At 48.5% G+C, this 115,343-nt stretch carries 98 protein-coding genes, 1 other RNA gene and 7 pseudogenes (1 of these 106 running past the window's edge); 53 read left to right on the top strand and 53 right to left on the bottom strand.

What is annotated here, in order from left to right; genetic code table 11:
- Together H6F88_RS16460 and crtO are read left to right on the top strand one after the other, a co-directional pair.
- Positions 1-579 carry the 3' portion of a GUN4 domain-containing protein gene (locus H6F88_RS16460; RefSeq protein WP_190643834.1) on the top strand. The gene continues 150 nt to the left of window position 1, outside the view, so the window shows 579 of its 729 coding nt (coding positions 151-729); its start codon lies off the left edge, out of view; it ends in the stop codon at positions 577-579.
- Positions 580-825: 246 nt separating this feature from the next.
- Positions 826-2,520 carry a beta-carotene ketolase CrtO gene (crtO, locus tag H6F88_RS16455; protein WP_190643833.1) on the top strand — a complete coding sequence of 565 codons (1,695 nt, stop codon included), beginning with the start codon at positions 826-828 and terminating at the stop codon, positions 2,518-2,520.
- 584 nt (positions 2,521-3,104) lie between these two features.
- On the opposite strand, the gene H6F88_RS16450 is transcribed toward crtO, so the two are convergent.
- Both H6F88_RS16450 and H6F88_RS16445 read right to left on the bottom strand, forming a co-directional pair.
- Positions 3,105-5,456, bottom strand: coding sequence for a serine/threonine-protein kinase (locus tag H6F88_RS16450; protein ID WP_190643832.1), 2,352 nt, complete (start codon positions 5,454-5,456; stop codon positions 3,105-3,107).
- Positions 5,457-5,669: 213 nt separating this feature from the next.
- A complete protein-coding gene (locus H6F88_RS16445) occupies positions 5,670-5,918 on the bottom strand; it encodes a hypothetical protein (protein ID WP_190643831.1) in 249 nt (82 codons plus the stop codon).
- A 394-nt stretch (positions 5,919-6,312) separates the two neighbouring features.
- Here H6F88_RS16445 and H6F88_RS16440 point away from each other — a divergent pair, with 394 nt between their 5' ends.
- From H6F88_RS16440 to H6F88_RS34520, 4 genes and pseudogenes are all read left to right on the top strand, one after another.
- Positions 6,313-7,524 carry an FAD-dependent monooxygenase gene (locus H6F88_RS16440; protein ID WP_190643830.1) on the top strand — a complete coding sequence of 404 codons (1,212 nt, stop codon included), beginning with the start codon at positions 6,313-6,315 and terminating at the stop codon, positions 7,522-7,524.
- A 38-nt stretch (positions 7,525-7,562) separates the two neighbouring features.
- Positions 7,563-7,658: pseudogene (locus H6F88_RS34525) on the top strand (Uma2 family endonuclease); the annotation flags it as partial.
- Between the two features lie 114 nt (positions 7,659-7,772).
- On the top strand, positions 7,773-9,059 hold the full coding sequence (locus H6F88_RS16430; protein WP_190643829.1) for an IS5 family transposase: 1,287 nt from the start codon (positions 7,773-7,775) through the stop codon (positions 9,057-9,059).
- 7 nt (positions 9,060-9,066) lie between these two features.
- Positions 9,067-9,285: pseudogene (locus tag H6F88_RS34520) on the top strand (Uma2 family endonuclease); the annotation flags it as partial.
- Between the two features lie 11 nt (positions 9,286-9,296).
- Here the strand turns inward: H6F88_RS34520 and H6F88_RS16425 are convergent.
- On the bottom strand, positions 9,297-10,295 hold the full coding sequence (locus tag H6F88_RS16425) for a zinc-dependent alcohol dehydrogenase family protein (protein ID WP_190643828.1): 999 nt from the start codon (positions 10,293-10,295) through the stop codon (positions 9,297-9,299).
- Positions 10,296-10,308: 13 nt separating this feature from the next.
- Positions 10,309-11,325 carry an NAD(P)-dependent alcohol dehydrogenase gene (locus tag H6F88_RS16420; RefSeq protein ID WP_190643827.1) on the bottom strand — a complete coding sequence of 339 codons (1,017 nt, stop codon included), beginning with the start codon at positions 11,323-11,325 and terminating at the stop codon, positions 10,309-10,311.
- 100 nt (positions 11,326-11,425) lie between these two features.
- Here H6F88_RS16420 and H6F88_RS16415 point away from each other — a divergent pair, with 100 nt between their 5' ends.
- The 5 genes from H6F88_RS16415 to H6F88_RS16395 all read left to right on the top strand — a co-directional run bounded on the left by H6F88_RS16415 (position 11,426) and on the right by H6F88_RS16395 (position 17,282).
- The gene (locus H6F88_RS16415; protein ID WP_190643826.1) at positions 11,426-12,355 is read left to right on the top strand and encodes a LysR family transcriptional regulator; all 930 of its coding nucleotides are present in this window, start codon (positions 11,426-11,428) and stop codon (positions 12,353-12,355) included.
- A 259-nt stretch (positions 12,356-12,614) separates the two neighbouring features.
- Positions 12,615-12,884, top strand: coding sequence for a helix-turn-helix transcriptional regulator (locus tag H6F88_RS16410; protein ID WP_190643825.1), 270 nt, complete (start codon positions 12,615-12,617; stop codon positions 12,882-12,884).
- The gene (locus tag H6F88_RS16405; RefSeq protein WP_190643824.1) at positions 12,877-15,579 is read left to right on the top strand and encodes an ATP-binding protein; all 2,703 of its coding nucleotides are present in this window, start codon (positions 12,877-12,879) and stop codon (positions 15,577-15,579) included. Before H6F88_RS16410 ends, H6F88_RS16405 begins: the two co-directional genes overlap by 8 nt.
- Before the next feature lie 196 nt (positions 15,580-15,775).
- Positions 15,776-16,372 (top strand): DUF1517 domain-containing protein, encoded by a 597-nt coding sequence (locus H6F88_RS16400; protein WP_190643823.1) that lies wholly within the window; start codon positions 15,776-15,778, stop codon positions 16,370-16,372.
- Positions 16,373-16,397: 25 nt separating this feature from the next.
- Positions 16,398-17,282, top strand: coding sequence for a hypothetical protein (locus H6F88_RS16395; protein WP_190643822.1), 885 nt, complete (start codon positions 16,398-16,400; stop codon positions 17,280-17,282).
- 213 nt (positions 17,283-17,495) lie between these two features.
- Here the strand turns inward: H6F88_RS16395 and dinB are convergent, their stop codons facing one another.
- Both dinB and H6F88_RS16385 read right to left on the bottom strand, forming a co-directional pair.
- The gene (gene dinB, locus H6F88_RS16390; protein WP_190643821.1) at positions 17,496-18,593 is read right to left on the bottom strand and encodes a DNA polymerase IV; all 1,098 of its coding nucleotides are present in this window, start codon (positions 18,591-18,593) and stop codon (positions 17,496-17,498) included.
- A 47-nt stretch (positions 18,594-18,640) separates the two neighbouring features.
- A complete protein-coding gene (locus H6F88_RS16385) occupies positions 18,641-19,249 on the bottom strand; it encodes a DUF4126 domain-containing protein (protein WP_190643820.1) in 609 nt (202 codons plus the stop codon).
- 253 nt (positions 19,250-19,502) lie between these two features.
- Here H6F88_RS16385 and H6F88_RS32680 point away from each other — a divergent pair, with 253 nt between their 5' ends.
- Positions 19,503-20,138, top strand: a complete 636-nt coding sequence (locus H6F88_RS32680) for a DUF6335 family protein (protein ID WP_199313886.1) — start codon at positions 19,503-19,505, stop codon at positions 20,136-20,138.
- Positions 20,139-20,565: 427 nt separating this feature from the next.
- On the opposite strand, the gene H6F88_RS16375 is transcribed toward H6F88_RS32680, so the two are convergent.
- A complete protein-coding gene (locus H6F88_RS16375; protein ID WP_190643819.1) occupies positions 20,566-21,606 on the bottom strand; it encodes a hemerythrin domain-containing protein in 1,041 nt (346 codons plus the stop codon).
- 296 nt (positions 21,607-21,902) lie between these two features.
- Between H6F88_RS16375 and H6F88_RS16370 the strand changes: the two genes are divergently transcribed.
- From H6F88_RS16370 to H6F88_RS16360, 3 genes are all read left to right on the top strand, one after another.
- Positions 21,903-22,094 carry a hypothetical protein gene (locus H6F88_RS16370; protein WP_190643818.1) on the top strand — a complete coding sequence of 64 codons (192 nt, stop codon included), beginning with the start codon at positions 21,903-21,905 and terminating at the stop codon, positions 22,092-22,094.
- Between the two features lie 31 nt (positions 22,095-22,125).
- Positions 22,126-22,512 (top strand): DoxX family membrane protein, encoded by a 387-nt coding sequence (locus H6F88_RS16365; protein ID WP_190643817.1) that lies wholly within the window; start codon positions 22,126-22,128, stop codon positions 22,510-22,512.
- A 299-nt stretch (positions 22,513-22,811) separates the two neighbouring features.
- Positions 22,812-23,516 (top strand): alpha/beta hydrolase-fold protein, encoded by a 705-nt coding sequence (locus H6F88_RS16360; RefSeq protein WP_199333642.1) that lies wholly within the window; start codon positions 22,812-22,814, stop codon positions 23,514-23,516.
- A gap of 71 nt (positions 23,517-23,587) precedes the next feature.
- Here the strand turns inward: H6F88_RS16360 and H6F88_RS16355 are convergent, their stop codons facing one another.
- Complete coding sequence (locus H6F88_RS16355) at positions 23,588-24,079, bottom strand: hypothetical protein (protein WP_190643815.1); 492 nt, start codon at positions 24,077-24,079, stop codon at positions 23,588-23,590.
- Positions 24,080-24,316: 237 nt separating this feature from the next.
- Here H6F88_RS16355 and H6F88_RS16350 point away from each other — a divergent pair, with 237 nt between their 5' ends.
- From H6F88_RS16350 to H6F88_RS16270, 15 genes and pseudogenes are all read left to right on the top strand, one after another.
- Positions 24,317-24,961: a class I SAM-dependent methyltransferase gene (locus tag H6F88_RS16350; RefSeq protein ID WP_190643814.1), complete on the top strand. Its 645-nt coding sequence runs from the start codon at positions 24,317-24,319 to the stop codon at positions 24,959-24,961.
- A 236-nt stretch (positions 24,962-25,197) separates the two neighbouring features.
- Positions 25,198-26,556 carry an FAD-dependent oxidoreductase gene (locus H6F88_RS16345; protein ID WP_190643813.1) on the top strand — a complete coding sequence of 453 codons (1,359 nt, stop codon included), beginning with the start codon at positions 25,198-25,200 and terminating at the stop codon, positions 26,554-26,556.
- A 473-nt stretch (positions 26,557-27,029) separates the two neighbouring features.
- Positions 27,030-27,215 (top strand): hypothetical protein, encoded by a 186-nt coding sequence (locus H6F88_RS16340; RefSeq protein ID WP_190643812.1) that lies wholly within the window; start codon positions 27,030-27,032, stop codon positions 27,213-27,215.
- A 350-nt stretch (positions 27,216-27,565) separates the two neighbouring features.
- Positions 27,566-27,721, top strand: a complete 156-nt coding sequence (locus H6F88_RS16335) for a hypothetical protein (protein ID WP_190643811.1) — start codon at positions 27,566-27,568, stop codon at positions 27,719-27,721.
- A gap of 104 nt (positions 27,722-27,825) precedes the next feature.
- Entirely contained in the window at positions 27,826-30,897 is a 3,072-nt protein-coding gene (locus H6F88_RS16330; RefSeq protein ID WP_206756450.1) for a response regulator, read from the top strand.
- Positions 30,898-31,021: 124 nt separating this feature from the next.
- Complete coding sequence (locus H6F88_RS16325; protein ID WP_190643809.1) at positions 31,022-32,566, top strand: response regulator; 1,545 nt, start codon at positions 31,022-31,024, stop codon at positions 32,564-32,566.
- Between the two features lie 6 nt (positions 32,567-32,572).
- Positions 32,573-35,275 (top strand): PAS domain S-box protein, encoded by a 2,703-nt coding sequence (locus tag H6F88_RS16320; RefSeq protein ID WP_190643808.1) that lies wholly within the window; start codon positions 32,573-32,575, stop codon positions 35,273-35,275.
- 7 nt (positions 35,276-35,282) lie between these two features.
- Positions 35,283-35,660, top strand: a complete 378-nt coding sequence (locus H6F88_RS16315; RefSeq protein WP_190643807.1) for a response regulator — start codon at positions 35,283-35,285, stop codon at positions 35,658-35,660.
- Between the two features lie 348 nt (positions 35,661-36,008).
- A complete protein-coding gene (locus tag H6F88_RS16310) occupies positions 36,009-36,425 on the top strand; it encodes a hypothetical protein (protein ID WP_190643806.1) in 417 nt (138 codons plus the stop codon).
- A 147-nt stretch (positions 36,426-36,572) separates the two neighbouring features.
- On the top strand, positions 36,573-37,928 hold the full coding sequence (locus tag H6F88_RS16305) for a GAF domain-containing sensor histidine kinase (RefSeq protein ID WP_190643805.1): 1,356 nt from the start codon (positions 36,573-36,575) through the stop codon (positions 37,926-37,928).
- 73 nt (positions 37,929-38,001) lie between these two features.
- A pseudogene (locus tag H6F88_RS34515) lies at positions 38,002-39,972 on the top strand (GAF domain-containing protein); the annotation flags it as partial.
- A gap of 276 nt (positions 39,973-40,248) precedes the next feature.
- Positions 40,249-41,925, top strand: a pseudogene (locus H6F88_RS34510) (EAL domain-containing protein); the annotation flags it as partial.
- A gap of 147 nt (positions 41,926-42,072) precedes the next feature.
- Positions 42,073-42,169: signal recognition particle sRNA small type (gene ffs / locus H6F88_RS16280), an RNA gene on the top strand.
- A gap of 138 nt (positions 42,170-42,307) precedes the next feature.
- Positions 42,308-42,676, top strand: a complete 369-nt coding sequence (locus tag H6F88_RS16275; RefSeq protein ID WP_190643804.1) for a phasin family protein — start codon at positions 42,308-42,310, stop codon at positions 42,674-42,676.
- A gap of 284 nt (positions 42,677-42,960) precedes the next feature.
- Positions 42,961-43,386 (top strand): hypothetical protein, encoded by a 426-nt coding sequence (locus H6F88_RS16270; protein WP_190643803.1) that lies wholly within the window; start codon positions 42,961-42,963, stop codon positions 43,384-43,386.
- On the opposite strand, the gene thiD is transcribed toward H6F88_RS16270, so the two are convergent.
- Together thiD and H6F88_RS16260 are read right to left on the bottom strand one after the other, a co-directional pair.
- Complete coding sequence (thiD, locus tag H6F88_RS16265; RefSeq protein WP_190643802.1) at positions 43,383-44,198, bottom strand: bifunctional hydroxymethylpyrimidine kinase/phosphomethylpyrimidine kinase; 816 nt, start codon at positions 44,196-44,198, stop codon at positions 43,383-43,385. The two genes, H6F88_RS16270 and thiD, sit on opposite strands and share 4 nt — an antisense overlap.
- Before the next feature lie 82 nt (positions 44,199-44,280).
- Entirely contained in the window at positions 44,281-45,075 is a 795-nt protein-coding gene (locus tag H6F88_RS16260; RefSeq protein WP_190643801.1) for a Crp/Fnr family transcriptional regulator, read from the bottom strand.
- A gap of 182 nt (positions 45,076-45,257) precedes the next feature.
- On the opposite strand from H6F88_RS16260, the gene H6F88_RS16255 reads away from it, so the two are divergent.
- The 5 genes from H6F88_RS16255 (at position 45,258) to H6F88_RS16235 (ending at position 49,810) form a co-directional block, all read left to right on the top strand.
- Entirely contained in the window at positions 45,258-46,406 is a 1,149-nt protein-coding gene (locus H6F88_RS16255) for a sulfate ABC transporter substrate-binding protein (RefSeq protein ID WP_190643800.1), read from the top strand.
- Between the two features lie 96 nt (positions 46,407-46,502).
- Entirely contained in the window at positions 46,503-47,357 is an 855-nt protein-coding gene (cysT, locus tag H6F88_RS16250; RefSeq protein WP_190643799.1) for a sulfate ABC transporter permease subunit CysT, read from the top strand.
- A complete protein-coding gene (gene cysW / locus H6F88_RS16245) occupies positions 47,347-48,228 on the top strand; it encodes a sulfate ABC transporter permease subunit CysW (protein ID WP_190643798.1) in 882 nt (293 codons plus the stop codon). The genes cysT and cysW overlap by 11 nt, the downstream gene beginning before the upstream one ends.
- A 20-nt stretch (positions 48,229-48,248) precedes the next feature.
- On the top strand, positions 48,249-48,530 hold the full coding sequence (locus tag H6F88_RS16240; protein WP_190643797.1) for an NIL domain-containing protein: 282 nt from the start codon (positions 48,249-48,251) through the stop codon (positions 48,528-48,530).
- Between the two features lie 77 nt (positions 48,531-48,607).
- A complete protein-coding gene (locus H6F88_RS16235; RefSeq protein ID WP_190643796.1) occupies positions 48,608-49,810 on the top strand; it encodes a glutathione S-transferase family protein in 1,203 nt (400 codons plus the stop codon).
- On the opposite strand, the gene H6F88_RS16230 is transcribed toward H6F88_RS16235, so the two are convergent.
- The 6 genes from H6F88_RS16230 to H6F88_RS16205 all read right to left on the bottom strand — a co-directional run bounded on the left by H6F88_RS16230 (position 49,792) and on the right by H6F88_RS16205 (position 55,740).
- A complete protein-coding gene (locus tag H6F88_RS16230) occupies positions 49,792-50,505 on the bottom strand; it encodes a hypothetical protein (RefSeq protein ID WP_190643795.1) in 714 nt (237 codons plus the stop codon). The two genes, H6F88_RS16235 and H6F88_RS16230, sit on opposite strands and share 19 nt — an antisense overlap.
- Positions 50,506-50,545: 40 nt before the next feature.
- Entirely contained in the window at positions 50,546-50,914 is a 369-nt protein-coding gene (locus H6F88_RS16225) for a hypothetical protein (protein WP_190643794.1), read from the bottom strand.
- Positions 50,915-51,032: 118 nt separating this feature from the next.
- Positions 51,033-52,703: an alpha-amylase family glycosyl hydrolase gene (locus H6F88_RS16220; protein ID WP_190643793.1), complete on the bottom strand. Its 1,671-nt coding sequence runs from the start codon at positions 52,701-52,703 to the stop codon at positions 51,033-51,035.
- A 425-nt stretch (positions 52,704-53,128) separates the two neighbouring features.
- A complete protein-coding gene (locus H6F88_RS16215) occupies positions 53,129-53,548 on the bottom strand; it encodes a nuclear transport factor 2 family protein (protein ID WP_199333641.1) in 420 nt (139 codons plus the stop codon).
- 66 nt (positions 53,549-53,614) lie between these two features.
- Positions 53,615-54,583, bottom strand: coding sequence for an aldo/keto reductase (locus H6F88_RS16210; RefSeq protein WP_190643792.1), 969 nt, complete (start codon positions 54,581-54,583; stop codon positions 53,615-53,617).
- 362 nt (positions 54,584-54,945) lie between these two features.
- Positions 54,946-55,740 (bottom strand): SDR family NAD(P)-dependent oxidoreductase, encoded by a 795-nt coding sequence (locus tag H6F88_RS16205; protein ID WP_190643791.1) that lies wholly within the window; start codon positions 55,738-55,740, stop codon positions 54,946-54,948.
- Between the two features lie 599 nt (positions 55,741-56,339).
- Between H6F88_RS16205 and H6F88_RS16200 the strand changes: the two genes are divergently transcribed.
- Positions 56,340-59,699: a PAS domain-containing protein gene (locus tag H6F88_RS16200; protein ID WP_190643790.1), complete on the top strand. Its 3,360-nt coding sequence runs from the start codon at positions 56,340-56,342 to the stop codon at positions 59,697-59,699.
- On the opposite strand, the gene H6F88_RS16195 is transcribed toward H6F88_RS16200, so the two are convergent.
- From H6F88_RS16195 to H6F88_RS16185, 3 genes are all read right to left on the bottom strand, one after another.
- Entirely contained in the window at positions 59,696-60,154 is a 459-nt protein-coding gene (locus H6F88_RS16195; RefSeq protein ID WP_190643789.1) for a response regulator transcription factor, read from the bottom strand. The two genes, H6F88_RS16200 and H6F88_RS16195, sit on opposite strands and share 4 nt — an antisense overlap.
- A complete protein-coding gene (locus tag H6F88_RS16190) occupies positions 60,154-60,852 on the bottom strand; it encodes a Crp/Fnr family transcriptional regulator (protein ID WP_190643788.1) in 699 nt (232 codons plus the stop codon). Before H6F88_RS16190 ends, H6F88_RS16195 begins: the two co-directional genes overlap by 1 nt.
- Before the next feature lie 333 nt (positions 60,853-61,185).
- The gene (locus tag H6F88_RS16185) at positions 61,186-61,923 is read right to left on the bottom strand and encodes a Crp/Fnr family transcriptional regulator (protein WP_199333640.1); all 738 of its coding nucleotides are present in this window, start codon (positions 61,921-61,923) and stop codon (positions 61,186-61,188) included.
- Positions 61,924-62,125: 202 nt separating this feature from the next.
- On the opposite strand from H6F88_RS16185, the gene H6F88_RS16180 reads away from it, so the two are divergent.
- The gene (locus H6F88_RS16180) at positions 62,126-63,046 is read left to right on the top strand and encodes a protein-glutamate O-methyltransferase CheR (RefSeq protein ID WP_190643787.1); all 921 of its coding nucleotides are present in this window, start codon (positions 62,126-62,128) and stop codon (positions 63,044-63,046) included.
- 13 nt (positions 63,047-63,059) lie between these two features.
- On the opposite strand, the gene H6F88_RS16175 is transcribed toward H6F88_RS16180, so the two are convergent.
- The 3 genes from H6F88_RS16175 to H6F88_RS16165 all read right to left on the bottom strand — a co-directional run bounded on the left by H6F88_RS16175 (position 63,060) and on the right by H6F88_RS16165 (position 65,587).
- Positions 63,060-63,809 carry a beta-phosphoglucomutase family hydrolase gene (locus tag H6F88_RS16175; RefSeq protein ID WP_190643786.1) on the bottom strand — a complete coding sequence of 250 codons (750 nt, stop codon included), beginning with the start codon at positions 63,807-63,809 and terminating at the stop codon, positions 63,060-63,062.
- A gap of 12 nt (positions 63,810-63,821) precedes the next feature.
- Positions 63,822-64,754, bottom strand: coding sequence for an NmrA/HSCARG family protein (locus H6F88_RS16170; protein WP_190643785.1), 933 nt, complete (start codon positions 64,752-64,754; stop codon positions 63,822-63,824).
- A 143-nt stretch (positions 64,755-64,897) separates the two neighbouring features.
- On the bottom strand, positions 64,898-65,587 hold the full coding sequence (locus tag H6F88_RS16165) for a metalloregulator ArsR/SmtB family transcription factor (RefSeq protein ID WP_190643784.1): 690 nt from the start codon (positions 65,585-65,587) through the stop codon (positions 64,898-64,900).
- A 146-nt stretch (positions 65,588-65,733) separates the two neighbouring features.
- On the opposite strand from H6F88_RS16165, the gene H6F88_RS16160 reads away from it, so the two are divergent.
- The 3 genes from H6F88_RS16160 (at position 65,734) to H6F88_RS16150 (ending at position 67,986) form a co-directional block, all read left to right on the top strand.
- Entirely contained in the window at positions 65,734-66,885 is a 1,152-nt protein-coding gene (locus H6F88_RS16160; protein WP_190643783.1) for an MFS transporter, read from the top strand.
- Between the two features lie 268 nt (positions 66,886-67,153).
- Positions 67,154-67,321, top strand: a complete 168-nt coding sequence (locus tag H6F88_RS16155; protein WP_190643782.1) for a DUF1427 family protein — start codon at positions 67,154-67,156, stop codon at positions 67,319-67,321.
- A gap of 35 nt (positions 67,322-67,356) precedes the next feature.
- On the top strand, positions 67,357-67,986 hold the full coding sequence (locus H6F88_RS16150; RefSeq protein WP_190643781.1) for an FMN-dependent NADH-azoreductase: 630 nt from the start codon (positions 67,357-67,359) through the stop codon (positions 67,984-67,986).
- A gap of 155 nt (positions 67,987-68,141) precedes the next feature.
- Here H6F88_RS16150 and H6F88_RS16145 read toward each other — a convergent pair whose 3' ends face one another.
- The gene (locus H6F88_RS16145) at positions 68,142-68,699 is read right to left on the bottom strand and encodes a hypothetical protein (protein WP_190643780.1); all 558 of its coding nucleotides are present in this window, start codon (positions 68,697-68,699) and stop codon (positions 68,142-68,144) included.
- Positions 68,700-68,866: 167 nt separating this feature from the next.
- On the opposite strand from H6F88_RS16145, the gene H6F88_RS16140 reads away from it, so the two are divergent.
- Both H6F88_RS16140 and H6F88_RS34505 read left to right on the top strand, forming a co-directional pair.
- A complete protein-coding gene (locus H6F88_RS16140) occupies positions 68,867-69,757 on the top strand; it encodes a trypsin-like peptidase domain-containing protein (RefSeq protein WP_190643779.1) in 891 nt (296 codons plus the stop codon).
- 22 nt (positions 69,758-69,779) lie between these two features.
- The gene (locus H6F88_RS34505) at positions 69,780-70,415 is read left to right on the top strand and encodes a response regulator transcription factor (protein ID WP_190643778.1); all 636 of its coding nucleotides are present in this window, start codon (positions 69,780-69,782) and stop codon (positions 70,413-70,415) included.
- 36 nt (positions 70,416-70,451) lie between these two features.
- On the opposite strand, the gene H6F88_RS16130 is transcribed toward H6F88_RS34505, so the two are convergent.
- The 7 genes from H6F88_RS16130 to H6F88_RS16100 form a co-directional block, all read right to left on the bottom strand.
- Positions 70,452-71,228, bottom strand: a complete 777-nt coding sequence (locus H6F88_RS16130; RefSeq protein WP_190643777.1) for an amidohydrolase family protein — start codon at positions 71,226-71,228, stop codon at positions 70,452-70,454.
- A 183-nt stretch (positions 71,229-71,411) separates the two neighbouring features.
- Positions 71,412-72,116 carry a hypothetical protein gene (locus H6F88_RS16125; protein ID WP_190643776.1) on the bottom strand — a complete coding sequence of 235 codons (705 nt, stop codon included), beginning with the start codon at positions 72,114-72,116 and terminating at the stop codon, positions 71,412-71,414.
- Positions 72,117-72,318: 202 nt separating this feature from the next.
- Positions 72,319-73,476 carry a hypothetical protein gene (locus H6F88_RS16120; protein ID WP_190643775.1) on the bottom strand — a complete coding sequence of 386 codons (1,158 nt, stop codon included), beginning with the start codon at positions 73,474-73,476 and terminating at the stop codon, positions 72,319-72,321.
- A gap of 52 nt (positions 73,477-73,528) precedes the next feature.
- Positions 73,529-74,983, bottom strand: a complete 1,455-nt coding sequence (locus H6F88_RS16115) for a hypothetical protein (RefSeq protein WP_190643774.1) — start codon at positions 74,981-74,983, stop codon at positions 73,529-73,531.
- Between the two features lie 59 nt (positions 74,984-75,042).
- Positions 75,043-76,404 carry a hypothetical protein gene (locus H6F88_RS16110; RefSeq protein WP_190643773.1) on the bottom strand — a complete coding sequence of 454 codons (1,362 nt, stop codon included), beginning with the start codon at positions 76,402-76,404 and terminating at the stop codon, positions 75,043-75,045.
- A 109-nt stretch (positions 76,405-76,513) separates the two neighbouring features.
- Positions 76,514-77,581, bottom strand: a complete 1,068-nt coding sequence (locus H6F88_RS16105) for a hypothetical protein (protein ID WP_190643772.1) — start codon at positions 77,579-77,581, stop codon at positions 76,514-76,516.
- A 31-nt stretch (positions 77,582-77,612) separates the two neighbouring features.
- Positions 77,613-78,575 (bottom strand): hypothetical protein, encoded by a 963-nt coding sequence (locus tag H6F88_RS16100; RefSeq protein ID WP_190643771.1) that lies wholly within the window; start codon positions 78,573-78,575, stop codon positions 77,613-77,615.
- A 632-nt stretch (positions 78,576-79,207) separates the two neighbouring features.
- Here H6F88_RS16100 and H6F88_RS16095 point away from each other — a divergent pair.
- The 4 genes from H6F88_RS16095 to H6F88_RS16080 all read left to right on the top strand — a co-directional run bounded on the left by H6F88_RS16095 (position 79,208) and on the right by H6F88_RS16080 (position 83,216).
- Complete coding sequence (locus tag H6F88_RS16095; protein WP_190643770.1) at positions 79,208-80,482, top strand: amidohydrolase family protein; 1,275 nt, start codon at positions 79,208-79,210, stop codon at positions 80,480-80,482.
- 74 nt (positions 80,483-80,556) lie between these two features.
- On the top strand, positions 80,557-81,093 hold the full coding sequence (locus H6F88_RS16090; RefSeq protein ID WP_190643769.1) for a YkgJ family cysteine cluster protein: 537 nt from the start codon (positions 80,557-80,559) through the stop codon (positions 81,091-81,093).
- Positions 81,094-81,217: 124 nt separating this feature from the next.
- The gene (locus H6F88_RS16085; protein ID WP_190643768.1) at positions 81,218-81,802 is read left to right on the top strand and encodes a TRAP transporter small permease subunit; all 585 of its coding nucleotides are present in this window, start codon (positions 81,218-81,220) and stop codon (positions 81,800-81,802) included.
- Positions 81,803-81,881: 79 nt separating this feature from the next.
- A complete protein-coding gene (locus tag H6F88_RS16080; protein WP_190643767.1) occupies positions 81,882-83,216 on the top strand; it encodes a TRAP transporter large permease subunit in 1,335 nt (444 codons plus the stop codon).
- An 11-nt stretch (positions 83,217-83,227) separates the two neighbouring features.
- Here H6F88_RS16080 and H6F88_RS16075 read toward each other — a convergent pair.
- Positions 83,228-84,351 (bottom strand): annotated as a pseudogene (locus H6F88_RS16075) (TRAP transporter substrate-binding protein).
- Between the two features lie 535 nt (positions 84,352-84,886).
- Between H6F88_RS16075 and H6F88_RS16070 the strand changes: the two are divergent.
- Positions 84,887-86,482, top strand: coding sequence for a gamma-glutamyltransferase family protein (locus H6F88_RS16070; protein ID WP_347277706.1), 1,596 nt, complete (start codon positions 84,887-84,889; stop codon positions 86,480-86,482).
- An 86-nt stretch (positions 86,483-86,568) separates the two neighbouring features.
- Here the strand turns inward: H6F88_RS16070 and H6F88_RS16065 are convergent, their stop codons facing one another.
- The 7 genes from H6F88_RS16065 to H6F88_RS16035 form a co-directional block, all read right to left on the bottom strand.
- Positions 86,569-86,742 carry a hypothetical protein gene (locus tag H6F88_RS16065; RefSeq protein ID WP_190797202.1) on the bottom strand — a complete coding sequence of 58 codons (174 nt, stop codon included), beginning with the start codon at positions 86,740-86,742 and terminating at the stop codon, positions 86,569-86,571.
- 11 nt (positions 86,743-86,753) lie between these two features.
- Complete coding sequence (locus H6F88_RS16060; protein WP_190643765.1) at positions 86,754-87,119, bottom strand: DUF1257 domain-containing protein; 366 nt, start codon at positions 87,117-87,119, stop codon at positions 86,754-86,756.
- A gap of 287 nt (positions 87,120-87,406) precedes the next feature.
- Positions 87,407-88,657, bottom strand: a complete 1,251-nt coding sequence (locus H6F88_RS16055; RefSeq protein ID WP_190643764.1) for a DUF4336 domain-containing protein — start codon at positions 88,655-88,657, stop codon at positions 87,407-87,409.
- A 147-nt stretch (positions 88,658-88,804) separates the two neighbouring features.
- A complete protein-coding gene (locus H6F88_RS16050; RefSeq protein WP_190643763.1) occupies positions 88,805-89,218 on the bottom strand; it encodes an AraC family transcriptional regulator in 414 nt (137 codons plus the stop codon).
- 316 nt (positions 89,219-89,534) lie between these two features.
- Positions 89,535-90,167: a response regulator transcription factor gene (locus H6F88_RS16045; RefSeq protein ID WP_190643762.1), complete on the bottom strand. Its 633-nt coding sequence runs from the start codon at positions 90,165-90,167 to the stop codon at positions 89,535-89,537.
- The gene (locus H6F88_RS16040) at positions 90,164-92,671 is read right to left on the bottom strand and encodes a histidine kinase (RefSeq protein ID WP_190643761.1); all 2,508 of its coding nucleotides are present in this window, start codon (positions 92,669-92,671) and stop codon (positions 90,164-90,166) included. The genes H6F88_RS16045 and H6F88_RS16040 overlap by 4 nt, the downstream gene beginning before the upstream one ends.
- Before the next feature lie 199 nt (positions 92,672-92,870).
- Positions 92,871-93,608, bottom strand: a complete 738-nt coding sequence (locus H6F88_RS16035) for a metallophosphoesterase (protein WP_190643760.1) — start codon at positions 93,606-93,608, stop codon at positions 92,871-92,873.
- Between the two features lie 224 nt (positions 93,609-93,832).
- Here H6F88_RS16035 and H6F88_RS16030 point away from each other — a divergent pair, with 224 nt between their 5' ends.
- Positions 93,833-94,657, top strand: coding sequence for a nucleotidyltransferase (locus H6F88_RS16030; RefSeq protein ID WP_190643759.1), 825 nt, complete (start codon positions 93,833-93,835; stop codon positions 94,655-94,657).
- A 56-nt stretch (positions 94,658-94,713) separates the two neighbouring features.
- Here H6F88_RS16030 and H6F88_RS16025 read toward each other — a convergent pair whose 3' ends face one another.
- The gene (locus H6F88_RS16025) at positions 94,714-97,122 is read right to left on the bottom strand and encodes a glycoside hydrolase family 65 protein (RefSeq protein ID WP_190643758.1); all 2,409 of its coding nucleotides are present in this window, start codon (positions 97,120-97,122) and stop codon (positions 94,714-94,716) included.
- 70 nt (positions 97,123-97,192) lie between these two features.
- Here H6F88_RS16025 and H6F88_RS16020 point away from each other — a divergent pair, with 70 nt between their 5' ends.
- Together H6F88_RS16020 and H6F88_RS16015 are read left to right on the top strand one after the other, a co-directional pair.
- Complete coding sequence (locus tag H6F88_RS16020; protein ID WP_190643757.1) at positions 97,193-97,408, top strand: hypothetical protein; 216 nt, start codon at positions 97,193-97,195, stop codon at positions 97,406-97,408.
- Positions 97,409-97,663: 255 nt separating this feature from the next.
- On the top strand, positions 97,664-98,221 hold the full coding sequence (locus H6F88_RS16015; RefSeq protein WP_190643756.1) for a thioredoxin domain-containing protein: 558 nt from the start codon (positions 97,664-97,666) through the stop codon (positions 98,219-98,221).
- 187 nt (positions 98,222-98,408) lie between these two features.
- On the opposite strand, the gene H6F88_RS16010 is transcribed toward H6F88_RS16015, so the two are convergent.
- From H6F88_RS16010 to H6F88_RS15990, 5 genes are all read right to left on the bottom strand, one after another.
- Positions 98,409-98,765, bottom strand: a complete 357-nt coding sequence (locus H6F88_RS16010; RefSeq protein WP_242050577.1) for a hypothetical protein — start codon at positions 98,763-98,765, stop codon at positions 98,409-98,411.
- Between the two features lie 31 nt (positions 98,766-98,796).
- Positions 98,797-99,039: a DUF433 domain-containing protein gene (locus tag H6F88_RS16005; protein WP_190643755.1), complete on the bottom strand. Its 243-nt coding sequence runs from the start codon at positions 99,037-99,039 to the stop codon at positions 98,797-98,799.
- A 42-nt stretch (positions 99,040-99,081) separates the two neighbouring features.
- Positions 99,082-99,222 (bottom strand): hypothetical protein, encoded by a 141-nt coding sequence (locus H6F88_RS16000; RefSeq protein WP_190643754.1) that lies wholly within the window; start codon positions 99,220-99,222, stop codon positions 99,082-99,084.
- 79 nt (positions 99,223-99,301) lie between these two features.
- Positions 99,302-99,991, bottom strand: a complete 690-nt coding sequence (locus H6F88_RS15995) for an S-layer homology domain-containing protein (protein WP_190643753.1) — start codon at positions 99,989-99,991, stop codon at positions 99,302-99,304.
- Positions 99,992-100,277: 286 nt separating this feature from the next.
- Complete coding sequence (locus tag H6F88_RS15990) at positions 100,278-103,940, bottom strand: NB-ARC domain-containing protein (RefSeq protein ID WP_190643752.1); 3,663 nt, start codon at positions 103,938-103,940, stop codon at positions 100,278-100,280.
- Between the two features lie 413 nt (positions 103,941-104,353).
- Between H6F88_RS15990 and H6F88_RS15985 the strand changes: the two genes are divergently transcribed.
- A complete protein-coding gene (locus H6F88_RS15985) occupies positions 104,354-105,109 on the top strand; it encodes an SDR family oxidoreductase (protein WP_190643751.1) in 756 nt (251 codons plus the stop codon).
- 31 nt (positions 105,110-105,140) lie between these two features.
- Here the strand turns inward: H6F88_RS15985 and H6F88_RS15980 are convergent.
- The 4 genes and pseudogenes from H6F88_RS15980 to H6F88_RS15965 form a co-directional block, all read right to left on the bottom strand.
- A pseudogene (locus tag H6F88_RS15980) lies at positions 105,141-105,428 on the bottom strand (DDE-type integrase/transposase/recombinase); the annotation flags it as partial.
- 80 nt (positions 105,429-105,508) lie between these two features.
- The gene (locus H6F88_RS15975) at positions 105,509-107,173 is read right to left on the bottom strand and encodes a GH3 auxin-responsive promoter family protein (protein ID WP_190643749.1); all 1,665 of its coding nucleotides are present in this window, start codon (positions 107,171-107,173) and stop codon (positions 105,509-105,511) included.
- 75 nt (positions 107,174-107,248) lie between these two features.
- A complete protein-coding gene (locus tag H6F88_RS15970) occupies positions 107,249-108,430 on the bottom strand; it encodes an enolase C-terminal domain-like protein (RefSeq protein WP_190643748.1) in 1,182 nt (393 codons plus the stop codon).
- Positions 108,427-109,143 carry an iron-containing redox enzyme family protein gene (locus H6F88_RS15965; protein WP_190643747.1) on the bottom strand — a complete coding sequence of 239 codons (717 nt, stop codon included), beginning with the start codon at positions 109,141-109,143 and terminating at the stop codon, positions 108,427-108,429. The genes H6F88_RS15970 and H6F88_RS15965 overlap by 4 nt, the downstream gene beginning before the upstream one ends.
- 500 nt (positions 109,144-109,643) lie before the next feature.
- On the opposite strand from H6F88_RS15965, the gene H6F88_RS15960 reads away from it, so the two are divergent.
- On the top strand, positions 109,644-110,258 hold the full coding sequence (locus tag H6F88_RS15960) for a polysaccharide deacetylase family protein (protein ID WP_190643746.1): 615 nt from the start codon (positions 109,644-109,646) through the stop codon (positions 110,256-110,258).
- A gap of 739 nt (positions 110,259-110,997) precedes the next feature.
- Here H6F88_RS15960 and H6F88_RS15955 read toward each other — a convergent pair.
- Positions 110,998-111,507: an MAPEG family protein gene (locus H6F88_RS15955; RefSeq protein ID WP_190643745.1), complete on the bottom strand. Its 510-nt coding sequence runs from the start codon at positions 111,505-111,507 to the stop codon at positions 110,998-111,000.
- Between the two features lie 80 nt (positions 111,508-111,587).
- Between H6F88_RS15955 and H6F88_RS15950 the strand changes: the two genes are divergently transcribed.
- Entirely contained in the window at positions 111,588-112,277 is a 690-nt protein-coding gene (locus tag H6F88_RS15950) for a LuxR C-terminal-related transcriptional regulator (RefSeq protein WP_190643744.1), read from the top strand.
- Between the two features lie 66 nt (positions 112,278-112,343).
- Here H6F88_RS15950 and H6F88_RS15945 read toward each other — a convergent pair whose 3' ends face one another.
- The 4 genes and pseudogenes from H6F88_RS15945 to H6F88_RS15930 form a co-directional block, all read right to left on the bottom strand.
- Entirely contained in the window at positions 112,344-112,877 is a 534-nt protein-coding gene (locus H6F88_RS15945) for a type IV pilin-like G/H family protein (RefSeq protein WP_190643743.1), read from the bottom strand.
- A 72-nt stretch (positions 112,878-112,949) separates the two neighbouring features.
- A pseudogene (locus H6F88_RS34500) lies at positions 112,950-113,407 on the bottom strand (hypothetical protein).
- Between the two features lie 709 nt (positions 113,408-114,116).
- Positions 114,117-114,461, bottom strand: a complete 345-nt coding sequence (locus H6F88_RS15935; protein ID WP_190643742.1) for a gamma-glutamylcyclotransferase family protein — start codon at positions 114,459-114,461, stop codon at positions 114,117-114,119.
- 18 nt (positions 114,462-114,479) lie between these two features.
- Complete coding sequence (locus H6F88_RS15930) at positions 114,480-115,214, bottom strand: HAD-IA family hydrolase (RefSeq protein WP_242050576.1); 735 nt, start codon at positions 115,212-115,214, stop codon at positions 114,480-114,482.
- Positions 115,215-115,343: the final 129 nt, after the last annotated feature.

Below are 115,343 nucleotides of genomic sequence, written 5' to 3'. Positions count from 1 at the left end.
TTGATGGAATTTTTGCTAGAGCGATCTCAGCAGCCCTCTGCGACGGTAGGCAAGGCCTATCGGCTGTTGCGAACTGCCGACACAGCAAAAGCTAAGGAATTTTGTCAGACTCACTTTCCTCAAGGCGTTGTGCCTTTGCAGTCTGCCCAGGCGATCGACTATTCCCCCCTTCAGGATTTGCTCATTCAGCAAGACTTTCAGGCAGCCGATCGCCTCACGCTGGAGAAGCTTTGTGAATTGGCAGGCGAGACGGCAATTCAAAGGAAATGGATTTACTTTACCGAAGTCGACGGTTTTCCTACGGTTGACCTAAAAACGATCAACTTGCTCTGGCTAGTCTATTCAGAAGGCAAGTTTGGGTACTCGGTGCAGCGAGAGCTTTGGCTGGGCACGGGCAAAAATTGGGAGAAGCTATGGCCGATGATTGGCTGGAAGTCAGGAAACAACTGGACACGCTATCCACAGGAGTTTACCTGGGATTTGTCTGCTCCCAAAGGTCATCTACCACTGTCAAATCAATTGCGGGGAGTACGGGTGATTGCTGCAATGCTGATGCATCCAGCTTGGACGGAAAAGTAAGGGCGAATGGGCGTTTGCCTTTACTTGGGGGGTCTTTGAATTAAGCTGTTTGTGGCGATCGCTTTCTAACAGCAAGTGCTTTAATCCAAAGACTTCTTCTGATCGTTCAACACCTAAGTTCTGTAAATTTAACCTGCTTGAAAGTTTAATCTATTGAATTGATCTATCTAAGTAGACAGATTTTGCATCTTTTAATCGTGTCTAAGATGGGTTTACGTATCATTTAATCCCGACTGGAGTTCGTTAATGCAAGCGTATGATGTCGTGATCATCGGTGCCGGACACAATGGTTTGGTCTGCGCCTCATATTTGCTGAAGGCAGGATACAGCGTGTTGCTGTTAGAAAAGCGATCGGTGCCTGGTGGAGCGGCAACGACCGAGGAAATCATGCCTGAAGAAGCTCCTGGGTTTAAGTTCAATCTTTGTGCGATCGACCACGAGTTCATTCACTTGGGTCCAGTCATCGAGGAATTAGAGCTAGGCAAGTACGGACTGGAATACCTCTTTTGCGATCCAGTTGTGTTTTGCCCTCACCCAGACGGCAAATATTTTTTGGCGCACCGTTCGGTCGAGCAGACCTGCGCTGAAATCGCGCGATATAGCGATCGCGATGCCCAAAAATACGCTGAATTCACTGCATTCTGGCAGCAACTCACCAACGCGATCACCCCGATTTTTAACGCTCCTCCCAAATCCATTCCTGACATCGCAGGCAACTACAACATCAAAAGCTTGCAGGATCTCTTCTCAGTAGTGGGTGGAATCGACCAAAGCCTGGACATGCTGCACATGATGCTGACCAGTCCAGAAGACCACTTGAACGAGTGGTTCGACTCAGAATTTCTTAAAGCGCCGCTGGCAAGACTCGCTTCAGAACTGGGTGCGCCACCTTCACAAAAAACGATCGCCATCGGCGGCATGATGATGTCGATGCGCCACAACCCCGGTATGGCAAGACCCAAAGGCGGCACAGGCGCATTGACCCAAGCATTGCTCAACCTGGTCAAGCATGAAGGTGGAGAGGTGCTAACCGATCAGCACGTTAGCCAGGTTCTAATTGACGATGGACGAGCCGTCGGGGTGCGAGTAGCAAACGGTATGGAGTATCGCGCCAAGCATGCTGTAATTTCTAACATTGATGCAAAACGGCTATTTTTGCAGTGCATGGATTCAGCCGATGTGGATTCAGCCGATCCAAAATTGCGCGAGCGTTTGGAGCGCCGCATCGTCAACAACAACGAAACGATTCTCAAAATTGACTGCGCCCTCTCAGAAGCTCCTCGATTTGAGCATCACAACCACCAGGACAGTAACCTGATTGGCTCCGTACTGATTGCCGACTCTGTGCGTCATGTGGAACTCGCCCACAGCCAACCTACCGCTGGCGACATCCCTGACTCTGATCCATCCATGTATGCGGTCGTGCCCACGATGCTCGACCCCTCAATGGCACCTGATGGCAAACATACCTTGTGGATTGAGTTCTTTGCACCCTACCAAATTGCTGGAGCTGAAGGAACCGGGTTAAACGGTACTGGTTGGACGGATGACTTAAAAAACAAAGTCGCCGATCGCGTCATCGACAAACTAGCAGATTACGCTCCCAATCTAAAAAACTCCATTATCGCCCGTCGAGTTGAAAGCCCAGCCGAATTAGGTGAACGTCTGGGAGCCTACAAAGGCAACTATTATCACATCGACATGACGCTCGATCAAATGATCTTTTTGCGTCCGCTACCCGAACTGGCAAACTACAAAACACCCATTCAGGGACTCTATCTCACGGGTGCAGGGACTCACCCAGGTGGCTCGATTTCTGGAATGCCAGGACGCAACTGTGCTCGGGTTTTCCTTAGTTCACAGCGACCGATCGCCCAGGCAGTCAACAAGGTTAAAGACTCTTTTGCGGCTGTAACTCGATCTGTTCTGGGGACTACCTAACCTATCCCTTCACCAGTTTTCACAAGGTGTTTGAGAACTGGTGAGGGAGGGGCGATCGCCAGCTATCTAGAATACTGTAAGGACAAGAGTATTAGTCAACCCTCACCGGTTTTTGCTTAGGTTGCTTGATGAGGGGCGATCTTCCTATTTGTTTCATGTTACGAATGGCGATCGCGGCTTCTACTGTTGCAGGCCTTTCCTTCAATGAAGCTTGGTTGTCATATCTATTGTTCTTTTTGTTATGTCCACTGGCCTTGACGAGTACCAGTGGAGATTGAGTTCACAGCCCCATTGTTTCAATTTTACTCAACGTTCGACAGGCACAGAATGTCCCTAAATAGACTTTAGGCACTGTTCCAACCGGGACTGAGAGCCCCTTAAAATCAATCTCGTCATTATCTCCACGCCCCTCAAGGATCACTAAATCCTTCAATGTGGTGACCCATACCAAAATTACTCGCATCAATATTACCAATTAAGGTGCACTAGAGAGCAACAGAGGTTGCAGCACTAATATCTATAAGGTGTGAATGTTCTACGTTTAGCTGAAAATTAGTTAGAAAAGGACTTGCATCCCTAGTTAATCAACGTAATTCCTCGATATTCCAAACTCTAATTACTCCATCTATACTGCCGGTAATTAGCTTTTGACCATTAGGGGTGAAGACAACAGACCTTGCCAACTTGGAGGAGCCACTGAGGGAACGTATTAGTTCTCCAGTTTGAGTTTCATAAATATTCACCGTCTCAACTGAATCTTGAGTGCCAGCAGCGGCGACTAGGCTGCCATCTGGGCTAACGGCAACGGCTGCTAGGTCTAAGGGAATGTTTTGTGTGATAACTAACTCTGCAGGACTTGTTTGAAGATTCCAAATTTTAATAGCTGAGCCAGGCTGAGCCAGATCCCTACTTCTTGTTTTATAACCCAGGACCAGTAGACCGTTTTGACTAACAGCGAGAGTTGAAAATCCGTTGCGGTCTAAAGTATTATCCTGGTTCATCGAGCTTAGGAAGTTAATCTGCTCTCCAGTACGCCAGTCCCAAACTTGTACTTCGGGTGAAATAGTGCCACCCATTACAGGTGAAGTCGCAGTAAGAAGAGTATTATCACTTGGGTTAAAGCTGACCGAGTCAGATCTGGCTTGAAGGGTTTGAAGAGTTTCCCCAGTCGCAACATTCCAAATGTAAATTTGACCAAACGAACTTCCTGCGAGAAATTCTCCGTCTGGACTAAATTTGACCGATGCTCCAAATGTATTTTCAGCAAGTGTTCGCAGCAATTCTCCAGTTTGAAAATTCCACAACTGCAGCGTACCGCGAAATCGCTCCTGCTCGTCATCACTCAGCTCAATACCGTTCAGCGTTTCTGGATTTGTGGATATATTTATACTTTGACTGGCTAGGGTTTTACCATCCGGGCTAATGGCTACCGAAAATACTGGATGATGACTTGTCAGCGTGTGCAAATTTCTACCTGTCGTTAAATCCCATACTTGTAGGTTGCTGTCGTGAAACTCTTCGGCAACCCCAGAATCAGTGGATGCTCGACTGTCATCATTACCACTAACCAGCGTTCTGCTATCAGGACTGATCGTTAATGTGACGACCTGCCCACGGGCAGCAAGGACTTGTGTTGGTTGAACTGGGTTTATGAACTTTGGACCTGGCTCATCGTCGTTTGGAGGCAACCCTATAGACCATCGTGGATCGGAAATGTGAGAACGGTCATGTGGAAGAAAAAGCAGAAACGACCGCACCATAAAGAAACCAGATACGAACATAAGTGCTATCAAAAAGATCATCACTGCTATGTTGCTAGAAGTACGCAGATTTGTTGGTCTTGGTGAAGTCTCTATGAGTGATGGTTTCTGGGGTGCTCTGGTCTGTTCTATAGGGGCAAGCTTGCCTCTCGCCTCAAAATTCGCGTTTATAAGCGCTGATTGCTCTTCAAGTCTCGGCTTAAAATCTGCAGAATTAGAAGGCTTTGAAGCGTATTTAGAGGTTGCACTAGGTTGCCGGAAATTCTCATTGGTGGGAAAGCCGGAGTCTTGCCTCTGATCCAATTGCTCCAAATCCATGAGTATCTCATTTGCCGATTGATAGCGTCGATTGGTCGGAGCCTCCAACATTTTGTTTAAAGTTCGACTGAGCAATTCAGAGATCACACGAGGTGCATAATCTAGCCAGATCCATCGACCTTCACTGCTGTCATATAGATCAAAGGGAGATATGCCAGTCAGTAGGTGAACGCAGGTAGCTCCCAGACTATAAAGGTCGCTAGCAAATACAGCTTTCCCTCTCGATTGTTCGGGTGCAGTATACTCAGCACTTCCAATGACCGTCCCGGTCATTGCCAGAGCAGTTCCCGTTGCGTATTTGGCTGCGCCCAAGTCGACTAGAAAGAGTTTTTTGTCTGTGGCTCGACGGATGATGTTAGCAGGTTTGATGTCTCGATGGATAACCTGATGCTCATGGATATACTGCACCACCGGTAGCAGATCATTTAATAGCTGACGAATTTTAGCTTCGTTAAAAATGCCGTCTTCTTCCAGTTCTTGCGTTAGATTCTGCCCATCAATAAACTCCTGGATCAAATACTGACGGTCATGCTGCTCTAAATACGTTAATAGATTTGGAATTTGGGGATGCTCCCCTAACTCCTCCAAGCGCTGAGCTTCTTGCCGAAACAGTTCGGCTGCTTTTTCCAAGTTGTTCGTGCCTTGTTGCTGAGGAAGGAATTGCTTAATGACACAGCGAGGTTTTAATGGACGAGACTCATCGATCGCTAGAAACGTTCTACCAAACCCTCCTTGTCCAATAGGTTTGAGAGCTAAGTAGCGGCTGTGCAATCGCAGAACTTCATCACACTGCTGGCAGCGTTTTGCATCCCCTAAATTTTCTGGGTGGGAGCAAGCTGGATTAAGACAGTAACTCATAATAATCGGCACCTTGAAAGCTGAGATGCGTTATTGACCAACCAAGTCAGGAATAATCAAAAACTTGTAACGCTTTCTGATCCCAATCTTCACTTTCTCCACGCTAGGTTTCGGCTTTAGTGTGAAATCTTAATGTTCTAATGTGTAACACTCTGCATGTTCTAAGGAAGGAAGCGATTGCCCCCTTCCAAACGATCGCCCCTCCTGTTTCTCTTACCCTCCCACTCTCCGATCGCGTGTCAAAATACTCATCACCTCGCCAGAGCTCGGAGCAGATAACAAGGGACTCCACATTCCCACTTCAGCAAAGCCGCGCCGATGCAGGTCGTGGATGGTTTCGGTTACGCCATCACGAGAGCCGATGATGAGAACTCGCAGGCGATCGCGCTCACTATTCTGAAGTGCCAAAACTTCTCTCTCAACAGTGGATGCATTGAGAGATTCTAAGAAACATTGAGACATGAGTTGTAACTCCTTTATGGTTTTGAGGAAACCCCAAAAACCTAGCCACCCCGCTTTTTTTGACACGACAAGTCGGGGTGGCTAAGGGAGTGTTAAAATTCACCGTTAGCCGCCAGACTGCTAGTACCAGTTTGGGGGTTAGCTGCTCAGGGCTGGTGACAACAGCCTTGGGTAGCGCTAGATTTTTGGGTCTGGTCGGGTTATCTGTGCGAAAAAAGACAACCTTAGCGTGACAGCATATCTGAGTCAGCGGTATTTAGTCAAGGTAACAGCCTACGGATTTTTTTGGACAGAGAGAAGGGGCGATCGCTCTGACACGTACTAAACGACCCTTCAGCAGTTGAATCACCTTGTAATATGGTTAAGCTAAAGCATTTAAGCTGGTACACGAGTAGTGCAAAACCATACACAAGTCATCATTATTGGGGCTGGGCCAGCCGGTGCAACCCTGGCACTACTCCTCGCTCAACAGGGCATCACCGTCAAACTCATTGAGGCCTCACGTACCTTTCGCCGCACCTTTCGCGGTGAGGGACTGATGCCTAGCGGATTGGACGCACTGGTGCAAATGGGCTTTTCATCGATCCTCAACCGCATTCCTCATCGCCCTCTGGATGCCTGGAAGGTTCTGATTAATGGTCGATTACTATTTCAGGTGAAGGAGCCGATCGAACCAGGAGGGCAGCCCTGTACGCTGGTTTCACAATCCGCTCTATTGGAGGCATTGGTAGAAGAAGCGATCGCCCTTCCTAACTTTGAATTACTCCAAGGAACTGCGGTTCAAGAACTGGTGTGGGAAGGTGAGAGGGTAAGCGGTGTAAGAGTGGGGGGCGATCGCACTCTAACTGCCGATCTGGTGATTGGGACAGATGGGCGTAACTCACTTTTGCGTCAAAAAGCCAATTTATCACTAGAGCAGCAGAGCAAGAATTTTGATATTCTCTGGTTCAAACTGGCAGATAGCCCTCAGTTTGAATTAGAGAATGTTTTTTACTCCATCGTTCAAGGACCAGACACCTTTGGACTGTTTCGCGGTTCTGAAGGCAATCTTCAGGTAGGATGGGCACTACGAGATAACACGACTGATTGGAAACAGGTTGATTGGGCTGAGGAGTTAGCATCGGCTTCACCACCGTGGCTGGCAGACCATTTCCGCACTCATGCTGACACACTAGAGCATCCTGTGTTGCTGTCAGTTGTGGTAGGACATTGCCCTCGTTGGTCAATTCCAGGACTGTTGCTGCTGGGTGATGCAGCCCATCCAATGTCCCCCATTCGCGCTCAGGGAATTAACATGGCGTTGCGAGATGTTTTAGTTGCCGCAAACCACCTCATTCCCCTGTTGAAGCAAGGAGCAGGACAGGAAGCAATCGATCAGGCGATCGCCCAGGTACAGGAGGAGCGATCGCCCGAAATCCTTCGAGTTCAGCAGCTTCAGGCGGAAGAAGCGGCTCAGGCAGACAAATTAGGCAACAGTGCCTTATTGCGATGGGGAGTCAGCCAGTTCGCGCCGCTGCTGAGATATCCCGTGCGTTGGTCGTGGCTCAGACGACAGCGCCAGTTGCGGCAAGGAACCACACCCATTCGGTTACACAGCATAGAATGAAAGCAGCTTAAAGGTGTTGCCCACTCTCCCACAACATCATGACCTACGCAAAACCTCGATTTCTCAGTTTTGAAGAGTATCTGTCCTATGACGACGAGACAGAGAATCTGTATGAGTTGTTTAACGGGGAGCTAAATAGTCGTCCCTGAAAGATTATAAAACCTTTGCTAACAGGAGGTTATAGTCCAAAAGAGATGATGTAGAATCACCAGAAACCCGTCGAAAGGTGGCAAAACTTGGCAAAACACATGAGCCAATCCGTCCCTGAACCTGCTTCTGATGCTGCATTCCAATCACTGCTGCTCAAACCACAATTGAATCCGCAACATCCACTCGTGACATTGGCGCAAGCAATCGACTGGCACTACTTTGAGCAAGAATTCCAAAGCCAAATGGCCGGAGAGATGGGACGACCTCCATTGCCCGCTCGCTTACTGGTGGGATTGCATTATCTCAAAGCAATGTACAACGAGAGTGATGAATCTGTTGTGATGAAGTGGGTGGAAAATCCCTACTGGCAGTACTTCTGCGGGGAATTGTATTTTCAGCACCAGTTGCCTTGCCATCCCACCACCTTAGTCAAGTGGCGCAAGCGGGTTGGTGCAAGCGGAATGGAAAAGCTGCTCAACCAGGTTTTGCAAACCGCTAATGGACAACAAGCGTTTCAAAAGACGGACCTCAAGCAAGTCAATGTAGACACAACCGTGCAAGAGAAGGCGATTGCCTTTCCTACGGATGCCCGATTGTACGATAAAGCTAGACGCACTCTGGTGCGACAAGCGAAGCAACATCAGGTAAAACTGCGCCAGAGTTATGTGCGCTTGGGCAAGCAGGCATTGCTAAAACAGAGCCGATACGCAGCAGCAAGGCAAGGACGCAGAGCACAAAAGCAAACTCAAAAACTTCGCACCTATTTAGGACGAGTGATTCGAGATATTGAACGTAAACTTCCAGTACCATCCGCAACCCTGAGAGTGCTCCTAGAGAGTGCCAAGCAGATTTACAAGCAACAGAAACAAGATGCTCACAAATGCTACAGCGTTCATGCTCCTGAAGTGGAGTGTATTGCCAAGGGAAAAGCAAGCAAGAAGTATGAATTTGGTTGCAAAGTTGCAGTCGTCACGACCAGTATGAGCAATTGGATTGTGGGAATCGCTGCTCATCATGCCAATCCTTATGATGGCGCAACGCTTGCACCTGCCCTGAGGCAAGTGGAGCAATTAACAGGCATCAGACCCAAACAAGCGATTGTTGACCAAGGGTTTCGAGGCACTCAATATCATCCAGCAGATGTGGAAGTGTTAGTGTGCAAGCAAGGGAAACGGGCAGGTTCGCTCAAGCGGGTTTTGAAACATCGCAATGCGATTGAACCCATTATTGGACATAGTAAGACGGACCATGGCATGGGTCGCAATTACCTCAAGGGGCGATCAGGAGATCAGATCAATGCCTTGTTAGCAGGTTGTGGATTTAATTTGAGAAAGCTGTATCGTTTTCTGATCGAAAGGGGGCGAGAAGGTTTATCTCCTTGCTAGACCACGACTTTTTCAGGGACGACTAATTAAAGTGCCGCCGGAGCCAGGACTCAATGTAGAAATTGCCAACTTCCTACTTGTGTCCCTCTTATCAGTTGTTGAACATCATAGGCTGAGAGGACATGGTTGAGAAATTGAAGTGAGAGGAGAACCCAAGAATCGTTATCCTGACCTGACTGTCATTCAGCAGGAACATGTGCAACTACTCAAGTCACGGAATACAATAATGAAGTGAATTCAAGGTAGGACAACAATTTTTCCAAGTTGTTGACCAGATTCCATATATTGATGTGCTGCAACAATTTCATTCAGTCGAAATGTTTTATCAATCCGAGGCGTGACTGCTCCACGCTTGACAGCATCACGTAACCACGCTTCTGCTCGACTCATACGTGCAGGATTGAGCATGATCTCGAATACAGAATAGAAGCCAAGCATTTTGGAAAATAGCAGCATCAGCGGCAAATCGACTCTGCTGCCAGATACGCCCCCTGCATCTAGAAAGCCGTATTCGTAAATTCTTCCGCCTACCGCAGTTGCCTGAACAATCGCTGGCAAAAGCTTTCCTCCAATGGCATCGAAAGCAATATCAACGCCGTTTCCCTTTGTCATCTCCTGTACTCGCGCAAGCAAATCCTCTTCTTCAGTTGCAATGACCTGATCAGCACCCGCCTTGAGAAGCGCTTGACGTTTGGCTGAGGTGCGAGTGGTGGCGATCGCCACACCGCCTCGATCTTTCACCACTTGAATAGCAGCCAATCCAACAGAAGAACTAGCGGCAGTAATTAGAGCTGATTGACCTGGCTGGATATCACTATACTCAATGAATGGTCCGTAAACTGTGATGTAGGAAAGCCAGAGAGCCGCTTCATCAACATCAGTAGAGGAATCAACAGATCTCACAAGCGAGGTGACTGGCACATTTGTCCGCTCTGCATAAACACCACTTTTACTCATCGGCAACGTTGCAAGTAAAGTTACGCGATCGCCAACTTGAAACGTATTGGTATTGGGTCCAAGAGCTTCCACGATACCGACCGCTTCTCCACCCAAGCGAGAAGGAAACTCCGGTGAAATGGCATAGTTATCTTCGCGGAACATGATTTCGAAGCGATTCAAACCAATCGCACTGATGGCAATGCGGGCTTCCCCTTCTCTCGGCGGCAGAATGTCTTCAGACTCTATCTTTAAGACATCTGCTGAACCAGGATTATAGAACTTTACAACCTTATTCATCAGTAGTTTCCTTTCAAAGAGTAATCACGATTTTGCCGAAGTGTAATCCTTGCTCCAGATATTCAAAGGCTTGCTGCGTTTGCTCCGCCGTGAAGGTTTTATCAACCACAGGGTGAATGTGGTGAGTGGCGATCGCCCTATTCATTGCTTCAAAATCTGCTGTGCTGCCTACTTCCATTCCGCGAATCGTTGCCTGTTGATGTAGCAGCGTGAGTGTGTTGAGGGTTGCTTCAAAGCCGTTTAGCAAACCTACGATGGAGATGTGGCCGCCCATGCGAAGGGCATTGAGCGATCGCTGTAGATTCCGTCCTCCCACTGTTTCCACCACTACATCTGCCCCTTGACCCTCTGTAGCCTGGTGAACTACCGTTTCCCACACAGGTGTAGTTTTGTAGTTGATCAAAACATCAGCGCCTAACTGCTGTGCCCGTTTCAGCTTTTCATCGCTGCTAGAAGTGATGATCACAGTTGCGCTCAGAGTTTTAGCAAATTGCAAAGCAAAGATAGAGACTCCACCGGTGCCGTGTAGCAGAACCGTCGCTCCTGGTTGAAGCTTGCCATGCTGCAAGGCATTCCAGGCAGTCAAACCAGCAATTGGTAAGGTCGAAGCTTCAGCCGCAGAAAGGTGAGTCGGATAATGAGTGAGTTGATTTGCCTGAAACAGTTTGTATTCACTCAATTGTCCTGCAACAATCCCTAATCCTGGCCGAGTTTCATAGGAGGTTGCACTGGCAGTCGGTTTGCCGTTCAGCCAGTCAGGAATGAAAGTGGTGACAACGCGATCGCCAACCTTAAACGCGGTTATTTCATTTCCCACTTGCTCAACCACACCTGCGCCATCACAGACTGGAATATAAGGAAGCGGCAAGTTAGGATTTAATTGCCCTCTCACGACTAACAGATCCACGTAGTTGAGAGACACTGCTTCCAGCCTGACCAATACTTCTCTTGGTCCGGGAATTGGGATAGATTGTTCGATGAGTTGCAGGCGATCGATACCAAAACTGTCTCGAAGTTGAATTACTTTCATGACTGTTCTTCAACGCTGTTATCCCTATCATGGGAGGGTTTTCACAGCTTGTCCAAGACCTGTTTTGAGCTATACTGATACCCAAACAGTATCAGCAGTCATGGAACTCCGACATCTCAAATATTTTGTAGCGGTCGCAGAAGAGTTAAACTTTCGCCGTGCAGCCGAACGGTTGTTTATGGAACAACCGCCGTTGAGTCGTCAAATTCGCCAGCTTGAAGATGAGTTGGGTGTGGAGTTGTTTTATCGCAATCGACAGGGTGTATCGCTGACTGCGGCGGGACGAGCCTTTTTAGATGAAGCCCGATTAGCATTAGCACAGGCTGAACGTGCCGCTCAAGCCGCCAGACAAGCAGGCGAGGCACAGCAAACCAAACTGGTGATTGGCTTCTCCATTTGTGTGTTTAATCGCTTGCTCTCTAATGTGATTCAGACGTTTCGTGAGATTGCTCCAGCCGTATCAATTTCCCTAACCGAAGCGAGTACTGCAGCACAGGTGCAGGCGATCGCCACCAAAGATATTGATGTCGGCTTTGTGCATCTCCCGCTCGACCATCCCGATCTCTGTTTTGAAACCGTTTTAACCGAACAGTTAGTCGCGGTATTGCCACAGGGACATTCTCTCGCTGCATTACCCGCCATTCCGCTGCACCTGCTTGCAAATGAACCGTTTGTGCTGTGTCCAGAGCAGGTGAAACCCGATTTTTATTACCAGATCATGCGCCTATGTGAACAGGCAGGATTCCAGCCCAAGGTCGCGCAAGAAGCAACCCCACCGGAAGTAGTTGTGAGTTTTGTAGAAGCGGGTGCTGGCGTTTCCCTGGTCGCATCGGGTGCCCAAACGCGACACAGCGCTGGAGTAGTATATCGGGCGATCGCTGAATCAACTCCTCCAATTGAAGTTGCCGTAGCATGGCACAAACAAAACCAGTCACCCACTTTATCCCAGTTCTTAAGAGTTGTTCGTGACGCTCGATCCAAGCAAATTTCTCTACCAGGTCATGACGTTTTTGCTCAAATGCTTCTTTAAGTAGAGGCAGTGTACAAGTCCTGCGATCGCCTTCAGAATACTGGAGCTAAATTCAATCCTGGCGTGGTGCTTAGCCTTAGTAGATGGGTCAGTTGGATGGAGTGAACCAGGCTAATTTCATCCAGGTACTCACAAATGGAGCCATCTGACGGTTATGGTGTTGCTCCCTACTCTTGTGCGTAACAAAAGCTTGTGCCGTGCGATAGATATACAGAACCTGAGAAAGAGAGTTATATAGGACTTTATAGTTGCGGTTCATATGCCTCTCAGCGACAACCAGTTGACGGTAAAACAACCAACGATTGGTAAATTAATCCGTGCCCTACGGCAGGAGATGAAACTCTCTCAACAGAAGTTTGCTGCCGAATTTGGAGTCACGTTTCCAACCGTTAATTGGTGGGAGAATGGAAAAGCGATGCCTTCTCCACTGGCAAGGCAGCGAATTGATTCCCTGCTCGAACAGTTAGGAGCGCAGGGCGAAATCCTGCGGTCAGCGTACCTCTTAACTGAGGAGGAGAGGGATGACTAATGGCGTTTCTGAAGATGATATCCTGACCACTCATGAGTTATTTGAGCGATCGCCCAAGCAACCTGATCTAGCAGCTGAAAACCAGGTATTGCGAAGCCTGGGACAACAGCTGATTAAACCGCCTCACATCATCCTCAAGCATTTTGCGGAGATTGCCAGAGAGCTATGTCAGGCAGGTGCAGCGGGGGTCAGTCTCGTTGAAGTAACTCCAGACGGGGAGGAAGTTTTTCGCTGGGTTGCCTTGTCAGGAACCTATGAACCGTTTCAGGGAAATACGACACCTCGCAATTTCAGCCCTTGTGGGAGTTGCCTGGATCAAAAAAACGCCCAGCTTTATTCCCATCCTGAGCGCTACTTCACCTGTTTACAATCCTTGACTCCGCCACCTGTGGAAATGCTGATGGTGCCGCTGCTGTTGGCAGATCGGAATCTGGGCACCATCTGGGTTGTGACACACGAGCCGCAACGACAGTTTGATCGTGAGGATGCGCGGGTGCTAGCAAGCCTGACGGAATTTTTAGCCGTAGCTTTGTCTAGTGCCCAAGCCCGTCAGATTGCTGAAGAAAGGCAAGAAGCTTTGCGTGAAAGTGAAGCTAGGTTTCAAACGCTCGTCACTAATATGCCAGGGATGGTGTATCGATATAACGGAAATACAGAGTCCTTCACTTATGTCAGTTCTTGTTGCCGTAAACTCTTTGAATTAGAGCCAGAGGCAATCCTTGAGGATGCTAATGCACTGTGGACGTTAGTTCATCCTGATGATTCTCAATCTCTAAAAGATTCGATTGCTGCCGCCATTCGAGATTTCTTGCCCTGGCAGTGGGAGGGACGCATCATTACTCCGTCGGGTCAATTCAAATGGATTCAGGGCAGTTCCAGTTCTGAAGAAACAAGTGAAGGAGCCGTTTGGGATGGTTTGCTCTTTGACATTAGCGATCGCAAACAAACTGAAGAAGCACTTCGTGATCAAAAAGCTCGTCTACATTTAATCCTTGAGAGCGCTAAAGACTATGCCATCTTCACCCTGGATCTAAAAGGGCGAATTACTAGTTGGAACGCAGGAGCAAAACGACTGCTGGGATATGAAGAAGCTGAGATTGTCGGAGAAAGTGGAAGGATCATCTTTACACCTGAAGACAGTGCCCTAGGGGAACACGAAAGGGAACTGCAAATTGCCTTCACCCAAGGGCGAAAAGAAAACGAGCGTTGGCATGTGCGAAAGGATAGGAGCCGCTTTTGGGGCAGTGGTTTAGTCATGCCTCTACGCGATGAGGACAACTCGGTTCGAGGGTTTGTCAAAATTATGCAGGATAAGACGATTCAACGACAGTCAGAAGAAGCTTTACGCCAAAGTGAGTCCCGTCTCCAGCTTGCCCTACTGGAGCGAGAGCAGTTACTCGCCCATGAGCAGGCAGCACGGGAGGAAGCAGAAGCCGCTAACCGGATTAAAGATGAATTCTTGGCAGTGCTGTCCCATGAGTTGCGATCGCCTCTCAATCCCATCCTGGGCTGGATCGGGTTACTTCGCAACGGTAGGTTAAACGCAGCAAAGACGGCCTATGCCCTAGAAACAATTGAGCGCAATGCCAGACTACAAACACAGCTGATTGAAGATTTGCTAGACATTTCTCGAATTTTGCGCGGCAAACTCACCTTTAATCGGGTTCCTGTGAACTTAGCCGCAATCATTAGTGCTGCTCTGGAAACTGTGCGGCTTGCCGCAGAAGCGAAATCCATCGACTTGCAGTTCACAATTTTAGCTTTTGGCTCAGACAGCGGGCAGTTCTCAGCATCTATTAAGGCTGATCAGCCGCCCAATCAACCAAATCCTGGAACCCAAAATTCCATTTTTTTGGTTTTAGGTGACTCTGCTCGGCTGCAACAGGTCGTTTGGAATTTGCTCTCCAACGCCATCAAATTTACGCCCAACAGAGGTAAGGTTGAGGTACGTTTGACGCAGATTGAGTCGGACAGAAGTGAGTCGGAACGTAACATCAGCTCTCCCGCTGCTCCTACCTACGCTCAAATTCAGGTCAGCGATACAGGCAAAGGCATTCCTGCCGATTTTCTACCCCATGTATTTGAACATTTCCGTCAGGCAGACAGCACAACAACTCGGCAGTTTGGTGGGTTAGGGTTAGGCTTGGCGATCGCTCGTCAATTGGTCGAGCTACATGGCGGAACTATTCAAGTAGAAAGTCCTGGAGAAGACCAGGGGGCAACGTTTACGGTGAGGCTGCCACTGTTCAGAGATGAGCGAGAAGCAGCAAGCAATGAAATGACCAATCTTTTCCGCTCCCCTCTTCCTTCCCTGCTTTCAGGCGTTCGGATACTGTTAGTTGATGATGAAGCTGATGCGAGAGATTTAATTAGCTTCATATTAAAGGGAAGTGGCGCAGAGGTATCTACTGTGGGCTCTGCGTCTGAAGCATTAGAAGTTTTCAGACAAACCAAAGTGGATGTATTGGTGAGTGATATTGGAATGCCGGACATGGACGGTTATATGTTAATGCAGCAAATTCGAGCGATGCCAGAGGGAGAGCGAATTTCGGCGATCGCTGTGACAGCATACGCAGGCGAAGTAAATCAGCAACAAGTGCTTGCGGCTGGATTCCAGCAACATATTGCTAAACCGATAGAACCTGTCGAGCTAGTTCAGGCGATCGCCCGCTTAAAGAATGCTGTTGGTCGGTAATTACCCCTTTCACCAGACCTCCTGGTAAATCACTTTTTGACGCAAAATAGTAATGTAGTTCCGTCTCACTACATTTACACGAGAGGTCTACCTAAGGATGACTTGCAAATGGCTCAACTTCTCTCTTCCTACTGAGTATGAGAGAGAGGCAATTTTTATAGGCTGGGGTTGAGCTAAAATTAGAGGTGTGAAAGGAATGAGTTCTTGGCGCGATCGCCTCAACCGAGCCAGCGGCAAAACCCGTTTTGCAGTCTGTCGTATCCTGCTCCACTTGGCAGGCAAGGAAGTTGCACCCCTGCTAGGAGTGCTTAACCAGACAGGGCGGCAAGCCGTAGAGCATGAGGGAGATATGCATGTTTTAGGAGAAGGGTTGGCTGAAATTTGCCAAACGCTCCTACAGTACGACCTCTACTGGCAGTCAGCTACCAACGAGGGGGATGTCTTTTGGGATGAAGGGGAGGCTGGTGACTACGTCGATGAGTTGTTTACAGACTCTGCTGGGCGTTATCAGAGTGGTTTAGACCTGGATGCTTCTCCAGAAGACGCTTTATCCTTACCCATCACTCATAACTTAGTTGTCATGCTAACAGTAGCGTATGAGGGAGAATCACCTGATTTAGAAACTGACCTGGCTGATCTAGCCGCTCTTAAAGCAGGTCTGAAAGCAATGATCAATCTTCACTATCAGGGCAGATTACGAGCGGTTCAGGTTCACTTCTCTCCTGCACAGTTGGGAGATGAACTGACTTCAGAACAACTATTGCTCAACTTTCCAGAACTTCTGCCTCTCTAGCTTCAACAACTTTAAAAGAACAACTATGAATAGTATTCAAACTTTAACCACTAAAATTCGCCAATTCCTAATTTTTTCAATGGTTCTAGCATTAGGAGTGACGACTGTTTCTTGTGGTGTTCCTTATGCTGGAGATCCCTATTCCGGTACTTCACCCTCGCCTCAAAGTCAACCTGCTAGCTCGCCAACCCCTCAAAGTCAGTTGTCGGATGGACAATATCCTGTACAGCAGGTGACATATGACGATGCTTCAGGGGAATACAGTGCGATGCTTCTCAATACGGCTCCTGGTGAGTCTTCGGTTTTTCGGACGACCAACTTGGCGATGGCGCGGTTGACCGACGAGGAGATTAACAGTGGGAAACAAAGTTATTTGGCGGTTGAGCAAGGACAGCCAGCTCTGCATCTCACAGAAGACTTTAGAATTGAGTATGTTCACAATGTGGCTGAGACGGTCACCGATCCTCAAACGGGTCAGCAGGAGACGGTAATTGTTCAAAGGGACACAAGCTTCTGGACACCGTTTGCTGGAGCATTGGCAGGGCAAGCTTTGGGCAGTCTACTGTTTACGCCCCATTATTACGTGCCACCCGTTTATAGTCCTGGAGTAGCTCTGGTTGGCTATGGCGGATATGGCAGAACTTATAATCAGGCAGTGCAGCGCTATCAGACTCGCTATCAGGCTCCTCCGGCTGAAGTTCGCAACCGTCAAGTGTTGAGAACTAGTGGACGACTGAGATCGCCCACAGCCGGTCAAACCAGAACTCGCCGAACAACCAGTGGCGATCGCGGGACGGGTTCAGGTTATGGTTCCTCGACCTTGCGTCGCAACCGTTCTGCTCCGAGACCTACTTACCGTCAACCTAGCGGTTTTGGCGGCAGGTCAAGTAGACCTCGCAGACGACGTTAAAAACCTACGGTTCCAGAATCTCGACTAGAATTCGCAAAAGATCTTCTAAAACTCCCAGAATGGTTTGGGCGATTGCTGCCATTAGTGTAGTCGTTTCTTATACTCTTCTAAAAATTAGGGCTACAGATGGAAGGGCACCCCGCGACGCGGGGTGCCCTTCCATCTGTAGCTTGTTCTTGCGGGAACGGTATTACAGCAATTCTTTCTGGGGGATTACGAGTGAAAAAATGGAGGTAACTCTAGAAGAAGCTGGTCATAGCAAAGAGGCACAGACGGCTCGGTGAGGTTAGACACGGTTAAGCCCAACAATCTCACTTTTCGAGAGCGGTCAAGATGCTCTAGCAGCAAAGCAGTTGCCAGGTTGCAGACTACACTAACTTCTCGCAACAATACATTCACCGTTTGAGCACGAGTAACCTGCTGATAATCGGCGTATTTGATCTTCAGGGTTAGCGTATATCCATATCGCTGATGTTTGTTCATCCGTTCGACGACTTCCTCAGCCAATTTCTTCAACATTGCCGTCATTGTCTCAAGCTCTTCCAGATCTTCCGCAAAGGATTCCTCTGCCCCGATTGATTTACGAATTCGATTAGGGTTGACGGGTCGATCATCCTCAGCCCTAGCGACTCGGTAGTAATAGCGTCCTGCCTTACCAAACCGCTGCACCAAATCGGTTTCTGACCATTGCTTCAAATCCAGACCGGTGTGAATACCCAGGGATTGCATCTTTCGCGCAGTTGCAGTCCCCACTCCATAGAATTTTTCGATGGGCAAAGTCTCGACAAAAGAAGCAGCCTGTTCAGGTGAAATCAGATACAGTCCATCCGGTTTATCCAACCCTGAAGCAATCTTTGCAAGAAATTTGTTGATAGATACACCCGCTGAGGCGGTCAGGTGAGTCTCCTGCCAAATCGCTTGTTTAATCTCACGGGCGATTGCCATTGCAGAAGGAATATCCAACTTGTTTTGAGTCACATCCAGGTATGCCTCATCCAGTGATAATGGCTCCACCAGGTCAGTGTAACGATAAAAGATTTCTCGAATCTGCTGTGAGACAGCTCGATAAACCTCAAATCGAGGTGTGACAAACAGCAAATGAGGACACCGCTGTTTAGCAATGCGAGAAGGCAGTGCCGAGTGAACACCATACTTGCGGGCTTCATAGCTAGCCGCAGCCACTGCTCCCCGTTGCTCTGGCTTGCCACCTACTGCGATCGGTTTATTGCGATAAGGAGGATGGTCACGCTGCTCGACGGAAGCAAAGAAGGCATCCATATCAATGTGGATGATTTTGCGAGGAGCAGACATACTCAGAGATTGTTCAGCGGCTCCAATATTTTAGTACAATTGTCCTCTTAGCTCTCACTAGGGTCAGTGATTTGGGGCGATCGCAGCGCAGCAAGAAACACCCAAAGTCGCTGAGTTCCAACGATTAACAGGATAAGCAACAAAGCTCCTGCAACCAGGGGCACAGTGACAGCCAGGACTGAAAGCGTAACGGCTAACACTAACTCAATTGTCGCCAAAATCGGATTGGTTAACCCGCCTGATGCAGCAGTTGAGGTAAGCCGAAACAGGTTCATCACTCCTTTTGTCAATCCGGCGGCTCCACCCCCCGCTATCAAAGCAAGGGTCCACTGGGCGACCGGGTTAATATCTGGAGTTAGGGAAGCTGCAACCACGGTCCCAGTGACTACGGCTGCTGGGGTTGAGACAATATCAAGTAGATGATCAAGCCAGGGAACATAGTAACCCGTGATCTCTAGAACGCAGGCGATCGCAAACACAGCGAGTGCTTGGGGTGTTTCAAGCCAATCAAAGTCTGTTGGCAGATTTAGGTGAGCCACGACAGAAGCCCCACTCAGCACCAACAGCGGCACAAAGACTCGAAAGCCCGCAGCCACACTAAGACTAATCCCCAATAAAACTTCAATCAGCGTACCCAGGCTAAAGAAGTGACTCATGACTCTAACAGATATCTCTTCACCGACTTATTGTCCTAGTCTATCTAATGCCAATTCTTAGAATTAGGGCGATAGGTGGAAAGACCTTCCTCGACGGGGAAGATCTTTTCATCTGTTGTCCGTTTTTATTGAAAAGGTAGTGCAAACACAGGTATTTTTCAGCCTATTAGTCGACTTTTGTCTGTCCATATGAAGAGTTTGATTAAGACCCAGATTAGCTAATGTGCAGATATAGATACCGAGGCTTTGCAGGATGACCAGTATGGAAAATGCTAGAGAACCAGAACAAAATGCAGACTTCGAGGCAATTCGAGAAGAAGTTGAGCAAGAATTTGAAGCCGAGTTTCCTTTGAAGGATTCAATTAGCTCAGAGCCAGGAGCACTTCCCGATATTGAAAACGAAATTGGTTTAAAGCAGGTTGACCTTAATCAGGCTGTAATTGACACCGTTGCAACAGACGACACGGATGACAACCTGGATGCTGATGATGATGGCGTTATGGATGCTGATGACAACGAAGAAGCAATCAGCAACCTTCCACAAGAATCTACTGAATCCTACGGTACTGGGCTTCAAGGACAACCGAGCGATCGCGCCGGTCGCTACTCACGTCGTGGCAGCCACACATTAAACGAGCCCGACTACGTCCTAACTGGTGGAGATGTAGATGCCAACTATGAAGATGCAGAGGCAGTAGGTGAAGAGGGAGTCGGTGGAACTGTAGACACTCCTGATCAAGATGTGGTTGAAGAATTGGCCGCAGCGGTAGGGATTCAAACCGACGATCGCAGCTTTTTGAGAACAAATGACATGTTAGAAGAGCGCGACGATCGCCGCTGGGAGCTAGACCCAACATCCTCAGAAGACTATCAAGACCGTCGAGGTTAAGGATATAGCTGCGTCTGTTTCTTAAGACAGCACTTTAGTGTAAGAAAGCTCCCGTACGTGGGAGTTTTCTTACACTAAAGTGCTTTAACCAAGGCGCGTAGTACTATAACTCTCTTTTTATGATCGCCTCGTTTCCATACTTTGCTCTAGAAGTGAGCGATCGGAGGTAAAGCCTCAACATTGGCTTCCTGCTAGGAACTACAGCAATTTCCACTTGTATCCTACAAATTCCTGTAGGGGCGGTTCGCGAACCGCCCCTACGCTATGGTTTATCCACTTTAAAGTAGCTGTAGGAACCAGGGAACAAGCCAGGAACGAGAGAACAAAGGAAATTGAAGTCAGAATACAGATAGAAGGGCACCCTACTTAGCAGGGTGCCCTTCTATCTGTATCCCGTTTTATTGCAATGGCAAGACTACAACAAAAGCTACACCGTCATTTCCTGCTGAATCCTGCTTTTAGCAGCTTTGAACTCCGTCGCCATTTGTTCCTTTTGCTCAGTACTACAGTTCTTATCAATCGCTGCAAACAAAGTACTTTCTTCCTGACGAATGTGATCACCCACAACATCCATCAAGTCCTTAATCCGAGAGCGAAATTCATCCGCATTTGAGTTGGGATCAAGCGATCGGATCTGATCCAACATCCGCTTCATTTCAGCTTGCTCGTCATAAAGCTCTTGCGTATCACCATCCCCATAGAAGGGGCGTACTTTTGGATAAACCAACTCTTCCTCAGCTTGAGCATGGGTGAGCAAATCTTTGTAGAGCTGCCCAAAATACTCTTGCAGCTTTTGCGGATCTTTAGTCGCACCAATTTCGGTGAAAATTGTATTCACCTTATTGTGATCTAGCCGGATCAAGGTCTGGATGTTCATATCCTGCTTGTCCGAATTTTGGGTGACAACGCTGCCAGCTACACCAGAAAGGGCAGCGATCGCATCCTGTACCCGTGCCCATAGCCCCTGATCAGCATCCTGCCCAGTCATTTCCCGGACACCGACCTGCTCTAACATTCCTTTAAGCTGTTCCTGATGGGCACGTCCCTCAAAGTTGACGGTGTTCAGGGGAGCGATCGCCACTTCGATATCTGCCCCTACTTTTTGGGCTGCTTTGTGAATAGTTATCCCACTCATAGCTTGACCATGCTTCATCAACTCATGGTGTATGAGTTTTTGGTAGAACGTAAACTCATCACCCGACATCATCTGCTCAAACTGCTGAGTAAATGTCTTAGTTGCAGCACTGGGTTCAACTTGAATGCCGTATTGAACAATCACAGTTTCGATAATGCCCAGATTTTTCTGGTCATCCTGGAGCATATTTTGGAGACGCTCACGCACATCGTTATACGGGCAAGCCTTAATCAGTTTTTGATCGTTAGAGATAATTAAATTTTGGAAGGACTGCAAGTCTGCCAGCCTTTCACCAATCATACGTCGCTTTTCGTCGTTCAACGATACAGCCATGCTAAATAACTCCTGCAAAAATAACTTGAAATACCATTGCTGGAATACGGCATCAAGCTTTGAATTGCCTGATGCCGCAATACCCAGTACCTTAGATTCTGCAAATGCATAGATTTATATCCACCTAGCCAAAGTTAGATGTAAGTGTTCTAAACAGGTGACTTGTAGGTACAACATAACCCACCTGACTCTCCCGCTAAAGGGGGATAGCTCCGATCAACCGGTTTGCTAGCGTCTAGATAAGCCTGTACTCCACAGGATGAAGTAGTAAAGTCAACGAATTAGAGGTACGAGTCATGACTCAAGATAAGAATAGAGAAGGTATCGATCTTGGAGGTGCTCCCTCACCTCAAGAACAAGCCCCTGCGGCATATCAAGATGAGCAAGAAAGAGAGGAATACAGAAAAATAGGAGCTGAACAGGTGAAAGCTGAACAAAAGAAAAATGAGGTTGAAGGGTCTCCTAACCAGGGAACAGACTCTCGCTAGTTTTTGTGAAGTCGCTGACCTGATAAACGCAATGGCCCGATATAAGACTGTTTTTCGGATTTTTCTGGCGATCGCAATGGTTGTGATTGGCATAAAGCATTTCACTGACCCGGCTCCCTTCGTCAGCATTGTGCCATCCTCTCTTCCTCATCCGCTGGCACTGGTTTACGGCAGTGGCTTCTTTGAAATATTGGGCGGAGCTGGATTACTCATTCCTCAATTTAGTCGTGCAGCAGCCTGGATTCTCGTCATTTTATTTATTGCCGTTTTTCCAGCCAACCTGTATCAGGCCATCCATAACATTCCAGTACCCGCTCTACCCAATGATCCGCCCTTAATTTGGCTGCGACTTCCCTTCCAAATACTTTTAGTCGTTTGGGCAGGGTGGTTTACTCGTCAGGATAGTCCCGGGTTCTAGTATCACCGTAGCAATTTCACGTTCAAAAACATACGCCGTTGCTGAATGCGGGTATGACTCACGGATTTCAATCCCCTCTGTAGGGGCATGGCAATGCCATGCCCCTACGGAATTCATACTATGTGCTACTGAGGTGTCGAAGAGCGGCAAGCGATCGCAGTGAGCAACACTGAATGAAGCAATTTAACCACTCTCCCCATCATTGGACTCGACGACGGCTACTCCGGTTGGGAGTAACAGGTGCTATACCCATCGCTGTTGCTCAAATATCAAGTTGCACAACACACAACCTGCTAAGCATGGGATCTTCAAAGCAAACCAATTTAACCACAGGGCGATTGCGTGCCCGCCCTACACAACCTACAGAGACTGGTTCTGCGGGGCTTCATCCCCTAGGGCTAAGTGATAGCCGAGATGGTGTTATTTATGTACCTGCTGGTTATCGTGGCGAGCGCTCCGCTCCCCTAATCTTGATGCTACATGGGGCGGGAGGAGATGCCGAGGGAGCTATGAATATACTCCAAGACTTGGCGGATCCATTCGAGACAATCTTGCTGGCTGTAGACTCACGTCGCCAGACGTGGGACGTCATCATGAGCCAATATGGGCCTGATGTTGCCTTCATCGATCAAGCACTAACGCAAACGTTTACCCGGTATGCCATAGATCCTAACCGGATTGCGATCGCGGGTTTCTCTGATGGGGCTTCCTATGCCCTCTCTGTTGGACTCACCAATGGAGATTTGTTTAAGCACATCATTGCTTTTTCACCCGGATTCATGGCACCAGCAGATCAGGTTGGTTCACCCCGGCTGTTTGTTTCTCATGGTCAGCGGGATACGGTTTTGCCCATCGATCGATGTAGCCGTCGAATTGTACCTCGGTTGCAACAAGCAGGTTATGACGTGCTGTATCAGGAGTTTGACGGACCTCACACTGTTCCAGGGGAGATCAGACGTGCTGCTTTGGAATGGTTTATGAATGAGACTGCCGCTACTCCCTAAGCCACTACAGGCTACGCTCACTCAGGTAATGAGTTCTAGGTAATGAGCTGCATCATTCGCTTAACCTGTAGTCAACGCAGCTCTTGAACCAACAAAACAATCCAGGTGCAAATAAAAAGTAGTGGCACCACGACCGCAGGCATCTGAGCCAAACGGCGAGTGGTTGTCGTACCCTGAATTGGGGGAAAATGTTCTGTGGTGTTGTCTGAGGGATAAGTTTGAAATGACTTTCGCAAGCTAGCCATGTAAACCAGAGAAGTCAAGATACCCACATAAATGAGCAGGCTAGTAATCAAAGAAATGCCAGGAATAATCCAGAGTAGAAGATCATGCAGATCAGCATAGCCATCATTCTCTGGCTTTGGAGGCGAACTGAGTAACGTTGCGAACCCACTAAAGAAAAAGGATTGTGAAATAATGAGCCAGTTCACCCGTTGATTCATTGAGTCATCTTCATTGCTGATCTGCTCATGAATCAGCTGATAAAAATCAGCCGTAGGTAAAGATTTAGGCGGGTCAATAACTTCAGGCGGCTTTTCTACACTCTCACGGTCAATTACCATTTTTAGCAAACCAAGATTTTGTAGAATACAATCGTCCTCCTGTAGAGTAGCCAGCGATTCTCTATTGCGGCTCTACCCCAGGAATAATAACGTTTCTCTAAAAAGAAGCTACAGACGGAAGGGCACGCCGCTAAATAGAGTGTCCTTCCATCTGTAGCCCTAATTTTTGGACTTGGTATAACCTAAGATCGCTAGAGAAATGAACTTTAATTGAGCGACTTGTGAGAGGAGTATTGCATGATCCAGGTTTTACAGAGTTGGTTGGAGATTGGCAATGCAACACTGTCATTGCAACATCAAGAATTACCGACTCACATCACGGTTCAAAAAAATTGGGATCAGTTTTTGCTAGCTCAACAACTCCTGCACACGCCTAAACAGTCTGCAATTCTAGATCTTGGCTGTGGCGACTGCTGCACCTTGAAGTTTCTAGCCGCATTAGGTTTCACCAACTTATTTGGGATTGACCTTCATCTTCCCCCGTCCTCCACGCTGCCTTACAAGCTGCATCAGGGAGATCTAATGAATACATCTTTCCCCGATGAATCTTTTGATTGGGCAGTTAGTATCTCTGTGATTGAACATGGAGTCGATCTAAAAGCCTTTTTCCATGAAGCTTACCGAATTCTCAAGCCAAACGGGATGCTTTTTGTCACGACTGATTACTGGGAAGACAAAGTGGAAGTAGATTCCTCTATTCAACCGTTTGGGCTTTCCTGGCAGATTTTCTCCAAGCCTCAAGTTGAAGAAGCGATCGCCATCGCCCAGACTTGTGGTTTTGACCTCGAACAAGATAGCATCCCAGCTTGTACAGATAAAACTGTCACCTGGTACAAAAAAGACTACACCTTTCTTGCTTCGACCTTCAAAAAAACAACTTGAAGTTGCTCCAAATGTAATTTTCATTACTTTAGAGAGTTGCCTCTAATTCAGGCTGGTTACTCCTTTGGAGCTAGCCGAGTTCGGTACTTAGGATGAAGTAGTTCAATCGAAATCATTCTTGAATGAACTCTAGTCACGTTCTGATTTTTAGCCTCGTGAACTGAGAAACCGAAACTTGCCCTTGTTTGTAAAAATCCATCACACCTCAATTGCACCTGAAAGGAGCGCAACATAACTTGGCTTACGACTATGACCTTTTTGTAATTGGAGCGGGTTCCGGAGGGCTGGCAGCAGCGCAGCGGGCAGTAACCTATGGCGCGAGTGTTGCGATCGCAGAACAGTCCAAACCAGGGGGAGCCTGCGTTAACCACGGGTGCATTCCAGAAAAATTGCTGGACTATGCGGCTGGCTTTCGTAATTTGGAGCAAGTAGCGGTGAGCTATGGCTGGAAGGAGAGCAACCGTGAGTTTGACTGGTCACAGTTTGTCAGGGCAGAGGAACAGCATGTTGAGCACCTCAATGGGGTGCATCTTCGTCACCTGCAAGAGGGGAATATTCAAGTCATTCAAGGACAAGCTCACTTCCTTGATGCTCATACGGTAACTGTGGGCGATCGCTCCATCACAGCAGAAAAAATTCTCATTGCCGTTGGTGCAAAACCGAGCAAACCATCAATTCCAGGAATCGAACATACGATTACCTGGCACCAACTTTATCACTTACCCCAACAACCTAAATCGCTTGCTGTAGTGGGTGGTGATCCGATCGGGGTAAAGATTACCGGAAGCATAAACGCGCTAGGGTCAAACGTGACTCAGATCATCCCTGAAGACCACATTCTTGCTGCTTTTGATGCAGAATTAGCCCAGGAAATTCAGGAACAGTTGAGCAAACAAGGAGTGCAGATTCTACCCAAAACTAATGTTGCCAAAATTGAGAAAACAGAGAAAGGTTTGTGTCTCACTTTGTCCAATCAATCGAACTCCAAACAGCCAAGTTCCCTAACTGTTGATGCGGTCTTAATGGATGTACCTCGCAAGCCCAATTTAGCAGGACTGAATCTAGAAAAAGCGAATATCCAGTTGACGGAAGCAGGGGCAATCAGCATTGATGAATCGAGTCGTACCACTCAGAGCAACATTTTTGCGATTGGGGATTGTACAGGACGTATTCCCCTTACTCCCAGTGCGATCGCCCAGGGAAGAGCCTTTGCAGATGCCGAATTTGGTGGAAAATCTTCCAGCGTCAGGCTCGATTGGGTGCCCATTTCGCTCGCGTCACAGCCGGAAGCTGCGACAGTTGGCTTATCTGAGTCGCAGGCACGTCAAAAGTTTGGTGATGCTGTTTTCTGCTATCAGACGCGGTTTCGTCCCCTGCTCTATTGCTTGGCGGCAGGGAATGAGCAGATGTTTGTGAAAGCAGTAGTGAATCGGCAGGATTCAGAACGAGTCTTGGGAATTCACATTATGGGCGATCGAGCAGTAGATATTGTGCAAAGTCTAGCCGTTTCGCTCAGGCTGGGTGTAACAAAGCATGACCTGGATAGTGCGATCGGAATTCACCCGTCTAGTGCTGAGGAAATCTTTTCACTATAGAGCTGGCACAAGGGGCGATCGCAAGAACCCCTCTACACCCCTGTGTCGTTATACTAACTCCAAAACTTATCTAAAACTTAGGGCTACAGATGGAAGGGCACCCCGCTCGGCAGGGTGCCCTTCCATCTGTACCCTCTTTCTAGAGAAACGTTATTAATCTTATTAATCGCTGATAACAATCTGGGAATACTAGCACTGTCGTCCGGTCTGCTCGCCCCTTGAGGATTAGAAATTGCAGCGCTTAAAGGAAGATAGTAGTTATTGCGTTATCGATACATATCGTTACGGTTGTTTTTCCTTTGCAAAGTATTTCAATCTAAATCATTTCCTTAACATTCAGACCTTCCTCACCAGATCCCCATATTTCATTCCTAAGGTGAAAACATCAGGAATTTCCTCAACAGAGTCACGAGGAGCGACTCAACATCACCGGAAATCAATGAATTTTTTTAAAATAAAAAGGATGAGGTTTTATGGCAAGTTGTCCCTGCTGCTCTGATCAGATGCTGCGTCATATTCGTCATAACCAAACCTATTGGTTTTGTCGGAGCTGCTGGCAAGAAATGCCCTTGATGCAACCCAGCTTGAATTTAGTTTCAGCTTCATTGGAGCGACGTTTTGTGCTGGCAAAGGCAGAGCGATCGCTCGTTACCATTTGAGAAATTGCATTAAACTTGCGTTTTCTAGGTTTAGTGAATCAACGCATAGATATCAGAAGTGCCACTGGTTCAAAAGAGTTTACCTGCATCAGTGAATACCCCTGCAGTTAGGAATTGTTGCCACGATCGCAGCTTTAAGATTGTGGCAACAATTCCTAACTGCAGGATCAATTACACATTGCGATCGCACGATCGCCCTGACCGCAGGCTGTAACGATACATGAGTAGACCTTTGCAAGGCGAAACAATATTTCTTAAGATGCGGGAATATTTAGATTTAGAGTGTCTTGACGCTGAGCGACCCTCCAATCCCAACCCGTTGCCTGCTGATTCATATAGGACTAATGCAGATGTACCAGCTCTCTTTGACTCAACTTTACTTGCCTACTCGTCAAGAGATTAGCTGGCGGCCCTGGAAAATGCAGCAGTGCATGGGGATGATTGGGCGATCGCAGACCAGCTATCCCAAATCTCACCAGAATTTGCCTCATTGCACGTCCAGTTAATGCAACTTGCCAATAAGTTTTAGTTTGAGCAGATTGTTTCACCGATTCACAGCAATCCTTCCCCATAACTTTCATCTCTGCATTTATCCCCTTTGAATCCAGTCGTGCTTGTTGAAATGAACGCCTTAACTGCCTTTAAACAATCTGCATTTACGCCTGCATTACTAACTACATTAGAAAATTGCAGCGAAGAATCGGTATATGCTCCTGGCTATATTCAGCCGTATGGCATTTTGTTGGTGCTGCAACCCGACCTCAAAATTTTGCAGATCAGTGAAAATGTGGAGCAGTTTTGGGGCATTTCCGCCGCAGCCCTGGTTGGGCAATCCCTACAGCGGCTCTTTTCTCGCACTCAAGTCAAACGAATTGCCCAATTCCTGCAACAAGACAATTTGGAACTGTGCAATCCATTTGAGTTAAAAGCACGGATCAAAGACTTTTCCCCTGAGAGAGCAGAGCCGAAGGTGAAGACACAAACCTTCAGAAGCATTCTGCACCGAACTGAAAATTCTCTAATCCTAGAACTGGAGCCTCAGTTTCCTGCTGATAGCTCCGATTCCATTCAGTTTTATCATCGCCTTCAAGCTACAGTTTTGAGCCTCCGCAGTGCAGCGAGTCTCAGTAACTTAGCCCAAACCCTGGCTACACAAGTAAAAGAAATGACAGGGTTTGATCGTGTCATGATCTATCGATTTGAAGCAGATGATCATGGAGTTGTGATTGCAGAAGAAAAAGAGAATCACTTAGAGAGCTTTTTAGGATTACACTTTCCAGCGATTGATGTTCCTGCCCCTGCCCGCAGGCTGTTTCTTCGCAACTGGGTGCGGCAAATTCCCGACGTTCATTATAGCCCTGTCGCTCTCATTGCGGCTGACGGTTGCTCAGTTGAAACACCAACAGACCTGCGTGACTGTGTGTTACGAGGCGTTTCTCCCTATCACATTGAATATTTGCAGAACATGGGGGTTGCTGGGACGTTCACAATTTCGCTGATCAACGATCAACGCCTGTGGGGACTAATTGCCTGTCACCATTACAGCCCTAAACAGATCGATTATCAAACGCGCAAGACCTGTGAATTTATCGGGCAGTTTGCTTCAATTGAACTCGTTCACCAGCAAGAGCGAGAATTGGAGGGTTACCGTACTCAGGTCCAAACAATTCAAGACAAGCTTCAGCAGGCATTTTTGCGAGAGCCAAATTTCATTCAACAGGTACTCACTCGTAATGCTGCTGACTTGCTTAATCTGGTTCGCGCAGAAGGAGTGGCGATCGCCCTTGATCAAAAGATCTTACTGATCGGGCAAACTCCACCTTTGGAAGCAGTTCAAAATCTTCTCACTTGGCTGCCCCAACTCAACCAGCCTGAAATTTACCTAACCAACTGTCTGGTGCGACCCTACCCGCCCGCCAGAGCATTCACACAGACCGCAAGTGGCATTCTGGCGATCTCCATCGTGCTGCACCAAAAGTCTTACCACTTAGTCTGGTTCCGACCCGAGCAAATCCAAACGGTGAACTGGGCGGGCAACCCACAGGATGCAGTGAAGATTGATGAGTCAGGTGAACCGCAACTGTGTCCCCGCCAATCTTTTGATCTGTGGAAGGAAACGGTGCAAGAAACATCGCTGCCCTGGCAATCCGTCGAGATCGAAGCGGCAAGAATGATGCGGAGTACGCTGATGCTGGCTCTGTTGGAGTTCTCTCAGTCGGCATTAGAGCAAGCTGCTGAACGGGCAGCGATCGCCAACCGAGCCAAAAGCCACTTTCTTGCCAAAATGAGTCACGAACTGCGAACCCCCCTGAACGCGATTCTGGGGTTTGCCCAAATGATGAACCGTAGTACCAGTACGCCTCCAGAGTTCCAGGAGCATTTAGGTATCATTAACCGCAGTGGAGAACATCTGCTAACCCTGATTAATGACGTGCTAGAGATGTCTCGCATTGAGGCAGGGCAGCTGATTCTAACCGAAAAGATTTTTAATCTGCACCAGTTGCTGCGATCGCTCCACGAAATGTTTGCACTCAAAGCCAGTGAGAAAGGGCTAACTTTCTCACTAGAGAAAGATCAAAGTGTTCCTCACTATGTGTGCAGCGACGAAGCAAAAGTGCGGCAAATTTTGATTAATCTGATCAGCAATGCGATCAAATTTACAACGCAAGGCAGCGTTACTATTCAGGTGCGAACCAAGCCAGCAGAGACGAGTAAACCAAGCTGCACCTGTTACCCCAACACTTCATCACCTTGCCGTGCGCTGACTCTCGCCTTTGAAGTTGAAGACACGGGGTGCGGCATCCATAGCAGTGACTGGGAGTCGATTTTTGAAGCCTTTATGCAAACTGAGCAGGGGCGTTATGCTCAGGGAACCGGGCTGGGCTTGTCAATCAGCCGCCAGTTTGCTCGCTTGCTAGGAGGCGACATTACGGTTCAAAGTACAGTCAACCAGGGGTCAACCTTCACTTGTCACATTCTTTTACACTGTCCAGACATAGTCGATCTAGTTGAGTCAGAGACTGCCAATCTGGTGATAGGTCTGGAGCCAGGGCAGCCCACTTACCGGATTTTAGTTGCAGAGGATGTTCCTGAAAATTGGCAACTCTTAAAGGCTTTGCTAGAACCCGTTGGGTTTGAAGTCCGTACAGCTGAGAATGGCGAAGAGGCGATCGCCCAGTGGCAATCCTGGCACCCTCACCTAATTCTGATGGACATTCAAATGCCAGGAATGGATGGGCATGAGGCAACTCGGCAGATTCGCGCTCAGGAAACCTCTGAGCAGCGACAACCAATTCCCATCATTGCGCTTACGGCTTACGCTTTTGAAACCGATCGCACTGCCAGTCTCCAAGCAGGCTGCAATGAACATATTGCCAAACCATTCACAGAAAGCACTGTTTTTGAGGCGATCGCTCGTCATCTAGGAGTTCACTACCGCTACAAAGACGAACCGCAAACACCATCTCGTTCAATCCGAAAAACGCTTGCTCCACAAGACTTTGAGGCAATGCCAATCGAATGGATCAACCAGATTCATGAAGCTGCACTTGACTTAGACGATGAGAAATTACATCAGTTGATTGCCCAAATTCCAGATAACGAACTGCTGCTGGTTGAGAGCATGACATCCCTGGTCAATAACTTTCAGTTAGAAGCGATCGCGTCTCTAACTCAGGGTTAAAGGGGGAAACAGGACTGCTCTACTGGCATTGCACCGAGTAACAACCCGTCAAAAACCGGATATCCAAAGGTACGAAACTGCTTGACCCAAATCTCCCTATTCTGCCTAAGGATCAGACTTTCCCATGAGAGTGTTGCTGATTGAAGATGATCAAGCGATCGCTGAGTTACTCAGACAGTCCTTAACAGCCCAACACTACTTAGTTGAGGTCGCAGCAGATGGGCAGACAGGATGGGATTTAGCAGAAACTTTTGAGTATGATCTGATTCTGCTGGATCTGATGTTGCCAAAGCTAGATGGAATCAGCTTTTGCCAACGATTGCGGCATGAAAGACGTTCTTCGCTAAAACCGTTTAATCTTAATACTCCCATCCTTTTGATGACGGCTGAGGGTGCAAGCAGCAGTCGAGTCGCAGGGCTAGATGCAGGAGCCGACGACTATATTGTCAAACCCTTTAACCTGGATGAACTCTTGGCGCGAGTTCGAGCCTTATTGCGCCGAGGCAATGTGGGGCGATCGCCCTGCTTAGAATGGGGACAGTTGCAGCTAGACCCCAGTGCTTGTCAGGCTAGCTACCAAGGTCAACCCTTTCATCTCAGTTCCAAGGAATATAGCCTGTTAGAGCTTTTCCTGCGGCATCCTCAGCGCATTTTTAGTCATGGAACATTGATCGAGCATCTTTGGATGCTAGAGGATACGCCAACTGAAAATGCAGTTCGAGCGCAAATCAAAGGGTTACGCAAGCGGCTTAAGGAAATTGGCGTTGAAGATTGGCTGGAGACAGTTTATGGATTGGGTTATCGGTTAAAGGAAGCTCAGGTTGCAAACGCAGACGCAGCGGTAGGAGAGGCAGATATCCCCCAACAGCCTACTTCTCTATCCCCTTACTCTTCTATCCCGCTTAACCCCTTCTGGGAGCAGCATCGGGCACAGTACAGCGATCGCCTCTCAGTGATTGAACGGGCAGTTTCCGCCTTACAAACCAATTCGCTCAGCGAGGAACTCCGACAGCAGGCGCAGCGAGAAGCCCACACGCTTAAAGGTTCCTTAGGGTTGTTTGATCTGGACGATGCTTCTGAAATGTCAGGACAGATTGAGCAACTGCTTAAAACAGACTTATTGAATCAGCCAGAACAAGCGAATTTGCTTGAATTAACATCAAAGTTGCGCCAAGCAATACAACCATTTCCTCAAACGCAATCACCGTCAACGACTGAAAAAGGGTGTAATTCCAGTTCTTCACCGGAGAAGCTTGCATTACCCCAGCGATCGCAATTGCTGATTGTAGACGATGATACTCAGCTCTTAGCTTTCGTGCAGTCTATGTTGCAGCCTTGGGGCTTTCAGGTTGCATTACTCAGTGACCCGCAGCAAATTTGGAGCAGCTTAGAAGCAGTGAAACCCGACCTGCTCATGCTAGATATCGAAATGCCAGGGACAAATGGCATCGAGTTGTGTCAGAAGATTCGCAACAATTTACGGTTCGGAGATTTGCCTATTCTGATGATCTCTGCCAGTAATGATGACGAAACCATCCAACAAGTATTTATGGTAGGAGCAGACGATTATGTTAGCAAACCCATCCGAGCAGCAGAATTGGTAGCCCGAGTGATCCGACGATTAGAACATGCGATGGTGTTGAAAAAATTACGGGGATTGGAGAATTAAGCAGCCATGTTGAGCAAAATGCGTCACACTTCCCCCTATGCTGTTGCGGTGCTGTCAGTTGTTGTGGCGACTGTTCTAACCCAGCTACTCTACTCCCTGATTGCCCCGGTATCATTTAGCTTATTCTACGCAGCGATCGCCGTCAGCACCTGGATCGGTGGCACCAAACCGGGATTACTCGCAACATTGCTCTCCCTGCTCTCAAGCGACTACTTCTTTCTCCCTTCAGCCTCCTCCCTCCCAATCACTGATCCAGCTAGACTGCTGCGATTAAGTTTGATTGCCATTGTTTCATTTCTGATCAATTATCTAATTTCAGAATTGAGGAATGCTCGGCATCAGATTCAGCAGATCAGCGATCGCCGCCTGCAAGAAAGGAAAGAGCAACTGCGACTTGCGATGCACGCTGCCCGCATGGGGATGTGGAACTGGAATTTAATCACCGGAGAGATTACCTGGAGCCCAGAACATGAGCAACTGTTGAATTTTGCTCCCAATACATTTGATGGTCGGTTTGAAACATTTGAGTCTTGCGTACATCCAGACGATCGAGAAAAGCTAAATCAAGCCGTTCAAACTGCCATTCAAGAGCACAGTATCTATAAACATGAGTATCGTATCTTTTGGAGAGATGGCAGCGTTCATTGGGTTGAAGGCAGAGGGCAAGCCTTTTATGACAAAACGGATAAGCCAGTTCGCATGAGCGGAACGTTAATGGATGTTGACGATCGCAAACGGTTAGAGCTTGCATTAAAGCAAAGCGAACAACAATTTCGGGCGATTTTTGAAGCCGAGCCGGAATGCGTCAAGGTAATTACGGCTGACGGAATTTTGCAAAACATGAATCCCGCCGGACTTGCAATGATTGAGGCTGATAGCTTAGAACAAGTGTTGGGTCAGTGCATCTGCCCCCTAATTGAACTCGCTCAGCAGCAAGCGTTTCTAGAATTCACGCAACAAGTCGCCCGGGGAAAGACTACGACCCTTGAGTTTGAAATCACTGGATTAAAGGGAACTCGACGGTGGTTAGAGTCTCATGCAGTACCCCTACACACCTCTAATGAAACAAGCTCCCTGGTTTTAGCAGTGACCCGAGATGTGACTGAGCGCAAACAGGCAGAAGCAGCCGTGAAACAGCTAAATGCAGAATTAGAACGACGGGTAGCTGAGCGAACCGCTGAACTTCAAAGAACGAGCAACCTTTTGAATAACTTTTTTAATGCAGCATCTTCAGCAGCGATTGGGCTATGCATTCACGATCAAGGTCTGCGCTTTATCCAAATCAACGAAGCCCTTGCAGCAATTGATGGACACTCGGTAGAGGCTCACCTTGGTAAGACAGCCACAGAATTACTACCAGAACTGGCTCCTGTTGTAACCCCTCTGCACCAGCAGGTTCTCACGACAGGACAGCCAATTCTCGACATGGAGATTGCCACAGCCGTGCCAAGCCAGCCCGAAGTAATCCGGCACTGGTTGGCATCCTACTTTCCGATTTTGGATGACGACAGTCAGACTCAAACGGTCGGAGTAGGAGTAATTGTGACTGAAATTAGCGATCGCAAACGAGCCGAAGCCATTCTGGTAGAAGCCGATCGACGCTGGCACTTTCTTTTAGACAATGTGCAGCTAATAGTTGTTGGCTTAGATCAGGATGGCAACGTCGAGTACATCAATCCCTTCTTTCTAAAGCTAACCGGATATACAAAAGAGGAAGTGTTAGGGAAATACTGGTTTAACCACTTCCTTCCTTCGAGCCAAAAATCCACCGTCCAAATTTGTTTCCAGGAAGTGTTGGAACAAGGTTTTCATCCACACTACCAAAACTCAATCGTAACCAAGCTTGGAGAGGAACGCATGATTGCCTGGAACAATACACTACTGCAAAATGCAGAAGGGAAATCCATTGGCACGATTAGCATTGGTGAAGATATTACCGAACGCCACAACCTGGACCAGATGAAAGCTGAGTTTATCTCGATCGTCAGCCATGAGCTGCGAACTCCATTAACCTCGATCAGTGGCGCACTGGAATTACTATCCACAGGTTTAATTCAACCCGAATCAGAGCGAGGAAAGGAAACCCTTAGCATTGCCGCAGCCGAGACCGATCGCCTCACTCGCCTAGTGAACGATATTTTGGACTTGGAACGGTTAGAATCGGGCAAAATTCGCCTGGAGCAAAAATCGTGGAATCTAGCAGAACTGATGAACCGAGCAGCTGACTTTATGCAGCTTGCAGCCAGTCAAGCTGCAATTACCTTATCGGTTGAACCTCTATCGGTCGTTTTGCAGGTTGATGGCGATCGCATTCTCCAAGTCCTGACAAATCTATTGAGTAACGCGGTCAAGTTCTCGCCTGCCCACAGTACAATTTGGCTAACTGCCGAGATCTGCAAAGAGGCTCAAACCAGTCAGCAAGCAGAAACAAATCAGCAAGCAAAACAGCCACTACAAACTTTCCCACCCTATATCCTGATTACGGTTCGTGACCAGGGACGCGGCATTCCTACCAATAAACTAGAGAGCATCTTTGAGCGATTCCAGCAGGTCGATGCCTCAGACTCTCGCAAGAAAGGCGGAACCGGGTTAGGACTAGCCATCTGCCGAAGTATTGTGCAGCAGCATGGGGGAGACATTTGGGCCACGAGTAGCTTAGATCAAGGAAGCAGCCTTCACTTTACGTTACCTTCTTCAGCAGAAAACTAAAGAAGCCATGCCAAAACGGATTCTGCTCATTGACGACGAAGACGGAGCACGGCGAATTATCCAATTCAGCTTAGAAGCGGCGGCTGGGTGGGAGGTGTTAACCGCAGCTTCTGGAGCTGAGGGATTGAACCTAGCTGAGGCAGAACCATTCGACGCAATTCTACTGGATGTGATGATGCCCGATCTAGATGGAGCCGCCACCTTTCAAAGATTGCAGGAGAATCCAGAAACGCGATCAATTCCAGTTATTATGCTGACCGCCAAGGCAAATCCCGCAGAACATCAACCCCTGGTAGAACTGGGCATTGCAGGAATTATTACTAAACCATTCAAGATACCAGCCCTGATTGCCCAAATTCGAGCAATCCTGAATTGGCAAGAATAGATAAGGTTTGGGACACTGTCACAAAATTTTCACACTCTCGATTTAGCTTCAAATCATCGGCATTGCACATTTAACGAATGATGTCGTAGGGGCACGGCAATGCCGTGCCCCTACAGCGGGCAATTCGGATATTAGGAATTTCCGCATCATTCTCAATTTGTGCAATACCAAATTATCGATCTGATAATCCAATGTCATAGCAATCCTGTGCCTCAATTTCTTGCTTCAAAGGCAGTTCCCATAAGCCCTAACCAATCCCAACAGGTTGTATTACCTGCCTGTACAGATTGCATGAGAGCTGTCTGTTTAGTTCACTCACCTTCTCGTTCTAGTGAAGGAATTCCAAAAATGGCGAGACAGCCCCAAAACTACAGTGCGTTTCAAGGCGTTGCTGTTGAAGTATTCAAAACTCAAAACCTAGCGGCAATCCGATCGCTGAAGAAGTTTCTGACTGCTCTACCCAGTCCCAGCTACATCCGAGATGCCTTGCTACAAGCGATCTACGAATTAGCCGAACAAGATCCAGAAGCCTGTCGCTGGATCTTGCATCATCACCAACATCTAGAACCGGAACTCAATTTAATGGAAGTTGCGCGATTTATCGTAACGGAAAGATTACAAAGCCAAGGATTGATATTTACTCAAGATTTTAACTTTACAGTGAATGGAACACTGGAAGCAGGGGAACCCATCAAGGCTGCATTGCTAGAAGACGCTTCGATAGGCGATCGCCTGCTAATTGAGGAAGTTCTCTTTATTTGTTAAGTAGCTGTGTCTAGATGCTTTGAAGCATCAACACTATTTACTGACGCTTTACTGATGATTGCTTGTGTCCACACTTCTTTCAAACTTCCAATCCTTTCATTAGTTCCAATCTCCTTCACATCTCCTCACCTGTTAATGGATAGCAAGATGCTAACATCCCTGCCAGAATCACTTCCTGAAATTTGCTCACAGTTCTTGTCTAGTCTGAGCTCAACCGATGTTGATTTAAAGGCACAGATGCAGGGTTGTGTTGTACAGCTTCAACAAGCATTAGAGATCGAACAAACACTATCTCGCATCAGCGAGACAGTACGAGCTTCGCTGGATGAAACCTTCAGCTTAAACGCTGTCGTGCAAGAGCTAGCTCTAGAATTAGAGGCAGACTGCTACATTGTCTTACGAACAGATACTGATCAACAAAGATTGATCTCTAGTTCCTCGTCCCAAGCCCCTACTTCTAGCTTTCAAACTAAAGTTCTCTCGTTAGATCACGATCCGGAAATTAATCATTGTCTTCGAGCAACAGATTATCTTCAGTTCTGTTTCAACACAAATTTGCCTGAAGAAAAGTTCACACTGTTTGCCTGCTCAATTAACCATAATGATGAAAACCTGGGAAACCTATGGGTGATTCAAGCAACATCTAAAACATTGACAGAACTTGAAATCCATTTGCTGCAAAAAGTTGCGAAGCAATGTGCGATCGCCATCCAGCAATCACGCCTTTACCAGGCAGCCCAAAGCCAAGTGGAAGAGCTAAAGCAACTCAATGAGGTAAAAGACAACTTTTTGAACCAGGCGATTCATGACTTGCGATCGCCTCTTGCCAATATGCAATTAGCAATCCACATGTTGGAGCATCAACTAGCGGCAGGAAGATCTGATAGCGGTGATACTTCGCAACAAAATCCTGCTTACATCAAAACGCTGACTCATTTAAAGATTCTGCAAACCGAGTGCGAACGAGAACTTACCCTGGTCAACAACTTGCTAGAATTACAGCGATTAGAGTCTGGACTAGCGTCTGAAAAGCAATCCTTAGATCTGGTAGATGCAATTGATTTAAGGGATTGGCTGATAGATTTGATCCGCCCGTTTGAAGACCGCATTCAGCAACGGCAAATCACGCTAGAACTTCAAATCGCGCCTTGCCTTCCAACAATAGTATCTGACTCAGACACCCTGCACCGTGTGCTGTCCGAGCTTTTACACAACGCCTGCAAATACACACCACCTCATGAAACTATCTCAATCCATGCTCGATCGAGTTCAGAATGTGTGCAAATTGAAATTAGCAACTCCGGAGTTGAAATTCCGGTCGAAGAACAGCTTCGGATTTTTGATAAGTTTTATCGCATTCCCAATAGCGATCGCTGGAAACAAGGCGGTACAGGACTGGGGTTAACCTTAGTCAAAGAAATGCTTGTTCATCTACGCGGCTCTATTTATATCGAAAGTGGGAGTGGACAAACCTGCTTTACGATACAACTACCGCTGAGATGATTGCTTCCATACCTCATCAGCCGTACGTAACCTGTCCATAGCGCAACCCACAGAGTAATCAGGAATCAGAAAAATGTGTGTTCCAGTAGTTGAGCATGAGCCCGCAAGGCTCAACGCCCTTTATCAATACCAAGTTCTTGACACTGAGCCTGAACCTGAATTTGATAATTTGACTCAACTAGCGGCCGACATTTGTAGTACTCCAATTGCTCTAATCAGTCTAATTGATCAAAACCGTCAGTGGTTCAAGTCAAAAGTAGGGCTAGCCGTATCAGAAACCCATCGCGACATCGCTTTTTGTACCTACGCAATTCTGCAATCAGACCCATTCATTATCAAGAATGCTGCTTTAGACCCAAGATTTGCTACAAACTCGTTAGTCACGGGTGCGCCTCATATTCGATTTTATGCAGGCTTTCCTCTGGTGACGCCAGCAGGCTATCGAATTGGAACGCTGTGTGTGATTGACCGGGTGTCCCGTCAACTCTCAGCAGGGCAAATCAAAGCCGTGCAAGCCCTCAGCCGTCACGTTATGAGCCAACTAGAACTGCGGCGTAGTTATGCAGCAATCAAAGATGCAAGCGATCGGGATCTGAACAAGAGCAAAACATCTGAGAGGGCACTGCAAAGATCTCTGAAAGAGCTAGCAGACATTAAGTTTTCACTTGACCAATCTTCAATTGTTGCTATTACTGATGCTAAAGGAACGATTACCTACGTCAACGATAAGTTTTGTAAGATTTCTCAATATTCCAAAGCGGAACTGATCGGGCGAAATCACCGCGTTATCAACTCTAGCTACCATCCTAAAGCGTTCTTCCAGAAGATGTGGAGCACTATTGCTCAAGGACAAGTTTGGCGAGGTGAGATTAAAAATCGGGCGAAGGACGGTACATATTACTGGGTTGATACTACTATTGTTCCATTTCTGAACGGCGAGGGTAAACCTTACCAGTACGTTGCAATTCGCAACGATATCACCGAGCGAAAGCAGCTAGAAGAGATGTTAAGACAGCAATCAGAGCGAGAAAGCTTAGTTGCAGAAATGGCTCAGCGGATTCATCACTCACTTCAGTTTGAAGAAATTCTCAATACCACAGTATCCGAGGTTCGGCATTTTCTTCAGTGCGATCGCGTGCTGATTTACCAGCTAAAACCTGACGGTAGTGGCTATGTGGTAGTAGAGTCGGTCGGTTCGAAGTGGCACCCCATTACGGGTACGCTGGTTTACGATCGCCACTTTGCCGAAACATACATTCATCTTTATCAACAGGGACGAGTCCAGGCGGTTGCAGACATTCACACCGCAAACCTGACCCCCTGTCATCGGGAGTTGTTAGAAGGATTCCAGGTGCGGGCGAATCTGGCAGTACCGATTGTCAGTGAAGCAAGACTATGGGGATTGCTGGTGGCTCAGCAGTGCAGCGAATCTCGCCAGTGGCACCTGGATGAGATCGAGTTACTGAAACAATTGGCAACTCAGACGGCGATCGCCATTAACCAATCAGAACTTTACCAGCAAGCCCAGGATGAAATTTCTCACCGCCAGCAAACAGAAATAGCGCTGCGACAGCAGGTTGAACGAGAACATCTCATCAGTGAGATTGCTCAACGGATTCGCCAGTCTTTGGATCTCGATCAGATTCTCAATACGACTGTCTCAGAGATTCAGCAGTTTCTACAAGCTGATCGGGTTTTGACCTATCGAGTTCATCCAAATGGCACCGGATATGTAACCAACGAAGCAGTTGCTCCTGGATGCACATCGCTGCTCGATCACCCCTTGCCCGAAGAGATTTTTCCCTTAAGCTGTCACCAGATATATCAGCAGGGGCGGATTCGCGCCATCACTGACATCGAACAGAATGAAATATCCTCTTGCCTAGTCGAAACCCTGCGAGAGTTAGGCGTGAAATCAAAGCTGGTTGTCCCCATCCTACACAAAGAAGAACTGTGGGGGCTGATGATCGCTCACCAGTGCAAGCAGTCTCGTGAATGGCAACCCTGGGAAATTGAATTGCTCCAACAGCTCTCAACTCATGTGGCAATTGCCATTGCTCAGGCTAATCTACTGGGTCAAACTCGGCAACAAGTCGAATATGAAGCGACTCTTAACCGCATTAGTCGCCTGCTTCACTCCCCCTGTGAGATATCAGAAATTCGACAAACGGTGCTGGATGAAACCGTTCGCGCCTTTGGAGGAATTGGGGGTCGGCTTTACATTACCGCCGACTCAACGGGACAAGCGGCTCAACTTTACACTTCTGGAGATCAGCCCGCGCTAGTGCAGCTAGAAGAGAGCCATTTTTGGCAACAGGCAATGGGCATTGTCGCTGGCTCATTGACAGTATCCACAGACTGCTACGAAGCGATCGCCTACAAATTGTCACCTCAATCTCGCCTGGCGGTCACTGCACCTGTTCCTTGCCCGATTAGTCAGCACAGTCAGTACAACACAGTTTCCCCCAATCACTATCCTTGTAGCATTCACAGTCGTGACCACAATGCTCAATTTCAAGCTTTAGCCCCTGCATTTGAAGCCACTTCGATTCGCGCCATTCTAATCGTGCCGCTTCAATATCAACAGCAATATCTTGGGTGTTTAAGCATCTTTCGTCAGGAGATTGGTCCAGAAATCCTATGGAAGCATTGGTTGGAGCAGAATGAACACGGCAGTCACATACAGGATGCATCCGCGGCGTGGCAGCAAACAATCCCTCAAAGTTGGACTCCAGAGGAAATTAAGCTGGCTCAAGCTTTGGGAACTCATCTATATATGGCAGTGATGCAAAGGCGCGTAGAAGATACGATACGACATCAAGCCTCCCATGACCGATTGACTGAGTTGCCTAACCGATTACTGTTTGACGAGCGTCTCACCTTGGCGCTAGAGCATGTTCATCAGTATGAAGAGATGCTAGCGGTTATGTTTCTAGATCTAGATCGGTTTAAGTCGATTAACGATACATTGGGACACGCCATTGGAGATCAACTATTACAACAGGTGGCACAACGAATCGCCAGATGCCTAAAGCAAAGTGACACCATCTCTCGTTGGGGCGGCGATGAATTTACCCTGATCTTGCCCCACCTTTATTCCGCAGAAGATATTACTAAAATTGCTCAAAGAATTCTCACTGTGCTGGAAGCTCCGTTCCAGTTTGGTCAGCAGGAGTTACACATCACAGCGAGCATCGGGATTGCCCTTGCGCCTTATGACGGTGAAGATGCTGAGACATTGCTCAAGAACGCAGATACTGCGATGTATCGAGCCAAACAACGAGGCAGAAACAGTTTTGAGCTTTATGCTGCTGATATGAACCTGCGGGCATTAGATCAGTTGGTATTGGTCAACGACCTTTACAGAGCGTTGGAGCGAGGTGAGTTCCTGTTGCACTATCAGCCCCAAGTCAATTTACAAACCGGACAAATTGTGGCGCTAGAGGCACTGATTCGCTGGCAGCATCCGCAACGTGGACTCGTTCCTCCCGATCAGTTTATTGCGATCGCCGAAGAAACCGGACAAATCAACACCATTGGTGAGTGGGTGCTGCGAACTGCCTGTACCCAAAATCGAGCGTGGCAGCTAGCCGGATTTTCCCCCATTCGGATTGCCGTAAATCTCTCAGGTCGCCAGTTTCAACCCAATTTGGCTCGGCTAATCACTCAAGTTTTATCAGACACAGGACTCGATCCGCACTATTTAGAAGTAGAAATTACTGAAACAATCGCGATGCACGATTTGCCGTTGACTATCTCAGTCCTTAAAGAATTGCAAGAGATGGGCATCTATATTTCAATTGACGATTTTGGTACAGGCTATTCATCGCTCGCCACACTAAAGCAGTTTCCACTCCACACGCTTAAAATCGCACGCGAATTTATCCAAGATTTTGCCACCAGTCCTAAAGATGCAGCGATGATTCAAGCGATCGTCACCTTAGGACACGGTTTAAATTTGGGAGTGGTTGCTGAAGGGGTAGAAACATTGGAGCAGTGGAATTTCCTGCAATCGATCGATTGCGATGCCATGCAGGGCTACTTTTTTAGTCGTCCTTTAGCCCCTAGAGAAGTCACCCAGAAAATTATGCCATTAAACTCGGTTGACCTGTCTCACGCCTCCTGGACGTGTTATGCTAAAGCTGACCTGGACCCATGCGATCACAACGCCCAAACTTTGTCAGGACCGGAAGGTAGCAGCAATACGGGATGCTTGTGATAGGCGTGGTCTCCGGGTCACTTTTGTTGAGGGGTACTTGAAGAAGCCCTGGGTTTGAGAGACTTTTGTAAAGTCGGGTAGGCAGTTTGGCAGATTTACTCCTATTCTGGAAGCATCTCTCTTGATCATTTCCTGTGATATTTAAGGAGTCGCTGTAGCGATGGCTGGCTTTGGAGATTTAGTCCAAAAGGCATTTTACTTAGGGGTTGGGATCGCCTCCTATGCAGGCGAAAAGGCTGGCATGACGCTAACCGAGTTGCGATCGCAAGCCCAAAAAATTGCTGACGAAATGGTGGCACGCGGCGAAATGACCACCGAGGAAGCAAAGCGGCTGGTCGATGAAATGGTGAATCGGGCACAACAGGCTCCAGCAAATCCCCCAACTGATGCTAGACCTGGCGAACCCCGCCGAATCGAAATTCTCTCTGAAGACGAAGCTCCATCCGAAGCGCCCCCCGAACCAGTTGATGATTTGCGCGATCAGGTCACAAAACTACAGGAAGAACTGCGACGGCTGAAGCGAGACTAAGGGAAAAATAAAGGGCGAAGGATGAGCAGTGGTCGTAGTAGCGTGTCAAGCTTAGAATGTTGGGTTACACTGCGCGCTTCACCCAACCTACACAACCTGTAGATAGCAGAACTGTAGGTTGGGTAGAGCAGGGCGGAACCCAACAAATCCTCAGGGATAAAGCTTTTACAGGGTGGGCTACTAGCGTTTCAAGATCAAGAATTTGGCTTCTGTAGGGTGAGCAATGTCCACCTCATCTACACATCAGGGCTAGAAGTTCAGTTGCAGCTTAGGTTTGGGAAATTATGGAAGGTTGGTCGCACGATTGGGTGAAGATGTTTGAGACGGTCGCCGTCGGAGTAGAGCAGTTTTTCCTGGAAGCCACGAAAGAAATGACTGAAGCTCTAGATGCCTTCGCAGAATTTTCTGAAGATGTTGCGTCTGAACTCGAAAGTGCGATCGCCCCTGAACTTGCGAACCTCGATGCAGAGCTAGACCCGTGGATTGAGTCAATTTTGCAGGCTTTTACCGGGCTAGAGGCTACTTTGAGTGAAGCCGCAGAACCCGTCACTCACACGCTGGAGCCGATGCTGAATGAGCATCCTGCCTGTGTCGGTTGTCGCCACTATCACGGACAGATGTATGGCGGCAATGTCCTAGTTTGCGCGATGTACCCCTATGGCTCAGAGACGGAAACCTGCCCAGATTGGGAGTCAAGCTGGAAGGATTAACGAATGAGTGGGAAGAAATGCCCGACGGGTCCTTGTCCTTTGCCAATCCGCAAAGAATAATTCAGAGCAGTCGTGACGTAATCCTTTGCTAGCCGCACGGCTGAATGCAGGTCTTTACCAAGGGCAAGGTTAGCCGCGATCGCCGCTGACAAAGTACACCCCGTTCCGTGGGTATCAGTCGTGTTAACGGTTGAAGTTTGTAGAGTATCGAGGCGATCGCCATCAAATAGCACATCGACCCCGCGCAAATCGCCTTCCATACCGCCGCCTTTAACTAACACAGACTTTGCCCCAAGCTGAAAAATCTTTTGGGCAGCAGCCTGCATGTCTTCTAACGTTTTGATCTCTAAACCGCTGAGAATCTGTGCCTCGTAGCGATTGGGCGTGAGAATGGTCGCCAAAGGAAGCAGGTCGTTTTGGAGGGTGGCGATCGCCTCATCGTCAATCAGTTGCGCCCCCGTACGCGACACCATCACCGGATCGACAACTAGATTGGGCAGGTGAATTTCTGCTGCCTGCTTAGATACCGCTGCAATAATTTCCTGATTCAGCAGCATTCCGGTCTTAACTGCTTGAACACCAATGTCTTCCACGACTGCTGCGACTTGAGATACCACCGACTCCGCAGGCAGCGCATCTACCCGACTCACCCCTAACGTGTTTTGTGCGGTGATGCAGGTGAGCGCACTGGTGCCATGCACCCGATGAAAGGCAAAGGTGCGGAGATCGGCTTGAATGCCTGCACCACCACCGCTATCTGATCCGGCGATAGTTAGAGCTACAGGAATAGGTGAGGGTAAGGAAACAGTCATACAGGTTCAGGAAGAGAATATGCTGGTTATACTCGTTCCCAGGTAAAACCTGGGAACGAGAAGCTGACGAGAAGCCAAGTTTTCAACGCAGGGGCCACCAGGACACTTTATCGCGGGTTGCCCCATAGACTTCCTTTAGCCCTTCGGGATCAAGCACTCGTACTGTATCGCTGGAAGGATCGGTGGATTTTGCGGAATCTATCAGCTTCACCTGCCGCATTCCTTTTAGCACTTGCTCAACGGTGCGGTGATTGAGCTGGCTGGCGCGGGCAATGATGTCAATCGGCAAATCAAACATAAAGGTGCCGTCTGCCTGGGGCTGATTTCCCAGCGATCGCTCCTGATAGATCAGCGCCCGCAGCAAAGCCGCCACTGCTTGAGGTGGATGGGTGCTGCAATTGAGCAAATGATATTCAAACTTAGCCCGTAGCTCAAACAGCAGGTGATAGCGATCGCGAAACACTTCACTTTCCTCGTAAAGTGCTTGCACCGACGCAAGTGGAATTTTGAACACATCGGTCGTTTTATACGCCTCAACCAGACTGGGAAACGCCTGGGAGATTTTGCCATAGGCAAATGCAAGATTTCGCATTCCAAAGCAGCTTCCCGGATAGCTCAGCGCAATCACCCGATCCAGTGGCGTACTGCGAACGATAACCGGGCCGCCCGCCAAAATTGCATACAAAAACTCTAGTGATACCCCTGGTCGAAAAGCTGTGTATACCGGACGACTGGAGTATAACTTTTCTCGAATAATTTGCTCAGGCGACACATAGTTCGCCAGCCAGTCCATATCCATTCCCCGAAACAGGCAATTGCCCTGAATCAGCAGTTGCAAAGAATCGGGTTCTAAAGACTGCTTGGCTTTCACTGCCATGCCATTGCTGCTCGATTAGGGAATACCCCATTCTGGCAAATATTCTGACAAATTTAGTTTTATATCGAACCCGAAATTCAATTCGTTTATGATTCACTTGTATTTTATATATGGTACAGTCTTATTCAAACTAAATCCGGTATTCCGATCCGTTAACCGGTGTTTAATAGGAGTATTCTCTCATGTACCTGTGGCAGCGTTTCACTCGATTTTTTGGCTTACGAAGGTTGAAATCTCCAGTTGCGGGTGGGTTGTCCCCGCTAACGCTGGGGCGATCGCTGCGTCTGTTAAAGCGGCCAATCTCCCTGTTTTTAGTAGGAATAGGGCTGAGTTTGGCGATCGCCTCTTGCAGCCCCTCTGAAACAACCGGAGGTGAATCGACATCGGGTGAAGCAGCAAGCGGTCCCGTTGAGCTAACCCTGGTTTCCTACGCCGTCACTCAGGCTGCTTACGAGCAAATTATTCCTCTATTTAACGAGCAGTGGAAAGCCGAGCATGACGGACAGGAAGTTATCTTTGATCAGAGCTATGGCGGCTCCGGCTCTCAAACTCGCGCAGTCATCGATGGCTTAGAGGCAGATGTCGTAGCTCTTGCTCTCGCCCTTGATACCAAAAAAATCGAAGAAGCCGGACTGATTGAATCAGGCTGGGAAGAAGAAGCTCCTAACGGCTCAATCGTTCACTCCTCTGTCGCTGCACTGGTAACTCGTGAAGGCAACCCCAAAGCAGTTCAAGGTTGGCAGGACCTGACCAAAGAAGATGTAGCTGTCATTACCGCCAATCCTAAAACTTCAGGTGGCGCGCGGTGGAATTTCCTGGCGATGTGGGGCGCAATCAACCAGACGGGCGGAGATGACGCAGCCGCTTTAGATTACGTCACTCAAGTTTATGGAAACGCTCCTGTTTTGCCCAAAGATGCGCGTGAAGCGACTGACGTATTCTTTAAGCAAGGTCAGGGAGATGTGCTGATCAACTACGAAAACGAAGTGTTGCTGGCAAAATTGAATGGGGAAGAGTTGCCATACGTAATCCCTGATGTCAACATTTCCATCGACAATCCAATCACAGTAGTCGATGCCAACGTAGACAAGCACGGCACTCGTGAAGTCGCAGAAGCGTTTGTACAGTTCTTGTTTACCCCTGAAGCACAACGAGAATTTGCCAAGGTCGGCTTCCGTCCCGTTGAAGAAAGCGTCAAAGCGGAAGTTGCTAACGACTACCCCGAAATTAAAACCCTATTCACCGTTGATGACTTTGGCGGTTGGGACGAAATTCAGGCAAAATTCTTTGATGACGGTGCCGTGTTTGACCAGATTCAAGCTGGCGCTTAATTTGTTTTGTCTTTAATCATTGACGCGATGTACACATTGCAATCTGCACATCGCGTCAATAGCCCGTTGTGACCCGTGTTACTGGAGTCTTGACTGATGACCCCTTCCTCAAACTCTCAGTCTGCATCTTTTCTCAGCAGACTGCGTCAAGTTCCCCGCCTGCCGTTTATCTGGCAGTTTACTTGGGTGTATCTGACGATTATGCTGTTTGTGCCAGTGATCGCCCTTTTGCTGAAAGCCAGCACACTTAGTCCGGCTGAAATTTGGCGCATCGCCACTTCTCCGATCGCGCTTTCTGCTTATGATGTCACCTTTGTCACCGCATTGGTAACAGCCGCGATCAACGGTGTGATGGGCGTGATCATCGCCTGGGTCATGGTGCGCTATGAGTTTCCATTTAGACGCATTTTAGATGCCGCCATTGACCTCCCCTTTGCCCTGCCTACTGCGGTTGCAGGTTTAACGCTGGCAACAATCTATAGCGATAGTGGTTGGATTGGTTCTCTGCTAGCTCCCTTTGGTATTAAAGTATCCTTCACTCGCCTTGGCGTTGCGGTTGCAATGCTATTTATCTCACTGCCGTTTGTGGTTCGCACTGTGCAGCCCGTCTTGAGAGAACTGGAACCCGAACTGGAAGAAGCCGCCTGGAGTTTAGGCGCATCCCGGTTTCAGACATTTTGGCGAGTGCTATTACCGCCGCTGTTGCCCTCGATTCTGACAGGAGTAGCGCTGGGCTTTTCTCGTGCTGTAGGAGAATATGGCTCAGTTGTGATTGTGGCAGCAAACATTCCGTTTAACGATTTGATCGCTCCGGTGCTGATCTTTCAGCGATTGGAGCAGTATGACTATGCTGGCGCGACGGTAATTGGTTCCGTCATGCTAGGTGCTTCACTGGTGATTTTGCTGGCAATTAATCTATTACAGGCGTGGGGACGGCGTTATGACATCTGAAGTTTTTAATCCACTGTCGCGCAAGCCATCCCCTAAGACGGACAGCAAGGAATTAGCCAAAAAAGGGGAATGGACAAAGCTGGTTCTGATTGGAATTGTGGTCGTTTACCTGGCGCTGGTGTTGCTGGTTCCAGCGATCAATGTGTTTGTGCAGGCCTTTGATGGCGGCATTGAAGGGTTTCTTGAAACAATCAGACAACGAGAGTTTGTGAATGCGCTGAAGCTGACACTGCTGATGGCGGCGATCGCCGTTCCGCTCAACACCGTTTTTGGTATTTGTGCAGCCCTGGCGCTAGCCCGCAAACGCTTTCCTGGACGCACCCTGCTGATCAGTATTATTGACCTGCCCTTCTCCGTTTCCCCCATCGTCGCAGGTTTGATGATTGTGTTGCTGTACGGGCGAAATGGCTGGTTTGGGCCGTTGCTGGAATCTGCCGGAATCAAAATTATCTTCGCCATTCCAGGAATGCTGCTGGCGACGATTTTTGTCACGCTTCCCTTTGTCGCCCGTGAAGTCTTACCTGTTTTAGAAGAAATGGGGCCAGAACTAGAAGAAGCAGCTAAAACGCTGGGAGCAAGCAGTTGGCAGGTATTTTGGCGGGTGACGCTGCCCTCGATTCGGTGGGGCTTGCTTTATGGCTTAATCTTGACCAACGCCAGAGCAATGGGAGAATTTGGGGCGATCGTTGTCGTCTCAGGTAGCATTCGCGGCAAAACCCAAACCCTGCCACTGTTTGTTGAAGAAGCTTATAAGCAATATCAAACCCAGTCCGCCTATGCAGCGGCAGTGCTGCTGGCTTTGCTAGCCGTTGTAACGCTGGTACTCAAAGAAATTCTGGAACGGAAAACAGCGATTAAAGATGCAGAGTAAAGCTTGAGGCAGGAGGTTCTATGACAACCCTATCTGACGATCAAAGGCGGACGCAAACTCGCATCAGAGTGCGAATTCCTAAGCGCTACCAGCAGGAACCTGTCATTTCTAACCTGATTTCTGAGTATGGGCTGACTGTCAACATTTCGGCAGCTTTGCTAAGCGCAAATGCCCGAGAGGATGGTTGGTTTGACCTCCAGCTTCAGGGAACAGTGCCGCAAATTCGTAGCGCCTTGCTCTATCTCAATGACCTCGATCTGGAAGTTTGGAATGGCTCCGATGAGCAAGAGGATAGCTGGTAAAGTCCTGGAATAGTCCCACATGTGAAGCTGTTGTAAGCTAGCTTTGAGATGACTTACGACTTATAGAACGCGATCGCATGACCCTTGCTCCCCTCGGTTGGGCAGACCTCGAAGCCCTCACAGATTTTCAGATCGATACCGTTAATGGACCCACTAACGCTCAAGCGCGGTTGCGTCTGTTTGGCCAAAGCGAATCAGATGTGCGGGTGACTTTGTACCGTGATAATCATGCCTGGTGCCCTTACTGTCAAAAAGTTTGGCTATGGCTTGAGGAAAAGCAAATCCCGTATCGTATTGAGAAAGTAACAATGTTTTGTTACGGGGAAAAGGAAAGCTGGTACAAACGCAGGGTGCCCTCCGGGATGCTACCTGCACTAGAGTTAGACGGACGGCTGATCACCGAAAGTGATGACATTTTGCTGGCTCTGGAACGGGCTTTTGGTCCGTTGGGTCAGGGCATGGAAGACTCCAGGGTACTTCCCCTGCGGCAATTGGAACGATTGCTGTTTCGCGCCTGGTGTAGCTGGCTTTGCTATCCTTCGTCACCTCCACAAGAGCAGCGTAGCCGTCAGCAATTTGTCAACGTGGTGGAAAAAGTTGAGTATGCCCTCGGCAGCACTCCCGGACCCTATTTTCTTGAAGAATTTGGTACTGCCGATGTGATCTTCACACCGTATGTGGAGCGCATGAATGCCAGTCTGTACTATTACAAAGGCTACTCCATGCGGGAGGAAAATCCTCGCTTTGCAGACTGGTTTGCCGCAATGGAAAGCCGACCCACCTATCGCGGCACCCAAAGTGACTTTCACACTCACGTCCACGACTTGCCACCCCAGATGGGCGGCTGTTGGGAAAATCGTGAACCTCAAACACGCGCCAATCAGCACCGAGTGGATCATGGACCCTGGTTAGGCTTACCGGATGTGACTTATCCAGAACCTCCAAACTCTCGCCGAGAAGCCCTGTATTACGTAATCAAACATCGCACTAACATCGTTCGGGTAAACCCCGCCGATGATGAGTTGTTTGATCAGGCTCTCCGCTGTGCCTTGACTTCCATGATGACTGGCGAAGTGTGTATTCCACCCGATGGCTCAGATTTTGGACTGCGATATTTGCGCGATCGCATCAATGTCCCCCGCGATATGTCCATCTATGCTGCTAAGCGACTCAGGGAAGCGCTAGAGAAAACGGCAGCTTTAGCGGGCGACAGACAAGGACCGCCGATTCCCATGAAGCATCGACGTGACCAAGACCCCGTTTATTTCGGCGGAAAGTAAATCTCAATGTCTCCCTGAAACTGGGACTGGTCAGCAAGGGTGACCGTAAAGGTGCGATCGCCCGTCCAGGTGAAGCTGTCTAACTCGGGCTGTGCAGGTATTTCGTCGGAAATGCTCGATTCTCCTGACTGTAAGTCCATTATGATAAACCAGGCTGTTCCTTCCAGTTTTTCTACAAAAACAGCATAGCGATCGTCAGCAGACCACTGCACCCAGTCGAGCCCACCATATTTGCCAATACTCACAGTTTGAACGGTTTGCTGAGCGCGATCGACTTTATAAATCGCCCAACATAGCCCTTCATCTGTGACTTCTTCGCAGGCTTTGAGAATGGTGTAACGACCGGATGGAGAGGTCGGTGAGACAATTAACCGTTTTGCATAAGTTACGGCACCGTCGCTACTGGTGGATACCGGGATTTCAGACTGTAGGATTGTGTCTTGATAGGACAATGCTCCCGTTTGAGTAAAGGAAAGGTCACGAACAGTTTCTCCTAGGAGAAGGTCAAGCCAGTCTTCTTGATCCAGGGCATCTTCAGGCGTTGATGGCGTTGGAGAAACCGCTGTGGGTGTCATAACCGGGGGAGATGACTCACGCATTTGAGCTTGAGGTGGAGTGCATCCGGCGATCGCAATCACCATTCCAACCCATACAATTTGGATTGGTTTTAGCCGTAACGTGTTGAGTTGAAGCATGAGTCGTAAAAGTCCATTGTTCTCTTTTAGCTACAGCTAACTACAACAGATCAATGCGACTCTCGTGAATCCAGCAGTTTAAATTTGTGACTTGAAACCAGGATTCACCAGTGCGATCGACAGTACGGTTATCGATTTCTACAAACGCGTTACCTGGAATAGTGGTTATGATTGCTCCCCAAGCGCTGGCTCGACAGTTATTGTTTTCCTGTTCAGTTCCGGCAGTATGTCCCAGCCGAGGGAAAACATCGGCATCATCCGGTAAGTTTTCATCTTCGTGATAAATATTGTCCTGATCGGCTTCAGTCGGTTGGGTAGACTGCGCGACAGCCGGTAACGGTAAGAGGATAGAGAATGCAACGAGCAGAATTGGAGTGGCGATCGGCAGGGTTGTTTTTTGAGTGTTCATCGCAATCGTCCCTTTAGAGGCACGGCAATGCCGTGCCCCTACGAAAGTTGTTTGTCAAATGGGCAACGCAGCTATAGAACGCAGCCATAGTGGGATCATAAAGACATAACCCTTGGTGTTACTGCCAAACCAATACTTGGGCTTCGTATTCACCCAAGTTAATCGTTAGCTGGTTATTCTGCGACTCAACTTTGTAATTCTTTGTCCACTCATGCCAGGTTCCATTTTCAGGAAAGTGAGGAATTTGATAATCTGCTCGGAACTGATCAGAAAAACTGGCGACAACTACCACTCGTGCGCCTTGGTCATTCCAACGACCGTAGGCAAAGACTTTATCCTCTGGGTTCTCGTGAAAGAAGTCAATGTTAGCCGTTTGAAGTGCCAGGTTTTGTTTCCGTAGAGCGATTAATCCTTTGTAGTACTCAAACAAATCGCGATTGCGATCGCCCTGCAACAACAACCAGCCAAGCTGTTGATCTGGCTCATCTGCATTGATTGGCGTGCAGTCTCCAAACTCTTCGCCCATCCAAATTAAGGGCACGCCCACAGCGGTCATCAACAGTACTGCACCTAGTTTTGCTCGACTGAAGGCAGCATCGTCAAGAATATCGCGATCGCCCAATTCGAGTAACAGTCGCTTCTGATCGTGATTACACAGGTAACTAACCGCCTTTATCAATCCCTGCGGATAATCCTGTTGGGTAGGGTCGATCGCCTGCTTAATCTGGTCAAGATCAAAAGCCTCTTCACACAAGTGAGGCTTCAACGTCTGGTAAAGATTCTCGTGCCAACAGCCATCCATTGGACCGTTCGGACTGATTAACTCGGGTTTTTCTGGAATGTGTTCCCCAATGTTGTAAAAAGGCTTTTGTCCTGCGACTTGCTTCGCGCCTTCGGTCATCCAATGGAGAAAGTCAAAGTTATCCAATTCTTTTAGGGCATCGTAGCGAATTCCATCAATGTGATACTCCTGCACCCAAAACCGCATCACATCGCCCATGAATTCCCAGGCTGGGCGAATACCGAGTGTTTCATCTTTGTACTCGTAATTAAATTCTGGTCCCCAATAATCCTGAGGGTCAGCATCTGGATGGTGGCGATCGTGGTAATACCAGTAATCGCGATCGATGTGTAACAGTGGACTTTCTTCTGAAGAGTGATTGTAAAGCTGATCTAAAATGACGCGAATACCCCTGGCATGACACTCATCGATCAAGTGCTTCAATTCTTGGGTTGATCCGTACTCTGGTTTTGGTGCAAAGAAATAGCTGGGGATATAGCCCCAGTTATAGTCGCCAGGAGTTTCATTGACGGGCATAAGTTCGATCGCATTGATGCCCAACTCACACAAGTAGTCTAACTTCTCAATCACATTTGTATAGTGACCCTGGTGGTTATCCTGAGTGCCGTGAAAGAAGTCAGAAACTAATAACTCATAAATGACTAATTCGTGATTCTCAGGCAAGAGTTTGTCATCGTGGTGCCACACATAGTCATCAACGATGCGTTCTCCATCCTTAATTCGCACTACTCCATTGCTAGTGGATGCATCGATTTCTGTCACATAAGGGTCGTTGATCTCTACCCACTCGTCCGGCTCATGCGACCAGCTTTTAGACTGTATTCGAAATTTGTATTGATAAACGCCATCATCTAGCTCAACGGATGTACGGAAATAGCCTTTATCATCCTTTTGCAGCGGAATTTCATTCCAGTCGGAGAATGAACCTATGAGTACGGCAGCTTTGTTGTGAGGCGCTAATAGTTTGAACTCAACTGAGGTTGGCATATCCTATCTATTAACAATGGAAGCAAATATTTATTTTTGTAGCAACGCACTCAATACTATTAACTCTATATTCAGAACAGTTTCACGCCTGAACAACGTATATCTAAATGTAGTTTGTAGTTTGCAATACAAGCGTCTAGTCGTAATCTGTCCCCAATCTTGTCGAGTTGAACAGATTTCACGACGCAGCAATGTCTGTAAGGGCGCACCGCAGTGCGTCCCTATCTACTGCAACATCTTCAGATTAGAAATACTATAGTGACGAATACTATAGTGACGAATACTATAGTGACGAATGAAAGTCGATCGCAGGCTGAAGCAGTAGTGCGATCGCCCCTACCACCACAAACGACAAAGTGACCCACAACAAAGTCAGATTAAGTTGCATTATCATCTCCTATTAGGAAAAACTACTTTTATTGCTTCTATCCGTGCTTTGCGCCCTGTGGCAAAAAGGCGGCTGAATCGTAGTAGGTGCGAAAGTGCTGCACCTTTCCGTGATTGAATTCTAATATGCTGACACCCCGATAAGTAATCTCCTCAGAGGTTGATAGTGCTCCTTTTGAAACCCACTCCAAAACTGAAGAATCGTTGGCTTCAACAACATGAGTAAATTCAGAATGGATACGGTCAAATACTGAAAGGTACTTTTGCCAGAATTGGCGAGCGCCCTCTTTTCCTTCGAGGGGTTCTAGCATTGCAAGATTTGTTAGCTCTGCATCAGTTGAGAATAGTTCGACGAGTTGCTCAATCTCACCTGTTTTCTCGATTTGTTGGAGCGTCTGCATAAAATGTGAAGTTGCTTCGCCGACCGTTGTTGTGTCGACTGTTGTTGTATAGGTCATATCTAATTTCTAAGTTCTACAAAGTTCTAAAGGAAGTGGATTTGAGTAATGTTCATGCTGTTGACCCTATCCTGCTGCCGACATCAGTTGTTGAAGGCGTTGAGGTTCTTCTCCTAGCCAGGCTGGATGTTGGGCAGTGCCATCAAAAATAGAGGAGGTTTTGAATGGCTCAAACTCACCTCTTGCTCCGGCTTCGGCTGTTTTGGTGAGTAACGCTTGTACCTGAGCATCTGTCATAGGCTGAAAGGTTCGCACTGCTTCAAAGGCTTGCTCAAGATACTCCAGGCTGTCCATCCCCGTAATTACAACGGAGGTGGGTAGATTTAGCGCATAGTGAAGACATTCGATCGGCGTTACTGTATTCGACCGGAGCAAAATTCCATTTGCCATACTCTTCATGCCCAGGATGCCAATGTTTTGTTTAACCAGTTCTGGCACGACGAGCTTGGCGAAGCTACGGTAGTGGGCATCCATTACATTTAGCGGCATTTGAACCGTATCAAACTTAAAACCCTGCTGGTTCGCCACTTCTAACATGTGCAGATGAATGTAGGGATCTTTATGTCCGGTGAAACCGATATATCGGATTTTTCCTGCCTTCTGAGCTTCCAAGACAGCGGCATGAGCACCTTCCTCATCAAAAATGCGATGAGGGTCTTCAAATCGCAAAACTTCGTGATACTGCAATAGATCAACGTGCTCAACCTGTAATCGCTTGAGGGATTCATCAATCTGTTTGGCAGCTTCTGCTTTAGAGCGGCCGTCAATCTTTGTCATTAGGAATGCTTTGTCACGATAGCCGTCCCGAAGCGCTTTCCCCATGCGGACTTCACTGGCTCCGTCATTGTAATCCCAACAGTTATCCATAAAGGTGATACCGCGATCGATCGCCGTGCGAACAATTCGAGTTGCCAAGTCTTCATCTACATGCTTCAAGCTAAGATGCCATCCCCCCAGTCCGATCGCAGAAACCTGCTCTCCCGTACTGCCAAGCTCTCGATATAACATCTCTGAATTTAATCTATTTTCTATCATTTTCTTTACCAACAAGTTTGCTGATCGCTGCCAACAGTAAGTAATTGAAGCATTCAATTACTTAGGGCAAAGTGAGCGACACACTAGAGTTAATCGCTCACTTTACCGATCATGTACTTCCGCGATGGTCTAATTACCTGATTGACTGACAAATCTTCTGATGTAGGTTGGGTAGAGCAAAGCGTAACCCAACTCCTGCCTCGATTCTGTTGGGTTCCGCGATGTTTCACCCAACCTACGGTACATCAGTAGTTTTAGGAGTTTTGTCAATCAACCAGGGCTAACCACTATTCATGTTTCTCAGTTCATGGCTTTTGAGTTCATGCCCTTTGAAAGGTGAAGCAATACGGTTACTTGTTGGCTTAGCTGGGTTCCGTAAGCTGACGGTGTAGTTCAGCGTTGAGCGTATCTGGCAAAACCTTGCTCATGTTGCCCTGAAGCTTGGTCATAGGAGACCCTGCGACAATCGAATCTTTGCCGGTCATCAATGCTTCAAACCCTTGCTTGGCCACCTCAGCCGGATCGTCTTTTTTGTTGGCACCTACCCTGGTATCATCCATTCCAGCCCGGTGAAAGAAGTTGGTGTCTGTCGGACCTGGCATCAGCGAAGTAACCGTAACCCCGGTGTGCTTTAACTCGTTGCGAAGTCCTTCAGCAAAGGAGTGAATGAACGCTTTGGATGCAGCGTAGACTGCTTCAAAGGGGCCAGGCATGAGGGCAGCGATCGAGGAGGTAAACAAAACCCGCCCTTTGCCGCGATCGACCATATCTTTCACTACTCGCTTGGCCAGGTGAACTGACGACACGACGTTTAGGTTGATCAGGTTGAGTTCGTCATTCAACTCTGTTTCATGAGAAAACTCACCCCCGACCCCAACTCCTGCATTGATGGCGATCGCCTCTACAGGCCGCCCCATCGACCGGATTTTGCTGTAAAGCGTCTCAACCCCTTCATAGGTAGCCAGATCGGCCTGGACTGTTTCAACGTTTGCACCAAATTGCTTGAATGCTTGAGCCGCTTCATTGATACTGGCTCCAGTTGCGGTCACCAGCAAGTCAAAGCCTTTTTGAGCAAACTGCCTGGCGAGTTCATAACCGATGCCATTAGAGGCACCCGTCACAACGGCCAGGGGGCGAGTTAGTGAACTATTCGTCATGGTCTAAATCCTCGTCTAAATTCTCTGCGGGAATTCGATCTTTAAAGGGTTGCCAGTTGTGAGGGATAGTGAAACCTGCTCTACAACCGCAAGCCAATAGCCGTGTAATAAATAGCAGTGCAATAAATTGCTTAAAGCTGTTTTGCTCTGAGCAAGATTTGAGACAGAGATATAGGCAGCAGTATGTGCCTTTAGCCTTTTGTCGATCCTAAAGAGGCAGTTGGGTTGCTGCGTCTTTCCAACGACGTATCCGTATCAATTGTGTCTTTCTCGAAAGCTGCCCTTAGCTGTCGTGCAACCTCTGCCCTAGGAATGTAGGTAAAGTTACACCCTCTGCCCTATGATGCAAGCCAATGTCCCTCACAAAATTCCTGCCCATTCCAGACTTGGCTTGTCACCTCCAACAGTATCTCAACTCCCAGGAGAAATCTGCTGCAGAACTAGACATTTCCCCTAAGGCTGTGAATTGCTGGGAGCAAAGGCGCTGTATGTCTTTACCGATGGCACTAACGCTGGTCAGATTATGAAATCGAACTTGAAATCGATCGGCGAACCCAGGAAGAACCTGTTAAGGCAGTCTTCTTCAAAAGGAGAAAGGGATGTCTAAAACATCGTCCTCTGTGAGTTTAGAGGACATTCTAATTACGGAGGCGTTAGCTCAGAGATCGCTTCGAGCCGCAAACCTGGAGGCTGAGACTCAAGCCCTTCACACGCTGGCGCAGCAGCTAGCAGCACAGTCACAAACCATGCTAAGAACGCTGGTGACTGTGGCGAGAGATTTGTGCCAGGCAGGAACCGCCGGGGTGAGCTTACTAGAGGTCACTGCTGAGGGGGAGGAAGTCTTTCGTTGGATTGCGGTTACTGGAGCTTTAGCTGACCATGAGGGAGAAATACTGCCGAAAAGCCTTTGTCCTTGCGGTGTCTGTCTAGACCACAAAGCCCCTCAACTCTATACCTATCCTGAACGTTACTTCACCCACCTGCATTCTTTTCAACATCCTTTTGTTGAAGAACTCGTCTTGCCGCTCCGGGTAAACGATCAGCCGCTCGGTACTCTCTGGGTTTTGTCTCATACTGAGCAGCAACGGTTTGACTGGGGCGATCAGCGCTTAATGACCAGCCTTGCAGGCTTTGCGGCAGCAGCTTTGCAGAGTCTAAGCCTGTACCAGAAGGCTGAAGCAAGTTTGCTGCCAGGAACGGAACTGAGATCGATCACGAATGTCATCCCCGCTTCCATTGCCTTTGTCGATTCTGAGCAGAGATATCGCTTTACCACCCAAAAGTACGAAGAATGGTTTGGGGGTTTTGTAACCAACCTTTGTGGCAAGGCAATCCAGGAAGTGTTAGGGGAAACCGTGTATGCCACCCTTCGCCCTTATGTAGAGCAAGTCCTGACAGGAGAGCAAGTCACATTCGAGCGTGAGGTTTTGCTTCAAGATGGCAGAATCCGTCATGTAGAGGCAACCTACGTGCCTCAGTTTGCCGCGTCGGGCAGCGTTGAGGGTTTTGTGGCGTTGATCAGCGATATTAGCGAACAACAAAACGCCTTGCGGGGTCGCAGGCAAGCGGAAGAGGCATTGCGAGAGAGTGAAGAGTTAAAGCAAAGCATCTTGGAGAGCAGCAAAGACTGCATCAAGGTTTTAGCGTTGACTAGTGAAATTCTCTATATCAGTAAAGGTGGGCTATGCCTTTTAGAAATCGATGATCCGTCCTCTATCCTGAATACCATTTGGGTTGACCGTTGGCAGGGTGAAGACCATGAAAAAGCAAAAGCTGCGATCGCCGCTGCCAAAATGGGAAACACAGGTCAATTTCAAGGCTATCTCCCTACTGCTAAGGGCACACCCAAATGGTGGGATACCATTGTTACACCCGTGCGTGATGCCGCTGGACAGGTTGTGCAACTGGTAGCGATTTCACGAGATATTACCGAAGCAAAGCGGGCTGAAGCCGAACGTCAACGCGCAGAAACGGCGTTGCGAGAAGCGCATGTGCAGTTGGAGTCTGCTCTGGCCGCAGGAGCGATTTACATCTGGCGGTGGAATATTCCTGTCGATCGCGTTGTGGTAAACGGAGCGTTTGCTTATTTGTTTGGGGTTGACCCAGACGTTGCGACAACTGAGGGATTGCCGCTTGAGTTCTTTGTCCAGTCCATCCATGAAGAAGACCGCCCTCGCGTTTCTGCTGCGATTCAGCAGGCGATCGAAACAGGCAGGGAATATGCGGCTGAGTACCGCATTCAAACGACTTGTGGAGAAGAGCGTTGGCTCAGGGCACGGGGACGAGTTGAATATGATGCAACAGGCAAACCCATTTCCTTTCCGGGTGCCTTGATTGATATTACCGATCGCAAACAGGCAGAAGAATCCTTGAAGCAGCTTTCCACCGAGCTGGAGCAACAGCTCCAAAAGTTTGATGCCGTTGCGTCTTCCGTGCCAGATTTTATCTACACCTTTGATCTCTCAGGACGGTTCACCTACGCCAATCAACCCTTACTTGACCTTTGGCAAAAAACGCTGTACCAAGCGGTGGGCAAAAACTTCTTTGAACTCGATTATCCAACCGAGCTAGCCGCACGTCTGCAAAAGAAAATTCAGGACGTGATCGCCACGCGACAGCCGCTCAAAGACGAGTCATCTTACACAACCGCATTTGGCACCAGAGCTTACGAAGATATCTTTGTGCCGATCTTCAACCCAGATGGCACTGTGCAAGCGGTAGCGGGAACAACTCGTGACATTACCGATCGCAAGCAAATTGAGATTGAACGAGAGCAAATCTTACAGCGAGAACAAGCCGCACGAGAAGCGGCTGAACGGGTCAACCAGATTAAAGATGAGTTCTTAGCCGTTCTATCGCATGAGTTGCGATCGCCGCTTAACCCGATTCTGGGATGGGTTCAGATGATTCGGAGAGGCAATCTTGACGCAGCCAAAACTGAAAAAGCCTGGACGACCATCGAGCGTAACGCCAGACTACAAGCCCAGTTGGTTGATGATCTGCTGGATGTCTCTCGAATTTTGCAAGGCAAGCTCAGTTTGAATGTGGGCCAAGTCAGTTTAGCGGCGACTGTTCGAGCCGCCATTGAAACGGTGCAACTAGCAGCCCAGGCTAAGTCAATCGAGATAGAAGCAACGCTGGACACTAAGATTCCATCGGTTTTGGGAGACTCAACCCGTTTGCAACAGGTGATCTGGAATCTGCTCTCAAACGCAGTTAAATTTACACCGGAAGCGGGTCGGGTCACTGTGCGGTTAGAACAGTTGGATCACCATGCTCAGATCAAGGTGAGCGATACAGGCGTTGGCATTCACCCAAGCTTTTTGCCGTGCGTGTTTGACTGTTTCCAGCAGGCTGACAGCGCAACGACTCGCCGATTTGGGGGACTGGGATTAGGACTGGCGATCGTGCGTCAGATTGTCGAGGCACATGGGGGAACGGTATCGGCAGACAGCCCTGGAGAAGGACAGGGTGCAACCTTTACCGTGAGACTGCCGCTTACGTCTGCTCAGCCCACAGCGGAGCTAGACCGGCAGCCTTTAGAGGATTCTTTTGATTTGCAAGGCACCCAAATTTTAGTGGTTGATAATGAGCCAGATGCTTTGGAGTTTGCTGCTTTTGTGCTGGAGCAAGCGGGTGCTGAAGTCTTACCGGCGACCTCCGCAAACGAAGCGCTAGCTTTGTTATCTCAATCGACACCAGATGTGTTGCTCAGCGATATTGGAATGCCGGATACGGATGGCTATACCCTAATGCGGCTAGTCAGGTCGCTTCCGCCCGATCGAGGCGGTCAGGTTCCAGCGATCGCCCTAACCGCCTACGCTGCGGAGATTGACCATCAGCAAGCACTCAGAGCAGGCTTTCAGCGGCATGTTGCCAAGCCCGTTGAGCCGGAGGCATTAATTAGAACCGTTGCGACTTTGGTACAGCAACAGCAGCAACAGAATGGACAGCATTAATAGACCGGACATAGCTGCTGGAGGATGCGCTTTAACTGTTGCCCGTCTTCTAGATAGGTCACATACTCATTGTCGCCCATCTGAATGTTTTGCCCTTCGAGGTCTGCCCCGTACCGCTCTGCCATGACGATAATTGGCGTGCGACTGTCAAGGACTGTGTTTTGACGAATCTTTTGTCCGATCGCCATCCAGCGATCGATCGTTTCTCCGACCTGGCTAATTAAAATCAGGTCAAAGCGATCGCCTTTTCCCTGAGTTCGCTCAAGGGCATCCACTTCATCAAGCGCTAGCGTCACTGAATAGCCCCAGATTTGGAGGTTATGCTTTAAGAGCGGTCGGGCATCGTCGTCTGAGTCAAGGACAAAAATGCGAGGGGATGGTGTGAGTAGCTGGTTCATCTCTTTGGTTGCCAATGAAACAATATGACGCGAGAAAGACGGGATGAATCGCTTCATTATTGCTGTCCTAGCAAGCGATCGTATTCAGCCTTAACCAGTCTGAAACACTCGCAAGCAGAGGCTTCTAGCCCAGCCTGGTTGAGAATCTGGACATTTCCTCGACGATATTGAATCAGTTTCCGCTCCTGAAGCTTTTGCGCCACCTGCGTCACACCTGCCCGTCGCACACCCAGCATCGTAGCCATAAACTCCTGTGTTAGAGGTAGATGGTCGGAGTGAATTCGCTCCTGCGTTTCAAGCAGCCAGCGCGGCAGGCGTTGTTCTAGCGTGTGCAGAGAGTTGCAAGCCGCCGTTTGAGAAACCTGTGCCAGAAATGCTTGGGTATAGCGCAACAGTAAATCGTGTAGCTCATCGTTGCGGTCAAACTCCTGCCGCAGAGCTTGAGCACCAATTTTCATCGCATCACCTGAAAGTTGGACGGTATATTCTGTTTGGGTACTTTCCTCTTTACCCATAAAAGCGTTAACACCCAACACATCTCGACTACCAGCCATGCCCACTTCTGCTGTTGCACCATTTTGCATCGTGATTGTGATAGAGAAGAGGCAGTTGATCGGGAAATAAAGGGAGGATATTGGCTCACCAGAGGACTGGACGAGCGTACCCTGCTTTAAGCTGACACGATCGAGATGAGGCGCAAGGCGATCGCGCACATCCGCAGAGAGAGCAGCCAATATTTGATTTTTAGCGGTCATAATAACCTCAAAGGATTACGAAGAGGCTTTTCATAAAGCGCATCTTGGTGTGGGCAGGTCTAACAGCCCAGATTTTGAATAAGATCCAAGGCTCAACAGTAAAACCTGTCCTCTGATAATTTTGGTTGGTTAGAGAGACTCGATACAACAGGCAAGGGTTGTATTTAGGGGTGTGTTTAGTGATACAGGCTATTGTTGCAATCAACCTACCAACGTCTAGCAGTTTGGATAAGTGTTTGCAAAACCCAGCCTCAGGTGCATGAATGCGATCGCGCTTCTCAGCACATGGGTTTCCTAGCTCATTTCCTGCTTGCTTTGCCCAAAACTGTGGCGTTACGGTAGTACTTTGTGATGGTTACCCAGCAAGCGATCGTATTCCTCCTTAACGGTGTGGAAACACTCACACGCAGAGGCTTCTAATCCGGGTCGATCTAGGACATGAATGTGCCCACGCTGGTAGCGAATTAGACGACGATCCTGAAGCGCTTGGGCAGTTTGGGTGACTCCAGCACGACGCACCCCCAGCATATCGGCAATAAATTCCTGGGTTAAAGCTATCTCATCTGCCTCTACGCGGTCATGCACTTCTAGCAACCAGCGAGCCAATCGCTGGTCTAACTTGTGAAGACTGTTGCAGGCAGTAGTTTGTGAGATTTGGGCAATAAAGGCTTGGGTGTAGCGTAGCATCACATCGCGCAGGTCTTTATTACTATCAAACTCTTTGAGCAAGACCCGCGCATCAATTTTTAAGGCATCCCCTGCGTGTTGCACAATATAGGTGGTTTGCGTCGTTTCTCGACCTCCCATAAAGGCGTTGACCCCTAGCACCTCCCGATTTCCGACCAGTCCCGTTTCAGCCGTTGTGCCATTACTCATCATCAACGTGATCGACAGCACGCAATCTAGAGGGAAGTAGAGATCGTAGATGATCTCACCCGGATCATGCAGGCGATCGCCCAGTTGTAGCGAGACTTTTTTGAGAGCAGGAGTCAGTTTTTCAAATAAGGGTTGGGGTAGAGAATCAAGCAGACGATTTCTAGCAGCCATAGCAATCTCGTAGCTCGTAACCATAGCATAGCTCCACAGGAGGCGATCGCACTTCGTACATAGGTGAGAGATTCCCACCATCCAGTCGCCCAATTTAATCAACAGAAGAATATCAAGATTTTCTCCTGTACGAAACTGGACAGAGCCTCACATAGGAGAGCATCTAAGATTTAGACAGTCGTTAGCTTGTTCAGTTCAACCCACAGACTCAGGTTAACTCCTATCTATGTACCATTGTTTGCCTCCTAACATAACCGTTTCGCCAACAGAAGCAACTGATTTAACTGATTCGGCTGACCTAGAAGACTTACTGACGTATCTTAAGCAAGTTCAGCAGATTGATCTCACGGGTTACAAGCTCCCTAGCCTCTTGCGTCGAGTTCGGCTGCGGATGCGGGACGTGAGAGTTGAGCATCATCAGGACTATCTTGACTATTTAAAGCAGCAACCGGATGAAGTTACTCATCTCTTAAATACTGTTTATATTAACTTCACTTCCTTCTTTCGCGATCGCCCCGTCTGGGATCATCTAGAGAATGAAGTGATCCCCAAAATCATTGCAAGCAAAGCACCCGACGAACCGATTCGGATCTGGAGTGCGGGATGTGCTTCGGGAGAAGAAACCTACTCATTGGCAATCCTATTAGCAGAAGCCTTGGGAATAAATCAATTTCAGCAACGAGTACGAATCTACGGATCAGATGTGGATTCAGAGGCCATACTGCAAGCCCAAAAAGGTTGCTACCCCTCCTATGCCGTTGAGCCAGTTCCCCCTGACCTTTTGGAGAAATATTTTGAGCCTACAGCGGAAGGTTACCGTTGGCGGCGGCAGCTTTATCACTCCATTATCTTTCGGACTCGCAACCTGATTCAAGCCCCACCCCTGCCCCGCATCGATCTACTAGTTTGTCGAAATATGCTGATGTACCTCACGTCAGAAACTCAAATCCGAGCATTGGTTCGGTTCCATTTCAGTTTGCAGCCAACCGGTTATCTGCTAATAGGACAAGCAGAAAATTTGGTGTCCCACATTCAAACTTCACTTTTTCAATCTGTCCATCGGCAAGCCAGAATATTCACAAAAGTGCCAAATGCTCATCGGAATAGACGCTTGCTCCCGTTGGCTTTTGGCTCGATGACTAGCTAGAGACGGAATTGGCTCACAGCACCAACTCACTCAAATCTTGAACTACAATATCGGCTCCATGTTGCAGCAGGGCATCAGCCTGTTGAGCGCGATCGACCCCCACAACCAGACCAAACTGACCTGCCTGACCTGCCTGAACTCCTGAAAGCGCATCTTCAAACACCACCGTTCGGCTTGGCTCAACCTCAAGCTGTTTGGCTCCTAGCAAGAAAGCATCTGGAGCAGGCTTGCCAGCCAGGTGCAGTTCGTCAGCAAGATTGCCATCGACGATCGCACTAAAGCAGTCTTCAATATCAGCTACTTTAAGCACTTCCTTGCAGTGATGGCTAGAAGATACAACCGCTGTCTTCAATCCCTGCTGGCGCAAATGGCGAACCAGAGCAACTGAACCGTCGTACACCTCAATACCCTGGGAATGCAGCACCTCACCGAAATAATTGTCCTTAAAGTTGCCCAGCCCACACACGGTATCATAATTGGGTGACTCAGTCGGGTCGCCATGAGGTAGCTGGATGCCTCGCGATTGCAAGAAACTCTCCACCCCGACATACCGCATCTTGCCGTCAACATAAAGCTTGTAGTCATCTGCCAGATCAAATGGCGCAAAAGGCTGACCCGTTTTTTCGCTGTGCTGCTTGAGAAACTGATCAAATAAGCGCTTCCAGCAGTCCGCATGAATCTTAGCCGTTGCCGTCAACACCCCATCTAAATCAAATAGAGCCGCGTCAAAGCGATCGGCTGTAATGCGGTGGGTCTGGTTCATGACAGTTTGCTCTCAATTAGGTATCGTCAACGTTTCGTCTGCCCAATGGCTTTCTTCCAAAAACTCCTGGAAAGTTGTTAGTAAGCCGGGAAACTCCTGATCCCGCAGGTGGGGCACGTCTGCCTGATAGCCATGATTGCGATACCACTGGATCAGATCAAACAGTGACTTGCGAAACAGGAGTAAAAAGATCCACGGCGGCACTTCCTTATAGACGACTGGTTTTCCCTGAGCTTTGGCAAATGCGTCTGCCATTTGTCGGGGTGTCAACACATCTCCAGCTAGCTCGATCGCTTTGCCAATGTATTGTTCAGGATGTTTCATCACATAAGCAGCCACCCGTCCCATATCCTTAGTGGTGATCAGATGAAGGGGCTTAGTCGGTTGCACTGCGAAGGAGAATGAGCCTTTGAGCACAGATGGACGGGTATACCGCTTCCAAAATTCCTCCATAAACAGGCAGGCTCGCAGCATGGTAGTCGGGAGTCCAGCTTGTTGAAGGATTTGCTCCACCTGATACTTTTGCTCGATATGTCCAATTCCTGAATGGCGATCGGCTCCTCCAGCAGAGTTGTAGACGAAATGGCGAATCCCGCTTGCTTGAGCAACCTGGGCTAATACTCTGGCTCTAGAAACCTCACGAGGGTCAGGCTTAGCAGAATCTCCGGCTGTCGCATGGCAGTAAACTCGCTCAACTCCTGCAAAGGCTTTAGCTAGAGAAGTGGCGTCATCCAGATCGGCTTCCACTAGCTCTAATCCGGCTTGGCTGAGTTGAGCCAAAGAGGGTCGGCTTAAATCAATTTTGCGGGTAAGAATTCGCAGGTCTGTGATGCCTTGCTCCAGCAGCCCTTGAATCGCATGGTGCCCCGTGCCTCCAGTGACTCCAATCAGAAGAACCTTGCCAATCTGACCCTCTACACCGCTGGACGAATCAGAACTGTTCATTGCGATCGCTCCTACCCCACGATTACTTCAGTCTATCCAAGCAAAGAGATTTTACTCCTTGGACCAGGAATTGTTTAATACCGATTTCAATAGATTTCGCGACACACCAATTTCTGTAAGGGCGCACTGCGGTGCGTCCCTACCTATATCTGCAACATGCTTAAGCTGACTTGATAAGCGCAACGCCGTTCTCCGGCAATGATATGTTCTACACGCTCAATGTTAATTTCATTTCCCAAGATAGATTGAAAGATTTCTAACTCCTTGGCGCAGAGTCCAGTGCAGGCAGTAGCAGCAGCGCAAATCGGGCAGTGATTCTCCACAAACAAAAATGAGCCATCTGGTTGAGCCTGCACCTCTGCCATGTAGCCTTCATGAGTGCGAATTTCAGCTAATTTGTGTAGACGTTGCTTGAGCGTTTGCTCCGCAGTTGTGTCGGGTGCTAGCTTACCTTCCATTTGCTGGGTGTAAGTTTCAAGCTGTTGCCGAGTGCGAACTTCTAACAAGCGGTCTAGCCCTGCTTCACCAAACGCTTCTTTGACAGAATTCAGCAAACTTAAAGTGAGTTCTGCATAACCATCAGGAAATAGGCGATCGGCGGCCGGGGTCAACTGCCACAGTTTTGCAGGTCGCCCCATGCGTCGCGGTTGTTCCTGGTAGGTCACCAGTTGTTCATCCTGCAAGGCGTAAAGGTGCTGCCGCACTGCCATGGCAGTAATTCCCAGACGAGCAGCAAGGGTTTCTGCATCCAAGCTGCCCTCCTGCTTTAAGAGTTGAACGATCGCCCGCCGCGTCCGAACAGCCGTTTCTTGAGTTTGCGTTTTCTTTACCATAGCTAGCTCTCTACCACACCTACAAAGTAAAAAAATCTCTTTACAAAGTCAATGGCGATCGCCTACTCTCTTTATAAAGGTTTTTCTTTAGAAACCAAGGCTTCTAAAATTCAACGTAAAAAATTTCCTGTATGTAGGAACTAGCGATGAAACGACCTGCTTTAATTGTCGCGATCGCCATTTTTCTGATCACCCATGCCACCAATCTACAAATTCCTTTGTATGGTACTTATGCAAGACTAGCGGGATTTGGTAGTAGCATCTCGGCGATCGCCTTCTCGACCTATGTGGCGGGGCTGCTACCCACATTAATTTTGCTAGGTGGAGCGTCTGACCGAATTGGACGCAAAACGGTGATTCTCACCAGCTTGTTATTGGTCTGTGTTGCCACGTTTTTGATGATTGCCCAACCCACAATTTACACCCTGTTAATAACACGGGTGTTGCAAGGAATCGGGGTGGGGTTAATTACGGGAACCGGAACCGCTTATTTATCTACTCTGATGCCTCAGCACTCCGCTAAAGTTGCTGCTTACGTCAGCTTAACCACTGCTCTAGGATTTTCTAGCGGTGCCCTGTTTACCAATGCAGTTCTCTCCATTCAGGATTCATTGGTTCCATTTAGCTATTGGGTTGTCTTTGGTTTGATTCTCGGTTGCATCGGCTTAACTTTTGGCATTCCTGAACAGGCAACTACATCAACTCCCCTGATTCGACTGCCTGTATTTCCTTCAGCGGCAATCTGGGCAGGACTAGCAATCGCCCTTGCCTGGTCATTAGCAGGCATTGTAGGCATCATCTTACCCGCTCAACTCACGCATTATGGGCTACCCAACTGGTCGGGTCCAATGTTATTCATCATTGTGATTGCAGGAGTTTTTTTTCAACCTGCTGCCCGACACATGGAAGCACGGCGGTCGCTCCAGCTCGGTTCATTGCTACTGGTAATTGGATATGCCTTGTTTACGTTGGGTACAGCATTTGAAATTTTGAGTTTGGTGTTGATTGGGGTGGCGATCGCAGGTACAGCTTGTTACGGATTTACTTACCTGGGTGGATTGGCTGAAGTCGTGCGACTAGATAGCGCTCAACCAGCACGAGCCATTTCCGGCTATTTTGTCTGTGCCTATCTGGGATATGGCATTCCTGTGATTTTAATTGGCTTGTTCTCCGATCGCTTTGGTATTGTCAATACCCTTATCGGATTTGGAGCCCTTTTGTTGGTCAGCAATGTCTCACTCATTGCCATTTATCAAACCCTCAAGCAGAAGAAACGCCAACCTCATGAGCTTCTGTAGAAACATACGATTTGGAGTAATGGTTTCTCATGCCTTCTTACAGCGTATTGGGTAATTTCCTGTTTTTGCTTGGCTCACTTCTATTCACATGGGATGCGATTAACAACACTTGGATAAGTTTTTCGCCAAGATCATTTCTCATTTTAATGGCGTGTTGTCTTTTCACGACTGGCTGCGTTCTATTTCTGCTAGACGCTCTGATAAAAACGAATTCTTCAACTCGTTAAGATACATAGGTTTTTCATCTAATCAATCAAAGGTTCAAATCATGAAGGAATTTATTCTCTCGTTAGTTGCAGGTTGGATTGTGGGTGTTTTATTCGGCTGGTTAAAACTGCCGTTACCTGCACCTCCGCTGATGGGATTTGTCGGGGCACTCGGAATTTTATTAGGTGCCTGGTCGATTGATCAGGTCAAACACATCTTTCACTACTAATTCAAGTATCAAACTTACACAAAGGATGTCTAAACATGGCACATATTCTACAAGTAGATTCAAGTCCGAGAGGAGAACGCTCTATCTCTCGTGCATTAACCAAACAGTTTGTTCAGGCATGGCAACACACTTATCCAGAAGGACACATCACCTATCGGGATGTAGGAAGACACCCCGTTCCACCCATTGATGAAGCTTGGATTGCAGCAGCATTTACCCCTCCCGCTGGGATGACTCCAGCCTTAGAATCTGCTTTGGCGATCTCGAATGAGTTAATTGATGAAGTGTTGGCAGCAGACTTTCTGGTTTTTGGTGTTCCTATGTATAACTACAGCGTTCCTGCCAATTTCAAAGCCTATCTGGATCAAATTGTTCGGGTAAGGCGAACCTTTGTGGTTAGTTCTGATGGCTATGAGGGACTCGTGAAAGGCAAGAAAGTAGCAGTCATCACCACGCGAGGTGGCAGCTATGCAGGTGGGTCATTAGATTTTCAGGAGCCATACCTGCGGGCGGTGTTTGAATTGATTGGTATTACCGAAGTTGCCTTTATCCATGCAGAAAATTTGTCGATGGGAGCAGAAGAACGACAATTGGCGATCGCCACTGCCCAAAAATCTATTCATCAACTCATCACATCTTGGCAGCCGTCCATGCAGCACTCATGATTCAAACCGACTTGTTACCTGTGTTGCTGTAATAATTTGGAGGGTTTCTTACAGCCATTTTCGGATGGGTAAGCCATAGCGTAGGGGCAGTTCGCGAACTGCCCCTACAGAGATTTGTGGTTTATCCAACTGGAAATGGCTGTAAGGATAAATTTCTACCGTATCCCCCATACAGTTTCTACATGTTGCCGAAATGGAGTGGTAATTTCTCGTGGTGTGTTTTGAATGTATTCCACGACGCTATCCTGGTCAGATTTAGGAACTTGCTCAAGGTACTGCATTGCCGTCTCAACAGAAAATTCAACTCCTAATTCTTCGGTAAAGTTAGGAGGAATTGCTGTCCAAACTGCGGCGGGAATTTGCTGTTTGTGACACCATTGCCGCACAATGCGATCGACATTAACTTGTTCGGGATAGTCTTCGATAGAACTCAGATTTTGCTGTAGGTCGATGTAGCCAGTTTCTTCTGGACTTGCATTTTCTCGATCTTGGATGTCTTGAATCACATCAGCAAGATTTGTCCGCGAACTCCAAACAAACTGTGTAGGACAATCAGCGCCATTCACCGGATCAAGTACCAATGTGAGTGGACGGGCAGTTTTGACCCGTGTAAACTCTAGCGGAAGCACAGGGCCACCCTGCTGCCAAGTTCCTTCATAGGGGAGATCCTGAGGTTTCCAAATTAACGAACTCCAACCCAAAATTGCGATCATGCTTCTAACTAAACACGGAAATCGAACAGCTTCCCTATCCTAACGAATGCTCAAAGGTTGGACGGACTGGCTCCCTAGCCATTTTTCTAGGGGCATGGCTACCGATTTGCCTGATGCTGATAACCAGAACGATTTGGCATTCTAAGGAAAAGCATTGGAGAATTGCCATGACGACCCTATCAGACTTTTCAGATGAACTGGCAAATGCGATCACCCAAGCTGCTCCGATGATTGTCACCTTACCATCGGGACGCTTTGCCATTAGTGGAGTTCATTGGCGATCGGGACTTGTTGTCACCACTGTTGATGCGGTGCGCTGCAAAAGAGATATGACGCTGATGACTCCAGAGGGTGCGTTGTCTGCAACTGTTGTGGGCACAGATCCGGGAACAGATCTTGCAGTGCTGCGCGTTGATGCGCCTGATCTACCGACTGCTGAGTTGGGCGACCTGGATACACTGCGAGTTGGGCATTTAGTGTTAGCGCTTGGACGTTCGGATGATGGTAATATTCGCGCTAGCTGCGGCATTCTGGCATCACTGGGAGGAGAGTGGCAAAGCTGGACAGGCGGTCGAATTGATCGCCTGATTCGTCCTGATATTCGACCGTTTCCGGGATTCTCTGGAAGTCCACTGCTCGACACTCGGGGTCGCGTTTTGGGAATTAATACGACGCATTCACGCGGTCGCTTTGCCATTACCATTCCGATCACAACAGTGAATCGCGTCGTGGATCAGTTGGTGCAACACGGACGGATTACACAGGGCTATTTGGGCGTAGGGCTGCAGCCTGTGGAGTTAACGACACAGTTGAAACAGTCACTCAACCTCACTCAGGAAGTGGGTGTGTTAATTGTGAGTGTGGAAGCAGATAGCCCCGCCGATCGCGCCGGAGTACTCATCGGAGATATTTTATTAACGTTGGGGGGTGAGGCGATCGCCAATGTGCAAGCGTTGCGATCGCAGCTCCGGTCAGAGCAGGTCGGTCAGCCCATTACCGCACAAATGATTCGGGGCGGACAGCTAGTTGAGTTGACTCTAACCATCGGTGAACGTTAACCCTGCCTGTGAGGAGGCTCCGGTGATTCGTGTTTTGATCGTGGCTCGCTCATTAATCATGCAAGCAGGGCTGGAGGCAATGCTGATCCACGAGCCAACGATTCAAGTCGTCGGACGCACGGCTGATTTAACGACGCTGGAGCAATTCTTCCGCTCTCAACAGATCGATGTGGTGGTACTGGAGTTTGCCCTGCTGACAGATACCAACCTGGAGATGTTGACCAGTCAAGAGGAGGTAGCGATCGCTCTCCTGGTGAGTCCAACTGAAGCTTACTCCGCCATAGCACTGCTGAGATCAGGTGTTCGCGCAATTTTACCCCTGGATATCACAACGGATGAAATGATTCTCACGGTTGAGGCGATCGCAGCGGGTTTGGTGGTCTTGCATCCTGATGTATCTGACATTCTGCTTCAGGAATTGCCTGAATCGAATGAGCCCGTACAGTCTGAGGCTCTGGATGCCCCTCTCACTCCCCGCGAAGTGGAAGTGCTGCAACTGTTGGCAACGGGACTGGGGAATAAGGCGATCGCCCGTCAGCTCAACATCTCTGAACACACCGTCAAGTTTCACATTAGCTCGATCTTCTCTAAGCTCAACGCTTCTAGTCGCACCGAAGCAGTTACGATGGGAATGCGGCAGGGACTTATTTTTATTTAATTCAGCTTCAATTCAGAGCTAATTCAAGTAGTGGTATTACGACACCAGTGTATTCTCTGCCCCTATTCTCGGTCTTGACGGTGTTTGCACTTTTTGAAGCAGTCGTAATAGATTTCTACCCAGAATCAATGCTTCCTGTTTAGGAGGTAAACCGAGCAAACGAATTTTGTGTAACTCTAGACCGGGATGTAACCAGGGACCATCCGAACCAAAGAGAACTTTGTGGGCACCGCCGCGCTTCACTGCTTGTACCACGTAATCGAAGCGTCGAACGCCTGATGTATCAGCGTAAACATTGGGAAATCGAGCAATTTGATCAATGACTCTCAGATGAGCACGCCAGTCATCAGCAAAACTGCCAAGATGGGGCAAGATGAAATTCACGTCTGGGTATTGTGGAGCCAACAGTTCAATGACATCTGTTTTGCCAGCAACATCGTAGAGGAGGGGAAGCCGAAAGCGATGGGCAACCTCACACACTTCGCGAGTAGCAGGGGCTTCATGTCCGTGAACTTTGATGCCGCAAAATCCCCACTGGTTAACTGCTTGCTGAATAATTTGATAGACACGACCGCGATCGCGCTGAGCATGAATAAAAGCAAAACCAATGAAGCGATCGGGATACCTGGCGACGATTCGAGCCGTATGGGCGTTCGCCTGTCCATAGTTACTGTGAAAGGGCGAAAAGATAACTGTTTTGTTAATTCCCGCAATATGTGCTCGCTTCAAGTAAAGTTCAACAGGTGCATCTGTATCCCAAGGTCCTGTGAGTAAATCACCTTTTCCAGCATGACAGTGACAATCAATGATCATGGTATGTGTGAGTGCTGAGTTATGAGATATCGTAGTCAGTAAGGATGAAGAAGGGAGGATGAAGAATAAAGCTGAACTGTACTCCAGCGTGGGTTGGGTGAAGCATCGCGTAACCCAACAGAATTGAGACTTTAGCTTTTAGCCCAAACTTTAGTTCAAGGCACAGGAGGATCTACTTGATCGTCAGGTTAGGACTAACGTTATCGTAAGATTGCTGGTCTTGTTGTGCCTCCTCCTAAGCGAGGCTTTGACCTGACCTCCAATAGACTTAAGGGCTACCATCGCACTGTCCCTGTTTCTGCTAGGCGTAATCACTGTAACTCGATGCTTTGTAAGTAGAGCTTCTGTAATTTGTAGCCTTTTCCTACTGTTCCATTTCCTGTGAATGGTGATTTCGACAGGAGTTTTAACCAAACTTCCACCCTCTTGCTCATTGCGCCAAGCATCTGACTCTGTTGTTTTTAACTTCAACTTACCTCCGAGGTTACCAAATCTTCTCCTGACAAGAGCTTCATACCTGGTACCTGGTGTTGGTTGGTCTGCTAACTTGAGTATTTCTTTCTGGTCATGAGATTCTCTCCCCGTGAAAAGGTTCTGTCTCAATCTAATTTCAACTCCCTCTGTCGCAGCCATGTAATCTACGTCTGAGCGAAGAGGTGCTTCAAACAAATCACGGGTGCTTGAGTAATGGCTAACAAGATTACGTACCTCCGGAGCTAGAGGTGTTTCAAATAAAGTACTTTTATTTTGCTTGCCGTCACTAGGTGAAATTTCAGCAAAATCTTGCTCCCAAGACCAATTCTGGTCATTGTCCTCTGGAGTGCTGAGTGACTCAAACAGCCATTGATTTTGCAGAGCCTTTTTTACTGTAACGGGATTCTCTGTCATGATTTTCTCCACTGCATATCGTGTGGGTTAAGCCATTGAGGCTCATGAATGAGGCTCGAAGATTCATTAATAAGTGTCTGAATCTCGCTGACGAATATCTGAGACTCGTCAGCGATCGCCAAGCTATTACGCATGGGACTTAAAGATTCAAACTGGACACTCAGAGCTTGGTGTTTCGGACCCGCATATTGAACACGCTGCCCTAGCCCATCATTTTTGGGCCAGGCATCATTCCCCTGGGTCTGCCAATTATCGGTTCGCGACGCATTCCAGAGGGCGGCGCACCGGGCATGTAAACCTGGCGCGGTGGCGGAGTTGGGCGGCTAACGCGCATTCCCTCTTCGCTCGAAATCCACTCTTCGGCGTATTCGGCGATCCGCAGCAGCAGAGCTTCAAACTCGCTGCGGTTTTTCTGAAGCACAAACGGTTCTGCTAACCAGCGAATAATCTCACGTCCGGCAACCGCCATCCGGTTCATCGTACTAGCATGAACTGATTCGTGGAAGTACTGCCACAAAACGAGTTCAATCAGTTCCCAGGCGTTGTCGGCTCCAAATTGAGCGCGAACATCAGACGATTCCAGGATCTTAAAGCATTCAGCTAGTGCTTGACTGGTTTCAACGCGCAAGACGTTGATGTAGCCGTAGGATGAATTCTTCAGGTTGTTGCGGAGGTCTAGTCCAGAGCGGCGAACGATCGCAATTGAGCCAAATGTTGGATCGGTAGCGCGTTCGCGAATTACCTCACTGATGCGCTTATCACGCCAATATTTTGCCGCTTCGCCAATGAAGTGTGAAAATAATCCGTGAAACTGGGGATTGGGACGCGCACCGGGGCCAGGATCAACCGTGGTGTAGCCAAATACGCGCCGATAGGCTCGCATCCGTTCGCGTTTGTGATAGCGCAAGATGTTGTGCTTGTCGAAGCGGTAGAGCCCATAAGCTCCCTCGCCGCTAGAAATCCGCAGTGTACCGGCTTGAAAGAGTTCTTGCAGTTTGTCGATCACGCGGAACACGCCGAGCCGTTCGTGCATGTAGAGATAATAGAGGTCGGCACTTGCCAGGATACGCTCACTCCTGACCGTATCATCATAATCCACTACCCCACTTGATACTCGTGCATCACCGAGATCGGTAGTGGCATCTTTACCGAATCCAATTAAATCAGCCAGTCCCCCATCTGCTGGAGCACCTTTCCCATTTTGAGAAGCGTCGTATTTTTGCAGTTGGTCATCGACCATGCGGTTGAGGACTTCTGCCAACTGCGGGTTAGCAACCAGTTCTGGTCCGAGTTGTTCGATTGTGTTTTGCAACAGTGCCGCGATCTGGTCATTGCGGCGATCGTAGTCGCGTGCTTTCATAATCAGATTCCTTATCAATAGTGCAAACGAAATTCACGAGTGCAAACAAAACTCACGTCAAGCTGCCTTCAAAGGGCCGCTCTGATGAAATACTGCCTACGCCCAGGCTGGCTAGCGTGTCGAGCTGATAGATTAGTTCGCTCAAGCTTTGCTGTACGCGCTCAAATGCCAGTACTTTGCCGAGCAGCTTGCCTTGGTTTCTATTGCTGAGCAGTCTGCCAGCCTGATCCTTCTGTGGCAGAACTGCATACAGAACTACACCGATCGTCCAAAACAGCGTATCAGCCTGGTCGGTGACGAAATCTAAGCCAAACTGACCAGAGGTTGAGAGCACCGAAGGAGCCTCTAGACTAGTGAAGCGATCGACCCACTCATCAAAATCATTCACAGTAATGTCGGGTAAGATGATCGCGGCTTGGGTATTTCCCAGGGTAATCTTGCCTGGAATTTCTGGATCTTCAGTTGGAGCTTGCAGATTGCTAAATAGGGCCGAGTCTGAGCGGCGTTCACTTTGGGTAAAGCCGATGGAATCCATTGCTGACATTAAGCTGGCGTTGCTGTCGGCAATTACAGGCAACATAATGCTGGTACGCGATAAACGATCGCTGTAGCGTCCGGCGATTGGGCTGGTGCTTGTCTTGGCAGCTTCGTAATTTCTCCAACTCTGAAGCAGCGTTGTAACATATCCGATCAACAGTTCAAAGCCTGCAACCTGTGTTTCATCCTCAAGCGTAACCGGGACAACTTTGAGTTCCAGACCAAACGCCTCACCTCGCCCCAAGTGAGCTTCTTCGCCTAAGCGGTATAAGTAACCATCTTCCCGTCCAGTTTCATCTCTGCCAAGCAGCGTTTTGAAATAAGTATCAACTCGCTGTTTGCGGGGTTCATCAAGCCGTCCAAATTCGTCGATTAAGCTGCGAATTTGCGATCGCACCAAAGCACGTAAGGCTTCCACAGCATCAATGTCTGCCTTGGGGTCAAACGGAGTCAGTCCGTCTAACACTTTCAGGGTATCGCTACCAATAATTGAAGCTTGACGATACAGATTTGCCTGCTCAACCGAAAGCTGTCCGGTTGATCCCTCAGTAATGGGTGAGTGCAGAGATACTAAGCTGCGGGCAGGCTGCATCATCACTTGCCCATCTTTTGCCGTGGGAAAGGCACTGTTCAGCGCACTGATAAACCCATCGGGACCACGACCGGGCGATCGCCCCAGCACTTGCGTTAGTGCTCGTTCCACTTGCAAAGTGAGTGAACTTGCAGCGCTGGATGCCCCTGATCGAACTGAGCCATTGTCATAAACAGTAGTTTCATTGGTGGCAGAACGCCCCAGAACGCGCGTGATTTGCGCGAGTTGGTCGGCAATCAAAGCTTCCCTGGGAAGCGTACCTGCAATAGTGGCAGACGGTCCAAATAACTTATCGATGAAGCTCTGACGCAGTTCTTGTAAATTCTCAGGAGTGAGGCTTATTTCGGAACCTGCTGTGTCCTTGAAAGGAAATGCCATCTTTGCAACCTCATTAATATTGAAAGGAATGTTTTGAGAAACCGCTTGAAAGTTAACGCTTAACGTCGTCCCAAGATGCGGTAGAAATTGTCAGTAATCGTTTGGGGTGGGGCGAGACGCTGATCGAGCGCAAACCGAGCAGCGCTAATCATTAATCGAATCGGAACGGTTCCCGGATCTTCACCCTTTGCCAGTCGCCGACCTGCCAGCTCAATTAGCCCCATTTGTGCCGGGTCAAAGTTCACCACCTGCACCATTGACTTGTTGCCAAACTGTTTGTAAGGCTGAAACACCAGTGTATCCACCACCATTTCAGCCGCCGGATAAAAGGTCTTCATGAAACTGGGGGGAATGTCATTTGGCGTAATCCGAGGATAAAGTCGCTGCCACACTCGCTCTAACTCGGTTGCCATCTTGGTGAACCCCAGCCGCTTTAGCAAAATCAAATTGATCAGCACTCGCAGATAAGGCGTTGGATGCACCGACAGCGGGTTGAATTGGACTGTGTCAGCAGGCGATCGCCCCACCACATCCATCAATGACTCCACCGCAGCAGGACCACCTAGCACCAGCGCAAACATATCTGCCATGGTTTCTTTGTGCCATCGCGCCCACACCTGAGCAATCTGAGAGGGAAAACGTCCCTCTGTTGTCAAGCGGTGATAGAGACGGGCAGGAACGACCTCCCACAAACCCAAATCTGCCTGGAGGTTGTGAGACACTTCATGCAACACGCTAGAGAGTGCCCACACATTATCCAAACGATGCTGGGGCAGCATAATCAGCGGAAACAGATTTGAGTTGCGACGTAGTTTTGACAGCGGCACTCCCCGGCGGAAGGTGGCTGGACTGAAACCGCTGTCAGCATAGCTAAATGGCAACAAGCTAGGGGTGGGCTGAGCCGTACCGAGACCACTGTAAACTCTTTCGTAGCAACCGATCGCAATGCGATCGATCGTTCGCAACCGTTCCCCAAATGACGAAAGCCGCTGCACAAATAAATCAAAGTAAAAATCCCAAATTCCTTCCAAATAAAGGACTTGGTTACTCACTGTTTGTTTACGCTCCAGCAGCACTCGTAACTGCTGGCTTGCAGGTTCACGGCGTGCTGCATTAGCAGCAGCTTCCACCCAACGCGCATTTTCGGTCAGTCGGCTGCGAAACTTTTCAATGAACCGATTTACGGCTTCAATGTGAGCCTCGCTAGGGGCTGCTGGTCCAGTCCCAAACTCATCTTTAGCAAACGGACGCAGCGATTTGGAATGCCGCATCAGGTTAATGGCTTGGACGTTCAGCCAATTATCCATCAGGCGCTGCTCGCTGGAAGTGGCAGCTCCTTGGAGGTTATTACCAGAAACAACCTTCAGGGGTGGGATAGGCTTTGCTGAAGTGGTTTTTAGAGTGGCGGGTGCAGATGCCACCTTAGATGAAGCAGGTGAGGATACCATATTCGATTAGTGGCTGGAAGTGGGGACGGTTTGATGCATTCTGTTACGAGCTACATTTCAAAACTTAGAACTCGTAACCTTGTTAGCGAACAGCCCTTTTGCTGGCGCAACTAGGACAGCGGGCAGCCTGAGCAGCAGCGCGGCGGGGATTTGACGGAGCAACACGCTGACGCAAGACTGCATTCCGGGTGATAGAGCGCTGTACAGTCCGAGGATTGTTTAATACCTGTTGTGCTGAGGCTGCCATTGCTTTGACTGCCATTGCTCCAGTAATGGGCTTACCGGCACGGGAGGCCGCCTTCAGAGTGGCAACTGTTCGCCGTTGAATGGCAGGAACCGTCCGCAAGAGCTGTTTGCCGACCTTACCCTGCTGGCGCAATGTCTTCACTAATCGACCATTGGCTTGAGCCAGAATAGGGGTTACGGGTCTGAGTGCCCGCTGTCCACCCATAATCGTAATTGTGATCGGCAACGCCGCAGCCGCAGCCGCTTCTGCCTCTGCCTCTGTTGCGGCTTCTGCCGCTTGTGCTGCTAAAACCTCAGTTAGAGCGGCTTCATGAGCAATTTCAGTGTTAGCAACTTCTGCTTCAAACTCATTTGTGCCAAATAGTTGAGCTTCTAGTTGAGCCGCCTCCATTTCACCCTCTTTTAATAAGGCGCTGGTGAGTTTTCCGGCTAGTGGTCCTGCAACCGCTCCTACACCCGGTATCATTCCCACTAATGTTCTTGCTGCAATGGGGGCAAGCCTTTTGGCGATCGGGGCTGCCACTTTGGCTAGTGATTTCAGCCCTCTGCCCAACTTCTTGAAGAAATACTCACCCTCATCCTCAAATTCAGGATTGTATAAGGAAGCTTCTTGCATTTCCCACTCATTCTCGTATTCGGGGTTGTACTGGGAGGCTTCCTGCATTTCCCACTCACTTTCGTATTCGGGGTTGTACTGGGAAGCTTCCTGCTCCCACTCACTTTCGTACTCGGGATTGTACTGGGAAGCTTCCTGCTCCCACTCACTTTCGTATTCGAGATTGTACTGAGAGGCTTCTTGCATTTCCCACTCATTCTCGTATTCAGCAGTAGAGAAGGGATTGCTGTACTGAGAAACTTCATGGGAAGCAGGTATTTCAAATACGGCCTCGTTTTGCATCACCATAATTCAACAGTCTCCTTATTGTTTGAATGAACTATGCGGAACGGGAAATCGATCGACCCGGAGCAACAGTACGCTGACGAATAATGGCATTGCGAATCATTGCCTTAGTCAAAGTTTTGGAGTTACCAAATACTCGTGCAGCTTGAGCCGCCATTAATCGTTGAGCTAACGCCGCATTGATTGGCTGACCTGCACGTCGAGCCGCCCGTAGACTGGCGATCGTGCGACGCATGATGGTTGGCATCAGCCGCAAAAGCTGACGACCCGCCGGACCTTGACGATGTAAGAGCCGAACAAGTCGAGCGTTCGCTTGCACTAGAACTGGGATGATGTAACGTAAGGGTCGCTGTCCGTTCATACTCTTAACCGTGCTACTGACGGCAGCTCCCAGTAATGCCTCAGCTTCACTTTCACTTTGGCTGTGGCTTGCTTCGGCAGCTAGCACTTCGGTCAAAGCAGCTTCATAGGCAGCTTCTGTATTGCTAACTTCTGCTTCTGCCTCGTTTGTCCCAAAGAATTCTGCTTCCATCTGGACTGCCTCCATTTCGCCTTCTCGCAGCAAGGCACTCACCAGTTTCCCAGCTAAGGGTCCGGCTGCTGCTCCAACGCCGGGTATGGCTCCGATGAGGGTTTTGGCAGCAATGGGGGCCAGACGCTTTGCCAGGGGAGCGGCTACTTTGGCAATTTTTCCAATTCCTCGCAAAGCTTTTTTGAAGAAATACTCACCTTCTGTTTCCCACTCACTCTCCATTTCAGGATTAGACGAATGCAGAGCTTCCTGGACTTCCCACTCATCCTCAAACTCCGGATTGGAGTAAGGATTGGCGTAGGGAGTTGATTCTTGCACTTCCCATTCATTAGCAAACTCCGGGTTGGAGTAATTGGTGGATTCTTGCATCTCCCACTCATCTTCTAGGTCTAGGTTTGAGTAGGGTGGTGACTCAAATTCCATTTCGGCAGTACTTGCTCTGCCGTTGGCATACCCGTTTGTCATGTTTGATCTCCCAGTTTGATTAGGGGTGTAATTTCTTAAGTTTTTTCAGTACTAGGTACTGAAAATATCCCAAACTACGGATTTGATTAATGCAAGAAGGTACATCAATCAAACCAAAACGCCATATCAATTAGTTTCTGGAGCGCTGCGAGTTGAGCCAGAGCAGACGTTGTGGGACTTGCTCTGGATATGGCTGAATGCCATAAACACCAAGTTAGAGGATGTTTTTAGAGGTGTCAGTACCCTCGTGGGGTACTTGTCTCTTACAAAATGAGTAGCATCAACAAAAGCTAAACAGGGTTTAGCAACGTTTCTCTAAAAATAGGCTACAGAGGGAAGGGCACTCCGCGACGCGGAGTGCCCTTCCAGTGTTGCTGATTTGATGTATGAATTTCGTTGGGTAACACATTGCCATCCCCCTACAAAGAGGATTGAGAGCCGTGAATCACACCCGTATATTCAGCAACGCCCAAAGTTTTCCCTAAAGCAAACTAAAGGCTATGGTTTTATTAACCCGGCAATGTAAGTTCCAAAAGGGAATCTAGCGTTTTCGACGGTTACAGCCTAGAAAATGCAAGATCAATGATTGCCGGTTTAATAAGAGCGTATTGTCACGATTTAACAGTTTTTCAATGGATCTAAAAATTACCAATGCAATTCTGCCCGGACGGCAAGGACAGTGGGATGTGGGAATTGCGGGCGATCGCATCACCCACATTGCCCCAACTCTAGCCGCATCCGCAACTCAAACTCTAGATGCTCAAGGAAACCTGCTGATTCCAGGACTGGTGGATGGGCACATTCACCTCGACAAAGCCTTGATTCTCGATCGCTATCCAGCTTTAGATGGCACATTTGATGAAGCCCTACGCGAAACTTTGAAACTGAAGCAATCATTTACGATTGAGGATATCCAAAATCGGGCAAGACGGGTAATCGAGCAGGCGATCGCCTTTGGCACAACTGCCATGCGAACTCATGTCGAAGTCGATCCAACGATGGGGCTTGATGCGATGGAGGCATTGTTGCCCTTGCGGAAAGCTTACTCCTGGGGCATTACCCTACAGCTTGCCGTTTTTGCCCAAGAGGGAATTACAAACCACGATGGATTAAGGGATCAACTCCGTCAGGCGCTAGCAATGGGAGGAGATGCGATCGGTTCTGCCCCTTACGTCGATCCAGATCCAAAGCGAAATATTGAAACTGTATTTGATCTGGCGCAGGAATTTGACTGTGATGTTGACTTTCATCTTGACTTTTTAGATAACGATGAGCCGTTACTCTTGCCGTTCGTGATAGAAGAAACGGTCAGGCGAGGCTGGCAGGGACGGGTTTACCTGGGACACATGACCAAGCTAGCAGCCTTAACACCTTCAGAACTAGAGACGTTAGCTGCTGCAATGCGAGAGGCAGGAGTGTCTGTTTTGGCGTTACCTGCAACTGACTTATACATGATGGCTCGCAAAGATACTCACAATGTTCGTCGTGGCATTGCGCCCGTGCATCGTTTAGCAGAATTAGGAGTCACGGTTGGGCTAGCAACCAACAATGTATTCAATCTGTTTACTCCATTTGGAGATGGCGATGTGCTGAAGCTATGTACCTTACTAGCGCAAGTGCTGCACCTGGGAACCGTATCGAGCCACCAGCTTTGTCTGGAAATGGCAACCAGTCAGGCAGCAGCGGCGATCGGCATCCAGCATCACGAAATTGAAGTCGGCAATGTAGCTGATCTGGTATTGCTGAATGTGCGTTCAGTCAGTGAGGCGATCGGTGCTGCCCCCATGGGACGCACTGTCATTAAAAATGGAGTTGTTGTGGCACAAAGCAAAGTAGAACAACAGTGGTTTGTTCCCAAGCTAGTTTCTCTGCGATCGTGCTGTCCTAAACAGGAGCATGAATTCTAATACAAACAATGGCAGCAGCCCTAAAATGCTGACAGGGTTGGGGAGAATAGTAGGGGAAAACAATCAACTTTGAGATGGACGAATTACAACAGTTACTACAGGACTTAGATGAACGCATTGAATCAAGGGTTCAGGCTATCCGATCTGAGCGAGACTGGTGGCCCTGCCGACGGGGATGCGACCATTGTTGCCGTCACCTTGCCCATCCTCCTGAACTCAGCGCTGCGGAATGGAAACGGGTAGATGAAGCCGTCGCGCAACTCCCAAATTTAGAACAGGCTGTCGTCGAACAGAAAATCAATGCCCTTCTGCAACAGATTGCTCAGGATACTCTCGGCTCATCCGTTGTGTGTCCCTATCTGAATGAGCAGGAGGGAGCTTGCCGAATTTATCATGCTCGCCCGATCGCCTGTCGAACCTATGGTTTCTTTGTTGCCCGTGACCACGACCAATACTGTCAGCAGATTGAGACTGAGATTACTCAGCGTGAGGAGAATGCAATTGTGTGGGGCAACGCGGAGGCAGTTCGTCATGACCTTGAGCGGATGAGTGGTGCCCCTATTGCTTTTGAGAAACACTATGGCAATCGCCTTATCAATCAGTCGAAATGAGTCCGATGCCCATTCCAAGAATTAGGGCTACAGTAGGTTGCCTCTCCCGCTGTAGCCCTTTTCTGTTGCAACATTAGACTCATAAAGATGTAGGATTTGTGAAACTCTAGACGAACAAATTTAAATGCGAATTTTACTTAAGTTTGCACGGGCGATCGATCGCCTGATCGAGGTCTTGGGGCAAGGGACGGATTGGCTCGTAATCCTAACTGTTGCCGTTGGTTTTTATAACGTGGCTGTCCGCTATATTGGACGATTTATTGGATTGCAGCTTTCCTCCAATATTCTCATTGAGCTGCAATGGTATTTATTCTCAATTATCTTTTTGCTGGGCTTTGCTTACATTTTGAAGCACGACCAGAATGTACGGGTCGATTTTTGGTATGCCCACTGGAGCGAACGACGAAAAACCTGGATTAATTTGATTGGAACGCTGTTCTTTCTAATTCCGTTTTGCAGTCTGGGTCTTTATGTTGCCCTCAATCCCGTGTTGGCATCTTGGGGGCAACTTCCAGATGGAACGTGGGGAAGCTGGGAGGTTTCTTCTGATGCCAATGGGTTGCCCCGTGCCCCAATCAAAACCATGCTACTGGTAGGATTAGCCCTGCTGTTGTTACAGGCGATCGCCCAAGCCATTAAGTATGCTGCCCTTCTATTAGGACGGCCAGTCAATGTGCAGCAAGATGCAGAACAACTTCCCTACGAATAAAGTTGGCTAAAACTGACCTTAAAATGCACACTTTTACAGCTTAAAAGATAACTAATTAATCATCGGGAGCAAGACCAGTATGGGGTTTGAGTGGCTGGCGATCGCCATGTTTGTCGTCTTTTTTATCATTCTAATCAGCGGGTATCCCGTAGCGTTTTCTTTTGCGGGAACGTCTTTAATTTTTGGGGCGATCGGTTTGGCAGTGGGTGCTTTTAACCTCAACCGCTTGCTGCTGCTGCCGAATATCTGGTTTGGCACGATGTCAAACTTCACCCTGCTTGCTATTCCCTTCTTTGTATTTTTAGGAGCCATTTTAGAGAAATCTGGCATTGCTGAGGAATTGCTAGAAACAATCGGCATTTTGATGGGGCGATTGCGTGGCGGATTAGCCCTAGCAGTTGTAATTGTAGGAACCATGCTCGCCGCGACAACAGGTGTAGTTGCTGCAACCGTGATTGTGATGGGAATGATTTCACTGCCGATCATGCTGCGTTATGGCTATGACAAGCAGCTTGCCTCTGGTGTGATTGTCGCATCTGGAACTCTTGCTCAGTTGATTCCTCCCAGCCTGGTATTGGTCGTTCTGAGTGATCAGATTGGCGTGTCAGTAGGAGATTTGTTTTTAGGCGCATTAATTCCTGGACTCATGCTAGCGGGGTCTTATGCTCTATATGTTTTGGTAGTGGCGCTAATGCGACCTCAGACGGCTCCGGCACTCCCTCCAGAAGTGCGAATGATTGGCGGTATGGCTTTATTTCAAAAACTTTTAAAGGCGGTTCTACCACCCATCTTGTTAATTTTTGCAGTGCTGGGCAGCATCTTTTTTGGCATTGCAACTCCGACTGAGGCAGGAGCCGTTGGAGCCGTTGGAGCCTGCGTGTTAGCAGCCCTCAACCGACGCTGGAATCAAAAACTTATCCGTGATGCAGCCCATTCCACGGCATCGATTACGGCTCTCGTGTTGATTATTCTTTTTTGTTCTTCCTTGTTTAGCCTTGTCTTTGATGACTTGGGTGGCAAGCGACTGATTACCGAATTGCTGGTCAGCTTACCGGGTGGTTATCTTAGCTTTTTGATTGTCAGTAATATTGTGATTTTTTTGCTGGGTGTTTTTCTAGAGTTTATCGAGATTTGCTTTATCGCGATGCCGCTACTAGTGCCCGCAGCACAAGCTTTGGGAATCGATATGGTTTGGTTTGGGGTGATTATGGCAATTAATCTGCAAACCGCCTTTATCTCACCCCCAGTTGGGTTTTCCCTGTTCTACCTGCAAACGGTTGCGCCCAAGGAAGTTAGCACGATCGACATTCACCGAAGTGCCCTTCCTTTTATGGCATTACAAGTTGTGGTGTTGTTGATCGTGATTGTCTTTCCCCAAACGGTGAGTTGGCTTGTGAATGCGTCGTTTCAGTAAAGCTGGTGATGCTATCCGTTTAACTTGCTGTAGGTGAAACGGGTAAAGCTGGATTCATTCAGATTGTCCCAGGCATAAACGCGATCGCGAAATTCTCTCCATTCCGAGTACACGGACTGAAAATCAGCATCTTGGGCAGCAAATTCGTCATAGAGTTCCAGGGCAGCTTGTTGTGCAGCCTCCATAATTTCATCACTGTAGGACCGTAACTGAACGCCCTTATCCACTAGCCGCTGCAACGCTTCATTGTTACGGGTTTCATAGCGTGAGAGCATGGTCACATTCGCTTCATAAGCGGCTGTTTGCACGGCGGACTGATATTGGGGGGGAAGGTTGTTCCATTCGTTGAGGTTGATTTGTACCTCTAAAGTTGCGCTCGGTTCCCACCAGCCGGGATGATAGTAGTATTGAGCAACTTCATTCAATCCAAGTTTTTCATCATCATAAGGGCCCACCCATTCTGCGGCATCGATCGCCCCCGTTTGAAGTGCCTGGAAGATTTCCCCACCGGGTAAATTCTGCACGGTCACGCCTAGTTTTGCCATTACCTGCCCACCCAGTCCAGGAATACGCATTTTCAAGCCTCTCAGGTCATTCACGGACTTAATCTCTTGCGAAACCATCCGCCCATTTGGGTGCCCGTATTACCAGCGGGAAATTGAATCACATTAAACTTGCTGGCATAGAGTTCTTGCAGTTTTTGCAGCCCTCCGCCTTCATAGAGCCACGCGTTTTGCTGTTGCGCCGTCAGCCCAAAGGGAACTGTTGTGCCAAAGGCGAGAGCCGGACTTTTGCCAAGGTAATAGTATGAAGCCGAGTGCCCACAGGGAACCGCACCTTGAGACACAACATTCAGCACTTCAAGTGGAGGAGCCAGTTCACCCGCAGCTCGGGGAGTGATCTTGAACCGATCGCCAGTCAGGCTAGCGAGGCGATCGCTAAACACCTGAGCGCCCCCAAAAATTGTATCCAGAGCAACGGGCCAACTCGTCGCCATTTCCCACTCGATCGTCGGTAAATCGGTGCTGGTGGCATTGGATGTTCCAGTAGCAGAATTAGACTGCTGACAGGCGGCAAGTCCTGCTGCGCTAGCGGTTCCAAGGGCAACCTGGTTCAAGAGTGTACGGCGTTTCATGGCGGGTTTCTCCAACGTGACGGGATTGATTTTGATCGGCTGAATCGACTGGTTAACCGAGTTGGATGGCTCAACTATGACGAGAACCATTTCCTCGTCAATGAGGGCTGCCCGACTCCAGAAGTCTGAAGGGATGACTTCAAGCAGCATGGGTGCAAGCAGTGAAGCGATCGCGGGAATGGTGTATTCCCTTCATCAACCTTTGTAAACGGCGATCGCCCAACTCCATTAGAGGCGGGGTCTAAATATTTTCTCAGATTATGTGCTTGTCCCCATACCAGAAAGAGTTTCGATTTTCCAGGTACAGATTATCGGGGTACAGGGTAGTACACAGGACTTTCTGTGAGAGTGGTAGCGCGGCCCCGCCGCGCTACCACTCTCACAATTCCAAAAATTAGGGTTACAGATAGAAGGGCACCCCGCTCAGCGGGGTGCCCTTCTATCTGTAACCTCTTTTTAGAGAGACGGTATTACACCTCAAAAAGTGATTGATGTAGGAGGTTTACAGTATGAATGTTGCTTTAATGGACAGCCTGTGAATCCTGTAGACCTGACTCAGTACCCTTATCCCTCAACCCGTCGAGTTGTTTTATCTCAACACGGTGCGGTGGCGACTTCTCAACCGCTGGCAGCAATGGCTGGAATGGAGATGCTGGTTGCTGGGGGAAATGCCGTCGATGCTGCGATCGCCACCGCGATCGCCCTCACCGTTGTTGAACCAACCTCCAACGGCATTGGCTCTGATGCGTTTGCTTTAGTTTGGGACGGTAAGCTGCAAGGGTTGAATGCTTCTGGATACAGCCCCGCCGCCCTCAGCCTTAAAGAATTTGATGGGATGAGAAGTGTACCTGAGCTAGGTTGGCTACCCGTCACCGTGCCAGGGGCAGTCTCAGCCTGGAGAACCCTCTGGGAAAGATATGGCAAACTTCCCTTTGAACGTTTGTTTGAGCCTGCTATTCGATGTGCAGAAGGGTTTCCGGTTTCACCTGTGACCGCCCAAGCCTGGAAGCAAGCTGAGCAGGTTTATTTGCCTCAAACCGCTGCTGAATTTGAACCTTTTAAGGCTGTTTTTTTCCCGGAGGGGAGAGCACCTCGACCGGGTGAAATATGGCGCAGTCCCTTACATCGCAAAACTTTGGAGGCGATCGCCAACAGCGGGGGGGAGAGCTTTTATCGAGGAGAACTAGCAGAAAAAATGGCGGCTTTTGCAGCAGCGACCGGAGGGTTTCTAACACAAGCTGATTTGGCTGCTCATCAAGCAGATTGGGTAGACCCGATTTCTACAACCTATCGTGACTTAACCGTGTGGGAAATTCCGCCAAATGGTCAAGGGTTAACCACACTTTTAGCACTCAACATTCTAGAGAATTTTGACCTTGCTAATCATCCACGTGACTCGGTTGAGAGCTATCATTTGGCGATCGAATCGATGAAACTGGCGGTTGCAGATGCCTATCGCTATATTGCTGACCCGCGACACATGGAGTTTCCCTACGAGTGGCTTTTGGATAAGTCCTATGCTCAAGAGCGCAGCAAGCTGATTGGAACGAATGCTTTGCCGCTTGCTCAGCCAGGTTTACCCAAAGGAGGAACCGTTTATCTGGCTGCGGCAGATGGGGAACTGATGGTGTCTTTCATTCAATCAAACTACGCAGGTTTTGGCAGCGGTATCTTAGTGCCCGATACGGGTATCGCACTGCAAAATCGGGGAACTGGATTTGTTTTGCAGCCTGATCATCCCAACTGCTTCCAACCTGGGAAACGCCCCTTTCACACTATCATTCCGGGTTTTCTCACAAGAGATGGAAAGCCTTTAGGCCCGTTTGGAGTGATGGGTGGGGCAATGCAGCCACAGGGACATCTTCAAGTGGTGGTCAACCTAGCTGATTATGTAATGAATCCGCAGACTGCTCTGGATGCTCCTCGCTGGCGATTTATGGAAGACAACAAGGTGTTGTTAGAGCCACAAACGCTTGAAGATGTGGTGGCAGGACTGCAAAACAAGGGACACCAAATCGGTATCACTACAGAAGCCTCATACTTCGGCAGAGGACAAATGATCTTGCGTCATGATGATGTGTTGATGTCTGCCTCAGAACCTCGTGCAGATGGTCTTGCAATCGGTTGGTAATACCTTATCTCACGGAGGGAGTGCTCTGGGCGATCGCCCAGAGCACTCCCTCCGTGAGATACAAAGAAGTAACCAAATCAAGCAGGTTAACTGATGCTGCTATAGTAAATGACAGCAATAAATAAGATGGGAAGCAGAACCGCTAGCGTTACAGCAAAACGAAAGATTGGATTCGGCAATTTTTCAGGAGTAATCACATCACGCTTGGTTGGATCAGCGGATTCCTGCTTTTGTGACTTTGTAGCATTCATATCATTCATATCTGTAGGACTTATGCAGTTAGATGATTTTGCAGTGAGAGTTTGACATTTGCATGTTGTAAGCCAGGACGTTTCACTTCTGCCAACGTCTTATTGATTGCGTATTTTTGATTCACCACATCCATCAGTTTTGTCAGATCGTGCTTCTTCGCGACACCCCAAAGGTCAGCGATTATAGCAAGTGAACCATCTGAGTGACGCAACCAGCCTAGATCACAGTCCCCATCCAGCACGGCAACAATGTCAGCTTGAACGGTTTGATTGCATAGTCCTCGTACCTCAGTATTTGTTTTCACCTCCATCCCTAAATCCTGTAATGATGCTTTTAGGATTTCAGCATCCGTTAGTTTGCTCCGTAATGTACTAAAGTGAGACATATCAGATTTCCTTGATGATTAATCCAATTCTTTAAAGTGAGTGACACTACCTACAGGCGTGGGATAATTCCCAAACCTGGAAGGTACGTCTATCACCAAGATAAATAAGACATTGTTAAGTTTTATTGCTCTAAAGAGAGACATTGCTGGTAATCACAACCCTCCAAAGTACGGAGCAGTGTGCTCTGTTCAAGGTGTTTCTCGTACATCGCAATACTTGACTGCTTAATAAATACATCCCAGGCTGCTCAATCAGAATCAGGCTGCCTGCGTAGATAACACTCCTATTACACCTTCTCCTTAGGTGGGGTAGCAATACCACGCCTGACTAGATTGGCTTCCAGATTCCTGATGAATTCAAAATCTGTTTCGGGTAAGTGCTGATTTCTACTAATCAACAAATCTGCATTCGTAGAAGCCTCTTTCTCCAAGAAGCTAAAAGCCTGTCGAAACTGTTGTGGGCTGGCTTTAAAGGGTGCGTCAAAGTGACAGGAGATAATTTGGCGAAAATCCCATGCTGCAACCTGATCTGCCCACTCAAGAACTTGTTTGGGTGCCTGAATCAGAATGAGTGTTTGCAAAATAGGGGCAACAAAGGGTCTTCCATCACTCCGTAAAGCCTGAAATGACTGCTTCCAGGTATCTTTCCAGCGAAATGGGAATAGCCCAAAGTATGATTTTTTGGAGCGCTCAGGTGCTTTAAATGCATCGCTTAGTGTCTGCCCCAATCCAACGGTCTCTAGTGCACCTGGACGAAAGTAAAGAGCAAATAGTGCAATCCGTTGCCACCCTTTACGGCGGTTGGCTTCGGTGTTTTCTGGTTGTTCAAGGGCACTCTCTCTGGCGTGAAACAGCAAGGGGTATGGGTCGAGTTGGGCGATCGCAGGTGGTTCCTCTGGCACAGAAAGCACGGAATCCGTCACGAGCAGCGTGTGCGATCGCCGATGCAAGACTGCCACCTCTGCAAAGGAGCCTCGCCCCAAGTTAAAATCCAGCACTGCGTAGTCAAACTCATCGGCAAAAGGCGCTTTGCTGCTATCCTCTGGCAGCACATGAGTTCGACTTTTGGGAAAGCCAAGCCAACTGAGCGGCAGGTTCAACGGAAAACTCCATTGATTCGGTGCAACAAACACCTGCGCTTGCGGAAAGCGTCTGGCAAACGGACCTACAAAAACCTTGTGCTCCAACCCTGAAGAAGTCGGCAGAATGATGTACTGAACCTCTCCATGAACTGCCACTAGCTCTTTAACTAACTCAATACACTCATTGGTTGGTGCAACCGGGGCGTAGACGAGCAGTCCACCTGCTTCCAGCTTTACGACGGTCATCCGGATTGGCACAATCGTGTAAAGGATGCCCTGAAGCTGATCAAACGTCCAAATGGTGTCTGCTAACACTTCCCGTCGAAGGGTGCGTCGCTTGCTGTAGGGGTACAGGGGTACAGCGGGCCAAAAGTTCCATGACCAGTCTTTGGGATTAAGACTCAGATCAGGCGATCGCTCCTGCGATTGTCTTTTTGACCCATGCTCTGCGCTCATAACTCTTGACTACATTCACGTCCTTCTCCAAGTTTGTAACACTATGAGCAGAATGTGTGCCTTCGGGGGTTACTTGTTACTTGTTTCAACAAAATTCACGACCCTCGGCGGAGTGTCCAATGTGTATTGTGAGGAATCGATGCTTGGCTACGATCGTTGAGCAAATTGTTTAGGACTAGTGCCCTCTGAGCGTTTGAAATGAAAACACAAGTGACTTTGATTAGAAAAGCCAACTTCCAGCGCAATGTCAGCAATGCTGAGTTGGTTTTGCAACAATAGCTGTTTGGCGCGTTCTATCCGCTGTTGCAGCAAATAGTGATAGGGCGATACCCCGGTTGATTGCTTAAATAGACGACAAAAATGAAATTGGCTGATGTTGACATGAGCAGCGATCGCCTCCAAAGAGAGCCCTTCATTCATATGGAGATGGATATACTCAAGGACTGCTCTCAACTTGCGAGGTGATAGTCCTTTGGCTGAAAGGGGATTGATCGGTAGATCACCAGTAGTGGGGAGGGGGCGATCGATCAAGATAGGGGGCTGCTGTAAGTTATTATTCATCGTCTTTTTACTGATGATTTGCACTATGAAGCTTCTCTATCGTTCTGGATGCCAATTTGATTTAAATAGGTTGCAGATGTAGGTAGGGGCGCACCGCAGTGCGCCCCTACAGAAATTGGTGTGTCGCGAAATCTGTTGAAATTGGTATTACTAGTAAACAGCTTCAGCCTAAAGGTAATAACTGTTGCTGTCACCTAGAGTCAAGTCAGCCCATTTCCTCTCCAAAGGAACATCAAAATTACTGGGCTAGAGGAGAGCTTTATACCTGATCAAAAAGACAGGATGTTGCCCAAATGCTCTCAGGACCCAAACGCCATTAAGGATTGAGACGAGCCAGTCCACGCTTGAGGGCAACGATGACGGCCTGAGTGCGATCGCTCACATTCAACTTGTTCAAAATATTATTGATGTGAAACTTGACAGTGCCTTCAGAAATGTTTAGGGCAGACATAATATCGGCATTCCCTTTGCCATTGACCAATAGCTGAATCACCTGCTGTTCTCGCTGGGTGAGGGCGGTCGCGCCGAGGCGATCGCTCAATTTCAAGGCAATGTTAGACGGCACATATCGCTGTCCTTGATGCACCGTATGAATGGACTGCAACAGTTCCTCAGAAGTGGTGTCTTTGAGCAAATAGCCCCGCGCTCCAGCTTGCAGTCCCCGATAGATATCCTCATCGGTGTCGTAGGTTGTCAGCACAATAATTTTTGCCTGGGGAGCAGTTGCTCGAATCTGGGCGATCGCCTCCACACCATCTAGATTGGGCATTCGCAAATCCATTAGCGTTAGGTCAGGCTGATGCAGATTGTAGAGCTCTACCGCTTGCTGACCGTCTTCTGCCTCGGCAACAACCGTCATATCTGCTTCTCGATTGAGAATCGCTACTAAACCATCCCGAACTACAGCATGGTCTTCTGCCACGAGAATACGAATAGGTGAAGAGGTCATGTCGCTTGCCCTCCCGACGTGGGTACGGTTACTGAAATTGTAGTGCCCGATTCAGGCTGGCTAATCAGGCTGAAACGACCGCCCAGCCGTTGCGATCGCTCTTGCATTCCGATCAGCCCAAACCCCTGATCTACTGTGATCTGCTCTGGGTCAAAGCCTTGTCCATTATCCACCACGTCTAACTGCACCACTTCAGATCCGAAATGTAGCGTCAGGTAAACCGCTGTTGCCTGAGCGTGCCTTAAAACGTTGGTCAGAGCTTCTTGCCCGATGCGTAACAGGTTCATCTCGATCATGGGAGAAAGCGGGAAGGGAGTACCCCTCACCTCAACGGTTGCTTTCAACCGAGTGCCTGTGGTCATGCGCTGTGCAAAATAATGGAGGACGGTTGGCAAATCCTGTGACTCTAACGCTTCTGGACGCAGTGCCCAAACCGAACGACGGGCTTCTGCCAAGCCGTCACGGGCGAGGGCACGGGCTCGTGACAGGTGTTCATGGGCGACTTCGGGTTGAGTGGCCACAATACCTTTAGTCGCTTCCAGTTGCAGGATGATTCCTGTTAAAGCCTGAGCAATTGTGTCATGAATGTCGCGGGCAAAACGGTTGCGTTCTTCTAACAAGGCTGTTTCTTTTGCGGCTTCTGCAAGAGTAGTGAGCTGCATCACCAGAGCGATTTGCTGCGCCAGTGCCAAAATCAGTTCTTCATCCACCAAGCGCAGGGCAACGGGATGGGAGAACGCCATTGCTAGGAAACCAAAGGGGCGATCGCCCACCAGCAATACGCAACTACTCGTTCCTCGAAGTCCTTTGGCTTGAAACCATTCTGAAACACCAGTCCACAGTCGACCTGAAAACTCACTGATGTTAAGAGTTGCGAGTTGAGGATGTTGACAAAGGTGAGTAAAGACGGGTGTGGTGGTGACAGGAATGGGCGATCGAAAAATGGCAGGTTCATCGTCAGCAGGTGTCCAAAACACCTGTTCATCCCGCACCCGCAGTTTCAGAGTGAGTGCATCTTGAGCAGCATCATAGCTAAACACATGTGCTACCGATGCACCTGCATAGCGAGTGACTTCGAGCAACAACTGCCCCAGCACGTCATTTAAGTTAGGCTCGGTAGACAAACGACTCAAACTGTTTCGTAGCAAGGTATTCGCTCGACTTAACTCGGCTGCTTGCTGCTGAGCAGCTTTCTCCCGTTCACGGGCGATCGCCGTTTCCACAGCGCGATCGCGAGCCTGGGCAGAAAGTCGGCTGGCTTGCATCGCGAGTGCAAGCTGTTTCGCAAGTCCCTCAGCCAGCATGATTTCTACATCTGAAAAGGGCTGATTTATCCCTCGGTAGATTACCAGTGCCCCATCTGCTTTGCCGTCAACCAGGAGAGGTTGGTTGAGTTCCAGTCCCCAGCCCTGGGAAATCGCGAAGGCATGAAAATCTGGCACGCTTTTAGCACAAGTGTGGTCGATAATAACGGCGTGTGTGCGGTCTCGAACGGTTGTGCCATGCAGATGCTCCAGCGGCACGGTGAATCCAGTGGCAAGTTGATGGAGTACCTGATGATGCTCTGGGTCAAGCAGTTGCAGTTCCATAGGATTGAGGATTTTGCCACTGCTATACCAGTAGCGCAAATACACAGTTTGATCCCATTTGTGTTCGTAGTAAGCGCAATCAGCAGCATTAAATGTCCGCGCTACAATCGCCAGCACTGCGGGGATAAAGTCATCAAAGTTATCTAAAGCACCGAGGGTATCGATGGTCTGCTGCAAGGCTTCATTCGATCGAGCTAGTTCTGTGACTCGCACCAGTTCTGCTTGTAGCAGAGCTTGCTGGGTTCGCTGCCGCTGAATAGCACTCCCTACACAGTTTGCCAAAACTCCCAATACGCTCAGTTCTGCTGGGTTGCGGTGTCTCACCTTCTGGCAGTCATCTAATCCAATGGCTCCCCACCACTGTCCTTCAACTTGAATGGGTACAAGGTAAGTTGCTTTTACACCAACGGCAAGCTGACTGCTGCGGAAAGGTTCAGGGGAATCTTCGATCAGATAAGCAACGGTTTGCCCCTGTTGCAATCGCTCAAATATCTCTGGAATCTCTTCATAGCTACCCTGAGCCGCAGTCGAATCAGAAAATTGGCAAGGAGTGCCGGGTGAATCCCACTCGTACAACACCCGCCAATGGGGAAATAGAGTGTTTGAATCCGGGGCAAAGTTTTCAATCACGTTAACGCGATCGCTTTCCAGAGTCTCACCGAGCAACTGTAAGGACTGTTGGATGGAGCTATCCAGGTTTGCTGCGGTCAGCAATATGTGAGCTACGGTTGCGGTGGTTTCCAGGAGGCGATCGTGCCGTATTTCCGTTTGAGAATTGTGGCTAAGCAAATTAGTCTTATCCAGCCCTGGTTGGGCAAAACCAAATTGAAGCTCATTGAATCTGTCATTTTCTGGAGTCAGGGGACTATGCGGCAATTGGGCAATTGAATCATCCTGAAGGAATGGTTCCTGCATCGGTGCTGACTCCAGCTTGATCAACTTTTCAGAAGAAATGACTTGCCTTCAGATTCAATATAAAGCGCCTGAGAGCAGACTTCCAATCATGAATAGGGATTTACAGCAATTTCCACTTGGATAAACCACAAATCTCTGTAGGGGCACGGCAATGCCATGCCCCTGCGAAAATCGTTCGTCAAAAGTGCAATAACCCAGGTTATACAGGAACTTCCAGCAAACGAAACGGGGGCTGGTCAGGAAAATGCTTCTTCAGCAGCGGCATAGAAACGTTGTAAACCGGAATGTTGCTACTGGTTCGCCCCTCGACCTGTCCGTGGTGAGCATGACCGTGTAGGGCAAACGCCACCGAAAAGCGATTTAAAGGTTCCTCCAGGCGGCTAGAGCCCAGAAACGGCAAAATATCACAAGGTTCTCCCTCCACCGTTTCCTGAATGGGGGAATAGTGCAGTACAGCGACCCGCTGCGAGGTGTCTAGCTTTGCCAGGGCTGATTCTAGCTTGAGGGCTTCTTCTACGGCTTCATGCACAAACTGTTTGATCGGAGCTTCTCCCCAGGCTTGCAGCATTCGAGAGCCAAATCCTCCGCCAAAGCCTTTTGCCCCAGCAAAGCCGATCCCGGCAACCTCATACGACTCCCCATCTAGCAGTTTGACTCCCGCATCGATCAAAATCTGCCGTACCTCGTCTGGCTTACCCGCTTCATAAGCATGATTGCCAAAAACTGCCAGAGTGGGAATTTGTGTAGTTGCTAATTCTTTGACCAGAACGTGCGCCTCTTCGACCAGCCCATAATCCGTCAAGTCACCGCAGAGCAACAATACATCTGCCTGCTCGTTGGACTGTTCAAATAGGGACTGCAATTCGCCTTGTGAGGTTGTAGTACAGTGAATATCACCAATGGCCGCAATGCGAACAACTTCTGTGGCAGTTGGCATGTTGCCTCCCCCTCAATCCTTCTGCCCAGACCATGAACAATGAACGAGTGGTTTCCCTGCCTCATTAGGTGCATTTTTACGATTCAGTAAAGATGGCTGAAGTTCGGTCTTTAGGTTGAGGAATCGTGTCGGGCGATCGCTCACCATAGATAGTTCCCAAGATAATTCCTAGATGATTCAAGAAGTCATTACGGAAGCAGTTCTTCTAACTGATAAAAGAACTTATGCCATTTTCTCAAGCACAACTTGATCCTCAAACTCGCGAATTTTACTGCGAAGCATTGGGCATTTTGAATCGAGCACAATTGCCGTTTTTAGTGGGTGGTGCTTACGCCTTTGAGCGTTACACAGGAATTGCCCGCCACACTAAGGACTTGGACATTTTCGCCCGTTCTACCGATGTTCAACCGATTCTAGATGTCTTTGCTCAGGCAGGATATCAGACAGAAATTGCGGTGCCACACTGGTTAGCCAAGGCATACCACGGTGAAAATTATGTGGATATCATTTCTAACTCTGCTCACGGTTGCTTGCCCGTGACCGATGCCTGGTTTGAACACGCGATTTCAGATGAGGTGTTAGGGATGCCAGTGCAGGTGTGTGCGCCAGAGGAAATGATCTGGTCAAAGGCATATATCATGGCGCGCGATCGCTTTGATGGCGCGGATGTTGCTCACCTGATTTTGGCGTATAGCGATCGCATGGATTGGTCACGGCTCGTAGCTCAGTTTGGGGAGCACTGGCGGGTACTGTTCAGTCATCTTGTGTTGTTTGGTTTTATTTATCCAGGAGAGCGATCGCGCATTCCTGGCTGGGTAATGCAGCAATTGGGTCAGAAACTTGGACAGGAAGGCAGCCAACCTGACCTTACTGAAAAGCTGTGCCAGGGAACATTGCTAGCCCCCTTGCAATACAGACCCGACGTGGAGCAATGGCAGTATAAAGATGCAAGATTAAAGCCTAGAGGAAATTTGACCCAAGCAGATATCAATGAGTGGATCGATCACTTGCATCAGGAAACCGATACAAATGAACCTTGTGAAGTGTAAGAAGTGTAATCTGATGTAATATCGAATATGATATCAAATTCTGTAACCAGGTAGACTCAAATCTCCTCTAAGGCAAAAGATCTTGAAACTCCTGGTTCTAAGTTCATTGCTTCTCCTTGGTAGACAATGGTGACTGAGGATGGATTAGAGTCTGCGGCTGTGAGATGCAGATGATGATCCGTTTTCTCAATTTCCAGATCGTTGTAGTGGTGTTGTAAGCTTAATCGCAGATGGGTGAGTTGCTCTGGAAATGACGGGTTTAGGTAAATGCTGCCTTTATGGATCTCCAAACCGAGATAATGGTGCTGAAGAATGTACAGCGTTCCTGCCATTGCTCCTAAATGAATACCATTCTTGACTTCACCACTGCTATCGCCTGCGAGATCGGTATGGATGACTTTAGTGAAGAGATGCCAGGATTTTTTGCAGTCTAGTTTGGCGAATGCACCTGCATAAATCAAATGCGACAGGCTAGATTCATGAACTGTGTGCTCAAAGTAATACTCGATTGTGCGCTGCATTTGAGTGCGATCGCAGGCATATCCCAATTGTTCTAATAATGCCTGAATTTCCGGCACGGATAGCAAAAAGAACAGCATCGCCACATCTGCCTGTTTCGCGACATGGTAACGGTTAATGTCGTCGCCTTTTTCCTCTAATACCCAGTTAACTCGCTCCTCGTCAAACTGCTGCCAATCTAATGGCTGTAGGCGATCGAACCCTTCATACTGGCTCAACCTGTCATCTTCAGCGACTACGTACATCTTCTGGCTAATTGTATGCCACTGATCGATCTCATCCTGGTTTAGAGATAGAGCGTGAAAGAGTTCTACGCGACGAGAGTTTGGCAACAGGTCCAAAACTTCTTGAGTTCGACATAGCGTCCAGACCACCATCACATTTGTATAAGTGTTGTTGTCAATGCCAGGTGTGTTTGCGTCAGGGTAAGCCGTGTGATATTCATCTGGACCCATCACTCCCCGGATTTCATAGCGATCGCACTCCTCATTATAAGTTGCGAGACTTGCCCAAAATCGAGCAATCTCAATCAACAACTCAGCACCCTGATCGCATAGGAAAATAATATCATCGGTAATGGTGTAATACTTCCAGACAGTATGGGCAATGATCACACTAATGTGATGCTGCAACCAGGTATGGTCCGGCATCCAGTTCTCAGAAAACAAACTGAACTGGTAGCGGGGCGTTTCCTCGCCACCAGAACTGGCACTGCGCCAGGGAAACATTGCGCCCCGGTAGCCATGTTGACGAGCTAAATCTCGTGCTGCATTGAGACGACGATGGCGATAGAGCAACATCGAGCGGGCAATGCTAGGAAAACGATAGATCAGGAAGGGCAGTACAAAGGCTTCATCCCAAAAGATGTGTCCGCGATAATCTTCTCCATGCCAACCCCGTGATGGCACTCCAACATCCAGGTCTGCGGTGTGCGGTGAAATGGTTTGAAGAATGTGAAACAGATGCAGCCGTGTTACGCGCAGGTAGTCTACTGGCTCAAATTCAATATCACAGCGCATCCAGAGCCGTTCCCAGGCGTGTTGGTGATCCCCTAATAGATCAGTAAAACCAGGTGCATCCTGAACGGCTTTGTGCGACGCCTCTATGCAACTGGCGATCGCCGGATCACGTGATGTATACAATGCAGCAACTTTCTCGATCGCCACTACATCACCCTGAGCCACTGAAATCTGCGTCTGTTCTTGAATATAAGTATTTTCTTGATCAGGTATCCATTCTGACTCAACCCGGTTCTCATTCACAAAGACCTGAGTTCGTGCGGCTAACGAAACCTCAATTCTAGATTGGTTGGTTTGCATCACCAGCCGGAGGACTTCCGGTTTTAGAACATTTACCTCTAATAGCTCTAGATGCTGCTTGTTGTAGTGTTTGTAGCGTTCGATGTTGTTATTATTCACCCGTCCGTCGAGCGCCGAACGAATTGCCAAAGCACCCGACCAGTTTTCAGCCGTTAGCTCCAGGCGCAGTCCAGCCAGATGGGGCTGTGCCATACTGGCAAACCGCTGCTCACGTAGGGTTGTTTGTCGTCCTTGGCGATCGCGAAACTGGATATCACGCTGCAAAATTCCCGATCGCAAATACAGAATTTGACGATAGGCAAGAATTTCAACCTGATCGATAGAAAACCAATCGCCATCATCAATCCGAAACGTGAGCGGCAACCAGTTTGGTAGGTTAACAATAGATTCGTCCTCTACGTCCTCTCCATTGACGTGACTCACCAGACGATTGTAAAGACCTGCCCGGTAGCAGCCCGGATAGTGAATATCATCTGCTGTTGCATCGGGTGCAGCAGCACGAGTCACAAAATAGCCGTTTCCCAATGCACAAAGAGCTTCTCGATAGCCTTCTGCTTCAGGGTCATACCCTTCAAACAGAATGCACCAGGGATCTTCCAGAATGGTTGCGTTATCAGGAAAGGACATAGGCATAATGAGATAATTTTTCAAACAGAGAATTTATACAGAATCTATTTCGTAAAGAAGCACTATTCTGGTGTACAGGCGAAGCATTCGGCAAAACAATTATGCTTCAGGGGCAGGGATTGGGACCGAATGCTTCGCCCCTACCGATACCGCTATACAAACGGATTTGGTATTAGTTGCGATCGCATTGGACCAGCAGTCTGGGAGCCTTTTACAGCAACATAAGCAGTACTCCTGCTCTAATGAACACTGGGCAAAGCTGGCAATTGCCTGTCAGGACAATTAACCTAATCTATCTGTTGGATTAAACACCCTTTTGCAGGTGTTTGGCATCTAACCAGAGTTAACTTTTAGAGCAGTGCTAATCAACGCAGCTACTCCTTTCCCACTAGCTGCCTGACCAAATGGTCAGGCATAAAACTATCTCTAAGAATGGCAATTAGGATGATCCTTTTTAGAGGAAGCGGGCTGACTCGACTCTAGGTGACAGCGGTAAGCATTGCCTTTAGGCTAAAGCTATCCACCCAAAGCAATATGTTTAATGTCTACCCATCCTTATGGTGAAACAAGTCAGGTGATTCCGCCCCTGAGCGATCGCGATCACATGCGAGGGTTGCCTAACGCTAAGTTTGTTTTGATGAAATATGGCGACTATCAGTGTCCGCAGTCGGGGCGATCTCATCAACTGATCAAAACCATACAACAACAATTGGGAGAGCAGTTTTGCTTTGTCTTTCGCCATTTTCCACAACCTCACCGTCATCCACAATCCTATAGAGCCGCCGAGAGCGCAGAAGCATCAGCTAATCAGGGCAAGTTTTGGGAAATGCACGACCTGCTGTTTGAAAATCAGCAAGCACTTGATGACAGCGACATTGTCACCTATGCCGCTCAACTGCACCTTGATATTCCCCAATTTTTGAGGGAGTTATCAGAACATGTTCATGCCGAGCGGGTGGAAGCAGATATCGAAAGTGGGCAGCAAAATGGGGTTGCCGAAACTCCCACCTTTTTTGTTGGCATTCGGTGTGGTGACGTTGAGCGTCTGGAACAGGTGCTTTTGAAGGTCATCGCACTATCTCATGAGTCTGATGCCTAAAATTCCTGCTTACATCTTGAGGAAATCTACATGACCTATATAGAAGTTGAGTCAAACGTTTGACTTCTTATACGTGGCTGGGACACAGGTAAGCCAATTATTTTTATTCTTAGTCGAAGATAAACTTGAATTTGGCAGCAACCCATTTAGAATTGCTATACATCAGCTTTCAATCCTGTAACCTGCTCTACCTGCTCTTTTGCCGCCAATTCAAACTATTCTGATTTAGGGATCGCAAGTACGAATCAGGTTGAGAAATGATGCAATTAGCCAAGGCGATCGCCTCCTCTAGCTGCGCTTCAGACAATTGCTTATAAGCCGGTTCTCGCTTGCGTTCCAACACTTCATACCAGCAGCGACCAAATAAGTTATCTAGAATAATGCGCTGAAAACAATGATTTTCACGTACCGGAAAATGGCGAGAAGTTGCCAAGTTTGGCAAAACATGATTGGCTAATTCAAGATACTGACTGCGAAGTTGGATCAAGCGATCTGTATTTTGCATGTTTAAAACTCCGATCGCCTGATCATTCTGCACAATCATGAGTGAGAGAAAGTGCTGTCAGCACTGTTGATTAGCTCTCTAAATCCTCAGCTTCTGCGATCGCCGCATCAATTTCTTCTGGATTTTGAGCGTAGTAGGCAAAAGCAGCTTTCAAGTCATCGCGGGTTAGCTGGGGGTAGTCGCTGAGTAAGTTAGCGTCTGAACATCCCTGCGATCGCAAAGCAACCAACTCCCATACGGGAATTTGCGTTCGACCAATGCAAGCAGCTCCATTGCAGATTCCAGCAGTCTTTCTAATCTTTGTCGTTGCCATATCTCATTCTCAGGTTTTGTTATTCTCACCAGTGGCAAGAAGCTACTTCTCAACGGTAACATTAACCCCGCAACCGTTGCCTAGCACAGCTTCAACGCCAGCTAATGAGTAGGTTCTGTTTAGCAAGATGCTAGTGAGCCAGTGGTGACGGGTAATTGCCTGTTCGTCTGCTAGCACAACCATCGATCCTGCCGATCTAACCGTCGATGCGGGGTACGGCTCGATCAAACTCGCTCTGCGATGGGAAGCTTCTAGCTCTAGATCAGTAGATATAGGGAGAGGCGATCGGGGGAGCGTTGCCCGTCGCCACCAGAGCTTGATAAATTGAGACCGCAACTTCAGCGCGGGTCGAAGCGCGATTGGGACTGAGGAAATCAAGATCGGGATAGTTCACGGTCATGTCGCGGAAGGTCGCCGCCGCTACGCCATCTTTGGCATATTCCGGGATGGCGCTATAGTCACGGAATCCACCAATGACACTCTCATTGGTTCCACTGGGTTCAAGTTGCAGACCGCTCGTCAGCGCCACTAAGACTTGAGCGCGGGGCATTGGCTGATTGGGCAGAAAGACATTGCCCGGATAGCCGCTGAGAAAGCTCTCAGTGTAAGCGCTTTGGATTGCGCCTGCTGCCCAGTAACGATCGCTCACATCGCGAAAGCGAATCGCGCTACGGACAGTCGGGCGATCGAATGCTTGCTCGACCAGCACAGCAAATTGAGCGCGAGTGATCGGCTCATCAGGGCGAAAGCGACCATCTGTAAAGCCGCGAATCACCTGTCGATCGACGAGCGCTTGAATGAACGGTGCTGCCCAATAGTCCGAGGGCACATCTGAAAAAGCAGGTTGGGCTTGAGTTGGAATGTGCCATGCCAACGCGGCAAGTGTGGCAGTGGCGAAGCTCAGCGCCATCAAGCGGATAGAGCGAGTCAAAAATTGAGTGTGAATAGACACGAGCGATCAATAGTCAATGCTGGGGTGGAAATGAATTGATATAAAACTTCCCTCATTATCGCTGGTTGCCGCATAAAATCTTCTATACAGTGCCAAATTAAATGACATTGAGACAAATTCGTGTCGTCGAGCAACATTTCCTCTGTTGCAGGGTTACAGGGAGATGTTGCTCAGTGGATTAGCATCTATCCATCAGCATTGCCAATCTGACTTGAGGCAAAAAAGCAGACTAACTTTAACTTTGCTTCTTCAACGACACTGATGTGTCTCTATGTCAAATAAAAAGTCACTGTACATCAATTGCCCCTAACGTTTTAAGGGTAGCTTTTTGAGCGACCGTTAACCCGGTTACGCCTTGAATATTCATGCCTTCATAAAGGCGATCAGCTCTTAGCGTTTTGAGACACTCACCTGTTGTCGGATTCCACAGCTTAATGGTTTCATCCTGACTACCACTGACTAAAATCGGACCTGCACCTGATGGCAGGCTAACATCAACCGGACTAAACTGAACAGAACAGACTCGGCTGGTGTGCCCTTGCAGGACTTTCTGGCAGGTGCCGTCTTGGACATCCCATAGCCGGATAGTTCGATCATCACTACCACTGGCTAAAATGCGACCATTGGGGCTGAAGGCAACGGAGCGAATGCCATTGGTATGGTTGTGTAACGTTGCCAAGCACGTTCCGTCTTGCACATGCCAAAATCGAACTGAGCCGTCCTGGCTACTAGTCGCTAGAGTCTGACCATCGGGGCTGAAAGCAGCAGACAAAACCCAACCTGTATGCCCTTGTAAGGTTCTGAGACAGGTGCCAGATCGCACATCCCAGAGCCGCACAGTTTGATCGTTGCTGCCACTCGCAAGAGTTTGACCATCAGGGCTAAAGGCGACTGCCCAAACCCAACTCGTATGTCCTTGTAGAGTTTTGAGGCAGGTGCCAGATCGCACATCCCAAAGCCGCACAGTTTGATCGTTGCTACCACTCGCAAGGGTGTATCCATCAAGACTAAATGTAACGGATAAAACCCAACCTGTATGTCCTTGTAGGGTTCTGGAGGGGGCACCAGATCGCACATCCCAGAGCCGCACAGTTTGATCATTGCTGCCACTCGCAAGCATTTGACCGTTCGGACAAAATTCCACCGTCCAAATCCAATTGGTGTGTCCTGGCAGATTCTTGGAGCAAGTTTCTTGCTGCACATCCCATAGCCGCACGAGGGCATCATAACTGCCACTGGCTAGTATGAAGCCATCTGGACTAAAGCTGACTGAAGTGACTCCACTGGTTTGCCCCTGAAACGTCCTGAGGCAGGTGCCATCCTGGACATCCCACAATCGAGCTGAACGGTCTGCACTGCCACTCGCGAGGGTTTGACCATTTGGATTAAAGGCAACTTCCCAAACACAACTGCTGTGACCTTGTAGAAGTGTGAAGCACGTTCCGTCCTGCACACTCCACAACCGCACTGAGGCATCCTCACTACTACTAGCAAGCATTTGACCATTAGGACTAAAACTGAGTGAGGTGACCCAACCCGTATGCCCTTGCAGTGTTCGGCGACAGGTGCCCGTCTTTACCTCCCATAGCCGAACAGTGCGATCGTCACTACTGCTGGCGAGGGTTTGACCATCCGGGCTGAAGGCAACTGCCCTCACCCAATGGGCGTGTCCTTGCAAGGTTTTGAGGGTGGTTCCGTGATCAATACTCCACAATCGGATCGAGGAGTCTTCGCTGCCACTCGCCAGAATCTGTCCATTGGGACTAAAGCTGACTGAAGTGACCCCACCCGTGTGACCCTGCAAAACTGCTAGGCAGGTGCCGTCGCGTACATTCCAGAGCCGAATCTGGTCATCACTGCCACTCGCCAGCATTTGACCATCGGGGCTGAAGGCGATCGTCCAAACCCGACTGAGATGCCCGCGCAGTGTCTTGGGACAGGCTCCTGGGAGATGGTTGGAAGCACTCGCTTGGTCCCAGTTTGCAGGATTGTGTTGCTCAAGATCGATGTTTTGCACATCCCACAACCGAATCAACGAGTCATGACTGCAACTTGCTAGCGTTTTTCCGTCGGGACTGAAGGTGACTGCCCAGATCCAACCTGTATGTCCTTGCAATGTCAAAACCTGTTGACCATTGACCACACGCCACAGGCAAATCTTACCGTCCAAATCGCCGGTTGCCAGCAAGCTGCCATCTGGATTAAAGCTGACTGACATGATGCTACATAAAGTCTCTGCAAACACAGATGTGGCTAAATCAGCGTTGCGAAAATTGCCCCCTGCCAGGTTGACCTGCCGCAAGTCAGCTTGCCATACGGCTAGCTCAGAAAAGTCACAGCCTTGTAAATTGCTTTGCAGATGCACCAGCAGGTTGAGAAGATTACCAGCCATATAATCTGGCTGAGGTGCTTGTTGTTGCTGCTCCAACAGAGTTTTCAACTGCTGCTCAAGGGCTTGTGAATTGGCAAACTGGAGCCACAATTGTTCAGCGATTGGTTCAATAATTAACCGCTTTTGCATCTCCCGCACATAGTCTTTTGCCTGGGCTTTGAGCAGCGCATGAGTTCTTAACCGCTCTGGCGTTTGGCTGGCAATTTCCCCAGAAATACACCGCACGAACTGATCGGTTGCATACTCCAGCACCACAGGCTGGAGAAAGAACTGTTCACCCTCCTTTTCAATCAACGAGCGTCGCAACAACGACTGCATCGCATCCGGCAATCTGCGTCTGGAAGCCTTGGTTGCAAGATCCTCATTCAACTCGAACAGCGAGACGGGTTCCCGATCAATGGCTAACCAGAAGAGCATTTCCTGCTCAACTTCTGATAGGCGATCAAACTGGTGCTGGAGCAAGTCTCGAATATCATCAAAGACCGCTAACCCCTGCTGCACATAGTTCAATATCCCAGCAATGCTGCCACTAAAAAGGTCTTGGGTTGTGGCTGCTAGCAGCTTCAGTGCCAGGGGGTTGCCGCTGTAATGATTTACTAATTGCTCCCATTCTGAATCTGTTCCCACAAATGCCCCTTTATAGAGAAATAGTTCTCGTCCTGCTTCTGGGTTCAGTCCTTTGAGCAGGAATGTTCTGACTGATTGCTGCATTCCTTCTAGTGGCACAATCTCTCTAGGCTTTTCGCGACTGGTGAGCAGCAAGCAACTCCGATGGGGGACTCCCCCAATCTCTTTGAATAGCTGACCATACCCCTCATAGCTTGGTCGATACTGTGTCGGTTGCCCAGCACTCAGGATTGTCTCAACATTGTCCAGGATCAGCAAACAGCGCTTTTGCCGCAACCCCTCCATCAGCTTTTGCAGTTTCCCATCCAAGGTACTTGGCACGGCGATGTCTTTTCCCTGTGCCTGCAATAGCATCGGCAACACTGTCTCTAACCACTCTTCAAACGGTGGAGCATTTTGCAGCGATCGCCACACCACCACCTCAAACCCGGTTTGAATTTGCTGCACCAGTCTGGCAGACAAAGTACTTTTGCCAATCCCACCAATGCCCAGCAGCAGCACGAGGCGGCATTGTTCTTCCAACACCCACTGCTTGAGGCGCATCAGTTCTTCACTGCGTCCGCAGAAGGTAGCCGTATCAATAGGACTCTCCCAATCTGGCGGGTGCGATCGGGCAGTCGATTGCTCAACGGCTAGAGCCTGGGTTTGGGTCGCACCAATCAGCGACTGACGCCACTGATGTTCTAACGCCCCTCGAAAGTTGGTTTTACTGACGTGCTCCCCGAAGGCTTGCTCTAGCAGGTTCCAGAGTTTGGGACCGACGTTGCGCTTGATATAGCTGAGCGAGTAGCCAGACTCTTCAGCAATTTGCTCGTAGGTCTGCTCTTGCAAGGCTCCCAGTAGAATGGCGGCTTCTACTTCATTGAGCCGTCTACCCACTCTGGCAAAGACTACGGAATTAGCAACTTGCAGCGCTTGCTCTAAATCCATTGTCTTTATACTCCATTAACGGTAGTGACCTGATTTTACCTGAGTCAAAGTGAACTTTTTGTTTCCAGCACGACAAGGCTAGAACTGATGCAGGGAAGGGAATTTAGCCAATTCAAACCAAAATTAATGGCAACAAAGTTCACCTCTCTTCTAGTGTTTAGATTCATCATGTTGACCTCAAAGTAGTGAACTGGTAGGTAACGACAAACCTAAAAAACTTCCCTAATGTAGTGACATCAGGTTCAAAGGCGCAAGGGAAAGGAATTAGCAACGCATTAGCTCCTAACCGCTGAATAACCTGCACAATTCCCCGAGTTCTAGTAGTAATCCAGTCTTACGACCCCGACCCGGTTGACAGGCTAAGTTTCTGCTGCAACGGATTCACTCAAAACAACAAACAAAAGAGGTTCGATATGAAGATTGTAGTTATTGGTGGCAGCGGGCTGATCGGAACCAAGCTTGTGAACAACCTTCGTCAGCTTGGTCATGAGGTTGTGGCGGCATCACCCAGATCAGGTGTCAACACCATCACAGGTGAGGGATTGGCTGAAGCGCTTGTGGGCGCTCAGGTTGTTGTTGATGTGGCGAACTCGCCTTCGTTCGAAGACAAGCCAGTTTTGGAGTTCTTCGAGACATCAGGACGTAACCTGCTTGCCGCAGAAGCGACGGCTGGTGTGGGACATCACGTAGCGCTGTCGGTTGTCAATGCCGATGGCTTGCCCGACAGCGGCTACATGCGGGCAAAGGTTGCCCAGGAGAAGCTGATTAAGGATTCCAAGACTCCTTATACGATCCTGCGTGCAACGCAGTTCTTCGAGTTTCTGAGTGGCATCGCCGAATCAAGCACTGACGGGCAAACGGTTCGCTTGTCACCTGCGCTAGTGCAGCCGATCGCGTCAGATGATGTGGTTACCGTACTGACTGATCTCACAGTCGAGGCACCCCTGAACGGCACGATCGAGGTGGCTGGTCCCGAAAAGTTCCGTCTCGACGAACTCGTCCAACGATTCTTGATCGCAAACAACGACACACGCAAAGTAATCACAGACATCCACGCCCGCTACTTTGGCATAGAGTTGAACGATCGCTCCCTCACCCCTAGCGACAAGCCACGTGTTGGGGCGACGAACTTCGATCTGTGGCTCGACCGTCAAGCTAAAGCGGCCTAGCCAACACTACGTTTCCTTCAACAGTTGCTTTTAAATATTTGCTCTGCCTCAATTCGGTCGCTTTTCCAATCACCTCATCTTGTTTGAGAGTATCCATTGCCACTGGGTAAGCGCCATTCTTGTCCACGATAATTACCCGTGGAGTTTGAGTGTGCTGAGCTTTGAGGACTTTGCGAAGGAATCGTGCTGCTGCCTTGCTATTCCGCTTTGCACTGGGCCTGAAGTCCAGCGTATTGCCTTCTGAATTGACCGCTCGGTACAGGTACTTCCACACGCCCTTGATTTTGATGTAAGTTTCGTCCACACGCCACGCGTCGTTTAATACGAGTAGAGTCAAGGCATTGCAAATTATGGCTCATTAGTTTGTATCTCAATCTATACTTCAAGGTTTAGAACACATTACCTGGGCTGAGATTCAAATGTTTTGAGGATGTCCGCTCGATCGCCCAATGGCACTTCAGGAGAGAGGATTTTCCATTTGTATTGCACATCCCGCTGTCCATTGGCGATCGCCTGCCGTTGCAATGCTTCTGCCCAGCCCGGATGCATGAGGTGTAAACAGAGGGCATGTAGTCGCCCAGAGTCTCGCTTTTGGGCATATTCTACGTTTACCTGAGCAAGTGAGCGCTCGATAGCAGGCATGAGAGTGTGTTGTATCCAGCGATCGCTCCGTTCTTCCAGCAATTCGAGATACAGGTGATAGCGCATCTCATCCAAATTAGGCACCAAACAGTATTGTTTAACCGCCAGATCAAATTCCTGCTCCATTTGCTTCATGGTCATGAGGATGTGGTTGACATGTAGCTTTTCTCCCGTCAGGTTACTCATGTCTTTTCCTTTGCGAACAAACGCCAGAATAGGAGCCTGATGGTAAAATCCGGTGACTTCTACAATGTCATTGATATGGTAGCGGTAGAGTCCAGCGGAAGTGGTTAGCAAAATGCTGTACTGTTTACCCAGCTCTAGTTCATGACTTAGGTAAATAGGTGGATTGGGTTCATTGATTGTGTCTTCTGGAATAAATTCATAGTAGTTGAGTGTTAGGTCGAGAATGCCATTGGGGGTATGGTCTTGATGCGGTAATGTAACCCGAGCTTCGCTTGCGATATAACCCAGATCGCGAACTGGCACATTGCCGTATTCAGTTGCCAACCGTTGTGCTTGGATTCCTACACTGCCGCCCGTCCAACAGCCCAATAGTTTTAAATCAGTCCAACAGTCTTTGGGATGCAGGGCATCGGTGGCTTCTACAATTTGTTCTAGTTGCCGCGATCGCTGCGGTTGGGGCTTCAACCGGGCTTGTAGCCGCCGTTGTAAGGGTGGTTCTGCCGCAAATCCTAACGTGCCATCGTGAATGGCGCGAATCAACCCTTCGCGATGAGTCGTCATCACCTGCGCCAATCGCATCAGCGTGCTGGGATTGGGTGTTGTCAAGAAGGAAAGCTGCCGCGCCAGGGCAAAACGGGCGATCGCCAGATATCGAGTATCGTAATCCTTTAGTTCAAATACGGGGTAGGGAATGGCATAGGAGCGTTGAACGATCCAGGGAATCTGTTGATAAATCCGCCCAGAGACGCTGCCGTAGGGAATTCCGCAGGCGGTGTAGCCTTCGACTGCGGCACTAACAATCCCTGCGCTGGCACGATTGAGAAACTGAGGATGGTCGCTCAAGGCACGGTAGAGCCATTGTCGCATCAGGTTGGAGCCACCCCGCTCAGACGAAGGGGTAACGGGAATGTATTTGGGTTGCCCGGTTGTGCCGCTGGTGAGGGTAAACATCCGCACGGGTTCATTCACCAAAAGGTTGAGTTCTCCTCGCATCATGCGGTTGATGTAGGGACGAAATCCTTCATAGTCCTGTATGGGCACCGCATGGCGATAGTCCTCTGGTGTATGGATTTGAGCGAAATGATGTGCCTGCCCAAATACAGTGGTGTGATGACGAGTCAGCAATTGTTGAAGCAGCGATCGCTGCTCCGCTTCTGGTGCCTGTGCCGCTGCATCAAATCGTTGCGCCAGAAATCGACCGTTCCACTGAACAGCAGCCCTGAGTAGGATAGACATGGGAATAAATGCTCTAAGGATTCGTAGGATGGATTAGCAGCAGCGCCACCGATGCAGGTGTTGTGTTTACCCTCATCAGCCCAATCCGGGCACCGATGCGGTGGCTAGATTGATCGTTTGGTGAGCATATTTTTCTAAAACGGCATCTTTAACATCAACTCCTAATCCTGGTCGAGTCAACACTTTTGCCTGTCCACGATGCCCAAAGTGAATGCTGGTGCGGCTGACATCTTCACTTAACAACAATGTGCCATAGGAGCCTTCCGCAAACACCACCTCTGGTAGCCATGCCGCCAAGTGTCGTCCTGCTGCTGAAAGAATTGCCGTTTCACCCACCTGACAGCCGACCTGAAGCTGAATTCCAGACGCTTGAGCCAGTTGAGCAATCGCAATGGTATGTGCCAATCCTCCACATTTTGAAATCCGCAGGTTGAAGAACTGACACGCTTTTGCTGCGATCAGTGCTTGAGCATCCTCCAGGGTAATCAAAGATTCATCTGCCATTTGGGGAATGGGAGAGGCTGAGCGCACGGCTGCCAGATCTGCCGGATCGCCGCGCGATATCATCTGCTCAGCGCTGTCAATTTTGAATTCTGCCAACGTTTGACAGGCAGCAATGGCAGACTGAACTGAATAAACCCCATTGCCATCCATTCGCAAAGATAGGTCATCTCCCACCGCCTCGCGAATAGCAGCAATGCGATCGCGATCGTTCTCTCCCGTGACTTTCACTTTGAGCTGCGAAATTCCCAGTTGCTTAAAGCGCTTAGCGTTCTTCGCGGCTGACTCAACCGTGCTGGATGTGATCACGCCGCTGTAGGTGATAAGAGAACGCTGAGGAGGAAGCAATTCTCCTAGCGAGCGTTGCTGAGACTTGAGCAAACAATCGACCAACGCCAGTTCAAATCCGGTACGGGCGGCATTCCAGGCAATAACAGTATCAGAAGTCTCAGCAGGAAGTGTGGCGGCCATCGCCTTTAACCAATCCAATGACGACTCCAGATCGAGAGGGGCAGTAGAGTAATCCGCCTGCCGCACGGCTACCCATAGCGTATCTGCCATAAACTCAAGGCAGGACTCTACCGTTTCCCCAGTCACATAAGGACGAGCCACGGCTTCTCCGTAGCCAACGGTGCCGTCTGATGCCTTGAGGCGCACGACGATCGAATCGGAATAGGTGCGAGATTTGATGCTGTGGGCAAAGGCTTCTATAAACGGAATCCGTAGTGCAAACAGCGTTGCTTCAATGATTCTCATGCCATTGGCTCCATCATTTGAGTTTCTGTTGCCAGGGCGATCGCACCAAAATAGCGTTTGATGAAGATGTTTTCGCGGAAGGTGATGTCGAGAATAGCCTCTAGTTCTGATGGGTCAATCTCGTAGTAGTCCACATAGTGCGCGACTGACAGTAAGCCCTCTTCAGCATGCCGAATATCCACTTCAGAGTGGTGATAAAACCATTCCAGATGATTTGGGGATAGCTGCCGATGGGTTTCTAACGCTTTACCGATGCGGCTTGAGAGCCGAGATAACATCCACTCAAAACAGGTTACTTCTAACAGGATGGATAACCCCAACTCCTTTATCGTGCCAAACATCAGGGGATCGGTACACATCACCCGGAGCTGTTCTTGGGCGGCACGAGTCAGCTCAGCCTGCGCTGTTTCATCAAACCCTGCTGCTGCTGCTAACTGGTACAGCAACCCTGGATGGGAGATTCCTGCTTCATCTAGTCCCAGCTCTTCCAGCATGTTGTGCCTGATTTGCGCTGCCGCTTCCGGGGGAGAAACTGCATAGAGAAATGCCAAAATCTGCGGGCTCTTTAAATGGGTTTGACACAAGTTAGCAATGAATTGGTCGTAGAACTCGACAGGAGCTTTGCCAGATTCTAACTGCTGAAAGCTAGACGAATGTTCAAAGAATTTAGCCTGTGCTGCGTACTGAGATTCGATTAAGGAGTGAATAGTCATAATGTTGAAGCGTAGTGTTTGGGAATGCGCTGGTTGATGTATTCTCTGGTTGTGTTGCGCCTTACATTATTGAAAAATTCAGCGTGGACGAGCGCAGCCAGTGTTGAGCTTTTCAAGTTGTCCCAAATTTTCGTTCTTCTGGATGGATAAAAGTTACTGAAACTCCAGCTTATATCTATCTGCTGTCCATTAAAGAGCTATTTGTCAGTTTTAAAGCGCCTTTCAACCCACCCGACTGCTTTCAACCCGCCCAATTCTTCACTAAATCAGGTCTCCTTTCTACTAGGAACGTCAACGGTAAAAACAGTACTTGAGCAACTGCCATTTTTGATGAGCTTATCGCTTGGGGTTAATACGGAATCTAGTCATGATGCGCTGTAGACACAGAAGGGCAGGGCAATCGCTGCTGCCTAGAGCGTCTGCCGTACTCAAGCGCCGAATAAAGGCGATCGCAGTGCAGCCAGACGCAACTTAAAACTTGCATCAGTGAGGAAGTCAGGATGCCACGGATTGCTTTTACCTTTGATGATGATCCTAAAACAGAACCGATTGCAGGAACCCCTGAACTGTTGCGGGTAATTCGCGAACTCAATCAGCAGCAGTACAACATAAAAGTGTCTTTTTTTGCGGTCGGTGTGAATGCTAAAAAGCACCTTGATCTGCTCAAAGCAATGGCTGAGCAAGGTCATGAAATTGGCAATCACTCCTTTAGCCATCGCAACCTGGCAAAGCTATCTGTGGATGAGGCTATTGATGATGTGCGTAGAAATCATGATCTCATCACCCAAACGATTCAACGTTCTCCCACTTATTTCCGTGCGCCCTATGGAGCATTAACGAAGAAGCTGCATGATGAGATTGTTAGACAGTTTCCGAGCTATCGCTGCGTCGGTTGGCACACTCCCCACGATGAAAAAGATAGTGCCGATACTGCTTTTATGCAACGCATGATGGTGAGTAGAGCATTTGATGGTCGGGTCGTGCTTGCTCACACTTGGAAGCAGCCTACTCTTTATGCGATGCGTAATATCTTTACGGCTTTACGCGATCGCAGCTATCAGTTTGTCACTGTTCGTGACTTGAATGCTTTGCCTTCACATCCATTAGTGAATTAGGTTAAGAAGTTAGGTTTTCTTGTCAACATAAAACTGGGGGCGATCGCACTGATAATCTTTCAGCGATCGATGTGTCTTGGGGTTATTGTACGCCTTCAAGTGGTTCAATCAACTTTAATTTAATTCAATGTTGTATGAAGTAATTTCAGACACTTTGCCCTCGGCAAAGTGGTAAATATCACAAGATGCAACTGTAGACAATTCATTGCCAGTCGATCCGTATTCAGCGAGGCTATCTATTACTACACAGTTCTCACTGACAATAGTTCTGAATTTGCTAAATTTTGTTTTAACCGTTGCTAAATGCGTTGCCGACTTTTCACAGGTCTGAATTACGTTGTCTCTGCCGTCAAACTGTTGACCACCTAGCATTATTTCATCGAATATGATCTGACAAGTATGGATAAGTGAGTTCAAATTTGTGACTAGAAAATGCTTCTGCTATTTGCTTAGATGTAAGTTCCACTTATCCCCTCCTGTCTTCACCCTTATCTTTTACTCTCTATTTTACTTAGAGCCCAGTTATTTGACTTTAATAATCAGCTGTTTCGCGTTCCTATTAAACCGGCAATCATTGATCTTGCATTTTCTAGGCTGTAACCGTTGAAAACGCTAGATTCCCTTTTGGAACTTACATTGCCGGGTTAATATTTCCTCGCCAGAGGTTATTCAGGTCAGCACCGAACTAAGCCTTGAATCTCAAGTAGTGGCTACATATAACTATATACAAAAAGGTGCGTCATGACGCACCCCACAGGATGGCGATCGCACTGGAGTATATGCAGGCAGCAGCACCAACAATGTAAACAAACCAAGTTAGGAAAAATCCGACTGCGCGACTAGGTGAGGGACCATAGGTGGTAATTAAGCCCCATGCGTGGGCTACCCGTCCTATCGTTAGCGCACTCCCTATCAACCCAAGCATCCAAGGCGACGAATGCATCAACTCTAAGGTTATGATAAACAACAGCCCTAATGGTACGTATTCTGTAAAATTTCCATAGGCGCGTACCTTGCGCTGAAGAATGCCATCGTCAGCTTTGGTGAGCAGGGATTTTTGAGTATAGTTTTCCACAAAAGCTGCCCATTTGTTGGGACGTTCAAGGTAATTAGGCTGGTTTATAAGTGCTGCTTCAGTTTCTCCATGCCAGATGCGAGTTCGAGTACGTTCCATAACGACAATGTAAGACAAAGCAAACGCAATAAAACCATTAAGCCCAACGAAAAAGGTTGAAATGGGGATAGACATAGAACATCTAAATTGCAGGCCAGTTCTACAAAATAAAGTCTTACAACGCTTTAACCAAGTCCTCAACTGGGTATAAACCTATGAAATTTGCCCCTTTGATCGAAAAAATCACTACCGTCTCAAATGAAGCACAATTGCGCTCTTGCTTCATGAGCTACGCGGGTGAGCTGGTAGGAGCTACGGCTTGGGGCTTGGATTTGCTCGATAGCCGTTTTCGAGTATTTGAGTCAGATCTTTGGGGACTGCCAGATACGTTTCGAGATCACTATCAAGACGTTGGGCAAAGTGCAGATTTAGTGAGTCAACAAATGATACGGCAGCAAATTCTGGTTCACCATCTATCAGTTCAGTCTTTAGAGGATTGGCACCAAAGCGACCTTTATCAGAATGTATTCCGCATTTATGGGGTCGAACATGGCATGGTTGCACCACTAATCGGGGTAGGTCGGCTGATTGGTGGAATCTATTTTATGCGCGGGAAAGAGCTTCCTGCCTTTGGTGACCGTGATCTAATTCAAGTCAGTTCTCTATGTCAACATTTATCCGTGCGTTTAGCAACTTTGCGTCTTGCGATCGCTCCATCTATAGTCAACGGTTTAACACCACGAGAAATTGACATTGCGGAATTAGTTGCCCAAGGCTTCAGCAATCGAGAAATCGCCTTAAAGTTGAATGTCAGTCGTGATGCTGTAAAACAGGTACTCAAGCGGATATTTCGGAAGCTAGACGTTTCTGCCCGTGCTGAAATGGTTGCGAAGTTAAAGGTTTGATTTCACGTGTCTAACTCTAAACACGACAAATGAGCTTTCGGCAGCTACTCTAACCAAGCCCTAGCTTCATTGATTGCCGCCATAGGGGTAGAACACACCAGCAGAAAACGATCCAGATGGGCAGGGTGGTTCGGCAACAGTAGCATCAGCAGGTTCAGTTGGGGCAGATTGAGAAGGGGTGTTAGTAACACAAATAGAGCCACTAATTGGGCTGTTGCTATAGGCTTGAGTCCGACTAGCTTCAGGAATAACAAAAATCTGAGCAGATAAACTACGGAGGTTAGATTGATTAGCTATAGCCGTCATGTAAACCTTCGTTGGTGTTACTTGAGCGATTTGGTAGCTGTAGTTATCGTCTGAGGGGGGAAGTCCTTCCCTAAATTCTCCGCCCGTGGCAGAGAATTTTACTTGGGTGTCATAAATTGAGAATTGTTCGTTAATCATCATCGATAAGTTTGCTAGGGCGGCAGACTCCGCTGCTGATAAATCTGACAGTTGCCCAGGCTCCGCTGCTGATTCTGATGCCGATTGGCTTGTACAGGCTGAGATAGTGATTACCGTGCTGATTAAACTGAGTAGCAGAAGATAAGCTTTCATCATTTCTTTGATTTTAATATTTGAATAGTTTTTGAATCTCAAAGTAGACACAGCTGTTCCTATACAGATGCTCTATTACATAGGCTTGCGTGAAGAAAAGATAAGAAAAAGTGGAATTCGCTTACGTCGTTCATACGTTTGCCTGTCGTCAAAGTGGTTGCGTTGTGGCTTTGCTTCACCAGTTCTTCAACCCGAAGCCCTGCAGTCTGAAGCAGATGAAAATAGTCTTCAATGGTGCGATGATATTTTTGTACAGTATTCCCCAATCAATCGGTAACCCTTACTCCGGTTGAAAAGTAGTTGTCAACCACCCAATCTTGACGGGGCGTTCCATCGACCCAACCCCGATCGCATGATGTGATCACGGGATGTCCAACCGAAAAGACAAACTGTTTGTTCGTAATAGGGGCAACAAGCTCTAGAATGACTGGCTTTTCCAGCGTTTCGTTGGGCGCGTCTAAACGATGGCGATGTCGCATATAGGTTGCAAACACCATCTCGTCATCATAGAAGCTTGGACCTGCCTTGCCCATTGTAGTGTTTCTCCGTTGTCTTTCTGTTGCTTGCCTACGCAGTATAGGAACAATACCGTAAGGTGTAACGGAGAGCAGCCCAACAACTCAGCAAAGATTGGCGCTAGTGGATGACTTGGATGATAAAGTGATATCTCTACAATCTCAGCCTAATCAAATGGTACGTTTGCTTATCAGCAATGTACTCTACAAAACGGCATCGCACTGGTTTATCCTCCTCTAAGATCAGTTCTACATCAACTGCCTGGTATCCCAATGGAATAATGACCATGTGTTGAGAGTTACATATCTCGGGCAACCCTATTAACGGTTGGCAAAAATGGGCAAGATGAATGCTACTCATGATATTTCTTCTACAAGCAACCGAAGTATATTACTATACATAGTGTTCTGCTATTGGCGATCGCACTTCGTTAAAGGCTGATTCGCATCATGGAAGTATTAACCCTTCGAGATACGCAGAAACTCCTTGAGACTATCTGCGCCCTCCATAGTCTCAAAAATTCACAAACCTTTGCGCTAGATGGGCTTGTGGTGTTGAAGCAGTCAAGGTAGGGTGCGTTGCTGCTAAGCAAACGCACCAACTCATAATGCTTGAATGTTCAACAGTGATTCTGACTGTAGCTACACAAAGTTAAAAGCGTGTTATTACGCACCCTGTGAGATGGCGATCGCACTGGAAAGTTACAGTTATGCCAATTGTCCTGATCTACGAGTGCAAAAGCTTTGTGCCGAGCTTGTAGATGTAGGTATCCACAGTGGTTCTGTCTTTGAGCTTCGCTGTCGTTAGGACACGCTCATAACCTTGACCCTCAAACTGATCCAGGCGAGTCCAGTGCTCAGTCAACCTCTCGGAGCTAAAGAGAAAACCTTCAATTCCGTCGCCATCCTTATCCAAGACAATGCCTGGGTAGCCAACCGCTGCACCCCAGCCTTCTGGAAGCAACATGCCAGTGACAGTTGCTGGCTCCCACTCTCCCGGAACATCCGCTAGAACGTGTTCATTGGGTCGACCTGGGGCGAGCGTTCCGTAAACGAAAAGTCGGTGGTGCATTGAAATTATTACCTGTTGTCAACTACTCTCAAACTGCTGAAGAACGAAGGGAATTTCATTGAGTTCAGTGATAGTTGCATCTGCTCCTTTTACCTCCTCCCAGTTCAAACTCCGTTTCCAAATCGCTCTCATTCCAGCATTCTTTGCACCCATAATATCTGCTTCAGGATAATCGCCAACAAACACACTTCTAATAGAAGTTACTCCCAATTGCTTCATAGCTCTGTGGAAAATTTCTGCTTGTGGTTTTCTCACTTGCTCAATTTCAGAAATTAAGATCACCTCAAAATAATCTTGAATTTTTAATCCTTCAATCGCACGAGTTTGAAACGTTCCCAAACCATTACTCACGATGCCCAACAAGTAGCCTTGCTGCTTCAGTTCACTTAATACCTCAGCGAGAAAAGGAGATGGAACACAATGAGCCTGAAACTGTGTCTCGTAATCCTGAAGTAACGCCTGCCAACCTAAACCTCTTACCCCAAACTCCGCAACCAGTTCTTGACAAACTTTATCTTTCCAAACATGACCATGACAGTCTAGTTCAATGAATCTGCTAACGTAATCGGCTTTAGGAATGTGGCTTAAGTAGTTGCCGAGTCTGCCATATTGGGCTGCAATAAATCGCTTAATTGAGGCATCCCGATCGAGCAACGTTCCATCGAGATCGAAAAGAACTGCTTCAATCATCCATCGAACTCCCAACACTGTTTCTAACTGGCGTTGCTGCAAGGGTAATGCTTGGTTTGGCATGATAGAAGAATGAAATGTCCTCAATGTAATTCAACTCAAGTCGCTAAGAACGGGCATCGTCGAGGGAGACAATGCTACAAGTGTAAGCAGTGCAGGCGACAATTTCTCGAATCCTACTATCCTTGGCGC

Origin of the sequence: Oculatella sp. FACHB-28, from assembly GCF_014696015.1 — a bacterium.
In the GTDB taxonomy this organism is placed as follows: domain Bacteria; phylum Cyanobacteriota; class Cyanobacteriia; order Elainellales; family Elainellaceae; genus JAAUTN01.
Note: the sequence above shows the minus strand (reverse complement) of the source record. Positions and strands in the feature narration are given on the sequence as shown.

Bases quoted from the DNA above. Each gene is read 5' to 3' on its own strand.
- H6F88_RS16385 (WP_190643820.1), bottom strand. From the start codon at position 19,249: ATGAGTCACTTCTTTAGCCTGGGTACGCTGATTGAAGTTTTATTGGGG.
- H6F88_RS16415 (WP_190643826.1), top strand. From the start codon at position 11,426: ATGGAACTCCGACATCTCAAATATTTTGTAGCGGTCGCAGAAGAGTTA.
- H6F88_RS16230 (WP_190643795.1), bottom strand. From the start codon at position 50,505: ATGCTTCAACTCAACACGTTACGGCTAAAACCAATCCAAATTGTATGG.
- H6F88_RS16190 (WP_190643788.1), bottom strand. From the start codon at position 60,852: ATGACCGCTAAAAATCAAATATTGGCTGCTCTCTCTGCGGATGTGCGC.
- H6F88_RS16305 (WP_190643805.1), top strand. From the start codon at position 36,573: ATGCTAACATCCCTGCCAGAATCACTTCCTGAAATTTGCTCACAGTTC.
- H6F88_RS16325 (WP_190643809.1), top strand. From the start codon at position 31,022: ATGAGAGTGTTGCTGATTGAAGATGATCAAGCGATCGCTGAGTTACTC.
- H6F88_RS16040 (WP_190643761.1), bottom strand. From the start codon at position 92,671: ATGCAGGAACCATTCCTTCAGGATGATTCAATTGCCCAATTGCCGCAT.
- H6F88_RS16430 (WP_190643829.1), top strand. From the start codon at position 7,773: ATGAGCCAATCCGTCCCTGAACCTGCTTCTGATGCTGCATTCCAATCA.
- H6F88_RS16205 (WP_190643791.1), bottom strand. From the start codon at position 55,740: ATGACGAATAGTTCACTAACTCGCCCCCTGGCCGTTGTGACGGGTGCC.
- H6F88_RS16100 (WP_190643771.1), bottom strand. From the start codon at position 78,575: ATGACAAACGGGTATGCCAACGGCAGAGCAAGTACTGCCGAAATGGAA.
- H6F88_RS16420 (WP_190643827.1), bottom strand. From the start codon at position 11,325: ATGAAAGTAATTCAACTTCGAGACAGTTTTGGTATCGATCGCCTGCAA.
- H6F88_RS16210 (WP_190643792.1), bottom strand. From the start codon at position 54,583: ATGATAGAAAATAGATTAAATTCAGAGATGTTATATCGAGAGCTTGGC.
- H6F88_RS16145 (WP_190643780.1), bottom strand. From the start codon at position 68,699: ATGATCGCAATTTTGGGTTGGAGTTCGTTAATTTGGAAACCTCAGGAT.
- H6F88_RS16055 (WP_190643764.1), bottom strand. From the start codon at position 88,657: ATGAGCGCAGAGCATGGGTCAAAAAGACAATCGCAGGAGCGATCGCCT.
- H6F88_RS15975 (WP_190643749.1), bottom strand. From the start codon at position 107,173: ATGTCTATCCTACTCAGGGCTGCTGTTCAGTGGAACGGTCGATTTCTG.
- H6F88_RS15970 (WP_190643748.1), bottom strand. From the start codon at position 108,430: ATGAGAATCATTGAAGCAACGCTGTTTGCACTACGGATTCCGTTTATA.
- H6F88_RS15965 (WP_190643747.1), bottom strand. From the start codon at position 109,143: ATGACTATTCACTCCTTAATCGAATCTCAGTACGCAGCACAGGCTAAA.
- H6F88_RS15960 (WP_190643746.1), top strand. From the start codon at position 109,644: ATGCCACGGATTGCTTTTACCTTTGATGATGATCCTAAAACAGAACCG.
- H6F88_RS16340 (WP_190643812.1), top strand. From the start codon at position 27,030: ATGGCAAGTTGTCCCTGCTGCTCTGATCAGATGCTGCGTCATATTCGT.
- H6F88_RS15935 (WP_190643742.1), bottom strand. From the start codon at position 114,461: ATGCACCACCGACTTTTCGTTTACGGAACGCTCGCCCCAGGTCGACCC.
- H6F88_RS16240 (WP_190643797.1), top strand. From the start codon at position 48,249: ATGACAACCCTATCTGACGATCAAAGGCGGACGCAAACTCGCATCAGA.
- H6F88_RS16130 (WP_190643777.1), bottom strand. From the start codon at position 71,228: ATGATCATTGATTGTCACTGTCATGCTGGAAAAGGTGATTTACTCACA.
- H6F88_RS16225 (WP_190643794.1), bottom strand. From the start codon at position 50,914: ATGAACACTCAAAAAACAACCCTGCCGATCGCCACTCCAATTCTGCTC.
- H6F88_RS16160 (WP_190643783.1), top strand. From the start codon at position 65,734: ATGAAACGACCTGCTTTAATTGTCGCGATCGCCATTTTTCTGATCACC.
- H6F88_RS16375 (WP_190643819.1), bottom strand. From the start codon at position 21,606: ATGGCTGTATCGTTGAACGACGAAAAGCGACGTATGATTGGTGAAAGG.
- H6F88_RS16180 (WP_190643787.1), top strand. From the start codon at position 62,126: ATGTACCATTGTTTGCCTCCTAACATAACCGTTTCGCCAACAGAAGCA.
- H6F88_RS16165 (WP_190643784.1), bottom strand. From the start codon at position 65,587: ATGGTAAAGAAAACGCAAACTCAAGAAACGGCTGTTCGGACGCGGCGG.
- H6F88_RS16170 (WP_190643785.1), bottom strand. From the start codon at position 64,754: ATGAACAGTTCTGATTCGTCCAGCGGTGTAGAGGGTCAGATTGGCAAG.
- H6F88_RS16120 (WP_190643775.1), bottom strand. From the start codon at position 73,476: ATGAAAGCACGCGACTACGATCGCCGCAATGACCAGATCGCGGCACTG.
- H6F88_RS16080 (WP_190643767.1), top strand. From the start codon at position 81,882: ATGGGGTTTGAGTGGCTGGCGATCGCCATGTTTGTCGTCTTTTTTATC.
- H6F88_RS16050 (WP_190643763.1), bottom strand. From the start codon at position 89,218: ATGAATAATAACTTACAGCAGCCCCCTATCTTGATCGATCGCCCCCTC.
- H6F88_RS15985 (WP_190643751.1), top strand. From the start codon at position 104,354: ATGAAGATTGTAGTTATTGGTGGCAGCGGGCTGATCGGAACCAAGCTT.
- H6F88_RS16355 (WP_190643815.1), bottom strand. From the start codon at position 24,079: ATGGTAATTGACCGTGAGAGTGTAGAAAAGCCGCCTGAAGTTATTGAC.
- dinB (WP_190643821.1), bottom strand. From the start codon at position 18,593: ATGTCTGCTCCTCGCAAAATCATCCACATTGATATGGATGCCTTCTTT.
- H6F88_RS16350 (WP_190643814.1), top strand. From the start codon at position 24,317: ATGATCCAGGTTTTACAGAGTTGGTTGGAGATTGGCAATGCAACACTG.
- H6F88_RS16260 (WP_190643801.1), bottom strand. From the start codon at position 45,075: ATGGCAGTGAAAGCCAAGCAGTCTTTAGAACCCGATTCTTTGCAACTG.
- H6F88_RS16270 (WP_190643803.1), top strand. From the start codon at position 42,961: ATGGAAGGTTGGTCGCACGATTGGGTGAAGATGTTTGAGACGGTCGCC.
- H6F88_RS16060 (WP_190643765.1), bottom strand. From the start codon at position 87,119: ATGTCTCACTTTAGTACATTACGGAGCAAACTAACGGATGCTGAAATC.
- H6F88_RS16405 (WP_190643824.1), top strand. From the start codon at position 12,877: ATGACTAATGGCGTTTCTGAAGATGATATCCTGACCACTCATGAGTTA.
- H6F88_RS16360 (WP_199333642.1), top strand. From the start codon at position 22,812: ATGGGATCTTCAAAGCAAACCAATTTAACCACAGGGCGATTGCGTGCC.
- H6F88_RS16370 (WP_190643818.1), top strand. From the start codon at position 21,903: ATGACTCAAGATAAGAATAGAGAAGGTATCGATCTTGGAGGTGCTCCC.
- H6F88_RS16365 (WP_190643817.1), top strand. From the start codon at position 22,126: ATGGCCCGATATAAGACTGTTTTTCGGATTTTTCTGGCGATCGCAATG.
- H6F88_RS16105 (WP_190643772.1), bottom strand. From the start codon at position 77,581: ATGGTGATGCAAAACGAGGCCGTATTTGAAATACCTGCTTCCCATGAA.
- H6F88_RS16215 (WP_199333641.1), bottom strand. From the start codon at position 53,548: ATGACCTATACAACAACAGTCGACACAACAACGGTCGGCGAAGCAACT.
- H6F88_RS16085 (WP_190643768.1), top strand. From the start codon at position 81,218: ATGCGAATTTTACTTAAGTTTGCACGGGCGATCGATCGCCTGATCGAG.
- H6F88_RS15990 (WP_190643752.1), bottom strand. From the start codon at position 103,940: ATGGATTTAGAGCAAGCGCTGCAAGTTGCTAATTCCGTAGTCTTTGCC.
- H6F88_RS16005 (WP_190643755.1), bottom strand. From the start codon at position 99,039: ATGGCAACGACAAAGATTAGAAAGACTGCTGGAATCTGCAATGGAGCT.
- H6F88_RS15950 (WP_190643744.1), top strand. From the start codon at position 111,588: ATGAAATTTGCCCCTTTGATCGAAAAAATCACTACCGTCTCAAATGAA.
- H6F88_RS16395 (WP_190643822.1), top strand. From the start codon at position 16,398: ATGAATAGTATTCAAACTTTAACCACTAAAATTCGCCAATTCCTAATT.
- H6F88_RS15945 (WP_190643743.1), bottom strand. From the start codon at position 112,877: ATGATGAAAGCTTATCTTCTGCTACTCAGTTTAATCAGCACGGTAATC.
- H6F88_RS16450 (WP_190643832.1), bottom strand. From the start codon at position 5,456: ATGAGTTACTGTCTTAATCCAGCTTGCTCCCACCCAGAAAATTTAGGG.
- H6F88_RS16015 (WP_190643756.1), top strand. From the start codon at position 97,664: ATGTCTACCCATCCTTATGGTGAAACAAGTCAGGTGATTCCGCCCCTG.
- H6F88_RS32680 (WP_199313886.1), top strand. From the start codon at position 19,503: ATGACCAGTATGGAAAATGCTAGAGAACCAGAACAAAATGCAGACTTC.
- H6F88_RS15955 (WP_190643745.1), bottom strand. From the start codon at position 111,507: ATGTCTATCCCCATTTCAACCTTTTTCGTTGGGCTTAATGGTTTTATT.
- H6F88_RS16175 (WP_190643786.1), bottom strand. From the start codon at position 63,809: ATGAACCAGACCCACCGCATTACAGCCGATCGCTTTGACGCGGCTCTA.
- H6F88_RS16410 (WP_190643825.1), top strand. From the start codon at position 12,615: ATGCCTCTCAGCGACAACCAGTTGACGGTAAAACAACCAACGATTGGT.
- H6F88_RS16335 (WP_190643811.1), top strand. From the start codon at position 27,566: ATGTACCAGCTCTCTTTGACTCAACTTTACTTGCCTACTCGTCAAGAG.
- H6F88_RS16320 (WP_190643808.1), top strand. From the start codon at position 32,573: ATGTTGAGCAAAATGCGTCACACTTCCCCCTATGCTGTTGCGGTGCTG.
- H6F88_RS16155 (WP_190643782.1), top strand. From the start codon at position 67,154: ATGAAGGAATTTATTCTCTCGTTAGTTGCAGGTTGGATTGTGGGTGTT.
- H6F88_RS16195 (WP_190643789.1), bottom strand. From the start codon at position 60,154: ATGAAGCGATTCATCCCGTCTTTCTCGCGTCATATTGTTTCATTGGCA.
- H6F88_RS16030 (WP_190643759.1), top strand. From the start codon at position 93,833: ATGCCATTTTCTCAAGCACAACTTGATCCTCAAACTCGCGAATTTTAC.
- H6F88_RS16220 (WP_190643793.1), bottom strand. From the start codon at position 52,703: ATGCCAACCTCAGTTGAGTTCAAACTATTAGCGCCTCACAACAAAGCT.
- H6F88_RS16115 (WP_190643774.1), bottom strand. From the start codon at position 74,983: ATGGCATTTCCTTTCAAGGACACAGCAGGTTCCGAAATAAGCCTCACT.
- H6F88_RS16025 (WP_190643758.1), bottom strand. From the start codon at position 97,122: ATGTCCTTTCCTGATAACGCAACCATTCTGGAAGATCCCTGGTGCATT.
- H6F88_RS16125 (WP_190643776.1), bottom strand. From the start codon at position 72,116: ATGACAGAGAATCCCGTTACAGTAAAAAAGGCTCTGCAAAATCAATGG.
- cysW (WP_190643798.1), top strand. From the start codon at position 47,347: ATGACATCTGAAGTTTTTAATCCACTGTCGCGCAAGCCATCCCCTAAG.
- H6F88_RS16045 (WP_190643762.1), bottom strand. From the start codon at position 90,167: ATGACCTCTTCACCTATTCGTATTCTCGTGGCAGAAGACCATGCTGTA.
- H6F88_RS16090 (WP_190643769.1), top strand. From the start codon at position 80,557: ATGGACGAATTACAACAGTTACTACAGGACTTAGATGAACGCATTGAA.
- H6F88_RS16140 (WP_190643779.1), top strand. From the start codon at position 68,867: ATGACGACCCTATCAGACTTTTCAGATGAACTGGCAAATGCGATCACC.
- H6F88_RS16425 (WP_190643828.1), bottom strand. From the start codon at position 10,295: ATGAATAAGGTTGTAAAGTTCTATAATCCTGGTTCAGCAGATGTCTTA.
- H6F88_RS16400 (WP_190643823.1), top strand. From the start codon at position 15,776: ATGAGTTCTTGGCGCGATCGCCTCAACCGAGCCAGCGGCAAAACCCGT.
- cysT (WP_190643799.1), top strand. From the start codon at position 46,503: ATGACCCCTTCCTCAAACTCTCAGTCTGCATCTTTTCTCAGCAGACTG.
- H6F88_RS16445 (WP_190643831.1), bottom strand. From the start codon at position 5,918: ATGTCTCAATGTTTCTTAGAATCTCTCAATGCATCCACTGTTGAGAGA.
- H6F88_RS16065 (WP_190797202.1), bottom strand. From the start codon at position 86,742: ATGAATGATATGAATGCTACAAAGTCACAAAAGCAGGAATCCGCTGAT.
- thiD (WP_190643802.1), bottom strand. From the start codon at position 44,198: ATGACTGTTTCCTTACCCTCACCTATTCCTGTAGCTCTAACTATCGCC.
- H6F88_RS16310 (WP_190643806.1), top strand. From the start codon at position 36,009: ATGGCGAGACAGCCCCAAAACTACAGTGCGTTTCAAGGCGTTGCTGTT.
- H6F88_RS16275 (WP_190643804.1), top strand. From the start codon at position 42,308: ATGGCTGGCTTTGGAGATTTAGTCCAAAAGGCATTTTACTTAGGGGTT.
- H6F88_RS16185 (WP_199333640.1), bottom strand. From the start codon at position 61,923: ATGGTTACGAGCTACGAGATTGCTATGGCTGCTAGAAATCGTCTGCTT.
- crtO (WP_190643833.1), top strand. From the start codon at position 826: ATGCAAGCGTATGATGTCGTGATCATCGGTGCCGGACACAATGGTTTG.
- H6F88_RS16150 (WP_190643781.1), top strand. From the start codon at position 67,357: ATGGCACATATTCTACAAGTAGATTCAAGTCCGAGAGGAGAACGCTCT.
- H6F88_RS16255 (WP_190643800.1), top strand. From the start codon at position 45,258: ATGTACCTGTGGCAGCGTTTCACTCGATTTTTTGGCTTACGAAGGTTG.
- H6F88_RS16010 (WP_242050577.1), bottom strand. From the start codon at position 98,765: ATGATTGTGCAGAATGATCAGGCGATCGGAGTTTTAAACATGCAAAAT.
- H6F88_RS16235 (WP_190643796.1), top strand. From the start codon at position 48,608: ATGACCCTTGCTCCCCTCGGTTGGGCAGACCTCGAAGCCCTCACAGAT.
- H6F88_RS16315 (WP_190643807.1), top strand. From the start codon at position 35,283: ATGCCAAAACGGATTCTGCTCATTGACGACGAAGACGGAGCACGGCGA.
- H6F88_RS16095 (WP_190643770.1), top strand. From the start codon at position 79,208: ATGGATCTAAAAATTACCAATGCAATTCTGCCCGGACGGCAAGGACAG.
- H6F88_RS16200 (WP_190643790.1), top strand. From the start codon at position 56,340: ATGTCTAAAACATCGTCCTCTGTGAGTTTAGAGGACATTCTAATTACG.
- H6F88_RS15930 (WP_242050576.1), bottom strand. From the start codon at position 115,214: ATGCCAAACCAAGCATTACCCTTGCAGCAACGCCAGTTAGAAACAGTG.
- H6F88_RS16000 (WP_190643754.1), bottom strand. From the start codon at position 99,222: ATGGTTGTGCTAGCAGACGAACAGGCAATTACCCGTCACCACTGGCTC.
- H6F88_RS16035 (WP_190643760.1), bottom strand. From the start codon at position 93,608: ATGCCAACTGCCACAGAAGTTGTTCGCATTGCGGCCATTGGTGATATT.